A 115,343-nucleotide genomic window follows, 5' to 3' on the forward strand; every position below is an offset into this window, starting at 1 on the left:
AGGAGTAGCCGAGGTTGACGTTCCACAGCCCACCGACGGCATCAAGAACTTCGTGCCCGTCGACGTCGGTGATGAAAACGTCGCGGCCACCTGTCAGGATCGTCGGCAGATTGGTCTGGCTGTCGGCCGGATGAGCCATCGGATGCCAGACATGGCGGGCGTTGTTTTCCTTCAGGAAGTTGGAATCCTTCATGTCATGTCTCCTTGGAGTAAACTTGGCAGGCCGAGCAACGAAAGTGCCTGGTCATAGGAAGATCGGGGGGAAAGAACGTCGAAGTGAACCGTCTGCAGGCCGGCCGTCTTAGCGCCGCGAATGTTGCGCAGCTGATCGTCGACAAAGACGCAGGCGGATGCGGGCAGGCCGAGTTCGTCCAGGCACAGCTGATATGCACGCGGATCCGGCTTCAGGATCCCGGTGTAGGTGGCATCGACGATGACGTCGAAATCATCCAGAAAAGCGAGCTTTTTCCTGAAGTCCGCACCGTAGAAAAGGTCCAGTTCATTGGACAGGACCGCAAGCTTGCAGCCTGCCTGCCGGGCAATGTCGATTGCGGCCAGGGCTTCCGGGCGCATGACGGCATCGGGATCAGCGCCGCGCGCAGCCTTCACGAACTGGGCCATTTCCGACCAGTCGTTGCCGGTCAATTCGGCAATTTCCTGCGTGCGCCGGTGCCAGTAGTCGCGTTCGGAAATCTCGTCCCGCTGCATTGCCTGCCAAAGACTGTCGGTTGCCGGATCAAACGGGCCACGCCAGGTCAGGGTGCCGGGGGCGAGCCCGAGAGCCTGTTCGGTCAGGTCGTGGGTCTCGAACATCGTGCGAGTGACGACCCCGCCGAAATCGAGCACCAGAGCCTTCGTGTCATGCGGCATCGCGCCAGATCCTTCTCAAATCGACCGGGACAACGCCGCCGAGTTTTTCAGTGACTTCCGTCGCCGCGATCGGCAGGGAAATTCGGATTTTTGCTTTCAACTCCTCGGTCATGCGAACGGTGGGGGCGGCAACGGCTATGGTGCCGACGGCCTCTGGCAAGTCGCCGAAGATCGGCGAGGCAAAGGAAGAGACGTGCTCTTCAAAACCCTGGTCGATAAAGGCAATGCCGTCGTTTCGAACCTGTTCGACTGTCTTTTTCAAAAGCTCGGTATCGGTGATCGTGTAGCCGGTGGAGGGTTTGAGCTTCGTCTTCAGAAGCTTTGGCAGCAGATCAATCGGGCCAAAAGCCAGCATGGCGAGACCGGAGGCGGTTGCGTGCAGCGGCAGCAGTTCAGCTTCGTCGAAATAGACCCGCGTTCCGTGAACGAGTGCGTCATGATGATAGAGCGGTGACAGGTGATTGCCTTCCCGCAAGGAGACATGAACCAGTTCCCCGAGTTCTCCAGCCAACTGTTCCACCAGTGGAGCGACAAGCCTTCTTGCCGGGAACAGGCGTTCGCGGACTGCCGCAAGGCGCAGGATGGCGGGGCCCAGGCGATAGCCTTTGGTGCCCGGGTTCTGCTCCAGAAAACCGTTGGCTGTCAGTTCGGTCAGATGCCGGTGAACCGTTGCCTTGTCCTGGCCCGATAGGTTGCGGAACTCGGTCAGGCCGATTTCCGAACGGCTCGCGGAAAAGTGGTTCAGCAGGCTCAGCGCTTTTGTGATCGTGCCCATGCTTCAGCAGTTCCTTTCCCGCAGGTGCCGGATTGAAGCTCCGGCATTCGACGGGACGATGTTGACATGTAGTTTCATTTGAAACAATATATTTTTAAACCGATGGTTTGTTATTTGAACCGTTTTGCGAGGTAAACAAAAGCGTCAGCGCTCCGATTGAAGGTTGACATCTGATTATTTAAGATCACAATAATTAACAAAGCAAATAAAAAATGACCAAGACCGGCGCAAAGTCCGGCTGTCACCTGACCAGAAAAGGGACTGTTGAAATGAAGAAGCAAGTGATCGCCCTGACGGCCGCGACATTGATGTCGGCAACCGCCGCTCTGGCTGAATATCCGGAAAAGCCTGTATCGTTCATCGTTCCCTGGCCTCCGGGGGACCTGGAAGACGTGCTGACCCGGCTGATCGCGGACAAGTTCCAGGAAATGTACGGCGTGCCGGCAGCGGTCGTGAACAAGCCGGGTGGCGGCGGTGGTCCGTTCCCTGGTGCAGTGGAAGTCGCAACGGCGCCTGCCGACGGTTATACGGTCGGCTCTTTCGTGACCGACGTGCCGATTGGTGGTCCGCAGATCGGAATTCCCGAACTTTCGCCGAACCCGTTCGAGCCGATCGGCATTTTCATGACCTATCCGTTCGTGATTGCCGCAGGCGCAGACGCGCCCTATGCCACGTGGGCGGAACTGGCTGAATACGCCAAGGAAAACGAGATCGCGCTCGGCCATTTCGGCTCGTTCCTGCCGCCCACCCAGATCACCTTCGCTGCCGCCAAGACTTCCGGCTTCGACTTTGCCAGCGAAGCGGCTTTTGACGAGTTGAACTGCAACACGCTGGCCTCCGGCGATGTCGACGTGATCAACACGACACTGCAGCAGATCCAGCCGTGCCTCGGCGAGGTCAAGATCCTGGCCAGCATCGGCAAGGAACGGACGTCCCTGACGCCGAACGTGCAGACCATGCAGGAAATCAACCCGGATCTGTCGGTTGCGCTGTGGAACGGGCTGTTCGTTCACAAGGACGTTCCCGAAGATGCACGGATCAAGATTTCCGAAGCTGCGCAAGCTGCGCTCAAGTCGCCGCAGGCGCTCGAGCTGATCGGCCAGACCGGCGTCCTGATCTACTGGCAGGACCCGGTTCAGTCCGAACAGCAGATCGAGGCTGATGCGGCGGCGCTTCAGAAAATCTCCGAGCTGATCGAACAATAAGGCGACTGTTTCGGCCGGCGCATTTCGCGCCGGCCGGTTGCTTTCGGGTTCCAAGGAGGGTTCGGCTTGGCGCGCATCAAGACGCTGCAGGAACTGTTCAAACGCTATCGCCGGCCCGGCGACATCGTGTTTGCAATCCTGTTCCTGGCATTTTCCCTATTTCTTCTGTCGCAGATCCCGGGTGAGACGGTCTGGGCCAAGCGGACCAAGTGGTTCGCACAGCCAAGGTTCTGGCCCACAGTCGCTATCGGCGGCATGGTGCTGTTCGCCAGCCTGCATTTCATAGGCTCGCTTTGTTCCAAGCGCATTCCGGGCCGCTGGCGCGAGGTCGGCTTCTGGCTGAAGTCGTTCGAGTTCGTGGCCTATTTCCTGATCTACGTGCTCCTGGTGCCGCAAATCGGCTACCTGCCGGCGACACTCGCCTTCACCTTGTTTCTGTGTGTCCGGATTGGCGAGGCAACGCCTCTCAACCTGGGTGCGGCGGTTGCCTTCAGCATTTCGGTGGTGGTGATCTTCCGCGCGTTTTTGCAGGTCAAGGTTCCTGCCGGCCACATTTACGAGGCGCTGCCTGACGGCATCCGCGCCTTTGCCCTGACCTATCTGTGAGGCGAGAATGGAACTGATCCTCTCCAGCCTGTCCATGCTTGCCCAATGGGACGTTCTTGCGGCCCTGGTGATCGGCTCCATCGGTGGTGTCATCATCGGCGCAATTCCTGGTGTCGGAGCTGCCGTCGCCATCGCAATTCTGCTGCCGGCAACCTTTTCCTTCGAGCCTATCGTCGGCTTGACCCTGCTGCTCGGCGTCTATGGCTCATCCATGTATGGCGGTGCCATTCCGGCGGTGCTGATCAACACACCGGGTACGGCGGTCAATGCGCTGACCACCTATGACGGCTACCCCATGACCAAGAAGGGGCAGGGGCATCGGGCGCTGTCGCTCGCCTATTCGGCTTCTTTCTTCGGCGGCATGTTCTCGATCCTGTGCCTGATCGTCCTCTCGCCGGTTCTGGCGATGATCGCACCGCATTTCGGCAGCCGCGAGATCTTCCTGGCGGCCCTGATGGGCATCATCCTGGTCGTGGTTGCGCACCGCGGGCAGGTTTTTGCCGCCGGCATGCTGGCCTGTTTCGGCATCTTCCTGAGCACCATCGGCCTGGAGCCTGCCAAATACACCAAGCGCTTCACCTTCGACCAGAGCTGGCTCACCTCCGGTGTCGATCTCATCGTGGTGGTGCTCGGTCTCTTTGCGATCTCGCAAGCGTTGCTGCTGCTGGTCGACAAGGAACATCACCCCGGATCGGCCAAGGTCGAGGGCAACCTCTTTGCCGGGCTCAAGGAGCTGTTCGCGTTCAAACGGATCGCGACCGTTTCTTCCGGCTTCGGTGTTCTCATGGGCATGATCCCCGGCGTGGGCGAATTCACTGCCCAGTTCCTGTCCTACACCTATGCGCAGAAATCCTCGAAGGACCCGGACCTTTTCGGCAAGGGATCACCGGAAGGGCTGATCGCTTCGGAAGCTGCCAACAATGCGGTTCCCGGTGCGGCGATGATCCCTTTGCTTGCTCTCGGCATTCCGGGAGAAGCACTGACGGCAATGATGCTGTCGGTGTTCTATGTTCATAACGTCATCCCGGGGCCTCAGCTGTTCCAGGGGCAACTCGACTTCGTGGTCGCGCTCTATCTGGCACTGATCCTCTTGAATATCATCGTCCTGATCTTCCTCCTGTCCTCCACGGGACTGCTGCTCAAGATCATTCAGATCCCGACGCGTTTCCTGGGCGTGATGATCATGACGCTGTCCTTTGTCGGCGTGTTCTCGCTGCGCAACTCGGTGACCGACTGCGCGATTGCCGCCGGCTTCGGCGTCTTCGGCCTGGTGCTGAAGCGTCTCAACCTGCCCATTGTGCCGATCATCCTCGGCATGGTGCTTGGCGGGATCATGGAGGTGAAGCTTCGCAGCGCCATGGCGCGGGTGAATTCCCCGTTCGATTTCATCGACCGACCGATCGCCGCAATTCTCTTTACAGCGATCATTCTCATTCTCGTCCTGCACGTGCGTGCGGTCATTCGCGAGCAAAAGGCGCGGCGCGATCGGGAAGAGGACGGTTCCGAAACTTCAACCCAGCAAGGGTAACAACCAAGATGCTTGACCAGGCCGCAATCGACGTTTTGCGCAACCAGCCCGTTGCCGAGCAGGGGCATTTTTTGAACGGGGCCTTTGCCGCGTCACGGGAGGGGGCGACGCTGGAGGTGCTTTCCCCCATCGACGGAAAACCGCTGACAAGGATCGCAAGCGGAACGGCCGCCGATGTGAGACTTGCAGTTGAGGGCGCGCGCACGGCGTTCGAGGATGGCCGCTGGTCGAAGGCTGCCCCGGCCCACCGCAAGAAGGTATTGTTGAAGCTGGCGGACCTGATCGAGGCGAAAGCGCTTGAGCTTGCGGTTCTCGGTGTGCGCGATAATGGCACCGAGATCAACATGGCCTTCAAGGCCGAGGCATTGTCTGCGGCCGGGACCTTCCGGTACTACGCCGAAGCACTCGACAAGATCTATGGCGAGATCGCGCCGACGGCAGACAATGTGTTGGGGCTTGTCCACCGGGCACCGGTCGGTGTCGTGGGGGCCATCGTTCCCTGGAACTTCCCGCTGATGATCGGCGCCTGGAAGATTGCTCCCGCACTCGCCATGGGGAACTCCATCGTGCTGAAACCGGCGGAATCAGCCTCGCTCAGCCTTCTCAGGATTGCCGAACTGGCGTCCGAGGCAGGAGTTCCGGACGGTGTCTTCAACGTCGTGACCGGCCCCGGCGCCGTGGTCGGCGAAGCCCTGGCCCTCTCCATGGACGTCGACATCCTGGTCTTCACCGGTTCCGGTGCGACAGGGCGGCGGCTTCTTGAATATTCCGCCAGATCCAACCTGAAGCGCTGCTATCTGGAGCTGGGCGGCAAGTCCCCCAACATCGTCTTCAACGATGCGGCTGATCTGGCGAAAGCTGCCAAGGTGTCGGCGGCGGGGATCTTCCGCAATTCCGGCCAGGTCTGTGTCGCCGGTTCGCGCCTCCTGGTGCAGGAGGACATTCACGACGATTTCGTTGCCGCGATCTGCCGGGAAGCGGAAGCTTTCAAGGTGGGCGATCCGCTGGATCTTTCCAGCCAGATCGGCGCGGTGCATTCGATGGCCCAGCTGGAAGCCGACCTGAATTTCGTGAAGACCGCGGAAACCGAAGGTGCCGAGCGCCGCACCGGCGGTGAGCGGATCCTGACCGAGACCGGCGGCTACTACATGGCTCCTACCGTCTTGAGCGGGGTCAAGCCGGGCGACACGATTGCCCGGAAGGAAGTGTTCGGGCCCGTACTGGCCGTAACCGCCTTCAAGGACGAGGAAGAGGCCATCCGGATCGCCAACGGCACCGAATATGGTCTCGCCGCCGGTATCTGGACGTCTGATCTCGGCCGGGCGCACCGGATGATTTCCGGCGTCCGCTCCGGTGTCATCCATGTGAACACCTACGGCGGCTCGGACATGACCGTCCCGCTCGGGGGGATGAAGCAGTCCGGCAACGGCCACGACAAGTCGCTGCACGCGCTCGACAAGTATGTCGACCTGAAGACAGCCTGGATCCAGCTCTGAGGATATCCATGACCAAGACAATCCTGTCCATCGGGACCTACGACACCAAGAATGCCGAACTGGAATTCATAGAGCAGACCATACGCGCCCAGGGCGGCGAGGTGCTGACGATGGATGTCAGCGTGCTGGGCGATCCGGCCAGGCCGACCGGCATTTCCAAGCATGAGGTCGCCAGGGCGGGCGGCATGTCCATTGAGGACGTGATCGCGCAAGGCGACGAGAACAAGGCTTTTCAGGTGATGGCGCAGGGTGCGGCAAAGCTTGTCGCCGACCTTTTTGCGCAAGGCCGTATCGACGGCATGATCGCGCTTGGCGGAACCATGGGGACGGACCTGGCACTCGATTGTGCCCAGGCGCTGCCGATGGGCGTACCGAAATTCATCGTGTCCACGGTCAGCTTCTCGTCTCTGATCCCGCCGGAACGGCTGGCGCCCGATATCCAGATGATCCTGTGGGCCGGTGGCCTTTATGGCCTCAACGAAATCTGCAAGTCGTCGCTGGCGCAGGCCGCGGGCGCCGTGCTGGGTGCCGCCAGGGCCGCGCAGATGCCGGATCGCTCAAAGCCGCTGGTCGGCATGACATCGCTTGGCTCCAGTTGCCTGTCCTATATGAAGCTTCTGAAACCGGCACTCGAAGACCGGGGGTACGAAGTCGCTGTCTTCCATTCCACCGGCATGGGCGGCATGGCTTTTGAAAGCCTGGCGCGGGAGGGAGCCTTCTGCTGCGTCATGGATTTCTGCCTGCAGGAATTCGGCAATCTCCTGGCAGGTTCGCTGGTCAGCAGCGGGCCGGACCGGCTGCAGAATGCAGGCAGGCTGGGCACGCCGCAGATCGTGGCGCCGGGCGCGCTTGATCTGGTGGATTTTGCCGGCTGGCAGGAAATCCCGGCGCAATATGCCGACAGGCCGTTTCACGAGCACAATCGTCTGATCAAGAGCTCCGTCTTCAACCCGCAGGAGCGCCGTCAGTGGGCGAATGCACTCGCCGACCGGCTGGAGGCGGCCAAGGGGCCGACCCATTTCCTGTTGCCGCTTGGCGGTATCGAGGCCTGGGACAAGGAGGGCGAGGAAGCCCACGATCCGGAGGGGCTGGCGGCCTTCATCGACGAAGTCAGGACAGTCTTCCCGGGCCGCATCGAGACGACCGAGGTTTCGGCGCATATCAACGACAAGGCGTTTGCGGATGCTGCGCTTGTCGTTTTCGACAGATGGGTCGACGAAGGGATTGTCACGCGGGGCGGCTAAGGCCGCCGCGCGTGCCACGAAAGGAAAAAGCGCCGGCGAGCGGCGCTTTTTGGGGTCGTGAGATGGGGCTTTAGCTTGTTCTTGTGATCTGAAGTCAGCCCGTGGCACGTCGTTGCCTGTCACGGGCCTTGGTCATCAGGACCGAGGTTTCTGGTTTTCCGGATCGTAGAGCGGCTGATAGCCGACACCGGCGACCTCGACCGGGTAGGTTTCCGAGAAATACTCGACATTCAGCTTGCGGCCGACCTGGCAGTACTCCTGCGGCAGGTAGGCAAGAGCGATGTTCTTGCCGATGGTCGGGCCATAGGCAACCGAGGTCGTGTAGGAAATACGGCCCAGGCTGTCGACCAGCGTCTTGCCCGTGTCCGGATCCTGCACCGGCATCGCGCCGACCGGGTAACGTTTGACACCGCTTGCATCTGTGTTTTCAAGCATCACCAGCGTGCACAGCATGGCCGGCTGCTTTTCGCGCTCCCGGTACTCGACATGCTTTGCCTTGCCGCGGAAATCCGCTTCCTTGACCTTCGGACGGGCCAGATCAGCCTCCAGGAGGTTGTACTGGGTCAGAAGATCGGCGTTCTGAAGGCGCAGAGATTTTTCCATGCGACGCGAGTTGGCGTAGGTTTCGACGCCGACCGCGATGACACCCGTGGACCGCAGAGCGTCCCAGACCGCCAGGCCGTCTTCGTACTTCATGTGCAGTTCCCAGCCCTGTTCACCGACATAGGACAGGCGCAGGGCCATGACGGACTTGCCGGCGATCTCGATCTGGCGGATGCCCGCGAAGGGGAAGTTTTCCGGATCGAGTGCTGCCGGATCGGCAACCACTTTCTTCAGGTTCTCGCGGGCGTTGGGGCCCCAGATGCCGATGGTGGTGTACTGCTCGCTGACGTCGGTCACCGTGACGTTGAAGCCTTTGTCCTCGGCGATGCGCTTCACATAGTGATAGTCGCGCGGACCGGCGTCTGCACCGTCGACGATGCGGCAGCGGTCTGCCATGCGGAAGACCGTGAGGTCGGCACGCACGTTGCCTTCGTCATCTAGGAAGTGGGTGTAGATACCCTTGCCGATGTTGGCATCACCACCGATCTTCGCGGCACACAGCCACTCCAGCAGTTCCACGTGGTCCGGGCCTTCGACGTCGAACATGTAGAAGTGCGACAGGTTGATGATGCCGCAGTTCTCGCTGAGTTCGAGCTGCTCGGCGTTGGAGACGCGCCAGAAATGGCGGTTGTCCCATTCGTTTTCACGAACCGGAACCCGGTCGCCGTATTTTTCCAGCAGATGCTCGTTGGCGGCATACCCATGCGCGCGTTCCCAGCCGCCCAGTTCCATGAAGTGGCCGCCGAGTTCAACCTCACGGTCGTAGAACGGGGATCGCTTGACGCTGCGGCTCGTCAGGTAAGGCTCACGCGGGTGGATCGCCGGGAAATAGATCTTCTGCGCAGCTTCGTAGCAGCGGTCCTCGATGTATTTCTCGGACAGCTGGTGGGAATAGAAGCGCGAATAGTCGATGGACGCATGGTCGATTTCGGTCCGGCCATCGGTGATCCAGTCAGCCAGCAGCTTGCCGTAGCCAGGTCCGTCCTTGACCCAGATGGCAACGCAGTACCACAGGCCGCGGACCTTCTGGCTTTCGCCGCAGGACGGGCCGCCGGCTGCGGAAACCTGCAGGAGGCCGTTGAAGGAATGGCCTTCGTTGTAGCCGATCTCACCCAGGATCGGGGTCAGCTCCATGGCGCGCTCGAGCGGCTCCATGACCTGTTCCATTTCCAGATCGCGCTGGGAGGGGGACAGGCGTGCCTGATCCTTCTCCAGGAGATCGCGCGGGTGGCACATGCGCGGATGGGTCGGTTCGTAGTACCCCCACTCGATCTGGCCGCCTTCGGCCGTCTTGGGATCGCCCGTGTCGCGCATGTAGGCGGAGTTGCCCTGGTCGCGCAGCAGCGGATAGCCGATGTCCTTGCCGGTGCCTTCGAATTCGTTGTACGGGCCGAAGAAAGTCAGCGGATGGTCGACCGGCATTACCGGCAGGTCTTCGCCAACCATCTCGGCAATCAGGCGGCCCCACAGACCGGCGCAAACGATGACATGGTCAGCCATGATCGTGCCGCGGTGGGTCTTGACGCCCTTGATGTGGCCGTCCTCGACGATAAGGGACTGGGCCGGGGTATTGGCAAAGGCTTTCAGCTTGCCGGTCTTCTCGCCTTCATCAACAAGCTTGCCTGCAACCGTCTGCGAGCGCGGGATGACGAGACCTGCATCCGGGTCCCACATGCCGCCCTGAACCATGTCCTCTTCGATCAGCGGAAACTTTTCCTTGATCTCGGCCGGGGTCACGAGGCGCACATTGGTGCCGAAGGCCTTGCCCGAGGTCACCTTGCGCTTGATTTCCTCCATCCAGGTGTCGTCGCCGGTGCGCGCGACTTCCAGACCGCCGACGCGGGCGTAGTGACCCATCTTGTCGAAGAAGTCGATGGAGTACTGGGTGGTCCAGACGGACAGGTAGTCGTGGCTGGTGGTGTAGCAGAAGTCGGACGCATGGGCCGTCGAACCGATGTCGGTCGGAATGCCGGACTTGTCGATGCCGACAATGTCGGTCCAGCCGCGTTCGATGAGGTGATGTGCGATCGACGCGCCGACGATACCGCCGAGACCGACGATGACGATCTGTGCCTTGTCAGGAAATGCTGACATGTCTCATTCCTTTTTCATCGACCGGAGCGCAGTCCGCCTGCGTCCGGTCCGTGCGACTGCACCGGATTTCCGTTTCGTGGCGGCAGTATCGCGACTGATCGACAGGCAAAATAGCGTAATTGCGTCATGGCGGCATAAGCGCCACGACACGGTGGTTCAAATCGTCAGGAAATGCTGGCTTGTGATTGCGACAGGCTGGTCGTGTTTCGATAACGCGGCACAGCACGAAAACTGTCGCGAAATATCAGGGAAAAATCAGGGTTTCGGGCGCGTGGGGAAGTATCCGGCAAGCGCGCCACGCCGGAAGGGCGTGGCGGCAAATGATAGGCGTTCGCCGCGTTGCGCTCCGGCCATCATATACGTCAGGTGAGGATGGTTGCCCCGGGAAACGCAAGTCGGAAAGCTGCGGCCCGGGGCAACGCGTCAGGTCCAATCAGCGAATGCTGCAGTTGCCTGAAGTCGATGTGCTGTTTAGCGTGTAACGCCACTTGGTGTTGACGCCGTAGTAGCCCAGGCAGGGGCCGTCACAATAGCCGCGCTTTGCGTTCGAGAACTCCGAGAAACTGATGAAGCGGCAGCTGTTGCCGTCATAGGCGAATTTGTAGGTTCGCTTTGTGGTGCGGTCCTCGGCGGGGTCCTTTTCCTCTTCGGAAATCTCGACGATGCCGTTGCTGTAGGTGTAGCGCGAACAGATATTCCGCTTGTAGCCTTCCTCGATTTCCAGCTTGACGCAGTTGGTCCTGCCCTTGCCGGAGATGCTGCCGGAGGTCTTGACGCTTTTGCCGTTCACAAACACGGTTCCCGCCTGGTTGTCCGGATCGGCGACCAGCAGATTGTCGCCGTTCTGGCGGATCAAAACGGCCATAGCACCTGTACGGTTGTTGGTTTCGGTGAACGAGCCCTTGTTGGTGTTGGAATAATAGTCCTTCTGCTCGACCTTGACATTCGAGCTCAGGAAAATCTTCTTGCTGCCGAGATCGAAGGTCGCGGGAACTGATTTGGAGCTCTGGGCCGGGGAGGCGCCTTCCGGCGCAGTCGACTGGCAACCGGCCATGCCCAGCATTGAGGTCGTCAATGCCAGGAACAAAATCTTCTTCACAATAAGTCTCCTTCCGGGAAAATGCCCTCCATCTGGAGGATCTTGAAATTCGATGTTGATGGATTTGTTTCGAGCTGTGGTTGCGGATTTGCCGGTGCGCTGTCCATGCCGTCACTTTCCATAGACATCGGTTTGCGGACCGTCCTGAACCTTGCAAATCAGCGAGGTCGGCTTTCCATAGGCGTACTTGAGCTGGGTGTTGGAGAAGTGCTCCTGCCTGAACTCCAGGATCCGGCACTCCTTGCCGTTCATTTCCAGCGTGAATGCGTTTTTCCGGATGTATCCGTCTTCAACCATTTCCATGGTGTGGATGGCATGAAGACGGTTTGCCGAGAGCCGCTCAACTTCCACGAAATGGACGATCGGGTCGCCGGAATTGGTTTTGTCGACTCTCTCACCTGATCCCGTTCCGGTTGGAATCCGGACGCCCTCCGTTTCGAAGTTCGAGTGAAACGAAAAGGAATAGAACAGGTCGTCGTTCCCGGCGAAGAAGATGGCGGCGAGATAGAACCACGCGCTGTGTTCCCAGACGCAGGACTGTGTGCCGTCGGCAAAACCGCAGATCGGCATGGTGATGTCGATCGTTATCGTCTTGCCGGACATGTCGTCCGCGCCTGCGTTTCCTGCAAAGCCGGCTGCAAGAAGCAGGCTGGCTGCCAGAGTTTTTATCGACCCCATCTTGCCCCGATCAGCTGAAACTCGAACGCGCGTGCCGCATTGCCTGGTCAGTCACAATATTGCTGGCCGTTGAACGTGAAGCAGTTGCCTCCGGATGAGGAGGACTGGGGACTGGGTTTTGACTTCGTGTAACACTGCCCTGCTGAAGAGAGCAGTTGTCCGGCCGGGCAGGTTTTGAGGACACACTCGTTGTTCTTCAATACGTAGCGTGCGGAACAGGTCAGCGGACATATCCTGCCGTCGAGCTGCCGGAGTTTCTTCAGGACAGCCGCGTTGGGAGACAAGGACGCAAGCTGAAGCTTGGCTTCGTTCCTCAACGTGTCGAGCGCGCGGCCACTCTTCGGGCCCCAGACACCGTCTGGCGAACCTGCGTCGCAGCCAAGCCTGTTGAGTTCCACCTGGACGGCCCTGGTCAGTTCCTTCGGATCGGACGGGACCGGAGCTTCGTTTACCGGTTGCTCGGCTTCGCTCGGTGCGAGACTTGCCTGGACCTGCGGCTTGTCTTCGAGGTCTTTCAGACGGTTGGCGGCTACACCTGCGAAAAGGCCGTTTGGAAACTGGGCGAGATAGGCGCGCAGTTCCGACACGGAAGGATTGTCGCGAATGGCGGTCCAGTAGGCGACGTCGAGGCTACCCTGGCTGCCGGCTTCTCCGGCGGTATCGTCTGGCAGCGGACCGTCTTCATAAAAATAGAAATCACCGGTGATCGAGCTGACTTCCCAAGGCACCTGCCGGTCGGCGGTTTCGGCCAGAACATCGCGCCGGGCCTGCTTGAAGACGGATTCAATCGGCTCGCCGGGGCTAGTCTCGATGGCGCGGCTGAGGGCGGCCGTGTAGGGAGAATTTCCAGCGGAACCGTCCATCGCGACCTGCCCGGGCGACGTCGCATAGGCGATCAGGGTGCCCATTGGTGCATCGATGGGGGCGAGGCCACGGGTGGCCGAGCGGAAAGAGCCTTTGAAGGGATTGTTGCGACAGGCATCCAGTACGACGATGTTCACCGGACTGCTGGACGAGTTCATCACCTTGAGGAAGTCGTTGACGTTGATGCCCTCAAGATCGACCTCGTCCTCGTCCGCCAGAAGGGCGTTCACCGGGATAAGATAATTCTCCCCGCGTACCTGCACACCGTGCCCGGCGTAGTAGATCAGGCCTGCTTCGATCGACGAATCCCGCAAGGTGCGACCAAACTCGAGAAGTTCCCGCTTCATATCCCTGTAGTTGCCGTCGATGAGCTGCCTCACTTCAAAACCGGCATCGCCCAAGGTTTTTGCCATGAGAAGGGCGTCGTTTTCAGGGTTTTTCAGCGACTGGATATGCTCGTAATTCGAATTGCCGATGATGAGCGCGACACGCTTACCCGCAAAGGCGGATCCTGTACTTAAAATTATTTGAAGAAATACGATGGCCGTTAAAATGACGCCTAAACGAATAATATGTGCTGGCAGCAAATAGTTCACTTGTAGCCCCCGCTAAGTGAATGAAATAAAGGAGTTCTTGCTGATTACTCTCCTTTATATAGCTGCAGCACCGGTTTCCTGTCCACAGCGTCAATGGAGGAAGACCATTGCCAAAGTGACGGGTTCGTCCTGTCTTCCGGTTTTGGTCTTGTATTTGTAGCGGGGGAAGGTGCTGGGCGTGCAGAACGGGGGCACGCCCGCAGACTTCAGCTCCAGACCGTTTCCTGTCCGTTTTCAAGCACATGAACCACGCCCTGCGGTTCCTTGAGACTGAGGATCCCGGTGTCATCGAGGCCGAGAACAATGCCCCGAATAACCTTGCCGATCTGGCCATGGGCCACTGCGATTGTCGGTCCCGTCAGGCCTGCAAGCCAGGCTCCGGCGCGCTCACGCATCTGCTGCAGTGTCTCGCCACCCGGCGCGCCAAAATACCAGGTGTTGCCGGGCTTGCCGTTCATGTGTTCGGGATACTTCTCGAACATCTCGGGCCTTGTCAGGCCGCTCAGACCGCCGACATCGATTTCAACGAGCAGGTCGGTTTCAACCGGTGAAAAGTCGAAGTTTTGCTGCAGGTACTGCGAAGTTTCCAGGGTTCGGCCCAAGGGGCTGACCATCTGGTCGTAACCTTCGGCTGATACCAGTTCGCGGGCGAGGATCTTTCCCAAGAGAGTCGCCTGCTCGCGTCCCTTTGCAGTCAGGGGAGAATCCAGCCGTCCTTGCGCACGGCCGATCAGGTTCCATTCTGTTTCGCCATGGCGCATGAAGATGATTTTCGGATGGGTCATCGGATTGTCTTTTTAAGTGTCATGTTGGCGGTTCGTTCGGGCCGAACCGGTTTTACGGGGGTGAAACTGGGCGGGCGGCAGTCGGTTCTCCCGCCCGGCAGGCGTTTGATCTCAGGCGGCCGCCACTTCGTTGAGGAATGTCGTCACGGTGGTCCGAATGCGTGCTGTCTGCTGGTTCAGGTCATCGGAGGCATTCAGGACGTCGCTTGCGGATTTCCGGGTGTCCCCGATCGCGTCCGAAACGCTGGACATGTCTTCGACGACCGCCATGGTTCGATTGGAGGCGAGGGCGGCATTCCGAGCGATTTCGTTGGTTGCGTAGCCCTGCTGCTCAACGGGAGCGGCAATCGCGCTGGTGCACTCCGAGACGTCCTGCATGATCGCGACGATCTCGCCGATGGCCGTAACCGTTTCCGATGCGGACGCCTGCATGGCCGCAATCTGCGAGGCGATTTCGTTTGTCGCTCTTGCGGTCTGTGTTGCCAGTGACTTGACCTCTGCCGCCACAACGGCAAAGCCCTTGCCGGCTTCCCCGGCACGAGCCGCCTCGATGGTGGCGTTGAGCGCCAGCAGGTTGGTTTGTTCGGCGATCTCGGAGATCAGGGAAACAACACCTTCGATGCTTTGTGCGGTTTCTGCAAGGCCGGTGATCTTGCTGCTGGTCCGGTTGGCGTTGTCCGCGGCGTTGCTGACGATCTGGCTCGACGTTTCCACCTGCCGGGCGATCTCGGCAATCGAGGCAGCCATCTCGTCGGTGGCAGCCGCGACGGCCTGAACGTTGCCGGAGGCTTCGTTCGAGGAACCGGTGGCGTTGCCGGTGAGGGAAGACGCGGTTTCGGCAATTACCGTCATGGACTGGGCCGTGTCCTGCATCTGCCCGGCATTTTCGGACAGGCTCTTCAGGACGTCCTGAATGTCATTTCGGAACCCGGCCACCAGCCCGTCTATATGCTGTTGGCGCTCCTCACTGGCCAACTGGCTTTGCATCCGTTCTTCGCCGAGGCGGCGGTTTTCCAGCAGGCTGTCGCGGAAAATCAGGAGCGCCTGACGGAGCTGACCAACCTCGTCGCGCGTGACCGCACCGTCGATCGTGACATCGACTTCGCCGTCAGCCAGACGACGGGTCGCAGCTGTCAGAACGGACACGGGGCGGGCAACGGTGCACCAGAGTGCAACTGCCGCCGCAATGCCGAAGACCAGTCCGACCGCGGACACTGCCAACAGGATGAGCGTTGACCTTGCTTCCGTACTGGCGGCGCTGGTTTCCAGCCTTGCGTTGAGCGCGGCAATGCCTTCGGCAAACTCTGTCTCGGCAGTGTCGGCAGCAGCAAGCGCAACCCGGAAATCAGCCATGGCCGAAGACAGTTTCGCAAAGGCGCTGCCCAGGGTTTCGATTGCGGTGCGCGCTGCGACCGCATCGGCTCCCGTCAGCATGCTGGACAAAACCTCTTCCTGTTGCATCTGCAGGGCCGCGATACTGTCGAGCACCGCCTTGCGGGTAAGATCCGACCGGTTGACCTGGAACTGCCAGAACGCATCTGACAACACCCGGGCTTCGGCAGCAAAGTCGTTGCCGGCCTTGGCCTCGGCAACGGCGGAGCGGGCAAGTCCCTCGATCGCCAGCATGTCGCCGTGGGCCGTCTTGAAGGCGCGGCCAAGGTCATTGCGCACGGCATCGGTCAGTCCGGCAAGGCTGTCAAAGCCCTTGGTCAGGGCGTCTCTCCTGGACAGCGCCTGGGACGGATCCTTCTGGACGGCGGAGAGCAGGGTGCGCATGGCGTTGGCGCCTTCGGCAAGGTCACGCGCGGGCTGCAGGTTTTCCGACACGGTTGCGGAGGACGTCAGCTTGCGGATCAGGAGATAGTACTTGCCGAAGGACTTGCTGACGGCCTTCATGTGAGCCGCGTCCGGATGTCGAAACAGGGTCTCCAGATCCAGCTTGAGTTGCATGGAGTGGGCGCTGGCAAGTGTTGCTGCCTGCGCGAGTTCACTGGCTGCTTCCCCGCTTGTTCTCAAGGATTGCAGCTCGTCGACCAGTTTCTGTTCGCGTTTCGCTGCCGCCTGGGCAACGCTGTGGCCGATCGCCATCAGGTTTTCCAGGGACGTCGTCATCTGCAGGCGTTTGCGTTCGATTTCTTCCTCGGAGGCAACCAGGGTGTCGAAAGCAGTCGAGAATGCCGCAATGTTGCCGGTCGCCGAGGCAACGTCTTCTCCGCCGGCTTGCAGAACGGAAAGCGTCGCGGAGATGTCGGTCATGCTGTCCTTCACAACGGAGACGTCATCCGGATCGCCGGATTCGACGTAACGCGCTTTCAGGCGGTTCAGCCGGGCCATGGACATCAGGGCAGAGCCCGTTGTCTGGGAGGTTTGAATTGCCCCGCCCATCTGGCGGGTCGCGACATAGCCGACGACCGCAACGGACATTGTAAGCAGAACGGAAACAGCCATGCAGATGGCGAGTTTCATCGATATCGGAAGATTGCCGGCGGCTCTCATGTTTCCCCCATGAATCGAGTTTCAGTGGTTCACTGAACTCCATGCCGCCACAGGAGTAATCCGGGAAAGCTAGGTGGTAGTTGTTACCAAACTATTTATGACCAGGTCAGTTTTATCGGTGAGGCAAGTGCCTAGCCAAAGTTGACTAATATCACCGTGCATCGGAGCTTGCCTTGATCTGCTGAATTGCTTGAAAGGCGTTCCGATTTTCTTCGCGGTGCGGGATCTGTATCGCGACTTCGATGTCAAAAACTTGACCTTGCGTCATTTCGGCAAGTGTTTCTGCGAAAGATGGCCCGTGAACTGACGCTCACGGGCCCCGACGCCCGAACCTTGGGCTTTCAGCTCCTCCCAGCCGGCAGTGGCGGCCGCCAGCAGGGAGAAGGGTGAGAGGAGGTTGGACCGGGCACCGGATTTGAATGGCGTGAAGACACCTGCACCGGGCAGGAGGCCGGCACGATCCCGTGCAGGCCTGTTGCCGAAAAACGTCAGAGCAACACGGCGTTCCGGGTGTTGACGCTCATCTTCACTTCCATGCCGGGTTCGTACCAGTCGACACCGCCCACATGCTTCTGATCGATGATCAGCTCACTGCCTGCCGCTTCCACCAGGTAACGCGTCTGGCTGCCGAGAAATTCCCGGTGCTTGACCTTGCCCGTGATCAGGTCCGGGTGGTTCTGGTCGGTGACGATTTCGATATTCTGCGGCCGCAGCACGAGCGAAGAACCGTCGGGGCTGCCTGCACCGAGATGAAGCACTTCGCCGGAGGCAACCTTGAAGGTATTTCCGCCGTCGCCACGCTGAAGTGTGCCGTCGATGATGTTTGCGGTTCCCAGGAATTTTGCCACGAACAGATTTGCCGGCGTGTCGTAGAGTTCCTGCGGCGTGCCCATCTGCTGGATGACACCGCCGTCGAGCACGGCCATCCGGTCGGCGGTGGTGTTGGCCTCTTCCTGGTCGTGGGTAACGAAGATGGTCGTCAGGCCCAGCTTCCTCTGAAGGGATAAAAGTTCCCGGCGCATCTGGATGCGCAGACTGGCGTCAAGGTTCGATAGCGGCTCGTCGAGCAACAGGACATCCGGCTCGACGACGACGGTGCGGGCAAGAGCCACGCGCTGCTGCTGGCCGCCGGATAGCTGGGAAGGCATGCGGTCGGCGAGATGCAGGAGGCCGACAAGTTCCAGTGCCGATTCCACACGGGTATCGATGTCCTTGCGTGCGACTTTCCGCTCCTCAAGGCCGAAGGCGACGTTGGCACGAACCGACATGTGAGGCCAAAGGGCATAGGACTGGAACACCATGCCGACATTGCGTTTCCAGGGTGGAAGCTTGGCAATGTCGCGGCCACAGATGAGAATGCGTCCTCTGGGTGTCGGGCCGAAGCCTGCAATGGCACGCAGGAGGGTGGACTTGCCGGAGCCCGACGGGCCAAGGAAGGCGTAGAATTCACCCGGTTCGATGGTCATGTTGACGCCGCGCAGGACTTCGGTGGTGCCGAAGGAGAGATGCAGGTCCTCGATCCGTATTTCGACTGCTTTTCTGGTCATTGGAAGTGTTTCCTCGAAATTGAACGCTCAGTGGGATGCGCGGACTTCGGCCTTGCGGGCCCGGTCCTTCTCGATGATGCGGTTCGACAGGTACGTTCCCAGGCCGACGATCACGACGGCGAGGATGCCGAGTGCCGCGCCGGCACCCCGGCCGGACGGACTTTGCATGTAGAGGTAGATCCCGTAGGAGAGCGGAGCGTCGTCGCTGGTGGAAACCAGCATGATGGTTGCCGACAGTTCGACTGCGGCAGTGGCAAAGCTGGTGACGAAACCGGCGAGGATCCCCCCGGCCATCAGCGGAACGACGATCCTGCGGATGGAGCGGCCCTTGGAAGCGCCGAGGTTTTCCGCTGCTTCCTCAAGCGACAGGCTGACCTGCTGAAGCGCGGCCATGCAGGCCCTGAGCGCATACGGCAGGCGGCGCACGGTCAGGGCGATCACGATGATGACCCACCAGGACGCCAGCGGCTTGCCGATGACCGGCACCTCGAAGCTGTGGAACAGGCGCAGGTAGCCGATGCCGAGCACGACGCCGGGTACGGCAAGCGCGGCGGTCGCCATGTAGTCGAGCATCTTGCGGCCCTTGATGCCGGTTCGCAGCACGATGTAGGCGATTGCCGTTCCCAGGATGATGTCGAAGCCGGCGGCAAGGCCTGCGTAGATCAGAGTGTTGACCACATATTGCAGGGACTGTTCGAACACGGTGGCGAAGTTGGCCAGCGTGTAGCCGTCCGGCAGCGGGCTGAACGACCAGATCGTGCCGAACGCAAGCAGCGTCAGACCGAAATGCGGCGACAAGACCAGAAGCAGGATGAAGACGACGACGCCATAGGCAACGATCTTCTCGCCGCGCGACAGGTCGCGCCGCGCAAGGCCGCCACCGCCCTTTTGAACCGTTGCGTAATCCTTGCCCCGCATGAACAGGAAGGACGCCCACAGCGAAAAGACCGAGAAGGCCACCAGGATGAAGGAAATGACGTAGCCCATCGGATCGCTGATGCCGACGGAGGAAATGCGCAGATAGGCCTGGGGGGCCAGCATGTTGTTGACGTTGAGCAGCAACGGGGTGCCGAGATCGTCAAAGACCTTGATGAACACCAGCGCGGCGCCGGCAATGTAACCGGGCATGGCGAGCGGAAACACGATCCGGCGGAACAGGCGAAGGCCCGTGCAGCCGAGGTTCTGCGCCGATTCTTCCATTGCCTTGTCGATGTTGCGGAGCGACGCCGACAGGTTGATCAGGATGAACGGGAAATAGTGCAGGGACTGGACGAAGATGACGCCGTTCAGACCTTCCATGAACGGGATCTTGAAGCCAAGGTATTGCGACAGCAGAAGGTTGACCGTGCCGTTGCGGCCGAACAGGAGCTGCATCGCGATGGCGCCGACGAAGGGCGGCATGATCAGCGGGATGACGCCGATGCTCTGGATCAGCGCGCTTCCACCGAAGTTGAAACGGGTGGTGATATAGGCCAGCGGCAGGGCGATAACCGTTGCCACGACCACGGACATCGCCGAGACGTAGAAGGAGTTCACGAAGGAACTGCGGAACAGCGACGAGCGGAAGAAATCGCCGAAATTCTGGAGCGTCAAGGCTCCTGTGTGGGGATCCTGGAAGGCGACATAGGTCACCTTCAAGACGGGAAGGATGAGAAACGCCAGCAGGAAGATGGCGATCGCGACGCCCGCAATTGCGGTGCCGGACAGCTCGGGAAATATGCGCCACTGCCTTGCAGGCGCAGTCGCTGCATTGCTCGTAGTCATCGGCTATGGACTCCGGGGAAGAGGCCGCACCTTCCCTGTTCCGGGCGGTGCGGCAAGTTCGACGTGATGTTGTTTTTGGTTTTCCGTCAGAGGCTGGCGGCTTTTTCCGCCAGAGCCTTGGCCTTTGCGTAGTTCTCGACCACGAAGGCATCCCACTGCTGCTCGACTTCCGCCTGGCGGCCCTCGATGACGTCGCTTTCCTTCTTGCGTTTCTGCTGGAAGACGGCGGCGAAGGAGGGGTCGAGACTTTCTTCCTCGGTGATGGGGGTAGCGTCGATGAGTGCGCGTGCTTCGGCGATCAGTGCCTTGGCTTCCGCATTGTCCTTGTCGGCAAGCGCAATCTCGGCAAGCTGCACGGCCCTGACGGCTTCACGCAGCTCGGTCAGACGATAGGTGACCATGACGTCGAACAGGGAATTGACGACGTTGTAGCGCTTTTCCGAGCGGTCGGCGTCGAAGTTGACCGATGCCTTCACATCGTCGCCTTCGAACGGGTTCGGAATGCCGTCGGGTGCGGTCGCGTAAGCAGCCGGGTTGACCGGCAGACGCATGATGGCCGGATCGAACAGGACCTGCTGGCCTTCCGGCGACAACACAAACTCGATGAACGCCTTTGCACCTTCCGGATTCGGAGCGTTTTTCAAGACACCGATGTTGGCAGGCACAACGGCAGTGACCGACGGATAGGCGAAGTCGACCGGGAAGCCGGACGCGCGGGACGAGAAGCCGAAGAAGTCGATAACGACGCCGAGGCCGAAGTTGCCCGAGTTGACGCCATCCGGCACGCCGAAGCTGCGCTCGGTGACCGTGTTCATGTTACCGGAAATCCACTTCCAGTCGGCCCAGCCCTTTTCCCAGCCGGCGCCCTGCAGAAGCGTTTCGACCGTCAGGTGCGTGGTGCCGGAGCGGGACGGTGCGGACATGCCGACATGACCGAAATATTCCGGCTTGGCCAGGTCTTCCCATTCCTTTGCCGGTGCCAACTCGTTGGCCTGCAGGTAGCGGGTGTTCCACATGATGCCGTAACCGGATGCGGCAAAGCCGTAGTAGAAGCCGTCGGGATCATTGATCGGGTACGTGCCGATCTTTTCGGGAATGCCTTCTGCGTTGATTTCGACCTTGGCAAGCAGGTCGTTGCCCTTGAGCACTTCGAACGCATCCGGGGCAGATGCCCACATCAGGTCGGACGTGTTGTTTCCGGCGGTTTCCTGAATGTATTTGACGGCTGCGGACGTTCCCTTGCTCAGGATCTCCAGCTCGTAGTCCAGGTTGGATGCAGCAAAGGCGGCTTCGAATGCATCGGTCAGTTCCTTCGGAAAGGATGTCACGACGACCACCTTGTCGGCAGCATTCGCCACGCCGGCAGACACCAGCAGTCCCAGTGCCGTCAGGCCCAGTAATTTCCTCATTGGATTATGTCTCCTCCATTCTGACGCAAGGGGTTGATCCGGCCCCTTGTTCGTTCAGCGAGGAAACGCTATCACTGGCGAAATTTTCGAGTCAAATTATTGAATTTATTGATATTTTTGTGTCAAAACTGACACGTTCAACGTGTCGATCATGACCCGTCTTCCTCCGCAAGGCCGCAGCTCTTCAGGCGCAGGTAAAGTCTCTTGCGCGGGATGCCGAGCAGTTCGGCGGCTTCTGCCTTTCGGCCACCGGTCTGAAGCAGAGCGTTCTGCAAGAGCTCGGTTTCGAAGGCGGTCATGGCTGCCTCATAGCCTGTGGAGACCTCAATGGGCTGGCCGCTGCCTATCTGCAGGTCAGCCTCCAGGCCGATGACGAGCCGTGCAGCGATGTTGCGAATTTCGCGAACATTGCCGGGCCAGTCATAGGTGAGGAACTGCTTTTTCTGGCGTTGCGACAGTTTCGGAAGCGGCAGGCCGTGGTTTTCCGAGGCCTGATCCAGAAGGTGTTCCATCAGTTCGATAACATCCTCGCCGCGTTCACGCACCGGCGGAAGGGACAGGGTCGCCACATTCATCCGGTGATAGAGATCGCCCCGCAGGCGACCATCGTGAACGAGGGCGGCAGGGTTGGTCTTCACGCCGGCGATGACGCGGATGTCCACCGGGACGGCATCGCTGCCGCCCAGCCTGGTGATCTTGCGCTCTTCCAGTACACGCAGAAACCGCGTCTGCAGCGCATTGGGCATGGAATCAAGTTCATCCAGATAGAGTGTTCCGCCCTGCGCCCGTTCGATCCGCCCCGGGAAGGAGCCGTTTTCGGTTTCGAAGCCGAACAGTTCGCGGTCGATGTCCATCTCCGTGACGGCACCGCAGTTGATCGTCACAAGCGGTCCCGGCGCGCGCGGGGACAGTTGGTGCAGACAGCGTGCGGTCAGGTCCTTGCCGGTGCCGGTTTCGCCGTGCAGAAGCACATCGACATTCAACGGGCCAATGCGCGAAATCGTCGACCGCAGGTCAGTCATGACCTGCGAACTGCCGATAAGCTCACCCTGAGGATCGCGGATGCGCTGAACCTTGCGCCGCAGCGCCAGGTTTTCGAGTTGCAGCCTGCGCTTTTCAAGCGCCCGGCGGGCCGTGTCGATCAGGTGTTGCGGTTCGGTGGATTTCTCGATGAAGTCATAGGCGTTGTGCTTCATCGCCTGGATCGCGGTCTTCACGTCGCCGTGTGCCGTAATGACGATGAAGGGGACCTGGGGGGCATTTTCCTGAATCAGGCGCAGAAACTCCATGCCGGTTCTGCCAGGCATGCGAATATCGCTGATGACGATGCCGTTCCAGTTGGGCTGTATCTGCTCGGCAATCACATTGGCGTTGGCGTAGCAACGTACGCTGAACCCGGCGAGCTCGAGCGTTTCCTGCATTGCTTCCAGCAGATCCGCATCATCATCGACCAGAACGATTTCGCCCGTTTCAAACCGAGTGCTCAAGCTGCCCCACCTTGTTCTGTGCCGCGCATGGCAGCCTCAGCTGAACGGTTACGCCACCCTGGTCGTTTTCCGCAAGTTCCAGATGCCCGTCCATGTCCTGCATGATGTTGAAGGAGATGGTCAATCCAAGACCGAGACCCTTGCCGACTTCCTTGGTGGTCACGAACGGGTCGGTCAGCTGCGTTGCCGATTGTCCCTGAAGGCCGATGCCGTTGTCGGCGATCAGGATGGTCGCGTCACCGGCGGTTTGCTCTGCCTCGACGCGGATTTCACCGCCGCCTGCCGCTTTCATGTCGATGGCGTCGACCGAGTTGCCGATGACGTTGATCAGGACCTGTTCCAGCAACACGGGATCCGCGCGGACGGTTAGCTTGCCGGCAGCGTCGGAGACATTGAGCGCGACGCTGCTTTCCTCCAGGCGCCGCTCGAACAGCGAAACGACAGGTTCGAGGGCCTGATCCAGTGTCAGGTCCTTGACCGCGTAGTCCGAACGGCGGGCAATGCCGTTCAGGTGCTTGATGACGCGCGACATCCGCTCTGCGAGATTTTCAACGACGTCGACCTTGGCTTCGACGGCTTCGCTCTTGCCCTTGGCAAGCAGCAGTCGAAGGTTGTGCAGGTGATGTTTCATGGCCGCGAGCGGCTGGTTCAGTTCGTGACTGATGCCCGCAGACATCTGGCCGAGAGCCGCCAGCTTGCCGGCCTGAACAAGTTCGCGCTGGGTCTGCTTCAACTGGTCGAAGGCGCGTTTGCGCTCGACGATTTCCTTTTGCAGGTTTTCGTGGGTTCTGTTCAGTTCGACCACGGAGGATCTGAAGATTTCCGTCGCTGCCCCCATGCGGGCGATCTCGTCGTTGCCGCGGGTGGGGATCGGCGTGGAGAGATTGCCCTGAGCGATCTCGATCAGGGCTTCTGCCAGCCGGTGCAGTCGGGCAACAATCTGGTTGCGGACATAAAACAGCAGAATGCCGGCGCAGATGACACCGCAGATGACAGTTGCGACGGCCAGCAGCAGAGAGGCAATGCGCAGCCGTTCGGCCGCCTGATTGGTGAAGGTGAGGGCGGCAAGACGGCGTTCCCTGCCCAGCTCGACCAGGGCGGCCTGAAGATCTGCGACGGCGGCCTGTGCAGTGCTGAGGTCGCCAAGTGCCTGTTGCTGCAGCTCGATCCGGTCGCGCGATCCTGCAAAGACCCCCGTTTCGTCATAGGCGAAGGCCTGCAGCCGTTCCAGCGACGACACCAGCGTTTCGGTATCGGCCTTTTGCGGGACCTCCGCCAGCATGCCCTGGAGGTTTTCAAGCGCGTCGAAATTCAGATCTTCAAGCTGCGCGAGTTTTTCCGCCGTGTCGACATAAAGCGCCTGCAGCAGGAAGGTAATCGCCGTCGCCGTGCTTGACCGGATTGTCTGCATCTGTTCGCGAAGCAGGGTTTCCTGCCGGATGATCGCGGCAGCCGCGACCCGGTCGGTGCGCGACTGCGAGCGGACCATTTCGGACGACAGGCTGTCGATGTTGAAGGACAGGTCCTGAATGCGGGCAGCGACTTCGGTCTGGATATCGATCTGCAGCCAGCGCAGTTCCACCTGGTAGTGTTCCAGCGACCTGTTGATCGCCTGCAGATCCCGGGAGACCTGAAGGAAGGACCCGAGCTTGTCGCTCAAGGTTTCCTTCGCCTCGATTATCTTCGCGGTGTTTTTCGTGTCGCTCAGGATGTTTGTTTCCAGAAGGCCCGAAATGCCCTGGCTTGCGGCTTCCACATCCTCGCGCATGGCTTCCGGTTCGCGTTCCCGGGTCTGCGCGGCAATCTCGGTCGCGATGACGGCGAGGCGCGTCGCATATTCGGAAAGCTCGGAGGCCAGGGCGATTTCCGGAATGCTCTTTTCGGTGATCTCGCCAAAATCGCTGCGTGCCTGAGTGAAGAAGACCACGCCGATGGCCAGGATGATCCAGGTGATCGCGGCAATCGTGAGGATGGACAGCAGCAAACGAAACCATATCGTGCCGCGCCCGCGGTTTGCCGTCTCAGTCATTGACAGCCAGACCATTCCGGATGCTTGTCTCGAGCCCGGTCAGCATGGCGTCGACTGCCGCCAGTTGCTCCCTGGCGGCAATGCGCCAGGTGGCAAGGCTCCATTCCTCGCCGGTTCCGGCAAGCGAATTGGCGCCTTCCTCCTGTGCGTCCCGGTAGCGTTCCGAGCGCACGGCATCGATCTCGGACACGGGAAGCTGGTTGAGCTTCTTCTTTATCTTGATCAGCGAAGGAACGAGTTCGGGAGGCGCCTGCCGGCTCAGTGTTTCCAGGCGCCGCAACAGGTTTCTGCGCTGAACCAGATTTCTGGTGATGAAGATGTCGAACAGGTCGTTGACGGCCTGATACCGTGTTTCGGCAAGATTGGGGTCATAAGTGGACCAGCTGAATTTCAGCGCAGCCTGCACTTCCCTGGGGAACTGGTTCAAGGATTGTTCGCGAACAGAGGTGTCCACCGGGATCCTGCGGATGTCGGGCTGTGTCAGCAGTTCCTGCGCCGGTTTGCTCAACATGAAATCGATGAACAGACCCGCCTCCTCAGGGGCGGAGCCGTGGTTGAGAATGGAGATCCGGGCAGGGGCCATCATGACCGGTTGGCCATATTGAAAGCGGACGCCGTCGTCGGCTTCCGTCAGCGCCAGAAAATCGATCGACAGACCAACATCGAAGCGGCCGCGCTTGAGCCCCTCTATGACACTGAAACTGCGGGCGGTGATGGTCTTGAGGTTCTGGGACAGGCCGAAGATATACTGCCAGCCCCGATCCCAGCCGCGATCCTGAAGGATAACTTCCAGCAGCATGTGTGTGGACCCTGACCGGGCAGGGTGGGACATGGCCAGCCTGTCCTGAAAGCGTGCGTCCAGCAGATCGTTCCAGCTTGTGGGCGGCCTGCCTTCAAAGTCTTCCATCCAGCACCAGCCGACACCGGAATAGGCGAAATCGACAAAGGTCTGGCTACTGTCCTGTGAGCGTTCCCGCAGGCGGCCGAATTTATCGAGAAGGGAAAAGGCCTCCGGTGACGACGACCAGAACAGATCGAAGCCACGCGGGTTGTCCAGCAGGATTTCCTCGACCGAGGCGACCGTGTTCTTGTTCAGGACAGTAACGTTGATCGCCGGATACTTCTTCGAAAACGCATCGACGAAGGGCTTCGTGAAATAGTCCGGAAAGGACGTCAGGACACGAAGATCCCGCGCGTTAGCGGCAGTCAACAGCAGGAGTGTCGCCAGGCAGGACATCGCAATAACGGCCAGCATGACGGATATTTTCTGAAAACTGATTGCGCCTGACATCCCGGATTGCCTCATTTGGAGGCACCTTATATCAGAATTCCGAACGTCGACGGAAATATGCACGGCGATGTTGCCAGACCCTTCGGGCTCCGCCGTGTTTACGACAGCCTGATCGAGACAAACCGGGCTAGCTGTCCATCTTGCAGGTGGCGCTGAAGGAATATCCGACGCCATAGACAGACTTGATGGGTGATTCCACCCCGGTCTGATCCTGGATCTTGCGCCTGAGGCGGCTGACGACGGCATCCAGATGCCGATTGTCGAACTGAGTCTGGCGATTGGAGAGAAGACGGGAAAGATCGTCCCGGGCACAAGGGGCTCCGGAATTGGAGACCAGGGCTTCCAGAAAGATCCTTTCGGTTGCGGTCAACTTTATGGCGTCGCCGTCCGGTGGCAGAAGCTTCCAGGAGACATTGTCCAACACCCATTCTGCCGCGTTGTTACCTTCTGATGAAGCGCCGGACAGTCTGCGTATGAGGCTCTGGACCGCAGCCAGTATTTCCCTGAGGCTGGTATGCTTGACGAGGTAGATGTCCGCGCCGCTGTCGAACCCGCGGACCCGGCTTTCGCTGTCGCCGTGTGCGGTCAGCATGATGATGCCGCAATTGATTTTCGCCCTCAGGTCGCCTGCAAGGTCGAAGCCGTTTCCGTCCGGCAGCGAGACATCCAGGATCACGACATCCGGTCGTTCGGCGTCATCCAGCGCGGTCCACATTTCGGCCGCGCCGCCCGCGCCGCTGACCTGAAAGCCGTTGAGACGCATATAATCCAACAGGTCGGCGCGAAGGGCACTTTCGTCCTCCACGATCAAAATCCTGTTCATGCCGGTTCCTCCTCCTGCATGGTCTCAGAGTCCGCTCGCGCAAATCCGGGAAGCGGCAGGAAAACCCTGGCAAGCGTGCCGCCGCCTTGTCTTGCACTCAAATCCAGATGTCCCTGGTGATAGCCGACAAGCTGCCGGCAGGAATGCAGGCCGAGCCCGCTGCCTCCGGTTCCGCCTGTATTCGAGGCCCTGTAGAAGCGGTTGCCGATCTGCGCCAGGTCACGATCCGGAATGCCGATCCCGCGGTCCTTCACTTCCAGAACGATATCACCGTTCTGGGCCGCTATCGTGATCTCGACCTCGGCGTCCTTTGGTGAGTATTTGAGCGCGTTGTCGACCAGATTGACGACCACCGTGCGGAGCATCTCGGTATCTCCCCGGTATGCCGGCATCGGCGCAACGGGATGAAGTGTGAGGCGTTCGCCGAGGCCGGCATGGTCGAAGTGCCGCTGAACGTCCTCATAAAGGGCCGAGAAATCCACCTGCTCGATCTTCAGCACACCTTCATCCTGCCGCTCGCTTGCAAGAAAACGATCGATCAGCATCGTCATGCGGGAAACGGCCTCGTCGATGCTTTTCAGACGTTGGGCGACAGCCTGCTGCGGTCGTTCCAGCATCAGGGTGAGCATGTCGCTTGCGTAGCGGATTGCGGCCAGGGGGGTGCGAAACTCATGGCTGACCATGCGCATCAACTGGCGCTGGTCCTGGCGTGCGGCCTTTTCCCCTTCCAGACTGGCGGACAGTTCTCCCTCCAGGCGCCGTCTCAATGTTACTTCGCGCGCTAGCGCAGCGTTTCGGTCGCGCAAATCCATGGACAGGCGCATGCCCACCATGAAGATCAGACAGAAGAAAAAGCCGACAATGAAGATGTGTCCCTGGAAGAAGTACCAGGTATTGATGTTGGTCATCACCGGATTGGCAACCGTCGATGGCTGAATATAGACGAGTGCGCTCTGCAGCAGACTTGCGGCGGAATATTCCCCAAGCAGGAAGATCATGATCCAGCGAAGGAAAGGGGGTTGGGAGCGGTCGCGGTAAAGCGTCCGGATCATCAATGCCATCATCACCACCGTGAATGCAGTGGAGGCATGAATGCGCAGGCCGAGGTCTGTCGGGTCATAGACAACGGCGAAGATCCAGAACAGGAGCTGTGCCGCGAGACAGAACGCGCTGATACCGACAAAACGGGGCTGCCCCAGGAAGCGCGCCAGGCCGTCGGCCCACAGGACCAGGCCAAACTTGATCACCATGTTGTCCGTCACGACGCGAATGAGCGATGGGTCCGGACCGCGCTGCAAATAGAGAAACAATCCAATCGCGATGGCGAAGAAGCCGGCCGCGATGACCTTCAGTTCATAGATCTGGCGCCAGACGAACCAGACGAGTAGCCAGGCAACGGACATGAAAGCGGTTGTCGCGAATTCCAGCAGCAACATGGTCTTGAGATCGAGCATGCGCTTGTGATGACGGAAGCGGCCTGCCTGTTCAAGTAACAGTTTCGAGGCCTTGATTGCGGCAGCTTCGATTTCAGGCAGGTGTCACCCAAAGGAAGCAAGTCTCGTCAGAATCTGTCAGAATTGATTAGTATTGGTAGGTGGAATTCGATCTCTCGCCATCTGTATTTACACCAATGTTGACCGTCGTGGGCACAAGACGACGCAACAGCGGGAGTATTGATACAAATGGCGTCCAGGACCCGAAGCACCGGCGTTTCAAGCGCACCGGTTGAGCCTGCCATTCCATCCGGCTCAAACCGGACAGCCTCCCTTGCCGCATTTCTGCTGCTGACGACAGCTCTTGTCCCCACCGCAGCCTTTTCAGGCGATGCCCTGCCGCAAGGGGGCAGTTTCACGCATGGCAACGGAACCATTACGCAAGGTGGTTCACGGGTTGATGTGAAGCAATCAAGCGATGCCGGTATCGTGAACTGGGGCAGCTTTTCCATCGGCTCCGGCAATCAGGTTCATTTCGACAACGGCGCCGGTGCCACGCTCAATCGGGTCACGGGCAATGTGCCGAGCCGTATCGATGGCAGCCTCAGCGCGACGGGCAGCGTGTTTCTCGTCAATCCTGCCGGAGTTGCCGTTGGCAGCGGCGGGCTTGTGTCGACGGGTGGTTCGTTTGTCGCTTCGACGCAGGACGTTACCGACAGCGATTTTCTGAATGGCGGCGGCCTGACCTTTTCCGGCACGAGCGGTGCCGAAGTCGTAAATGCGGGCACTATCCGGTCAGCGCAGGGTGACATTGCACTGATTGCGCGCCGCGTTGAAAACAGTGGCACGCTTGAAGCGCCCAACGGCACTGCAGCCCTTGCCGCTGGCTACGAAGTCCTGATGAAAGACGTCGCCGATGCAGACGGCCTGTTGTCGGTCAAGCTTGGCGGAGCCGATACCGAAGCGCTCAATTCCGGAACCATCGCGGCGGCCAATGCGGAAATCCGCGCGAATGGCGGCAATGTCTTTGCGCTGGCTGGAAACACGGATGGTGTCGTCAAGGCAACCGGTGTCAGCACTTCCGGTGGCCGGATATTCCTGACGGCGGGCAATACGGGCAAGGTCCAGGTCAGTGGCAAGCTCAAGTCGCGCAAACTGGCGGAGAACGTTCCGGTGCCGGGTGCAAAGCCGGCGACCGAGGGTGGCGCCATCACGGTGACGGGCGGAGAAATCACGATCACCGGTACGCTCGACGCTTCGGCGGAAGAAAGCGGCGTCAAGGGTGGTGAAATCGTGGTGTTTTCCGAGGACACGGCAAGTGTTTCCGGAACGTTGAGCGCCAGGGGTGGCGTGGGCGGTGAAGGCGGCTTTGTCGAAACGTCTGCCCGAAACACCATCGATTTTGCCGGCATCACGGTCGATACCTCGTCTGAAGGCGGTCAGACCGGTCTCTGGCTGATCGACCCGGTTGACCTGACAGTCGATGCGGCGGCGGCTGCAACGATCTCTTCCAACCTCGCCAGCAACAACGTGAGCCTGCAGACCACCAACTCGTCTGCAAGTGGTCCGGGCAACCAGAGTGCGGGCGACGGCAACATCACCATCAATTCGGGCATCACCTGGACGAGCACAAACACACTCACGCTCAACGCCTATAACGACATCGCGATCAATGCGGCCATCGACGGCCAGAGCGGTGGGCTGACCCTGCTGGCTTACGGCAACAGCGGCACGGCTGCTGTCGGCACGATCTCGACGGGAGCAGCCGGCGCGGTCGATGTCGACAATTTCGCTCTCACCAGGGGTGTCTGGGATCAGGTCGGCGCGGGCCTGCCAGACTTTGCCACGAACGCACTGAGTGTTGGCTTCGGGACTTTCATCCGGGCGCAGGGTGGCGATGGCACTTTTTCCAACCCTTATGCGCTATTTGACGTTTATGGCCTGCAAGGGATCACGACCAGTGACAGGCGTGGTGGCGGGTCCGGCGATATCAGCCTTTACTATGAGCTTGCGAACGATATCGACGCGTCGATGACATCATCGTGGAATAACGGTGCTGGCTTTGACCCTGTTTCCTTTTCCGGAAGCCTGGATGGCAAGGGACATACGATAGACGGCCTCTATATCAACCGGCCTTCCGAAGGTAATGTCGCACTTATAAGTTATTGGCAAGACAACTATTTCACTTCCGGACGTGACCTGGAGATAAAGGACCTCACACTCACGAACGCGTCTGTTACCGGCGACAACCAGACGGCAATTCTGGTCGGCGACACAGGCGGTGGGAACTATCACGGTCACAACATGTCGAATGTGACTGTCAGTGGAACCGTTCAGGCGAATTCCTGGGGCGCAGGCGTCGTGGCCAGGTATTTCGGCAACATCGACCAGTCGACCATGACCAATGTTCATGCCGATGTTTCCGTCACGACGACGGATGGGGGCAGTGCTACCGGCGGCCTCGTCGCGATTATGGGTGAAGGGCTGATAATCTCGAATTCCAGCTCGACAGGATCGATAACCGGAGGGCAGGTCGGTGGTCTTGTCGGCACCACAGACGACAACGACAACAGGATCGAAAATTCCTATTCGACGGCGACAGTCACCTCGTCAGGGAGCTTTCGGGAGGCTGGTGGACTGGTTGGGTACGCGGAAGATCTTACGATCTCGAATTCGTATTTTGCCGGTCAGGTGCTCGGTACAAACGGCGCCGCGGCTGGAGGGCTCATCGGTACGGCCGACAGGAACACGGTCATTGAAAACTCCTTTGTTACGGGTCTTGTAGAGGCTGAAGGATATGCAGCCGCATTGGTCGCTGAGGTCTCCGACTCAAGCGTTTCAATAACCGACACAGCCTGGGATACTGAAACCACCGGACAAACCGAGGTGATCGGTTACACGAATTCCTATACCCCCACCGTGACCAACACGAGCGGTCTGACCACTTCCCAGATGCAGGGATCGCTGACCCTGGGTGGCTTTACCCTGGACAGCAGCATCTGGGGCACTGGCAGCGGACTTTTCCCTTATTTCAAGTGGGAGTATGCCGCCACACCCGAGGCGGTCTCAGGTATCGTCTACAGTGATGCGGGCACGACGGCCCAAACCGGAGCAAATGTCAGCGCACTTTCCGGCGGCAATCTTGTCGGCAGCGCTGTGAGCGGGGCAAACGGGTACTATTACATCCTGACTACGGCCGGATCGCTCAATTCCGCAGGGGTCCTGTCTTATCTGGACGGTGAAAGCACCAAAGCGGCGACTTTCGCCGACACAGTTACGTCGACCGGCGTCTCCGGAGCCGATATCTGGGGCAATGCCTTCAACGTCAATACCGGTGCAGCGGCCACGACGGACGTGGTCACCGCTCTGGACACGACCATCGGCGCGTTCAGCGACACCGATCTCGACTTCCTGTTCAACACGTCGGCGGTTGTGCGAACCGACCAGAATGGCAACAGTCTCGACTTCAATTTGAATGCGACGTCCAACTTCAATCTCGACAACAATCTTTACGCTGGTGGCAACCTGACTGTTGCAACGAATGGCACATTTTCGGTCGGCGACAGCAACGCCATCCTGTGGGCCCATGACGGTGACCTGACAGTGAACGGCGATGTCGCGTGGTCTAACAGCAACCAGCTTTCTCTCTACGCCGACGCCAGCAACGCCTCCATCAAGATCAACGGCTCCGTCACCGCGGCGAACGGCAAGCTGCGTGTGGACCAGACGAGCAGCGCAACGAATGTCACTTCAACGGCGACGGGTGATATCCATGTCGACGATTTCCAGTCCGATACCGCCTGGCTGCAGGTCGGCAGCAGTTTGCCGGATTTTTATGCCCGGGATTTCGATATTCAGGGCGGTCATTTTGTACGTGCGCTTGGTGGTGATGGATCGCAAGCCAACCCGTACCAGATCTTCGATGTCTACAGTCTTCAGGGCATACAGTCAGGTTCCGGCACCACGCCGGTAAACTATGTGTTGACCCGGAATATCGACGCTTCGGGAACAGCAGCCTGGAACGGTGGTTCCGGCTTTGCGTCGACAAGCCTTCGCGGCAATTTCGACGGTGGCGGCTATACGATCGACGGCCTGGCCTCGACAGGTAACTTCAGTTCGATCGGGTTGTTTGGCGTCGTTAGAGCCGATGGTCAGGATGTCTCCATTCGTGATCTCAAGCTGACGAACGTCAACATCGCGGGAGGGGTCGGTGTTGGCGGGCTGATCGGCGCTGCCGTTGGTGGCAAGGTCTCGGTATCGGATGTTTCGGTCGGCGGCACGGTGACAGGCGCAGGTAATGTCGGCGGCGTCGCCGGAATTATGGCGTCGGAGTATTCCGTTACCGACGCACATTCTTCGGCTGATGTCACCACCACGGCCTATGCTGCAGGTGGCCTTATCGGCAACAGTCAGACTTCTGATGCATCGCAGGTTACCCGTTCGTCCGCTTCCGGCAACGTCAGTGGCCGTTATGACATCGGTGGACTGATGGGCCGGGTATCAAATGTCGACGTTTCCAGATCTCATGCCAGCGGAACCGTCACGCTCCTTGCCGATAACACGGGTGGTACCACCACACCATATGGCGCAGGCGGTCTCATCGGCTCCATTGATTCGGGCTCGGTCGATCTCTCTTATGCGACCGGGACTGTGCAAAGTTCCGACAACGTCGCGACGCGTCTCGGTGGGCTGGTTGCCTACTCCGTCGGAGCGCCAATCACACGGTCCTTTGCGACTGGCGACGTGATCCACACCGGCCGCATGGCCGGCGGGCTCGTCGGCGTAACGGCCAGCAGCATTTCCGACAGCTACGCCACCGGGGACGTCTCTGGCAGCAACGAGATCGGCGGCCTTGTCGGGCGGATGCTTGACGGGTCGTCCGTGACCCGCTCGTATGCAACCGGTGCCGTCTCCGCGAGTGTGAACGGTGGCGGCCTGGTCGGCACTATGGACGCTGGTACGATCACGCTCACCAACAGCGTCTGGGACACACAGACTACCGGGCTGAACAATGCAGTCGGCAATCAGCTCGGCGGTTCGGTGACCAATGTCACCGGTGTGACCAGCAGTGCCATGCAGCAGCTCGACACGTTTGTAGCGGCAGGTTTTGGAATTGACGACCAGGGCGGCACGGCGAACACCTGGCGCATCTACGAGGGGCAGACGACCCCACTCCTGCGAGGGTTCCTGACTGCGATCACGGTAACGGGTGACGACAAGTCGAAAATATATGACGGAACGGTCTATTCCGGCGGGTTCACCTATGCCTTGTCGTCTGCCGGAGCGAGTCTCCTGGGAAGTTTCGATGGCGGTGCCGCCGTCACGGCAACCGCGGCCGGAAGTTATGTCATAGGCAACAGTTTCTATTCGCATCAGTTCGGCTACGACATTTTGAGCGTCGATGGCACGTTGACGATCATTAGCCCCTCCGAAACGTCCGGTTCTTCCGGCAATGGACAGTCTTCCACCGATCCCCGCCAGCGGGTGCTGGAGCGCAACCGGCTGCAGACCCCGGATACCGACGAGGCACTTGAAGACAACCCCTCTGCCTGCGAGCCGGGAGTGGTCGGCGGCGAAGGTGCCGTTCACCCCTGCAACCGCTCGTTCGGACGCTGGCTCAGTGCGGCGGCAGAGTAGTCCGGCATGACAAGACATACGATAACTGCAGCCCTGGTGGCCGGTGTTGCGCTCGTTTCCGAAGGTTCGTTCGCCCAGCAGGCTCTTGAAAGAAACCTTCCGGCTGCCGAACCCGGAGAGCCGGTCTCGCTGGACGTCGCCCCCCAGGACTTCGGCGCCACCGACAGGTCACCGCTCGGGGTTGACCTGGCCGGCGTTTATCTGATCGGCCAGTCCGACGATGTGGCAGGCCGAGCTCCGAAAGGTATCGGCGGTCCGGCGGCTGCTTTCGATCAGGCCGCACTGGATGCCGTGCTGTCGGAGTATCTCGGCAAACCGCTTTCCCTCGCCCTTGCGGGGGAGATTCAAGCTGCCGTAGCCCGCGTTTACAAGGAAGCGGGCTATCCGTTCGTATCCGTGACCCTGCCACCGCAGGAAATAACCGGCGGGGTGCTGCAGGTCAGGGTGATCGAGTTCAAGTCGGGCAACGTGACGGTGCAGGGGCTCGATGAGCGCGACGCCGAAGAGATCCGCGCAAGGCTGCGGATCAACCCCGGTGGGCGCATAGATGCGCGCGCGCTGGAAGAAGATCTCGGCTGGTTGAACCGCTCCCCCTACAGGCGGGCAGGTGGGGTTTTTCGCCCGGGCGAGGATGCCGCGCTCAGCGATCTCGAAGTCACGATCGATGAAGGCAGGCCCTGGCAGGTGTTTGCGGGATGGTCCAATTCCGGATCGCAGGATACCGGACGCGACAGGTATTTTCTGGGTGGCAATGCGCGTCTTCCCTTTCCGGGCGGCCCCTGGCTTTCCTACCAGATGACGGCCAGCGACGACATCTGGAGCGATCCGGGAATTGTCTTTCCGCGTGAAGGCGACTACCCCTCCTATGTGTCCCACGCAGGCAGGCTCACCATTCCGACGTGGGCCCGGCAAAGTCTTGAAATCGCCCCGGCAATGGTTGCGTCACGCGAGACGCCGAATCGCTTTTTCGACTTTGAAAACACCACCTATGAATTGCCGATCATCTACAGGTCTGCCGTCTCTAATCTCCTGCCGGGGCGCTATTGGGGAGACACCTACACGGGCGTTGAGCTGAAACGCCTGGAACGGACAACCTTCTTCAATGGTGTCGCGGTTGCCGACGGTGCCGCGGATCTGTTCCAGATGGTGCTTGGCTGGAGCAATTCGTTCGATGACCGGTTTGGCCGCACGGCGCTGGATGTCAGGGTGAAAGCCAATCCGGGAGGTGTTCTCCAGGGAAATGCGGCAACCACCTGGCAGACCTTTACCAATGGGCGTGTCCAGTCGGTCGACTATGCGTATCTTGCGGCAGACATCAGCCGGACAATATCTCTTCCGAACAGGTTCTTCTGGGTAAGCGCCCTCTCGGGTACGCTCGCGGGGCAGGTGCTGCCGGATACGGAGCGGATCTCGCTTGGTGGGCGATATGCGGTGCGCGGGTATAACTACGATGATGCCAGCGTCGACAGCGGTGTCATCTGGCGGAACGAATTGCGTCTGCCGTCCTTCTCGCCGCTTGCCGGCAATCTGCCTGAAAGCTGGCCGCAATCACTGACAAACGACAGTCTGTCGGCCTATCTGTTTGCCGATATCGGGTTCGGGATCGATCACGCCACAGACGACGATGCGACGCTGTCCGGTGTTGGCGCCGGCTTCGACTATGCTCTTGGAGACAATCTGACGGCTAACCTGATCGCGGGCGTTGCCCTGCAGGACGCAGGAGAAACGGAAGCCGGGGATCTCAATCTGCAGGCCTCGATCACGGCGCGATTCTGACGCTTCTCACGAGGCCAGGGCGCTTGCCGGTTCAAATTGCGCTTTTGCCGCTTCCCTGGCGATCCAGTTCAGGTAACGGCCGTAGGTCGTGCCTGAAATCTCGCTCGCCAGCGCTTCGAGATCACCTCTCGAGATCCAGCCCTGGTAGAATGCGACCTCTTCAGGACAGGCAATCTTCAGGCGTTGGCGGGATTCCAGCGTCTGGATGAAGCAGGCTGCTTCCAGGAGCGATTCCGGCGTTCCCGCATCCAGCCAGGCATAGCCCCGGCCCAGCATCTGGACGCTGAGGTCACCGCTTTCCAGATAGGCCCTGTTGATGTCGGTGATCTCAAGTTCGCCGCGTGCGGATGGGGTGAGGGTACGGGCGATGTCGACAACCCTGGCATCGTAGAAATAGAGGCCGGTCACCGCCCAGTCCGATTGCGGGGCAACCGGTTTTTCAACGATTGAGGAAGCCTTGCCTGCGCTGTCGAAGCCGACAACGCCGTATCGTTCGGGATCATGAACCTGATAGGCGAATATGGTTGCGCCGGTCTCGTTTCGCCGGGCCGCCAGCATTTTTTCCGACAGGCCGGTGCCATGAAAGATGTTGTCGCCCAGGATGAGGGCCGACGGTTCCCCACCCAGAAAGTCTTCCGCGATCAGGAATGCCTGGGCAATGCCTGCAGGGTGTTTCTGGACAGCGTAGGACAGGTTCAGGCCCCAGCGGTTTCCCTTGCCGAGGACGCGCTGGAACGCGCTCAGGTCCCGCGGTGTGCAGATGATCAGAATGTCTCGAATGCCGGCGAGCATCAGCGTGGTCAGCGGGTAGTAGATCATTGGTTTGTCGTAGACGGGCAAAAGCTGCTTCGAGCTTGCGAGCGTCATGGGAAACAGGCGAGACCCGGCGCCGCCGGCAAGAACAATTCCCTTCATACCCGGTTCCACTCCGTCGCCACGTTGCGCCTTCCTGCGACGGGTCCAAAGCCGGCCTGCCGTTGCGCCGAACGGTTCGACAACTTGTTCAAGAGCGCCTGCAGGCGCAGAACGCAGGTTGACAACTCGTATCTGGCTACAACGGTCCGGCGTGCCGCCCGGCGCATGGCCTGCCGGTCTGCCGGAGACGTCAACGCCGAACAAACTTCGGCAGCAATTGCCTTTGTGTCCCAGAAATCAACGAGCCTGCCGTTGACCCCGTCTCGAACAACTTCCTGAACCGGAGCGGTTTTGGACGCGATGACAGGTGCCTCGCAGGCCATGGCTTCGAGAAACGACCAGGACAGGACGAACGGGTAGGTCAGATAGACATGGGCTGCAGAGACCTGAAACAGGCTCAGGAGATCCTTGTGCGGGATCTGGCCCAGAAAGTGGATCCGATCAGGTGGAAGGCCGGTTTCCTGAAGAAGCCGGTTGCGCCATGTGTCGCCGCGAGATGGTGCGCGTCCGTAGCTGACGCCGTCGCCACCGGCAACAACGAACCTGGCTTCCTGATTTTCGCGGGCGACCAGTGCTGCCGCCTGCATGAATTGGGGAAACCCGCGGTAGGGTTCCAGGTCACGTGCCGCGAAGGTGACCACCGGATCGCCCGCGGTCAGGTGTCTGCCGTCCGGCAGGCGAAATCCGGCCATCGCGTCGGGGCGAGCCCGGGTCGTGTCGATGCCTTCATGCTGCACGAGGATCTTTGACCGGTATTCTGCGGGATAGCGGCTCTTCTGCCAGGCCGTCGGGCTGATGCCGGCATCGAGCTGATCCAGAGTGGACAGCTGGATGGCGTTGCGGAGCCTCATGGTCTGGCGCTGCTGCAGCGACATCTCGTCGGAAGGTGCAAACCCGACGTCTCCGCCCTGCGGCTGGAAGTAATATTCGCAGAAACCGATGGCAGGTACATCCGGCAGGGCATCCTTGACGAACATCATGCCGCCCCAACCGATATGTCCCATAACAATGTCGGGCTTGTGGCCGTTCAGGTCCAGCTTGTGCAGGATATCGGCAACCTTGCGTCCCGCCTCGATGTAGGGCACGGAAGGCCGTCCACCCGCGCTGCCCGCCTGCCGGGTGTCACCGGCATAGCGCAGCACACGCAGGCCCGGCACCGGCCGGTCCAGGGATTCGCATATGAGCGTGGCAGTCCAGCCATCGGCGATCAGACGCCGGGCAAGATGAACGAACTGCCCGGGCCCATGCCGGTGCACGAACACGATATGCATGTGCCAAACCTTCGATCAGAAACGGGTGCCGTCCAGACGCAAGGGGGATTGTTGAAGGTCCGTCGCCCAAAGGACCTCAAGCTTGCGCAGCAGTGCGAATGTTTCCTCAAGGGCCTTCAGGTCCTGTTCGGATCGCACGATCTGGTCCTGATTGACCTCGTCGGCTGCCTTCACGGCTCTGCAAAGCATCTTTCCCTTGTCGGTCAGACGGATACGGGCTGAGCGTCGGTCCCGTGCCGAAGCCGTTCGGTCGACGTAGCCGGACTGGACGAGTTGCTTGAGGCTGTAGGACGCATTCGATCCGAGATAATGACCGCGGTCCATCAGATCCCGCACGGACAGGTCGTCGTCACCGATGGTGAAAAGCAACATGGCATGGGCGGGAGAGATGTCGTCCGCGCCTATTCGGATCAGATCGACGCGGAGGCGGTCAAGGTAGCGCCGATACATTCGTTCGATGACTCTTACGAGTTCGAAATGGTTCGCTTGCGACGCCGGAGCCGCGATCCTTTCTCTTTCCCCGTATGCTGAATGATTGATGGATTCTTCAACCATAGGTTCAGTCCGCGAAACGTGCCCATTCATGTCCCTTGTTGCGTCTTCTAAGACTTTGTGCATTTGCCCCAAACTCCCACCTACATTCGAACTAAATTCGAAATAATTTCATCGCTATTCTGCTCCCTGTCTATGCACATTGATGCATTTATTAGTTTTGTTTTTGCATTTCTTCTCTTTGCCAATCGATTGCCATAATTAAAGGCACTAGATACCCCAAGTTAGTCTATATGCTTTCGTCATTCCTATGGAAAAGATGTGTCGTTTTCTGGGCAATCGCTCTTTTTTTCGCACGTGCGAACACACCTATCGGTTGAGGCTTCGGAGAATCTTGAATGGTTGAAAAGACAACACCGGACGCAATCGATCCGTTCCGTCTCATAAGAGAGGCTCGTGTCACCTTTGCAACCGGTCTCGCCGCAGCGGCGCTTCTGAGCGGGTTCATCACACTGCTGCAGATGATCGTTCCGCTGTTCATGCTGCAGGTTCACGACCGGGTTCTGAACAGTCAGAGCCTCGATACCCTGACAATGTTGCTGATCATCGCCTGTGGCGGGCTGATGCTTTTTGCGATTCTCGAATTTATCCGCAGCCAGATTTTCCAGGTGATGGGGAGCGAACTGGTTCGGCGTCTCAACCTGACGGCAATCGAGGCGGGGGTGAAATCCTCGCTGGAGAAGGGGGGCGGTATGGCCTCCGAAGTGCTGCGGGACCTGAACGATCTTCGCACCTTCATAACCAGCAACGCCATCAGCGCACCGCTGGAAGCCATGTGGGTGCCGCTGTTCCTGATTGTGCTGTTTGCCCTGCATCCGCTTTACGGGCTGCTGGCTGTTGTTTCAGCGATTACGCTGATCGGGCTCAACCTGCTGTCCGACATGACGACACGCTCGCTGTTGAAGGAAGCGAACACCGCCAACTTGCAGAATGTCGCGACGATCGCCTCCACGCTTCGCCACGCGGAGACGATCGAGGCAATGGGGTTGATGCCTGCCCTGACGCGCCGTTGGCGCAAGGGGCAGCTCCATGCCACGGAACTGATGGCAATGGGAAGCCGGCGTGGCAAGGCAATCCACGCGCTGACGCGAAGCCTCCGGTTTGGCATGCAGATCGCGGTTCTGGCGCTTGGCGCGGATCTTGTCATCAAGGGAGAGGTGACTGCCGGCACGATGATCGCCGCAAGCATCCTGATGGGGCGCCTGCTGACGCCTTTAGACAATCTCACGGAAAACTGGCGCCAGTGGGTGTTCGCATCAACCGCCTGGGGCCGGGTGCGCGAGGTTCTGGAGAACCACTCCTCGCTTCGCCAGACCGTGCCGACCCCGCCCAGCCAGGGATCGCTCAAGATCGACAAGCTGGTCTATGCGCCGCCCAACGCACCGGTGCCTGTTATCAAGGGCATTTCGTTCACGCTCGAACCCGGTGACGTTCTTGGCATTGTCGGCCCGTCGGCAGCCGGAAAGTCGACCCTGGCCCGTCTGCTTGTAGGTGTTCTTCAGCCCACGACGGGCGGTGTCTTTCTTGATGGGCACAACGCCTATCTCTGGGAGCGGGCGTCCTTTGGCGCGATGGTCGGGTATCTGCCGCAGTCGGTGTCTCTTCTGGATGGAACGGTTCGGGACAACATCTCGCGCATGTATGATGCCGACCCTCAGATGGTGATCGATGCGGCACGTGCCGCCGGCGTTCACGAGATGATCGGCCGGATGCCACTCGGCTATGACACGCCCGTGGGTGACAACCGTTACACCTTGTCAGGCGGACAAAAGCAGCGTGTCGCCCTTGCGCGTGCGCTGTTCGGACGGCCGCGCCTGCTCGTGCTCGACGAACCCAATGCCAACCTGGATACGGAAGGGGAGGTTGCCCTGTTGCGTGCTATTTCGCAGGCAAAGGAAGACAACGCCATCGTCATCGTCATCGCACACAGACCGGCAATCATGGAAGCGGCCGACAAGATCCTGGTGCTGGAAGATGGCCGGATCGGCCAGTTCGGTGACCGAACTGATGTCGTCAGCAGTATTTCAAGGCGCCTGCCGGCACCTGCCGCGCACCGCGCCCTGCCGACGAGTGGAGAAGTGGCATGAGCGATCGTTCCGAGCAGACAAAGCCACCCGTTGCCACACCTTCGTCCGAGGCCGCGACCGAAACAGGCCAGGCCTATTGGATGGCCGCCCTCAAGGCGGACGATGCGCGCCCGCCAAGCTTGCGCAAACCGCTTCTGGCGGCAGCTCTGGCCGTTTCGATCGGCTTTGGCGGATTTCTGCTTTGGGGATTTACCGCCGATCTCGATAGTGCGGCGGTTGCCACCGGCAAGGTGATTGTCGACAGCAAGCGCAAGACCATCAGTCATCTGGAAGGCGGGATCCTGCGCCGGTTGCTCGTGCAGGAAGGGGATTTCGTGGATGCCGGCCAGCCGTTAGTGGAGCTGGACGACACACGCGCACGTGCCGAGCTGGCGCAGCTCCATGGCAAACGGACCAGTCTGCTGGCAAGGCTGGCCCGGCTCAGGGCCGAGCGAGATCTGTCGGATGAAATCGTATTTCCGGAAGAGCTCAAGAATAGCAGCGAACCCCTGATCGCCGAAGTGGTGGCGGCAGAAGAGGGGGTGTTCGAAAAACGCCGCCAGGTCTACGAGGGCAAGATCGCCTTTCAGCAGAAGGAGATGGAGCAGTATGTGGCGCAGATCGAGGCCAATCAGGCCCAGATCGAAGCCACCGGGCACCGGCGAAAGTTGCTTGAGGAGCGTGTCGACGCCCTCAGCGGCCTGGAGAAGAAAGGGTTCACGTCAAAAGCCATGCTTAGCGAAGTTCAGCTGGAACTGAGCGAGATGATTGGTGACGGCGGTGAGCTGGAGGCCCAGAAGGCGCGTGCGGAAAAGGCGCGCCAGGGTGCGGAAGTTGCCCTGTTGCAGGCCGAACAGGAATGGCAAAGCGACATTGCCGGAAAGATCCTCGAGGCTCAACTTGAACTGAACCTCACCAACGAGCAGATCATTTCGTCGCAGGATGTCCTCGACCGGCTGGTGGTCCATTCCCCTCAGTCCGGTATTGTCTCCAGCATCGAGATGCGGACGCCCGGCGGGGTGGTCGAGCCTGGCAAGGCGATCATGGATATCGTGCCGCGAGACGAGAAGATGCTTGTCGAGGTTCGGATGAACCTGAACGACATCGATACCGTTCGTGTCGGCTCGGAGGCACGCATCCGGCTGACTGCCTATGACCGTCAGAACACCAGCCCGCTGGGAGGGGAGGTGACCTATGTCGCTGCCGACCAGACCGTCGATCCCCAGACGCAGGCGGCCTTCTATATCGTGCGCGCACAGGTTCTATCCGAAGAGCTGGACGGCAAGCCTGCCTTGACGCTTTACCCGGGAATGCCGGCGGAAGTCCTGATTATCCGGCGTGCTCGCAAGGCAATGGACTATCTGCTCGAGCCGATCACGCAAAGCCTTGATCGAGCTTTCCGGGAAGACTGAGGCGCATTTTTTTGTGCTCCAACAAATTTTTTTAACGACGGGCGGCATTGGCCGCCCGTTGCTTTTTCGAAGCCCCGGTCCATTCCGAGCGTCGGGGCATTTTCCTGGTGCGGTGCGAAAATTACACCTTTAACGCGATTAGTGCGTTGCAAAACTACCATGTCGTTCATTTTCACGGCGAGGCGGTTGAGTGCTGTTTCGGCATGAAGTGCGGGCGGTTTCAAGCATCTGAAAAATCGCAGAAATTGGATTTCAATCTATGGGGGATCATGTGGTTTCAATGATTTTGTTTTGAATTTCGAAATAAAATAAACGTAAAGGAATTGTATTTTCGAACTACTATTAAATGAAAAGTAGAATTAGTTTATCTCCTTCAAAATATTGCCTTATTTTTTTCACTATTCGTCCCTTTGAAGAGATTAGTAATTGTGTATTGTACTTCTCGCGCTGCGAAAATACGGGGTTTGTGCAGTGCGGTGTGCCGCGGTTCGCGGGGCGTCAAATGTAACGAGGCGAACTTCAGGAGTTAGCTACATGGCCACGATTGAAGGCAGTGCTTTTCAGGATTTCCTGCAAGGTACAAATGCTCAGGATTTCATATTCGGATTGGGCTCATCGGATGTTCTGCTCGGCAATGAAGGGGACGACTTCCTCTTCGGCGGCCAAGGTGGAGATCTGATCGTCGGCGGAGAGGGTGCCGACAAAATTTTCGGGCAAGGTGGCGAAGACGTCATTCTTGGTGGTGAAGGCAGCGATACCATCTTCGGCGGAGCGGGCTCCGACTACATCGAAGGCGGTGCCGGCGGCGACATCATTTTCGGTGGCGAAGGAACCGACATCATTGACGGCGGTGCCGGCAACGATCTGATGTTCGGTGGCGGCGACCACGATGTCTTCGTGTTCTCCGGCGGTGGCGGCAACGACATCGTCATGGATTTCCAGGTCGGCGATCTGGTGCAGATCTCGAGCAACATCAACGATACCGGTGTTTCCTCTGCTGCCGATGTCGCCGCACGGGCGACCCAGGTCGGCAACAACACGGTCATCGATCTCGGCAACGGCGATACCGTCACGCTCAACAACGTCGATGCCGACGATCTTCAGGACAATCCTGACGGCTACATCGTCGTTTCCTGATGATCCCGCACCCGGGCACGCGGTCGTCCCGTGTGCCCGGGTACCGGCCTTTGGCCTGTGGCCGTCCGCAACTCAGGTCTTAAAACAGTGATGGACAAAGATGCTCGAGACCCTGGGCAAATACGCCGAGGCGGACTTTGAGTCCCCGCATTACTTCCAACTTACGCCGGAGGTTCTTCTTCTTGTCTGGGATCCGGCGCATCAGGTAAATGCTGCGCCCCGGCTTGTGGAGCAGGGCGGTCAGTCCTTCGGCTCCATTGCGAGTGTCCGGCTGAACCGGCTTGATGGCCGGTCGCGTGTCGTATGGGCTGTTTCGCTGAAGGAAAAAACCAGGCTTAGTCTGAAGTTGAGCGCCGGCGCGGTCGGGTCCGAGGCGACGCTTTCTGTCGACGCCGCAAAGCCTGGTCCTGCCGCCGATGCCTTTGCCATTACCAACGGGCTCAGTCAGGCCGCCTGCGCCGTTTTCGTCACGACTTTCCTGAGCGCCTGGTCCGGCATGTTCCGGCTGGGGCGTTCCCGCAGTTTCGTCAATTTTGCAAGAGAGCTGCTGCGCTCCGTCAATGATGCGCCACCGGTTGTGGATGCCGTCGCGAGCATCGGTTCCGTCCGGTTGCTGGAAACCCTCATCAACAGCGACAGCACCGACATCAAAACGGCGGTCGTGATCGGTGATACGGGTGTTCTGCGGCTGGACAGCGGAACGTGCAACACGCCCTACAACGGCGGCAAGAGCAGATTGTTCATCGGTGCGGTCGACATGCCGCAGCCGCCTGCCAACGGTTTTCTGGTGCTGTCCGGAAGCTGGGGTCTGGCGATCCGGAAACTGGCGACGGACAACGTGAAGCGCACCGTCGGTGCATGGTGGGCTACCAATTCGCGCAAGCTGCCGGAAGTGCGGGACTACCTGGTGTCGGACGTCGGCGCCAAATCCGATGAGGCGCGTGCAGCCATAAGGGACCTGCAGGTGAGCGATCCCTTGCCGGCGCGCCGTCATGGTTTGCTGTCAGAGACGGGCTCCTTCTGTGCGGTGGAAACAGCTGTCGCCTGCGAAGCCGGTGTCCTGGTCGGTGGCTGGCTGCGCGATCCTGCCCGTGTCTATCAGGGGCTCGATATTCTTGCCGGTGACGCCGGTCCGGTTGCGCTTGAGCTACACACGTTCGATGGCGTTCTGCCGGAAACCCAGGGCGGTTACGCGATAAAGCGTTTTGTCGCGTTTGCACCGGTCGGCAGGGCGCTTCAACACAATCTGCAGCCCCGGTTCGAAGTCCGTTTGGCATCGGGTGAGCGGGAACTGCTGGTGCCGCCACCGCAGCCGGGTGACATCCCCGACACGAGGGCGAAGGCGCTTTCCGTCGTGACACCGCGCCATGCGAGCGACGAGGTTCTGGCGACCTGTCTGTCGAATGTCTTGTCCGATATCCAGTCGCGTTTCCGGCAATCCGTCGGTGAACCGTCCGAAGTTCTGTTCGGCAAACCGCTTGCCGATCCGACCGTGTCGATCGTGATCCCGCTTTACAAGGTGTTCGAGTTCATCAAGGCGCAGCTTGCGGCGTTTTCCGCCGACAGCTGGCTGGCGGAGAACGCCGAGGTGATTTTCGTGCTCGACTCTCCCGAGCAGGTAACCCATGTGGAGGACCTGCTCGCCGGGTTCCATCTTCTTTATGGCCTTCCCGTTCGACTCGTCGTGATGGAACGTAACGGCGGCTATGCGCTTGCCTGCAATGCAGGTGCGGAAGCGGCGCGCGGGCGCTATCTGGCGATGATCAATTCCGATGTCGTGCCGGTCGAGGCCGGCTGGCTCGAACAGCTGTGTGCCAGCCTGATGATGGACGAGCGGGTCGCGGCTGTAGGTGGCAAGCTGCTCTATGCAGACAACGCCATTCAGCATGCCGGATTGAAGTTTATCCAGGACGACAAGGGCCGCTGGTTCAACCATCACTACTACAAGGGCTTCCCGCGTCAGTTTCCGGAAGCCAGCACCTCCCGCGAGGTGCCGGGGGTAACCGGTGCTTGCCTCGTTCTGTCGAAAGCCGATTTCGAGACGGTGGGAGGGTTCACGACGGACTTCATCGTCGGTGACTACGAAGACAGCGACCTGTGCCTGAAACTCCGCAAGTTGAATCGCAAGATCTACTATCTGGGCGACGTCGAACTCTACCACTTCGAGCGTGTTTCCATTCGCAAGAACGAAGACTACACGCGCGGTGTCGCCTCTCAATACAATCGCTGGCTCCACCAGTCCCGCTGGCAGGACGACATCGTTGCCCTGATGGAAGCTGCGGAGCGGCGTGAAAAAGGGCTGAGTGCATGAATTCGCCGGTTCTCATCAAGGATGCCACCAGTCTGGTCACATCCCCACTCGGCAGTGAGCGGATTGCAGACCTGCAAGGTTACATCGGCCGTAACAGGTTCCTGCCGGTTCCCCCGAGCGAGGACAACTTCGTCGGAGATGGTGACTATCTTGCCATCGGCACGGAGTTTCTGGGCCACTTTATCGACCTTGGGGGCTTGCGCGCGCATGAGCGGGTGCTTGATGTCGGTTGCGGCATTGGCCGGATGGCAGTGCCCCTGACCCAGTATCTGGATCCGGACACCGCCCGGTATGTGGGTATCGATCCGGCATCGGCGGGCATTCAATGGTGCACGCGCAACATCGGGTCGGTCTATCCCAATTTCCGGTTCATGCATCTCGATATCGCCAACGCTCTCTACAATCCCGACGGCTATATCCGCGGCACGGAGATCGCCCTGCCGTTCGCCAACGGCTCGTTCGATTTCGCCATCATGACCTCGGTGGTCACACATCTGCCATCGGAAGAGATCCTGCCCTATTTCCGCGAAATCTCGCGCCTCATGGAGCTGGGAGGCAGGCTGTTTCTGTCGGCTTTCGTGATTGCGCCGGACCGCGGGGAAGGCTTGATCCCGCGTGTCGCGTTCCGACGCGACGGCGAAGGGCCTGCCTGGTACGGCAACCCGCAAGCGCCGCTCGCAGCGGTCGCCTTCGATGATGGTTTCCTCGACAGGGCGTTGGAGACAGCCGGATACGAAATCGCCCTGAAGCGGTTCGGGCACTGGCGTGGCGGCAACGGGGCTCCGCATTACCAGGACTTTTTCGTTGCCGTGAAAACGTCGCGGGGGGTGTCCTGATGCGGATCCTTGTCTTTGCACATAATCATCCGGACCTTCACCCCGGTGGAACGGAGACCGTCGCGCTTGACCTGGCCAGGGCCTATCGCAAGGCCGGGCACCAGTCGCTGTTTGTCGGTGCGACCAACCACCTGCACCGCGAGCCGCATCCGGGTACCAGCTTTCAGGCGATCAGCGACAGCGGTGACGAGTTGCTGATGTGGGCCGGTCATTTCGACCGGTTCAACATGAGCCAGATCGATCTGCAAGCCTTTGTGCCGGACATGCGGACACTGCTGGAAAGCTTCCGGCCGGATGTGGTCCATATCCACCATCTGCTGCTGTTCGGTGTCGAACTGCCGGTTCTAATCCGCCGGGTGCTGCCCGACGTGCGCATCGTTATGACGCTGCACGACTATTACGCGATCTGCGCCAACGACGGCGTTCTGATGAAAAGCCCGGACGAAGCCTGTGCTGCGCTTGGGGCGGGAGGACTGTGCAAATGCCTGCCCGAAGCAAAGCCGAACGACATGCGTCTGCGCGAGCGGTTCATCAAGACGCATCTGGAAGCCGTCGACGAGTTCGTATCTCCAAGCGCGTTTCTGCGTGACGTCTATGTGCGCTGGGGCCTGCCCTCGGAGAAAATCAGGATCATTCGAAATGGCAGGCCGGACGCAGCGCTGGCCAAGAGCCGGTCGGCTGACGACACGCCCAAAACCGTGTTCGGCTATTTCGGAAACCTGACCCCCTGGAAGGGCGTCGAGGTTCTGCTGCAGGCGGCAAAGCTGTTGGTGGAAAAGGACATGGAATTCGAGCTGCGGGTTCATGGCGGTGCTCCCTTCCAGAACCAGGAATTCGTCAAACGCATCGAAAAGCTGTTCGAGGAAACCGCACCCAGAGTGCAGCGCCTGGGGGCTTACAAACCTGATGATGTCGCCGGTCTCATGGCGCCCGTGGACTGGGTCGTCGTGCCTTCTCTGTGGTGGGAAAACGCACCACTGGTCATTTCCGAGGCACAGCAGCACGGACGGCCGGTAATCACCAGCGGTGTCGGCGGCATGGCCGAGGCTGTCAGGGACGGCGTCGATGGCCTGCATGTGCGCAAGAACGATCCGGTCGGCCTGGCAATCGCGATGGCGACAGCTGCCGGAGATGCCGCGCAGTACCGGAAACTTGCAGCCAACATCCGCAAGCCGCCGTCCGTCAGCGCTGTTGCCGAACAATATCTGCGCCTGTTTGCCGACCGGCAAACCGCGGCGCGTGAACCTGCTGCCTGAGGAAAACGGAATGAGTGTAACCCCTCTTGAACAGGTAAAGCCCGGATCGGACGCCAAGCCGCCGCAAGCTGTTGCGGAGGCCAGGGAACAAGCCGTTTCCGCGCGGCTTCAGGGGCGTGTCGATGCATTTGAAAACGGCCGGCTGCTCGGCTGGGCCTGGGATGCGTCGAGCCCGAGCGACCGCATGACCATCCACGTCTTCCACGACGGTGAGCGAGTTCTCAGCAAGGTTGCCGAAACCCAGCGCATCGACTTGAAGCGCAACGGCATCGGTGACGGTCATTATGCGTTCGACATCGAGTTGCCCCAGGCCGTTGCCGCAGCACCTGGCGGTCTGACTGTTGTGGCGGAAACCCCCAAGGGGGAAGCGCAACTGAAGCTGCCGCGCCCGAGCGCAGAAGAACGCGCTGCGGAAGCTGCCGTCGCCATGCCTCTGGCTGTGGTGATGGAGAAAGTCGACCGGCTGATCGTGGCGCAGCGCCAAAGCGCTGTTGGCCAGCGTGATGCAACGGCGGTCTTGCGCGAGACGGTAAAGCGGATCGATGCGCTGGCATCGAACGAAGGCGAACTTGGCGAGGCCATGTCCCTTCTGAAAAACGGCCAGGGCGACCTCTCCCAGAAGGTCAAGGAACTGGAAGTCTTTCTGCTGCGTTTCGATACGACGCTGAAGGGTTTCGATGACCGGTTGAAGGTCCTTGGAGAAAAGAGCCGCAACAACCTCAAGGTTCATATCCTGCTGCTGGCGATCCTTCTCGGGTTTGTCGGGGGCATGCTGTTTGCCGCCGCGGGCGGTCTCTGGAGGTAAGGAACGATGGAGCCTGTCGTCACCCTGGAAGGCGTGAAGAAGCTGCCCGCGAGAGCAGAGCGGCAGGCACCTGCGCTGAAGGCGCAGGGGAGCGCAGGGGCGCAGGTTCCGCTCGACGGTCATTCGGTTCTTTACGTCAACCTCGACCGCGAAACGCTGTTGATCGCCGGGGTGGGGGAAGCCTTTGCCGGCGGAGTGCCGGCTATCCTCAACGAAGACCCGAAGATGGTCGTGCCCTGCTCGGTGACGGTGCTGCCAGCCGGAAACGGCCTTTCGGGAAAAAAGCGTCCGTTCATCGCAATCCTGTCTCCGGTGCCAGGTTCTGCCTCCCGGCCTGACCGGGTGACGATCCGCAGCCAGGGGCATGCCTACCCCTATGGCCTCAGGCATCAGGCAGAAGATCTCAAGAGCTTCCTCAACAGTGTCGGTGAGCTATCACCTCAATCGGTGCCCGATATCGTTGACGGCCTGGTCCAGGCATTGCTTGGCGCGGGAACCACACCTCAGACAATGCAGACAGCCGCCAGACTTGTCGATGCTGTCGCGGGACGCGACGGTTTCATCGAGGTTCTGGGTGTCTTCGACGCCGGAGATATCTACCTCCAGGGGTGGGCCAAGGGCATGCCGGTGGGTACCAGCCGGGTGTTTGTTTTCGACGGCGCATTGAAACTCGGTCAGCTGGCCGGAAGTCTTTTCGAGCGCAAGGACACCGGTGGCAAGGCGCATGGTTTTGCCGGTTTGCTCGAGGTTGAGGGCGGTCTTGATACCGCGCAACTTCGCAAGGTTTTCTTCCGTGGCCGCGCCGGATGGAGCGTGGTCGAAGTTCATGAACACAGGACGATGCCGCCGGCCCGGGCTCTTCCCTCCCACATACGGGCCCTTCTGCCGAAGCTCTCCCCCGCGGGTGACGGCAGGGCCCGGCTGGAGCTGGCGGGCCGGCGGTTCGATGGCCGGGAAACGGTTAGCGAGCTCGACGTCCCGGTTCGTGTCGGTATCGATTTCAGCGCTTCACTGGATCGGGCCGGCGTCCTGTTGTCGGGCTGGCTGCTTAATCCGGAAGACCGTGTCGAGTCGGTCTTCCTGCGTTCGGGTTGCATGAGTTGTCGCCTCGACACGCGCTGGACGACGCAGCTGCGGCCCGACGTGACAAGCGCTTTCGAAACATTGTCACCCTTTCTGAACGGGCCGGATGCACTGCAACGGCACGGGTTCCTTGTTCATGTACCTGCCGAGGAAATGTCCGGCACCGAGGGTACGTATCTGGAGATCGTGCTGAAAGATGGCAGGTCCGCCTTTGCTCCGCTGGCCCTTGGCAGGGCTTCGCCGCGTTCCGCGCTAAGGCGACTTCTTTCCGGGCTGGATCCGGCAACGGCATTCCGTCCTGACTTTCTGGAGCGCCATCTTCTGCCGGTGTTGCAGGCCAATGATGCGCCCGAACCAGTCATCGTCGAGACGATCGACTTCGGGGCCGTGGATGAAAACGCCGCTTTCGCCCTTGTGATCGGTCTCGACGGAAATTTCGAGAAGTCACGTGTCCTGCTGTCGCTGTGTGCGCTTGATCCGCTGCTGCGGAGCGCGCCGGTGGTCCTGGTTGCCTCGCAGGATGATGCGCTGGAGCAGGTTGAAGACTTCAGGCAACTTGCCGGTTTCTACGGTCTCGCCGTCCGCCTGGTGCTGGCGGACCACGTCGAGGACGCGCTCGATGCGCTTCAGGCGGGCGTCGAGGCCTCACCGGCGGAGACGGTTGTTTGCCTGTCTTCGGGTGTGTTGCCGCGCGGTCCGGGCTGGCTGGAGCCGCTGCTTGCGGCGTTTCAGGCACAGGATGCTACCTGTATTGCAGCCCCCACGCTGCTCTATGAAGACGAAACCATCAGATGGGGCGGCGCCTGGATCGAGCCGGAAGACGGCCGCTTTCTGTTGAAGCAACATTATCTCGGTTACCCGCGCCGGACACTTCATGGCGCGGATGTCAGCCCTGTTGCCGCGGCACCGTTTGATTGCTGTGTGCTGCCGAGGTCGGCCCTTGCGGAAGCGGGGGGCTTTTCAAGGAAGTATCTTGGCACGGACGAGAAAGGGCTCGATGCCGCCCTGCGGCTGAAACTGTCGGGCATCGGTTCGCTCTGGGTGCCTCAGGTGGAGATGATCCACGCCGAGGACGGTCGCCCGGGAGAGCGATCCTGGAAAAAACTGGTTTCCGAACTCGATCGCCGCAGTTTCGAGCGAACCTGGTCTCCATTTCTTGCTGACCTGGCAGAGGATATCCGATGACGGCTGTTCACGAGGAAAGAACACCTTCCAAGGCCGCGGCGCTGCGCGTGCTCGTCATTTCTCACGGCCATCCGACACTGTCACTCGGCGGCGCGGAAGTGGCTTCCTACAATCTGCACCAGGGTCTGAAGGCCCTGCCGGGAACACAATCGTTCTTCCTGGCGCGGGTTGGTGACGGCTATCCGCGGCACGGCCAGTCCGCGTTGATGGGGGTCGATGACGCCGATGACGAGCTGCTTTTTCACGCCGACGACTACGATCCGTTCCTGGTATCCAACCGCAACACCGGAGACCTGCACAGGGACCTGCGGCGGTTTGTGCGCACCCTGCGTCCGGACGTGGTGCATTTCCATCATTTCATCGGCTTCGGGCTAGAGACACTCTACACGGTGCGCGACGCCTTGCCGGACGCCACCATTCTGGTGACTTTCCACGAGTTCCTGTCCATCTGCCATCATCATGGGCAAATGGTCAAAGCAGGTGGCCACAAACTCTGCGAGGCGGCCACGCCGATTGCCTGCAACGGCTGCTTTCCGGAGATTTCGCCGGCCAGTTTCCTGCGCCGGCGGCAGTTCATCAAGTCCATGCTCGGGCTTGCCGATGGCTATATCTCGCCCAGCCGTTTCCTGGCGGACCGCTATGTCGCCTGGGGGCTGCCGGCGGACAAGATGACCGTAATCGAAAACGGCCTGAACGTGAGCGAGCAGGCGGCGCAGCGCTCCGTGGCAGCCGGTGGCCGGCGGAACCGTTTTGCGTTCTTCGGCCAGATGACGCCCTACAAGGGGGTGGATGTACTTCTGGATGCAGTCCAGCGAGTTCCCGAAAGCATCTGGGGGGAAGATGCCACGCTGACCATTCATGGCGGCAATCTTGAACGTCAGCCCGAAGCGTTTCGCAGTCGAATTTCAGAGCTTCTGGAAGCGGCCGGATCGCGCGTGCGTTTCGCCGGCAGCTACCAGAACAAGGATATGCCGTCGCTGATCCGGCAAACGGACTGGGTGATGATGCCGTCCGTCTGGTGGGAGAACTCACCTGTGATCATTCAGGAAGCGTTCTTCCATGGGCGACCGGTTATCTGCAGCGGCATCGGTGGCATGGCCGAAAAGGTTCGCGACAAGGTCGATGGACTGCATGCCCGGCCGGCAAGCCCGGAAGACCTGGCGGACCGCATGGCCGAGGCCTTGCGCGATCCGGGTCTGTGGCAGCGTCTGCGGACGGGCATCAGACCACCCAAAACGCATCTCGAAAGTGCCGGCGAGCACGTGACCCTTTATCGCGAGGTTCTAGATGGCGGCCTCGCGTCTCGTCCCGGTGCCCTCAAGCAAAGCGCCTGAGAAGACAAAGGAATATGGAATGACACGCGTTCTGGTGATGATACCGTCCGGCGAAGTCTACGATCACAACAATGTCCGCTGGTACAGCCATCAGGACATTCAGCGCAACCTGAACCACTATCACAATATCGGCGATGCCTTCGTTTTCGATTCCTCGCTGAAACTGCTGAAGTACGACAGGCTCGAAACCCTGACGATCCGCGAATTCAACCCGGCGGAAGTCGACCGGTTGCGGGACGAATTCGACTATGTCGTGTTGCGCGGGTCGAACTACATTCACGGCGAGATGGATTGGGAAATGGCGGAGCAGGTGCTGCGCCGGCTCGGGCTTCCGGTTCTGGCTTTCGGGATTGGTGCCCAGGCGCCGGTCGACGGCAAGCTTGTGCTGTCGGATGCCACGAAGAATGTCCTGCGCCTGATTGCAGGTTCGACGACATCTGTCGGCGTTCGCGGTGCCTACACCGCCGAGGTGCTGGAAGACATCGGAATTTCCAACACGCGAATCATCGGTTGCCCGACGGCATTTCGTCACAACGACCCCGGTCTGAGGATCACGCTGCCCGAGATCGACCGCATCCGGAAAGTCGGCCTGACCGTGCGGCGCGAAGTGTCGCCGGCATACGCCAGGGATATCCGGCAGTATCTCTCGTTCCATCGCGACCTGATCAAGTCGGTTGCGGCCCGCTTCGATACCGTTCTGATGGCGCAGGGCGAGCTGGAGGAAAAGAAGCTGGTACTTGGAACGCCTGCGCAAAAGGACCAGGCGATTTCCTCGCTTCGGGAGAATGCCTGGGTTGGCGAGTGGTATCTGGACGACGACATCGAGTGCCTCTACCGCAACTCCATGTTCTATTCCGACGTTGTTGCGGACTATGATGCCTGCGTCAAAGCCTGCGACCTGGTGCTCGGCTATCGCCTCCATGGCAACCTGATGGCTTTGGCCAATGGCGTCCCGGCGCTTTATTTCACCTACGACAGCCGCACGCGCGAATTTGCGGAGACGTTCCGAATCCCGAGCTTCGACGTCTTCAGCGAGAAGGTGTTCCGCCTGAGCGACTATTGGGATCAGGGCCTCTTTGACCGGTTCAACCGGGCCTATGAGGCCACCTATTACGCCATGGGTGACTTCCTGAGCGAAAACAATGTGCCGCATGTCATGCGGGAGCGTGCGCCGGTGCGGCAGCGGAAGGTGGTGGCTCTCATGTGATTTGATAAGAATATCATTTCGAATTTTGAAGTATTTTATTCGTATTATTTGAGTAATATTGCGATAGAAATTCATCTATATTTTGTGAAAAGCAATAAGTAGATAAATATATTTACATAATTCTATGTTGCGCCGCATTATTGTCACAAACAAACATAAATCTTGTGCATGTATATTAGTTGAGCAAGCGGATCTCCGGCAGGGGGACGCTTCACAGTTCAGATGGGGGCTTGCATGACAGTCGTGGCTACACAAGACACGTTTCCCGTTCACAACGCTACGCGTGAGATGCTGCTGCTGAAGGAGCTGACCTTGATCGTCGTGGGCGTATCAAGGCAGGACATTCCCGGGCCGTTGCTCGAGGCGGTCAAGACGGTCTGGTTCGAGGGTGTCGAGGACGACTACGCCCTGTTTTCCGACGAGAGCGCCGGCCGTTACCAGGTGTCGGAAGCGCCGCTTCTGCCACTGGCCGTGATCGTGGATCCGGCTGCAATGGATGCAAAGGACGAACTGCACAAATGGATGCAGCAACGCGGTGTGGTTCAGTTGCCACCGGTTATCGGTTGGGGTCGTGGCGGTGAAGTGGAGGCTGTTTCCTCGATGGTCGGGCTGGTTGCCGATCATGTGAAGTCGGGTGCGCGGCGCCTGGTTCTGTCCAGCAAGGAACTGAAGACACTTCGCAGCCTGAACGACGACCTGCAGAACCGGTTTGCCGCACTTGAAGCGTTCCTCAACCGGCATGGTCTGCAGCCGCTGGATCTCCTGTTCAGCAACGAACCGGCCGAAAATCCGCTCAATCCGAATGTGCTGGCAAGTGCGTCTGTCGATGGTGTCAGTCAGATCCTGCCGGTGCCGAGTTCGGGTGTCAGCGGAGTGGCGGTGCATGTCGAACAAACCGGCAGCCGTCCCGACATCAAGCTGCGTGCCCAGTTGATGACGCTGGAGGACCAGAGGATCGTCGATACCTGGCATTTCTCCAGTGGCGATCTGTCCACGGGTTGGAACATCTTCGGCCTGTCGCGCTCGACTGCGGGCCTGCGCAGAACGCTGGAATTCCGCATGCAGGTTGAAGAGACCGAGGACGAGGTACCGCTTCTGTCCGTCGGTGGTCTGCAGCCGGTCGAAATGTTCCATGTGCGCGATGCCGCCAACGGCTTGTCGGTCCTCAAGAACAGCCTCGCCCTTCAGGTGTGGGGTGGCATTCCGGGTGTTTCCATGCCGCCGCATGCCAACTACATTCCGGCTCAGTCGCAACAGGTGAACCTGGACGAAGGCTTCCGCGACATGCCGATCGCCCCGGGCATCCTGGAGCACGCAAGCCTTGCCAATTCCGATGAGGTGTCCTTCGATTTCGAAGCGATCATGCCGTTGCCGACGGAACGGGCCATCGGCTGTCACCCGCCTGCGGAAGGCATGACCATCGGGCAACTTCCGGCAGCTTGTCCGCCGCAGGTGATCCGCATGTCCGCCAAGGCGTTCATCGACAACAGCCGCGCCGCCGATATCGATTTCGCCATTGTGGTTGCCAAGGACCTTGGCGCGGCCAAGGCGCTCTTCAAGGAAGAACGTGAACAGTCGGTCGGCGAGGCGTTTTCCGGCTGGAAAACCGTTAGCTACGGCGAGACGGCACATCTGAGCGCCTTTGCAGGTGAACGGATCGGGGTCTGGCAGAATGTCTATTTTGCCACAAGGATGAACGAAGCGACCGGTAACGATTTTGCCTGGGCGAAATTCGCCAACTTCCGCGCTGTCGTGAGCGGGTAGGCCGGCATGCTCCAGCACACTGGTTCAAGACCGGGCTTGCCGAATGTGCGTTACGCACAGTTCGGCGGTTCCGGCACGGCCTCGGCCACGGTCGCCATTGTCATTCCGGTCTACAAGCACTCGGTCCTTCTGACCGAGGCCATCGACGCGGCATTGGCCCAGCAGGCGCCGTTCAACATCGCGGTCGTGATCGTTGACGATGGTTGTCCCTTTCCCGAAACGGGGCAAACGGGCCGGGCCTATGCGCTCGCCTACGACAATGTCTATTACCTGCGGAAGGCCAACGGCGGTCTGAGTTCTGCGCGCAACTACGGCATCGACTTTGCCCTGCGCAGCTTCTCCGATCTGGAAGCTGTCTATTTCCTGGATGCCGACAACCGGATCACCCCTTCGGCGATCCGCGTTCTTCTCGACTTCATGAAATCCAGTGACGGTGTGGATTGGGTCTATCCCAATATCGACAAGTTCGGGATCGAGTGGAACGGCAACTATACGGCGGAATATTCGCGCCTTCTGCACGTTACCTTCGACAATATCTGCGAGGCCGGCAGCCTGGTCTCCAGATCCCTCCTCGACGCCGGGGTTCGTTTCGACGAAAGCATGAAGTCCGGCTTCGAGGATTGGGATTTCTGGCTGCAGGCGATTTCTCACGGCTTCAAGGGAGCGAACTATCCCTTCTTCGGCTTCGAGTACCGCCAGCGCGCCGAAAGCATGTTGCGCGATTCCAACCGAACCCGTGACAGCATCCTTGGATACATCAAGGACAAGCACAAGAAGCTGTTCTCCACCGAGACGCTGCTTGGCTGGGAGCACGAGGAAGCGCCGCGGTTCGTTGCATTCGGAGCAGATACCTACCTGGTCGATCTCTTCACCGATCCTGTCGTTGCGCACAAGAAGCGCAGCATCGAGGAATTCGTGAAGACCTTCTGGGCAGCGCAGGCCGAACCGGAAACCTACGGTGTGCCTCCGTTCTGGCTGTGGATGTCGCCGGCACACAGGGAAGCGCTGAAAAGCTGCGGTCTGCTGCACAACGTCTTGTGGCTGACCGAGCGCCTGTCGGCGTCCCATCATTTTGTCGCGCTTCGGTTCGAAAGCGACAAGGACCGACTGGCGATCGAGGTGAACGAGCTGGGCGAAGGCAAGGAGCTTGCCAAGAAGCCGCTTGGCTGGATGTGTTCGCTCGACATCATGAAGCAATGTGTCGAGGACAAGTCCGACGACTGGATCCGGACATTGAGAGGTGCCAATCCGGCACCGAAGATAGCCGAAGTCGTCGTGCGTGGGCCGTTCTCGGCGGAAGACATTCAGGGCACCGCCCTGTCTGCCACCAACAGCCTTCTGGCTACGCTGGGGGCCTTGCGCGAGTCCGGCTATCGCCACGGGCCCGACGAACGCTGGATCTGGCGTTCTGCCTATTTCCCGAACCGCAGCAAGTATTTCGAGCTGCTGCGGCACAGTGCGGGGGCAGCCCCGATCATGCCGCGTCTTGGCCGTGAGGGCGCGCCCCTCAGGGTCGGTCTGTTGTTGCCGATCGCCACGTTCGGCGGTGTCGAGAAAGTTGCCTACGCGGCTGCCCGGGTTCTGAAAAAAGCCGGGTGCGAAGTCCACCTCTATGTGTTCGGAAAGCCGGTCTACAACCACATTTCCGACAACGACGGGGTGTTCGACACCATCAACTTTCTGGCCGACGACTATCCTCTGTGGGGTGGTCCCAACATGTTCTCCGGCCACGAGTTACTGATGGGGCATGACGAAAACGCGCGGGCCGAACAGGTTCTCGGGTTCCTGTCCGGCCTTGATGTGGTGATCAACAACCAGCTTGCCCCGGCCAATGCCATTTTCGGCGAACTTCGCCGGCGCGGGGTCAAGGTCGTCAACTACGTGCATGTGCTGGACAGTTCCGAACTCGGCCGTCCGGCTGGCCATCCCTACCTGACGCTTGCCTATGAGCACATCTACGACAGTGTGCTGACCTGTTCGCGGGACATGGCCGAGTGGCTGCACGGCATGGGCGTGCCTGTTGCCAAGCTGCTTCATATTCCGAATGCCGCCGGTTACCCGATGGCACCGGAAGAGGCCAAACGGCTGTCGGACAACCGTCAGCAAGACCGCGATGGTCGCCTGCGGGCCGTGTTCCTGGGCAGGCTGGACAGGCAGAAAGGCATCGAGCGGATCTTTGCTGCGGCTCGTGCCCTGAAGCGCAAGGGTGTCGACATCGACTGGCGCATCGTCGGTTCCGACGTCATGGACGCCGGGGCGGGCGGTTCCTGGAAGGAGCGGTTTGCCGAACTTGGTATCCGCGTCGATCCGCCGATCTATGACAGTCGCAGGCTCAGCCGTTTGCTGGCCTGGGCCGATGCCTTCGTGTTGCCGTCCAGATGGGAAGGTGCGCCGCTCACGATCATCGAGGCACAACGTCTTGGCTGTGTGCCTGTTGCCACCGATGTGGGGGCCGTAAGCGAGCTGATCGAGAACAAGGTTGACGGCCTGTTGCTGCGCTCTTCCGACGATGGCGTGGTGACCCATGATCTGATCACCGCGCTCGAAACATTGGCAAAGTCGGAAAGGCTGCTTCGAACCCTTTCGGCCAACGCGTCGCAGCGCAGTGCAGAGCGCAGTTGGGAAAAGAGCCTGCAGCCGTTCTTGCGGCAATTGCACAACTGGTTCCCGGATCGCCTGCAAAGCATCCGCCGAACCAAGGCGCCGGTGGCGCAGATTTCCAGTTCATCCGAAACGACCGTCCGAGGGAGTGCCGCTGACGGAGCAACGCTCTGGCAGCAACGCGGACGTCAGACGTCCGTCCGGTAATCGAAGGGCCCGAGCCCACATTTTTGAAAGGTGCAGTTCACATGAAGAAGCTCTTCGTTCTCAACGGCGGCGCTGCCGTCAAGCCGGGCAACAAGTCGGCATTCCTGAAAATCGATGATCCCCTGTCGACCTTTGCACGCGGCGGGATCAACACAGGCGACGTTCTCGTCTATGACGCGATGTTGAAGGCACTTGCCTACGACCAGATCACCAACGTGCAGTTCGCCCATGCGGCCGACGAAAAACTCTGGCCGACCGACGATTATGACGCCACCGTCATTCGCGGATCCAACTACCTCACAGAGACGGTCGATATCGGCAATGTCATTCCGCTCCTGAAGAAGCTCAAGGGACCGATCGTCCCGGTGGGTGTCGGCGCCCAGGCGGCGAAATACAAGAAGCTGGAAATGCCGAAAGGCAGCATCGAGGCCTGGAAGATCATCGCCGACAAATGCGAAACGATCGGCGTACGCGGTGTCTACAGCGCCGAGGTCTTCAACGACATCGGCATCAAGAACATCCGGATCATCGGCTGCCCGAGCTTCTACCGCAATCTGAGGCCATCCATCGAGATCAAGCCACTGGATCCGGCCAACGCTCGTGTCGGCCTGACGCTGAACAAGTATCTTTCCGCCGACTATGCGTCCAACGCCACCAAGACCAACCGCATGCAACGGGCGCTCATCGAGGCTGTGGCCAAGCGGCCGGCCAATCGTCTCTATTCCCAGGGCGAGCGCGAGGAAACGCTGGCAATCTTCGAGACCGGCGAAGCCAAGCAGAAGCACATCCGTTCGATCCTCGGAAAGTACAATCTGGAGGGCGACAAGGATGTCGAGGCGCTGATGAGCGAGCGGATGCAGGCATTCTTCGACGTTGATGAATGGGCGGCAGATGCGCGGGACAATGTCGATGTTCTGGTCGGCTTCCGCCTCCACGGCAACGTCATCGGCCTGCACCAGGGCATTCCCGCCGTGTTCTTCACCTACGATTCCCGCATTCGCGAATTGTCGACGCTGTTCGCGATCCCTTCCGTCGAGATCGAAGACTACATGCCGATCAACCTGGAAAAGATCTTCGAGAGCGCCGACTTCTCCAAGGTTCAGCATGTCTACCGGCTGAATTATGCCGAGTACCATCGCTTCCTCACCGAGAACGGCCTCAACCATGTGCTCGCAAAACCGGTGGCCTCGCCGCCTGAGCAGCCTCTGGTCAAGCCGAACCTTGTGAAGATCGACCAGACGACCGAGGAAGTAACCGACTGGTTCCGGGGCGAGGTCGATTTCATGACCGGTGAGATCGAGACCTTGCGCAGCCGTGCGTGGAACCTGGAGTTGAAGCTTCGCGAGAAGACATCGCCGGACGCCGGCGCGAAACTGGCGAGCTGACCGGTTCGCGGGATCATGACACGACCCGGACCTGTGTTGAGCCGTCGCCGGTTTCTGACCGGCGTGGCAGCCGGTGGCATGGCGGGTGCGGCGCTTCTTGCGTCGCCCCGCAGCTTGCTGGCTCTGACCTCGAACGACCTGCCTGCCCCTCTGCAGCGGATGGACGGCGACTGGCAGTTGACCTTCCAGGATGATTTCGACGATCTCCACCGGTTTCAGCAAACCTGGGACCTCATGCGGATCGGAGGGGACGGTCATCCGACCATGCGCTACCCGAGAAACGTGGTGATGCGGGAAGGCGAACTCGACCTCAAGCTCGGCCATCAGGCCGATCCGAAACGGCCTTTCACGGGAGGCTACGTTCGGACCCGGACCTTCCGCCAGACCTACGGCTATTTCGAGTGCGAGATGCGCATCGCGCGCGAGGCCGGTGTCAACAATGCCTTCTGGCTGATATCCGACCGCGAGACGGAGGGCGACACACATTTCGAGCTGGATGTGGCCGAAGTCAAATATCCGAACATCGTTCAGGTTTCAGCCCGCCGGTGGCGCCCGGAAAAGAAGGTGCTTGCCGCAAGTTACCGGGCGCATATTCGGCTGGACGACACCTTTCACCGCTATGGGATGCTCTGGACCCGGCAGGGATTTCGATTCTACGTCGACGACATGGAGGTCTTTGACGCACCCAACGATTTCGCTCACACGCCAGCGCTGTTACTTCTCAGCAATGCGGTCGCGCCCTTTGCCGGCAAGAACGATGGTGACGTTGCCGGAGCTGCAACCAGCATCCGCACCGTGAGAGTGTTTCAGAACACTACAGCCTAGAAACGAGTGGCATCTGCCAATGAATTGAGCCGGCAAGACCGCTTGCCGGCTCAAACATGTCAGGCGTCAGAGTTGATCAGGCGACGGTTTCGTAGCCGCGCGGGTTCTTGCAGACCCAGTTCCAGGTGTCGCGGCACATGTCCTCAAGGCCGCGCTCGGCCTTCCAGTTGAGCAGTTTTTCCGCAAATTCCGTGTTCGCGAAACACTGCGCCACATCGCCTTCCCGGCGGGGAGCGATGGAGTAGCGGATCTGTCTGTTGGAGGCTCGCTCGAATGCCTTGACCATCTCCAGCACGCTGTAGCCGTTGCCGGTGCCAAGGTTGACCGCAAAACAATTCGACGGGGCGGAGCCTGATCCGAGCACTTCATGTGCCCTAAGATGACCTTCGACCAGATCGATGACATGGATGTAGTCGCGGATGCCGGTACCGTCCGGCGTGTCATAGTCGTTGCCGAAGACCGAAAGCTCCTCCCGGCGACCGTCCGCGACCTGAGTGATGAACGGCATGAGATTGTTCGGGATGCCTTGCGGATCTTCGCCCACCAGCCCGCTTTCATGCGCGCCGACCGGGTTGAAATAGCGCAGGATGCCGAAGCGCCAGGAGGGGTCGCTCGCAGCGACATCGCGCAGCATTTCCTCTATCATCAGCTTGGTGCGGCCGTAGGGATTGACCGCGCTCGTCGGGTGATCTTCGGTCAGGGGCAGGAATTGCGGGTCGCCATAAACGGTCGCCGAGGACGAGAAGATCATTTGCTTCACGCCGCAATTGGCCATCGCCGACAGCAGGCGATGAGTTCCCACGACGTTGTTGTCGTAATAGGCGAGGGGGATCCTGGTGGATTCACCAACCGCTTTCAGGCCGGCAAAATGCACCACTGCCGTACAGCGGTACTGCTTGAGGATTTCCTCCATCCGCGACTGATCCCGGATATCGGCTGTTTCCAGAGATACCTTCGCGCCGGTGATGGCCGCTACCCGCTCGAGACTGACCTGGCTCGCGTTGGACATGTTGTCCACCACAACGATGTCGTGCCCGGCCTGAAGAAAAGCCACGCAGCAATGCGAGCCGATATAACCGGCACCGCCGGTAATGAGTACAGTCATCCAAACCTCTTTTGGCTTCGACGGAGAAAACGGAAAGGAAATTCAGCCCAGAATATCAAACGATTATTGTTGTTCGATGTCATGCATTCATCAGTATTTGTTGGGCTGAAATAAGGCCTCAAGATCGAGGCAAAATGAACATATTTTCGTGGCGTTTTGAAGTGTTACCTGGCGGTTTTGTCGTCAATGCAAGTGGTTCTGGAAATTACAACTTAAGATTTAGCTTCTATAAGCCGGACGGCCGTCGCCGGAATTCTCCACTATGGAATGCCGGGGCGGGACCGCATGGGGCATGCTTTGCCTGTCCCGGTGCTATCAAAAAAGTGTTTTCAAGTTCTGGGGGCTATTGTGCAGAAAAGTGTTGGATTGGTAAGATTTGCGTTGGTGTTCACAGGGCTGTTGATCGCCCTGGCTATCTTCAGTGTCATTCTGGAAACTCTAACAGGCTTCAGCGTGAGCGGTTCGGTGAACCAGATTGGTGCCGTATTGGGCGCTTCAAGCGACGCAGGGCGACACTTTTACAAAAAGTACGAAATCATCCCCGACAGCGGTTTCGCCTGGCGGGCCGCTTTTCAGATGACGCTTGTTGAACTGGCCATTTCGGTAGCTATTGCCGGGGTGTTCGTATGGTTTCTTCTTTCGCAAGGCGAACTTGCGCACGGGCTCGGCTCCCTGATGGTCATTGTGGTGCCGCTGTTGATCTTTGTGTTCGCGATTTCCCTGGTTGCGAAACGGTACATGTTTACGAGCGGTGCTCGACATGCAGAGAAAGCCCACCTGAGAAAGCAGGAACAGAGCAGTACTGTTTTCGAGTGAGGTGGAAACCTGTCTGGAGACTTCGCAGGGCGCCGCCGCCTTCAGGTGAAAACCAAGGCGGCGGCGGCTCCAGTGGAGATTACCCGGTCGGACGTCCGGAGCATCGATACAGGGTTCAGTGAGGCAGGCAGCCCAATGGCAGCTTCGTGTCAGGCAGCCGCGAAGGTGACCTTCACGCCGCGCTGGCGAAAGTAGGCTTGCATGAGCTTGCGTCCGGAGCGGTTGTTCTGGACGAGCTTTGCCGGATCAAAAACGGCTTCCTTCTGGCCCTCGCGTTTCAACGCTTCCTTGAGAGCAGCGATATGCAGGTCGATATCTTCGTTGTCAGCCTGCAGGGATTCATAAACGCGGTTCGTTGCTTCCGCTACGGTCAGTTCGCTCAATGGTGCATTCCCGATATTGTTTGGCTGGCGATTACCATACTTTTCGACCTGATCCAAAGGGAGTTGATCCTTCCCAACCTGCACGGCTTCGGATGGTTGCTGGCAAGGCGGCGCAGGCACCACATTGCCAGGCTGGTAAATCTCAGCGCGCTACACCCACTGCGAAAGGGCGGCGCGAACATGGGGATCTCCATCGTCGCGGACCAGGCCGACATCCTCGGCGAGATGCTTGCTGTTGGGCAACAGGGATTGCCAGGCCAGTGCCCGCACCTGCGGCGTGTCATGATGTCTTGCAATGTCGCGCAAGGCCTCATGAAGATCGGTATCCCCCATTGCCGCTGCTGTTTCGAACAAGGCGCGCTCCTGCGCCTGTCGATCGACATTCCCGGCAATGAGTTTGCCGAAGACACCTTCCGGCGTTTCTTCCAGGGTCATCTCGTATTGCCGGCGGTGTGCCGGATAGGTCTTGGGCAGGAGCAGGTTGATCGACGCGGAGATCGAGGGCGCCGGGAGCTGCGTGTGAATATCGCGGCTGCCGTAATAGTACATCACCTTGCCTGGCGGCAGCCCGGTTTCCTCCTGAAACCTTAAGGGAACAAGTTCTCCCGGGACGCCGCGCACGCTCTCGTATTCGTAGTCATACAACTGGGTGCGGTACCCGGGACCGAAAGCGCCGACCGTGAAGAAATCGAAGCTGTGATCATGGGTTTCGTAATAGGAAAAGATTTCGGGGGGATGTTGAGGGCTTGGCGGCATCCACAGGACGGCACGCAGGGAATACCCGTCGCCCTTGTGCAGCATCAAGGTTGACGGTTTGAAATCGTTGTCGACCTGGTAGTTCAGAAAATCCGCCAGACCATCGACAAGCAGACCGCGCAGCACATCGGGATCGCGTGCCAATGCAGCCATCCATTCGGCAACGCGCGACATTGCTTCCGGAGTGTAGCGGGAGGCGCGAAGATCCGGAACAATGCCCGATGCCTCCAGCCTTTCAACGAACTGATCAAGTGTCAGGATTTCTTTCCCTTCGGGAAAATATGTCTCGGTCATGCCGCATCCCCGTCCATCGTTCTTGCAAGGGTTGCTCGCGCCGCTTCGCGAAGCGACGCATCGCGGTCGCTGTGCGCCATTTGGTGCAAGGCGGTGAGGGCCTGCTGTGGCGCACAGCGATGAAGCAGCTTCAAGGCATCCCAGCGTGCAAATCCCGCCATGTTCGAATGCACCATTTTGGCCAGTGGTTCTTCAAGTCCGTCGATCTGTTGCATGGCCTGAAGCAGTTGGAGAACCATCTGCATGCGTGAGGCATGCAGATCGGTACTGACCTGCTGCAGTGGCTCCAGTGTCTCGCGGTCGAAGGTCCAGGTGCTGTGGGCCCGGGGTGGGGAATGCACGATCAACAACGGCGCAATCGGCGTGGCGGCTGCAATGTCGATGATGTCGCCGAACGCCGGGGCGTCATAGACGTCATGTGCCTTCAGCACGAGGTCGCTTTCCCGGCGCTTGAGGCTGGGCGGGCGTTGATGAAGGTTGTTGCGATCCAGCCCGCACTCCAGCCGCGGTATGTGCACGTCATTTGGTGACAGGTTCAACACGAAGGCATCAAACTCGTTGGCGGTGTAGACCGGTTGCCGGCCACCTTGTCCACTGAAGCGCAGCATCAGGCTGAACTGATCGGTCCGGCACAGGTAGACGTTGCCTTCCCGCTGTGCCGGCAAGCTGCCGCGTTCGCGCACAACGTGCAGCAGATCCAGCAACAGGCCGTTTATGCGTTGCGGATCGAGTGACCGCAGAATGCTGCCCAATTCGATGAATGAATCTATTTCGCCAGAAGGTGGGGTAAGGGCCTCGATCAAGTGTTGATATGGATTGTCTGTCTTCATCATCACACCTCCGCGTTGTTTCAAATGACGCTCAGGGGACGGATCTCCGGAAGCCGCCTTCGAGCAAAAGCATAGGATATCAAACCCTTGCCCGCCAAGACCAAACCGGTCACGGCGGCCATGCCGTTGTATGAAAAGAGGTAAGTGGCGATGAACCCGCCCCCGAGCACGATAACGAGACTGACCGTCGAGATGCGGGTCGCGACCTGTTCGTGCCCCATGGTCTGCAGCATCACGACGGACTGCCGCGTCAAGGCTTCAATGAAGGCTCCGGCAGCAACCATCGCGAGTGCGGTCGTTGCTTCGGAGAACCCCGGGCCAAATGCATTCAGAATGAAATGTCCACCGATAAGCATTCCGGCCAGGAGCAGCGAGCAGGCCCCCAGGACGACGGCATTCGACTCGTTGATTGCCTTTTGCAATTTGGGACATTGCGACCGGTCATCGGCGGCAGCACCGCACAAGGGGCGGATCATGAAGGATATGGTGGTCGGGACAAGCTGCATGATACGCACCACCAGCAGGACTGCCGCATACAAACTTGTGGCGGCTTCGTTCGGCGAGGCGATTTCGACGATGAAGAGGTCGAGGTGCCACAACATCAGTGAATTGACCCGCATGATCAGCATTCGATTGCTGGTCCGTGACCAGGCCCTGTGGTGTTCGGGGGATGCGCCCCGCGCCGGTGTCCACCATGCACCGTATATCTCGGGCTCAACGGTCCGAAAGATGACGGCATGCAGGAGCCCCAGGAACACAAACGATACCACGAGGATGCCGATCATGACGCTGCTGCTCGAGACCGACAGCCGCAGCCCGTACACTGCCGCGGCGACACAGAAAAGCAGCACAAGATGAAGGACCAGCGAGCCCAGGATGCTCCCGGTTCGCGGGTACCCGCTGGCAACGAGATATCGGTCGGTCAGAAGCGACAGTGCGGCAATCGGGGCAATCCAGATACTGTGAAAAGCCAGATGGTACTCTTCGAAGCGCTTGTAATCGGCCAGGTGTGTTGCAAGTGCGATTGCCAGAAACACTGCATAGAATGACAGGATGATTGAAAAGCCGAAGCGTATCCGGCTGCGGTTCCAGGCACAGTAAGCCCGAATACCCTCGAGATTCACCGCCCGGCGCATGGTGGGAAGGTAGCGCGAAGCCACCATATCCGTTCCGGACAGTGACAGGGAGGCCAGCAGGGACAAGAGGGCGAATGCAACCTGATAGTCTCCGAAGAGCTCTGTCCCGAGTATGTTGGACAGAAGCAGGTTCGTCAGGAGAGCCAACCCGTAGCCGGCTATGCTGATGACGGCCAATTGCACCGGTCTCGATGTCATGCAGAGACCCGCCATCTCGGCATCCACGCCAAAACGTGCCGCTTTCGTTGAAATTCGAGCCCGTCAGTTGCCTTCGACACGCAGTCTTCCTGTTGATCGTTTCCGGTTGCAGATTATCAGTCTATCGCCGCCTGACAGCTGAAGTCGCTTTCAGAAAATTCACCACATCGCGAGATCGCTCTGGACAATCTAGTAGGTATGAGTGCAGGATTGAAACTGCAAATTGCAAACAAGGAGCACTAGATATGTCTGAAGCGAAAGCAAATATCGAGCGCAATACCGAAGTTGAAGCCGACATCGAGTTTGTCGATCCGTCGGAAACCGTTGCACTTGCCGGCTCCACGCCGCGCCAGTTGACGGGGCAAGAAGCAGGTCGTGTGGTCGGATTTGGCTGCGACGAGGATAAAACCACAGGTCGCTGATACCGGGCCCGCCGTTTTGGCTTCCCGGTTGAATCAGTACCAATAAACGCATGTCACGAATTTTGCTGACAGGCGCAAGTGGTCGGGTTGGGCGAGCGTTGATCGAACGCCTTGCCAGCCCGGAATTCGAGTTTGCCCTGGTTGGGCGCAGTGCGGAGTCTCTTCGGCAATTGTCGGATGAGATACACGCCAGGGGCGGAACCGCCCATATCATTGAAGCAAATCTCTCTTCAAAAACCACACCCGAAACTGTTGTCCAGCAGGCGGCAACTGCAATGGGCGGGCTCGACGTCCTGATCCATGGTGCGGCTACATATGGGTTCCAGCCCTTCACTCCGTCTTCACCGGAGCTGCTGCTGCGCGTGCTGGAAACCAGTCTTCAGTCCGCTATCCTTCTGACCCACGCCGCCATTCCGGCGTTGAAGCTTTCAGACAACGCCGTCGTCGTGCAGATCGCCTCTACCGCCGGTGTTCAGCCCGTTACTGAAGCCGTTGTCTACAGCGCAGCCAAGGCGGGAATGATCGCGTTCGGCCAGGCCCTGCGGCCAGAGGTGGAGGGACTGGGTATTGCCCTGCACACCGTCATACCGGGCCAGTTGCAGCTTCAGCCCGGTGGCGCCGGGCTTCCGCCCGCACATGTTGCCCAATGCATTCATGAGCTGATCCTGCAGCGGGCAGCCGGTTGCGCCGGATCCGATGTCATTCTGGACGAGACGCCTTCCGAATAATCCTATGGATCGTCGCAACCGTTGTATTTGCCACCTTTTCTGGCCTCGACGAATGTCTTCCAGTCGCGCCAGCCCTGGGTACAATGAAAGCCCCATTCCCTGACGCGGGGCCCGGTGATGAAGAGGGTCCAGGCCGGTTCGGTGAGGACAGGAGACAGACGGTGCGCGAAGCGGGATTTACGGAGTACGACATCTCCGGCACGCAGTTTGCGCACCTTCTCGCCTTTACGGGCAGCGAAAGTCTCGTCGATGGTGCCGGCCAGCATGATCGACACGCTCGGCCAGGGGTGGTCGTGCAGGGCTGCCTCGTCGTCAGCCCGTACGACATTGTGTAAATACGCGTTGATGAGCGGGTTCTTCGGCCACAAGCGCCAGCGGAAAATATACGGGGCGTCCGGATCACCCACTAACTGATCAGGCGGCCTGTCGACAGGCAGGAGCCGCCTTTTTAGCCGGGAGGCTAAAGCAGACATTCGGATCATCTGAAAATCCTCGCCGACCTGACCGTCGGTGTCAATCCAGATCCCTTCCCGGGTGTAATGGTCTGCGTTTCTTTTTCCGGTTTGTGGCCCGGCATCATCAGCCGCCAACAGCGACACGCCGAATGATGCCGGGCAGGACTTACAGGCTGGTTTCGCCGTTGATCAGATTGCTTCGTTTACGGGGAAAATACCTGCCCCGGCCCTTGCCAAGAACGGGCACACCTTTTTCCATCACCAAATCGCCGCGCAGAAGAACCTTCACGGGCCATCCGGTCACCTCCATGCCTTCGTAAGGCGTGTAGTCGGCGCCATGGCCGAGGTCATCGTTGGTGATGGTTTTCCTGAGTTCCGGATCCCACAGGGTCAGATCGGCATCCGAACCGATCGCGATGGTGCCTTTCTGCGGATAGAGACCATACAGCTTGGCATGGTTGGTGGACGTCAGCGCAACGAAGCGGTTGAGGTCGATACGGCCGGTCTTGACGCCTTCGGAGAACAATATCGGCAGTCTGGTCGCAACACCCGGAATGCCGTTCGGGATCCAACTGAAGGATTGCATTCCCTTCTCGGTCTTCTTGCCGCTGGGGTCGTCAAACCGGAACGGGCAGTGGTCGGAAGAATAAAGATCGAACACGCCGTTTTCCAGACCGGACCAGCAGGCGTCCTGGCTTTCCTTGTCTCTGGGAGGAGGCGAGCAGACGAACTTCGCACCTTCGAAATCCTCAAGATCCAGATCGTCTGCCGTCAGAACGAGATATTGCGGGCAGGTTTCACCGGCGATCTTCTGGCCTCTCAGCCGTGCGTGCGATATTTCCTCCATCGCTTCGCGGTTCGAAACATGGACGATGACGATCGGGGTATCGACGATTTCGGCCAGAGACAGGGCCCGGTGTGTTGCCTCTCGCTCTGCCGCGATCGGGCGAGACGTGGCGTGGTGGTACGGGGCGGTGTCGCCATCTGCTTCACGCCGTCCGATGAGATAGCGGATGGCATCTTCGTTTTCGCAATGAACCAGCACGACCTGTCTGGAGCGTTTGGCCGCGTCCAGCGTGGCCAGGATCTCGTCATCGCGAAGGCGCAGGCCTTCGTAGGTCATGAACACCTTGATCGACGTATAGCCTTCTTCCGCAAGCGCCGGCATTTCCTGGCCAAGCACATGGGGCGTCGGGTCGGAGACGATCATGTGAAAACTGATGTCGGTGAAACAGTTGCCCTCTGCGAGGGCATGATATCCCTTCAACGCCTCGCGCAGGGTGTCGCCTTTCTGCTGAAGGCAGAAAGGCATTACCGTCGTGTTCCCGCCAAGAAGCGCCGACCTTGTTCCGCTTTCAAAGTCGTCCGCCATGACAATGCCTTCGCCTGACGGCTGCGCGATATGGACGTGACTGTCGATGCCGCCCGGCATCACGAGCAAGCCGGTCGCATCGATGGTCGTGGCTGCTTCCCGCAGATCACGTCCGATCGCCACGATCTTGCCATCCGTAATGCCGATGTCTGCCTGATAGACATCGGCTGCGGTGACGATGGTGCCACCGCGCACCACTGTGTCGAAGGAGGGTGCCGTCATGCCGATGCTTTCACAGGTGCTGTTCCGGACGCTTTTTGACCGAGGGTTTCATCCAGGGCGTTGGTCAGGCGATCGACTTCTTCAAGCGTGTTGTAATGGACCATGGACAGGCGCACGACGCCTCCGGCTTTGGCCAGCCCGAGGTCTTCGACCAGGCGCCGGGAATGGAAGTCACCATGGCGGATCGCAACATGATATTCGTCGATCTTTCGGCACAGTGCCTCCGGCGCCCAGCCTTTTGCCGTGAAGCTGATGGTTGCGATCCTGTTGCCGTTTCCAACCGTGTCACGCCCCACGATCGTGATGTCCGGGTGTTGCTTCGCCCAGTCGAGAAAGCGCTTGGTCAAGGCAATCTCTTGCGCCGCGATGGCAGAAAAGGCGGTCTCGATCAGGGCGCGCGGCTCGGACGAGGCAGGAGCTCCGCATCGTTTCCCGAGTTCCTGCAGATAGGCTGTGATGGCTGTCAGCGAATAGGCAAGTTCATAATTCGGATTGCCTGCTTCCAGCTTTCCCGGGACTTTGTCCTTGCCATAAAAATAGTGGTAGAGCGTGTCCAGCTCCAGAAGGTGATCATATTTGCCGTACATCATCGCGATGTGCGGGCCGAAGGTCTTGTACAGGCTGAAGATGTAGTAATCGACGTTCAGTTCCTGCACGTCGATCGCCCGGTGCGGCGCATAGGCGACCGCGTCGACGCACAGTCTGGCACCTCGCTGGTGAACGTAATCGGCGATTTCGCGGACGGGATTAACTTCACCCAGGATGTTGGAGACGTGGTGGACCGCAACGAGCCTGGTGCGTTCGTTCATCAGTTTGCCGAGATCATCCAGGTGCAGGGTGAGGCTGTCCTTGTCGAGCTGCCAGAAGATCACCTTGATGCCGAATTCCTCTAGCCGCAGCCAGGGGCCGATATTGGATTCATGGTCCGCGTTGCTCACGATCACCTCGTCCCCCGGCGCCAACTGGCGGCGCATGGATTCGACGAGGTTCTGCATCAGCACGGTGGTGGAATGGCCGAAGACGATCTCTTCGGGACGGGAGGCGTTGACCAGAAGCTGACCGGCCTTGCGCGCTTCCAGGAGAGCTGCCGCCGCGGCCTTCGAAACTTCGTAGCTACCGCCGATCTGAACGTTTTTTTCGAGCAGGAACTGTTTGATCCGCTCGACTGCCTGGTTGAGGATCTGCGATCCGCCGGCATTGTCGAAAAAGACCCAGTCCGATTTCAGTCCCGGAAATTGATCCCGGACCCAGGCGATGTCCAGTTGTGCATTGTTTGGCATGGTTGGCTCCAGCAAAGGCAGTAAATTTCAGTGGTTGAGGACCGCGCTTAGAAAATTGCGGGTTCTTTGTTCTTTCGGGGTGTCGAAAATCTGCGCCGGCGTTCCGGTTTCCACGATCCGGCCGCCATCCATGAAGATCACCCTGTCGGCCACCTGGCGGGCAAAGCCCATTTCATGGGTGACCACGACCATGGTCACGCCGGTTCCGGCAAGCTGGCGCATGACGTCAAGAACTTCGCCCACCATTTCCGGATCGAGCGCCGAGGTCGGTTCATCGAACAGGAGCACCTTGGGTTCCATTGCCAGTGCGCGGGCAATGGCAACACGTTGCTGCTGACCGCCGGACAGTTGGCCGGGAAACTTGTCTGCCTGTTCGGCAATGCCGACGCGGGCCAGGAGTTCGCGAGCCTTCGCGGCAGCCTCCCCAGCCGGCGTCCTGCGCACGCGCATGGGGGCCAGCATCACATTCTTCAGGACGCTCATGTGCGGGAAAAGATTGAACGACTGGAACACCATGCCGACTTCGGCGCGGACCTGGCCCAGTGTCGGTCCGGGCTGCACCGGAATGCCGTCGACCCGAATGCTGCCCTTGTCGGAATAGCTCTCCAGAAGGTTGATGCACCGGATCAGCGTGGATTTGCCGGACCCGGACGGGCCGATGACACAGACGACCTCACCTTCGCCGATCGCCAGGTCTATATCGCTGAGCGCGGCAAAGGCGCCGTAGTGCTTGGTAACGTTTTCGATTTCGATGATGTTTCGCATCACGCACTCCTCCGCCCGAGACGGTTTTCATAGCGCGAGACCAGGGCAACCAGGGGCCACAGGAACGCGAGATAGATGATGGCAGCGCCGATCAGGGGCGTGGGGTTGGCGGCAAGGGCCTGGGCTTGCGTTGCCTGCTTGAGAAGGTCCGGCATGGCAACGACGGAGGCCAATGCGGTGTCCTTCATCACGTTGATGCAGTTGTTCGTCAGTGGCGGGATAACGATCTTGATGGCCTGCGGCAGCACGACGTCGACCATCATGTCCTTGTAGGACAGGCCCAGTGCGCGCGAGGCTTCAAACTGTCCGACGGGGATCGCCTGAATGCCGGCACGAAAGATTTCAGCGGTATAGGCACCGGACACGAGCGTCAGCGCGAGTGTGGCGGACAGGAATGGCGACAGTCTGATGCCGACGAATGGAAGGGCGTAGTAGACGACGATCAGGAGTACGAGCAGCGGGATCGACCGGAAGATGTCGATATAGATGGCGGCCGGTACACGCATCCAGGGTGATCCGTACATGCGCACAAGGGAAAGGCAAAGCCCGAGAACGAGGCCGGCAACGATACTGGTTGCCCCGATTTGCAAGGTTACGACAAGGCCGCTCATGAGGAGCGGAAACGTTCGGATGAAGACCGGAACGTTGAAGAACGTTTCGAAGAGGTCCATGAAAAGTCCGGAAGAATGGCTGGAATCAGGGAAGGCGCGGGCCCTCCCGAAGGCGGCCCGCGCGTGCTTTGCTTACAGCTTGGGCATGTCGAGGATGGTAACCGTCGAGGTGGTTTCTTCGGCGCGAGAGCCGAACCATTTCTCGTGCAGGTCAGCCACGACGCCTTCCTTCTTCAGTTCGGACAGGACGTCGTTCACCTGGCTTGCCAGTTCCGCGTCCTTGGCAAACATCATGGAGTACTGTTCGCCGGTGGTGATGCGTTCGACGACCGCAAGGTTCGGCTTGTCCTTGGTGTAATAAAGCAGCGCCGGGATGTCGCTAATGTAGCCGTTGATACGGCCGGCCGTCAGGTCGAGCATGGCCGGGGCCAGGCCTTCGTAGCGGCGGATTTCACCGAAGCCGTATTTCTCCTGATTTTCGGTGGCCCAGATGTCGCCGGTAGAGCCCGTGTCGACGCCGATGACCTTGCCTTTCATGTCGGCAACCGATTTCAGGCCACTGTCGGCGGCAACGGTGAGGGACTGGTCGCTGTCATAGTAGGGCTGGGCGAAAGTGACCGATTCCAGACGCTTCTTGGTGATGGTGATCGAGGAAACCGCCATGTCGATCCGGCCCGACTGGACCGCGGAAAAGAGCCCGTTGAACGGGATGTTTTCAAACTCGATCGATTTGCCGAGCCTGTTTGCGACCTCGGTTGCAAGATCGATTTCAAAACCGACGGTCTTGCCCGACTCATCCTGGAATTCCCACGGAACGTTGCCGATGTTGGCGCCGACTGTCAGGTCTGCGGCCATGGCGGTGGTCATGGAGGAAAACGTGAGCAAGCCTACGGTTGCAGCCGTTTTGATGAAGGAGTGAAGAGACATTTTATTCCCCTGGTGATTATTCTTGGTCTAACTGGTATGACTGGTCTGACCAGTTAGACCAGTAAACAGATCGATCAAACGGGATGCAAGCGTTAAAATGATGCTGATCGCGTTTCGGCGGGCTAAAAGAAGGCAGAACGGCACACGCGCCGTACGAACCATGAAAGACACAATGATTACACGTACGCCGGTTCCGCAGAGCATCGCCCGCAAGCTTCAGGAGATGATCCTCAGCGGAGCGCTCAAGAGCGGGGAGAAAATCCCTTCGCAGCGGGAAATGTCGGAAGAGTTCGGTGTCAGCAGGGCCTCATTGCGCGAAGCCCTGCTGACCCTTGAAACCATCGGCCTGATCAAGACCGAAGCGGGCAGGGGGACGTTTGTCGTCGGCACCGGTTCGGGCAAGACCATGTCGGACTGGAAGTTCGCCGAGGAACGTTCCCTTCTGGAAGTGTTCGAGACCCGGCTTGTCCTTGAAGGCGAGATTGCGGCTCATGCAGCGGGGCGACTGTCGGAGGAAGATCTCGACCGGCTCTCGCAACTGACCGACCTGATGGAACAGGCCTGGTCCAATCGCGACTTTCTCAGCAACGTGGATGCCGATCTGGAGTTTCACGACCTGATTGCCCGGCGGTGCAGGAACCGCATGATCGCGGGCCTTTACGATCAGGTCCGGAAACTTCTGACGGAGACCCAGCGCCAGCCGATCCCGATCACGGATCCGCTGCGCATGCGGGCCTCGCTGGCTGAGCACCGGGTCATCGTTGCCGAACTGCGCAAGGGCGACGCGGAAGCCGCCCGAACCGCAATGCGCAGCCATGTCGCCAACACCGCGCTGTGTGCCGGGTTCGAGATCGCTTGAAGTGCCAAACGCCTGTGCCGTTTCCGTCTTGTATCGGAGCGGCAGGGCGCGAGGCGGTTGGCGGAGTGGAGCCTGTTACCGCTTTCCACCCACCTACAACTGACCTTCGACGGGAAGCGTTGCGATGATGCCGGAAGTGAAGCGCTGGCCCCGTGTCGATCCCGGGTCCGAGGTGAAGGTGACGATCTCGCCATTTTCTTCGCTCTTCCAGAGGATCCTGCCGTCGTCGTCCAGTTCGAGCCGGTAGCTGTTTTTCAGTGAAACGCCTTCATTCAGGAACGCTGTCAGCCGGTGGGCCAGTTCCGGGCTTTCCACGTAGAGGCCGATCTCCGTATTGAGGTTGGCTGAACGTGGGTCGAGATTGAAACTGCCGACGAAAATCGAGGCTCCGTCGAAGACCGCCGCCTTGGTGTGCAGCCCGGCCTTGGATTCAGTTGAAAAGAGCGTTTGCTGGACCCTGGCGGAATCGGCCCTGACTTCATGCAGCTCTATGCCGGCTTCCAGAAGTTCCGCACGGTATTTCGAATAGCCGGCGTGAACCGCAACCACATCATTTGAACTGAGCGAGTTGGTGAGAACGCGGACCTTCAGGCCGCGCGCCGTGAGTTGCTTCAGCTTGTCCGCGCCTGCCTGTGTGGGAACGAAATAGGCGTTTTCCATCAGGAGTTCGCGTTTCAGTCCGTCCACCTTGCCGGCAAGTGCCTTGAGGATCTTGCCGCCGCTTTTTCCCGCGATGAAATCGGCCGGATCGTCCCATACGACAAAGGCCGGTGCCCAGACCAGTTGCCTTGTAAGCTCCGACATCGACTGGCGGACGGCAGTAACCCTCTGGCGGAAAGGATAGGGATATCCTTCGGTGTCGATGGTCTCTTCCAGTTTCACCCGGGCCACTTCCAGGTCGGTTTCGCCAAAGGTCCGGTTGACGCTGGCCGCGACAGGCACCGACCAGTTCCTGTTCCAGAAATAATCGAAGACGCTCGAGGCATCCCGCACCACCGGGCCAACCGCGGCGATGTCCAGGTCGCGATAGTTGGATTCCTCGGAGACGTCGAAATAGTGGTCGCCGATATTGCGCCCGCCGAGAAGCGCAACCGCGTTGTCGGCGATCATCAGCTTGTTGTGCATGCGGTGGTTCAGGCGGTCGAAGTCACCGATCAGGTTGAAGACCCGCGAGGACCGGCTCACGAAGGGGTTGAACAACCGGATCTCGATATTCGGATGGGCGTCCAGACTGGCGAGGATTTCATCGCGTCCGTTGACGTTGATATCGTCGATGAGAAGGCGGACGCGCACGCCGCGATCCGCACTGCGCAAAAGGGCCTGCTCGAGGATGCGCCCACTCTGGTCCGCATCCCAGATGTAGTATTGCAGATCAAGGCTGTGCTCGGCGAGCTCCGTCATGGCCACCCGGATGGCAAAGGCGTTGCGCCCCGTCGTCACGAGCGAGACACCGGATTTGCCCGGGTGGCTTTTTTCCGCGGCCCGGAACAGGCGGCCCAGAGAGGTGCTGCGATAGGCCGTAAAGGCACTCGTCTCGACGCGCGGGTAGTCCGTGTTCAGCGTCGAACAGCCTGCCAGAAGCAGCGTTGCAAGACAGAGAAGGCAGGCCCAGCTTCGCATCGTTCACCGCATGACAGACACAGGTTGCCAAGGGCCCCGCGTTCCCGCCCGGCGTCAAGGGTCGACGTTGGTGACTGAGGCAGGGACCGGGGGTATCGGCAACTACCCTGAATTGTTACTTCATGCCTGAACGCCGGTCCATTGTGCAGATTGACAGGCGCGCTCCGGCGCCTGTCGTGCGGTGCTTCTTTTTCATGAGCGCTTCAGGACATGACCTGCAAAGACGCACGGTTCGAATTGATGCTTCCGCGCAGGAGGTTTCCCTCACCGAGGCGGCAGAAACCTGTCCTGTGCAATTGGGGCGAAGATCGAGGGAGCCGCGCACACCAGACGTAGGGGAGACCTTTAAGGAGCAGGCAGCGCTTCAGGCATCCAGTGCGTGGAGTTGCGGCTGGCCTTGAAGAAACACTGTCCGTATTTCTCGAGGGTTTCCTGATTGATCTCGAAGCCGAGGCCAGGTGTCTGCGGCATGGCAAACCAGCCGTTTTCGTGCAGGAACGGCTGCGAGAAGATCTGGTCGCGGCCTTCCGGTGTCCAGCCCGGTGGTGAGAGCGGATATTCAAACAACTCCTCACCGGCAAAGCCGCTGGCGGCAAAGACATGCGCATTTGCAATGAAACCGAAGCCGTTCGACCAGCAATGCGGCGTGAACCTGATACCTTCTTGCCTGCAGAGCGCGGCAACCTTGAGGCACTGGGTAATCCCGCCGGCCCACATGGCATCGGGCTGGAAGATATTGTAGCAGCCCATCTTCATCATCCGGGCGAGTTCCCTGTAGCCCATGACATGAAGTTCGCCACCGGCGACAGGAACGCGCGAATAGGTGGTCAGTCTGGCGATTTCCTCGTGCCATTCGCCAAACAGCGGTTCTTCCACCCAGGCAAGGCCGACATCCGCAGCGGCATCGACAAAGCGCTTGGCCCTGTCCAGCGACCAGAGCGGCGCATCGCCGTTCTGCGTCAGGCGGAAGGCCTGATTGCAGTCGACCGAGATCCTCATCCGTCCCTGCATGTGGCGGGCGATATCGGAAATATGGTCGATATCAACGGCCTCATCGAAGTCATGGACACGGATTTTCATCGTGTCGAACCCTTCGGCAAGCCGGGCTTCGGCTTCCTCGCGCCGTGCGCCCGGGTCCCGAAGTTCGCCGGAGGAAGCATAAAGCCTGATGCGGTCATCCGTTCCGCCAAGCAGCTTGTAGAGCGGCAGTCCCGCGCTCCTGGCCTTGATGTCCCAGAAGGCAGGCTCAAGCCACCAGTTGAAATTGCCGCCCGCCGCCATGATCTGGATGCGCTCGGAAAGCTTATCAATGTCGCCTGCATCCTGGCCGAGAAAGAGACCGGCCAAGAGGTCGCCCAGTCCGGCGCGCTCGCGTCCCGCAGCCGGAAACCCGCTCCATCCTTCAACACCGTCATCGGTGATGAACCGGACGATGCACATGGAGACATGGGTCCGGATCGTTCCAGGGATCCACGAGGGCGCATGTGGCGCGGGCAGGGGTGTTTTCACAAGGTAGAGTTCAACGCGGTCAAGCACTTGCATGTTCGGTCCATTAAAAAGGGCGCGCTGCTGAAGGATCCAGGAGCATCAGGAGAACAGTCGGCCGTTGCGTGAACGCTAGAAAGGAATTGGTCTGGCCAACATATCCAATTTGACAATTTTCAGAGTCCAATTGGATGAGGGGGCGGTCTCTATAGAGGCAGTGTTTCGGCCTGAATTGCTAAGCTGCCGTTTGTTAACGACGAGTGTGGGTCTATTGAGGGCGGGGAGCTGGTGTTCGCGGCGCGATGAACAAATGGTAGCATCGGTGATGAAGCGGTCGTGCACTGCAAAAAAGATGATCTAGATCTAGGCTTTCATTAAGTGGTCCATGAGGAGCAGAGCGAGAAGCCTGGAGTTACCAAACACTTCAAATCAACAACTCCTTCTGCCTCATTCGGAGGGTCGAACTGCATGAGCCTCAAAATAGTAACCGCCGAGATCATCGACACGAACCTGAGTGGAGACATTCTGACTATCAAAAACACCGGCGAGGGAAGTTCTGTTCGATGTTGAATAATATCGTTTTAGATCGTTTGACATTCCTAATTCATTCGGAAAGTCGATAACGCCCCCAACTTGCTGAACATCAGGAAGAGTTGAAAGATGTCTGGAGATCGTTTCCGCTAACCCCGGCCTTTCTGAAACTACCGAGAGTGAGCAGTGCAGAAAATCATTCTCTACGCCTGCATGCCTTATCGCTGTAAATTGCATTTTCTCTCCGGGAGGAACTGAGAAATACTCAAAGAAACCGGTGTTTGGTTCCTCGCGGATAATCCATTTCCAATTTGGAATATTTCTGTCCGACCGATCTAAAAACTCACTGGGATTATCGAGAAACTGCTGACATTTTTGAGTGAACACTTCCCATGCGGATTCAACTTGCTCGGCTTGGGCGCTGCTGACGGGAACAGACGCTACATACATCAGAGAGAGGGCGTACAAGGTTTTCATCACATTCAAATCCCCCCCAAATATCTTGCAATCAAAATACGAGTTGTTTCCGGCGGGACAAAAAGAACCCGTGGCCGTCAGCATTGGTACATGTGAACCCGGTTTTTTCCGAACGGCAGTTCACACTTCCGAATTCTCCTGACACTCCGTAGTGAGCGATGTCTGTGTAGTCCACGGTTTCAGGTCGTTGGCTACAAAGCATTTTCACTCGGCCGAATGCCTCTATGTAGAACTCGTGTCCCCAGTATCCATTGCATGAAGCGGGCTTCGGAAGAGGTGTGGGGCCGCTGCGATTGATAATCGTGCAGTACAAATGACCGCCGCCAGTTACTCCTCCGTTACAGTAAATATTTTTCGAGGGTGTCATGAAGCCCAACCCGTCGGCCTGGACGGATGCTGGAAGAACCAGAAAAAAAATAAACAGAAATATTCGCATTAAACTTCTCCTGTGAAATCACTCAAAAGACATGCAGCTGATAATGTAAGCGGTCGACCGGTAGCTATGAGTTCTTCCACTGGCATCCAGAAGCTCACCTCGTACGATGCCGTGCCCAAGAAGTTGCTCACCGCCGGATCCCAGAACATGTCCGCGAAAATGAACAATATCGCCGTAGATCTGGATCATTTCGTTGGCTTCATGGCCCTTAAGTCGCTGGTTCTTGGCAGTGAAGGAACCGCTAATCGTGAACTCACCATTACCTGAAAACTTAACAGCTAGTCCGCCCTGAGCTTCTCCGTAGTTGTATCCAGCGCCTTCGATTAGGGAAACTGAGCCATCGGCGCCGGTGAAAGATCCGTCACCGTAAATGTCTCCAAAACCGTTTGTGATGAGCCCATTGGGGAATGTGTTCGAACCGGTATCTGCTTGAGTTATGTTCCGAATTCCAAGCAAGAGTTTGGCTGTCGGCTTCATCGGGGCCGGACTTGTCACTGGAATGGTGTACCCATTAATCCAGGCAGTTCGTTGGCCCGGCACCAGTTTCACCGAAGAATCGTTTGCCCAGAACTGGAAACTTTCAACGTTGTCTTGAGTGCAATTCGGCGCATTTTGATCTCCAGTGATCTCAATACGATCCCTTTGATACTCATTTGCACCAGAGGCAAGGTCTTCAAACTTACGGCCGTTTCTGCTCTTTGCCGTCAACTCGAGGTCATACAAGGTCTCGGCAGCAACGGCTGTTCCGGTTTCTTCATTCAAACAGAGATCGCTAAGGCGCAGCAATCCGGCGGGCTCATATTTGAGCCAGCCAAAGCCTCTTGTGCCTTCACAGTTGTCTATCTGATAATCGATCAGCGGATCACCCGGAACGGGAGCAATGGGACTTACCGTCTGCGAAACGGCCGGAAACTGAAAACCAACAAAAAACAATAAAAGTGAGATCAGAGTTTTGGAAATTTTCATGTCTTCTCCAAGAAAGTCATTTTCTGAAAACTAAAGTCGATGTTGCTGAATGTTCCGGCAGCGGAAGCAAGAATATCTGTTCCTCTTAAGGCTTGCATCAGCACTTTAAAAAATCTTAGCTTGCGGAAGAGCTTACTTTATGTAGCCTGCATCACATGATTGGCTTTAATGTCACCGTTGTTGAACACAGATGGTCAAGATATCTATGGGTGTTCGAGATTATTCATTTGGAAACTTGATATGCGAAAAATCATTTTGTTGGCAGCTCTTGTCGTCGCAACCTCGGCACAAGCCGAGGAAATCGTTAAATGCAATGAGCACGGAGCATCGGTTACGCTTACGGACGGCACCGTTCTGTATCTGGGAAAACAATGCGATGCCGCCAGAGAAGGTGGTGGTGCCGGTTATTGGTGGAATGCAGCATCTTTCCTTGGGGTGGAAATCGACGGAAAAGCGTACATGGTTGCTGAGGGTAGAGGTATAGATTGCCTGCCATTTTGCAGTCTTCCAGATTGACGATGAAGCAGCCTTACGGCGTCAAAATCATCTTCCTGATAATTGCATATGTTTCATTCTTCGTCGTCGGGCTTTAACCAAGCGCGAATTTCACTTGGCAAGTTCGAAAGACAATAAACCGACGATTGTCGATGAGCGTGGCAATGACCTTTTAGGGCCGAAATCGCCAACGTGGCCGGTACTGGCGAATAACTGCTTCGCTCGGATCAACCGTCACAAACAAACCGTCTCCAGTCGGTCTCACATAGGACGTTTGTAGTTCCTGATGAAAAAATGGGTTGTGATCAATTCGGCGGGTTTAGAAACTAAGCCATTGGCTGCGATGAGTGGACACAAATAGCTGAGAAATTGCTTTCGCGCTCTCGCTGGCCGCGAGCAGAGTTCGCCTGTGATCATGTTGCGAACACGATGCGGGGATTACATAGCGGTCCAACCCATGACAGAGAGAACAGATCATTCCGGACTAATGGGTGGCACGTTCCGTACTTCACGAGGTGTTAGTGCCGAGGCAATGGTTCGATCAACTAGCCGACTCGAGATGTTGTTTGTTTCAATTCCAACTGTAGAAATAGAGGTTTAGGGAATTTAACCTATGGCGAGCTTTTTGGGAGGCGTTAAAGCATTTCTTGTTCTTGGAATACTGCTCGGTTTCACATCATCAGGGATTGGGGCGGAAAAGAAGAGCGGTTCAATCAGACCAATAAGCGCATCGGGTCATATTGAGGATGAACACGTTCAAAGCTTTATGAAGTCTGTAATACAAGTATATTTGCTCTACGGAGATTACTCGACTGAACTCGATGGGGCTCCCAATTTTCTTTTTCTCTCGGGTCCGGATTTTTTGATAGACGGAGCTATTAATCTTGAAAAGGCTCAAGATTTTTTGCCTGGAATGACGCGGGAGGAGGCGGACTATTTTAGGGGTGGGTCTGACAGCTGTTTGGTAATAATGCTTCCTCTGAAGGAATTTGATGTTGTTTTGGGTGTGAACGACACTGCAAAATCTTCTGAAGACATGAATTTTCGTTGCGTATTGGACGCTGTATCCTTCTTTCTGGATGTAGACAGCCATAAAGCCATCGACGGTGACAGCGTTCGAGAATATTTTCGAAATCTGATCAACGCATTGAACGCGCGTTACTCAGAAAAGACGCTGTGACCACAGTCCACATAAAATTTGGAAGAGGCTTTGAGAAAATTTGGTAGCGGAGGAGGGACTCGAACCCCCGACACGCGGATTATGATTCCGCTGCTCTAACCGGCTGAGCTACTCCGCCATCCCGTGCGATCCGGGCCTGGGCGGCCCGCGCGACGTGGGGTGCTTATAGTGAGGCGGCGGGCGGGCGTCAAGCGTTGAATTGGCGTCCGGCCGCAAAGTTTTTTGTCTGGCCTCAGGCCGCGGAAACCGGGGCTTTGACCTGTGGAAAATCGATCGCCCAGTCGCCCGTGCGTTCGGTCTTGTGGATCCAGCCGCCGCCCAGAACGCGGGCTGTTTCGTCATCCGTATCAAAGAAGACGCAGGCCTGGCCCGGGGCGACGCCGGTTTCGCCGTTGGCAAGATCCACGAACGCCTTGCCGTTCAGGATGCGCAAGGTGGCCGGTGCCGGCGGCCGGGTGGAGCGGACCTTGGCGAAGAGCTCGATCTCGTCGCCTTCGTCCAGCGGCTGATCGCCGATCCAGTTCATTTCGCGCAGCAGGATGGTGCGGGTCGCCAGCGCCTCGCGCGGGCCGACGACGACACGGCGCTCGTCCGGGTCGAGCCGCACCACATAGAGCGGATCGCCCGTGGCAACGCCAAGGCCGCGGCGCTGGCCGATGGTGTAGTGGATGATGCCGTCATGCTCACCCAGCACGCGGCCGTCCATATGGACGATCTGGCCCGGTTCGGCCGCATTGGGGCGCAGCTTGCGGATGACCTCGGCATAATCGCCGTTGGGCACGAAGCAGATGTCCTGGCTGTCCGGCTTGTTGGCGACGGTCAGGCCGAATTCGGCTGCAAGCTCACGCACCTTCGACTTGGGCATGCCGCCAAGCGGAAAGCGGATGAAATCGAGCTGGTCCTGCGTGGTGGCGAACAGGAAATAGCTCTGGTCACGGTCAAGATCGGCCGGGCGGAAAAGCGCGCGCTTGTTGCCCTGCTGGGCGGAGCGGACATAGTGGCCGGTTGCCAATGCATCGGCGCCAAGATCCTTCGCGGTCTTCAGGAGATCGGTGAACTTGACCGTCTGGTTGCAGGAGACGCAGGGGATCGGGGTTTCGCCGGCGATGTAGCTGTCGGCGAAACGGTCCATGACCTGTTCCTTGAACCGGCTTTCATAATCCAGCACGTAGTGGGGAATGCCGATGGTTTCGGCCGCGCGGCGGGCATCATGAATGTCGACGCCCGCGCAACAGGACTTTGCCTTGCTGACTGCGGCGCCGTGATCATAAAGCTGCAGGGTGACGCCGATGACGTCGTAGCCTTCGGCCTTCATGAGGGCGGCCACGACCGAGCTGTCGACCCCGCCGGACATGGCGACGACAACGCGAGTGTCTTCCGGGCGGCCGGGCAGATCCAGACTGTTTCGCATCCAGTGTACTTCCAGAAGTTTTTGGCCGATCGCGCAGGCGGGGCGGTTGTCCGTCCCGAGCCTTCCACGCCCTGCCGGGCGGGCAGCGATCAAGGGCCCTATTCAAAGTTGGCGGCACTATACAGATAAGGAGAGCGGCTGCCAATTGCTTCCCCCGCATGGCAGGCACGCTTTGCCGGACCGGCAAAGCTTGCCGCCCGAAACCCGAGGTGGTTTCGCTCCACCTTTGAAAAAGATGAGCAAAATCAAAGGATCTGGCAGAGTTTAACGTTTGGCCCGATGTTTGCTTTCTATTCCGGTGACGAAATATGCCCGCCGGTGCGGGCCGGGATCTGGGGGCAAATGTGCTGCCATTTGGACTGACAACGGATGTTTCTGCCGGGGCGCTGGCAGCGGGTGCGGGCAGCGCACTTGCTGGCGGGCAGGCTTCTGCAGGTGCGGCTGCTTCCTCTGTTGGGGGCAAGGCAAACGGATTTGCCGACGAGCTGAGCTCGATCTCGGGGCAGGGCGCCGCGAAGGGCGCAGGGCAAGACAAGGGTCAGGTCAGTGCCGTGGTTTCCGCCAAGGCCGGCCGCGCGGCCGATCCGGTGAAGCCGGGGGTGGTTGCCGCGCAGATCCAGACCTCTGTGGTGACAGGCGAACTTGCATCCGCCATTGCGGTGGATCCGACGGTCCCGGTTGCCGATCCTCTTCTATCCGGCGATATCGTGGCCGGCACTCCGCCACTCGATGCGGGGCAACCCGGTGATACGGATCAGGGTCTGCTTCCCTCTGAAGGAGATGAAGCGGCGCAAACCGCCGACGTTGCCCTGGCTGCGGAACTTGCGCCGGTTGCACCTGTTGTTCCGGCTCCTGCTGGCGAAGGTGCGGCTACCACGCCAGCCTCCGCCGATGCCGGCGTGCCCGGTGCCGCGTTTTCGGGAAGCGCAGGTCTTGCAGGCAGCGCTCCAGCGGTGCCTTCAGCTGGTGCCCAAAACGGGGCTGCACCTGCTCCTGTGGCAGATGCCGGAGCCGGTACCGGTTCCGGAGGTTCTGCACCGGCTACAGCACCGAGTTTTGCCGGCGCTTTGAACGGTGTTGAGGCAGGTGCCGCGCAGCCTGAAAGAGCCGGGCTGACAACGCCGGCTACAGCGGCGGAGGCGCAGGCGGCAGTTGCCCGGCCAGCGCCTGTCACGACAGAGCGCCGCTGGCAGAGCGAACTGCCGAAAGAATTCCGGGCGTCGGTAACGCCCGCTGCCCAGCCAGTCGGCCAGCAGCCGGCCGTGACGTTGCCTGTCCAGGCAAGTGTGCAGGCCGGCGCGGTGGTTGGCGGTCAGGCGCCGGGGCAGGGGCCTGGTGAAGCACCTGGTCTCCAGGTTGCCGCGGCAACGCCTGCCGGAACTGTTGCTGCGTCTGTCTCGGCCGTCGCCAAGGCCGCTGCGGCATCTGAAGGCACACAGGTTCCTGCAGTGCCTGCCGCACCCGTGGTGGATGGCGAGACGTCAGCCCAGCCGGTAACGACGAACACGCAAACGGGTGAGGCGAGCGCACAGGCCGGAACCGCGATGAGCGCAGCCACCACGCAGGTCGCGGCCGCCGTGAATGCGGGTGCCGTTCCTGTTCAACAGCCGGTTCAGGCAACGCCGCAGCCGGTGTCGTCCGAACAGTTGCTGGCTGGTGAGCCTGTTGCCGAGGAAGGTACGGGTCTCGTCAAGCCGGTCACGGGTGAGGCTTCCGGTCCGCAGGGGGCAGGCAATACGCAAGATGCTGCTGCCGGACCTGCTGCCAAGGGCGCGGAGCAAACGGGACCTGAGCCGCGCGGAGCGGCCCTGGCTGGTCCTGTCGCTGCTGCGGCGCTGTCGAATATTGCGGCTGACGAAGCGGATATGCCTGCTGAATTGCAGCACACCAGCATTTCCGGCGAGTTCGGTGCGGCAACGGTACGCGGCGGCGATCTGGCAGGGGCAATGCGGACAGAGAGCCTGCAGATGCCGAGCCAGAGCCAGTCCGGCCAGGTGGCTACCCAGGTGGCCGCAGAGATTGCGCGCAATCTGAAGGATGGTCAGACCCGTTTCCAGATGCGTTTCGACCCGCCGGAGCTCGGCCGGGTCGAGGTTGAGATGAAGGTTTCTCACGATGGCAAGGTCCAGGCCCATCTGCGTGTCGACCGGCCGGAGACGCTGGACATGTTCCTGCGTGATCAGCGCGGCCTGGAGCGCGCGCTGGAAGCGGCAGGGCTCAACCCGGATTCAGACAACCTGCAATTCTCCCTGAGACAGGACGGCGGCCAGCAGTTCGGCTCCGAACAGGGAGGGGGTGGACATCAGCCGGCCTCGAATGGTGGCGGAGGCACGGTTTCCGCGGAAGCCGATCCGATGCTTGAAGACATTGTCAGAATGACCATCGCGGAACAGCGCGGCGGCCTGGACTTGAAAGTGTAACGGGGCGAGTTGCTGCCTCAGGAGTGAAAAAATGACAACCGTTTCTCCAACTTCCTCTGCATCGTCGCAGACCGGCTCGGCAACCAGCCAGGCCGGCCTCATCGCCGATTACGAACTGTTCCTGAGCATCCTGACGACGCAGATCCAGAACCAGGATCCGCTGGATCCGCTGGACTCGGCCGAATACACCAATCAGCTGGTTCAGTATTCGAGCGTCGAGCAGGCCATCAAGCAGAACCAGAACCTTGAAGAAATCATTGCCTCGCTGACGAGCAACCAGAGCATGAGTTATGTCAGCTATATCGGCAATGAAGTGACTGCTGATGCTTCCACGACAACCCTGTCGGGCAGCCAGGCCAGCTGGAGCTATAATGTGGCGGAAGATGCGACTGGCACCTTCGAGATCCGCAACACCAGCGGGTCCATCGTCTATAGCGGCGACATCGAGCTGGCAGCCGGCGACGGCACCTTCTACTGGAACGGGCAGACTGATTCCGGCCAGCAGGCCGTGAACGGGCTCTACACCATCTCCTTCGATGTGAAGGACGCCTCCAGCCGGCCGGAAACCGTCAAGACGACCGTATCGGGCATTGTCGACAGCGTGGACTGGTCGAGCGGGGAGGCGGTGCTGAAGGTTGGCAGCCAGGAGTTTCCGGTCAGTTCCGTGGTGTCGGTCGCCCGTCCGTCCTGATCAGTCCTGCAAACACATTTTTGAAAACCGCTCCGGAGGACACCGGGGCGGTTTTTTCGTGTTTTCTCGATGTTTCAAGGGGCTGAGGGTAATCCGCGGGACATTTGCCGGCACAAAAAACAAGAATGAAGTGTGGCCGGAGGAGGGATGCAATTTTCAGGTTAATCGAATTGCCTTGCAAATTGCACGGTCAGGTAAATATGGTTAACGAATTCATATAATACTATTTAGAATTGGACCCTTTATCTTTGTGAAATCCTAAATATCATTCACTAAATTTAGATTTTATAGTTAATAAAAACACAATTTTGCTTTAGGCGTTTGTTAAGCGTCATCTTGTAGTCTCAAATCAGCCTTGGTCATGGTTAGTGTGAGAGTACAATGACCGAACACATTCGTTCGCGTGTAAAATATGTCATCGGACCGGACGGGAGCCCGCTTACCATTGCGGACCTGCCTCCGACTTCGACAAAGCGGTGGGTCATCCGCCGCAAGGCAGAGGTGGTTGCCGCAGTTCGCGGTGGCTTGTTGTCCCTTGAAGAAGCGTGCCAGAGATACACTCTGACAGTTGAGGAGTTCCTCTCCTGGCAAAGCTCGATTGAAAAGCACGGTCTTGCCGGGCTTCGAGCGACCCGGGTCCAGCAATATCGAAATTGATCCGGAATACGGTTTCTGCAATGCGCTGTTGGGGCGCAATCAAAAGGTCGGCTCTGCCGGCCTTTTTATTTGTCTTGCTGTCCGTACGGAACTTATCCAAAAATTAATGAGGTAGGCAGTTTTTCCCCACCTCAGTTGCAGTTTGCATTAATTGAAATGGCGGAAACCCGCCGATCCGCCCCTATTGGAAAGGTTTTGTTAACCACTTGTTAACCACCTGGGCGGCAAATTTTGCCCATCGAAGGTGTGGCGTGCCCAGCCGACTCCAATAATAACGGCAGGGGCATGTTTCAAATGCGGGCGGGCATTCGTGAACGGACTTGTAGAATTCATCAGAACCTTGGGGGCGGCACGCATTGCTGCAATGGGGGCAGTTGCCGCCATCCTCGTCGGCGTCTTCGCCTTCATCATCTTCCGGGTGACGGCGCCCCAGATGACGACGCTCTACAATGAGTTGACCCTTGAGGATTCCGCATCGATCGTTTCCCAGCTGGAAAGCCAGGGCGTGCAATTCGAGATCGCCCGTCAGGGTGCCTCCATTCTCGTTCCGAACGAGCAGGTCGCCCGCCTGCGCATGCAGCTTGCCGCTGAAGGCCTGCCGACCGGCGGCTCTATCGGCTACGAGATCTTCGACCGTTCAGACACTCTCGGCGCCACCAGTTTCGTTCAGAACATCAATCACCTGCGCGCCATGGAAGGCGAGCTGTCGCGCACGATCGGCTCCCTCGACCGCATCCGCGCTGCCCGCGTTCACCTGGTTATCCCGGAGCGCCAGCTGTTCCAAAAAGACCGTCGCCCGCCGTCCGCGTCCATCGTGCTGAACGTTCGTGGTGCCCTCGGCCCGGGCGAAATCCGTGCGGTCCAGCATCTGGTTGCCACAGCGGTTGACGGGCTTGAGCCCGACCGCGTCTCGATCGTCGACGAAAGCGGCCGTCTGCTGGCTTCCGGTGCGGGCAACGACGAAGACGGCCTGATGACGAATTCGCTGCAGGAGCGGACTGTCGAGGTCGAAGGCCGGCTGCGCAACCAGATCGAGGAAATTCTGAACTCCGTCGTCGGCCCTGGACGGGCACGGGTTCGCGTCAACGCGGAAGTCGACTATAATCGCCTGACGGAAACCACCGAGACTTTCGATCCGGACGGACAGGTGGTGCGTTCGACCCAGTCCAAGGAAGAAGCTTCTTCCGCTGTGTCCCGGAACGGGCAGGTTACTGTTGCCAACCAGCTTCCGAATGCCGATGCTGGTCAGGGGCAGGCAGAGCGCGACACGTCGTCCATTACCGAGGAAATCGTCAACTACGAGATTTCCCACTCGACCCGGACCGAAGTTGTCGAAGCTGGCAAGATCAAGCGTCTGTCCGTTGCGGTGCTGGTTGACGGCACCTACCAGCCGGACGGCAATGGCGGCAGCACCTATACACCGCGCGCCCAGGAAACCCTGGACCGGATCGCTGTTCTGGTGCGCTCCGCAGTCGGTTTCGATGCCGAGCGGGGCGACGTTGTGGAAGTCGTGAACCTGCAGTTCGCCCTGCCGCCGCAGGATGACCTGCTGGCTGAAAGTGACAGCCTGTTCGATTTCACCCGCAACGACATCATTCGTTTTGCCGAGCTGGGTGTGCTGTTCCTGATTGCCGTGATGCTGCTGCTCTTCGTGGTTCGCCCGCTGCTGCGCCGCATCGTGACACCGGAAGAAAAGCAACCGCAGGAGCTGATGATCGGTCCGGATGGGACGCTGGTAGTGGAGACGGAAGTGCCACAGGAAGAATCGGCTGAAGACGAATTCGTGATCGAATGGCTGGAACAGGCCAAGCAGGAAGGGGCCATGCAGGCAAGCTCGATTGCCAAGGTGGGCGACATGATCAAGGACCATCCGACCGAAGCGGTGACCATCGTTCGCGGTTGGCTGGATGAACAGGCGGCCTGACAGTGAGCGATCAACTCCAGAAACAGCTGCAGGTCAGCGCGGACGAAGAAGAGCGCGAGCTGAAGGGAGCGGAACGGGCAGCCGTTCTGCTTCTCGCGCTTGGCGAGTCCCATGGCGCGCCGATCTGGGCAAAGCTTGACGAGATCGAAGTGCGCCAGGTTTCGGCTGCGATGGCCAACCTCGGTCCGGTCACGCCGAACATGCTGGAGAACCTGTTCAAGGATTTCGTGCGCCGCGTCAGTTCCAAGGGATCACTGACAGGGAACGTCGATGCGACCGAGCGGCTGCTGGCCAGCTTCCTGCCGGGCGAGAAGGTCTCCATCATCATGGAGGAAATCCGCGGTCCCGCCGGGCGTAACATGTGGGAGAAGCTCTCCAACGTGCAGGAGAACGTTCTCGCCAACTATCTGAAGAACGAATATCCGCAGACGGTCGCGGTGGTGCTGTCGAAGGTCAATTCCGACCACGCGGCACGGGTGCTGGGCATTCTGCCGGAGGAGCTGGCGCTGGAAGTCGTCAGCCGCATGTTGCGCATGGATGCCGTCCAGAAGGAAGTTCTGGAGAAGGTGGAGCAGACGCTGCGCGTGGAATTCATGTCGAACCTCACCAACACCTCGAGGCGCGACAGCCACGAGATGATGGCGGAGATCTTCAACAATTTCGATCGGCAGACCGAAGCCCGCTTCCTGGCGGCCCTGGAAGAAGACAACCGGGAAGCTGCCGACCGCATCAAGACCCTGATGTTCACCTTCGACGATCTGTTGAAGCTGGACGCAGCCAGTGCACAGACACTGCTCAGGCACGTCGAAAAGGACGCCCTGGCCATTGCGCTCAAGGGCTCCACGGATACGGCAAGGGAATTCTTCTTCGGCAACATGTCGTCGCGCGCCGCAAAGCTTCTGCAGGACGATATGGATGCACTCGGACCCGTGCGGTTGCGTGATGTGGACGAAGCGCAGACCGGCATGGTGAACAAGGCCAAGGACCTGGCAGCCAAGGGCGAGATCATGATCTCCAAGTCCAAGGGCGAGGATGAAATTATCTACTGATGCGGCAAACAGCAGGCACTTACAGCAGAATGGGACGCATGACCAACCCATCGAAATTTCTGTTCAACGTCGACTTTTCCGAGCCTGAAGAGCCGGAAGAGGTCGCTCCCGTCGAGCCGGAGATACCGATGATTCCGGTCGCCCAGCATGAGGAATTGCTCAAGAAGGCAAGGGCCCAGGCCTTCGAGGAAGGCCGGGTGAAGGCGCTTCAGGACCTGCAGACCAAGCAGGAGACCTTGCTGACGGCGGAAGTCAATCATCTGGCCGGGGCGGTTTCGCGGGTGCTGGAGACCCTGGACGGGCAGGTGGCGGAACGTGAGAAAGATGCCATCAGTCTCGCTTTTCTTGTGGCCAGGCGTCTGTGTGCCCATCTGATCGCACGCCAGCCGCTGGCCGAGACGGTGGCTTTGGTGTCAGAATGCCTGGGACCGCTGCGCAAGGCGCCGCATCTCGTCATCCGCATCGCCGAGAAGGATGTCGAGGCGCTGAAGGCCCAGGTGGATCCGATCATTCACGAAAAGGGCTTCGAGGGGCGGCTGGTCATCCTCGGCGAGCCGGAAATCGGCCGCGGCGATTGCCATATCGAGTGGGCCGACGGCGGTATCAGACGCGACCGCAAGGCGATCGAGGCCGAAATCGATGCCAGCATTCGTTCCTACCTGCGAGGGCGCAGCGCGGAAAGACGCGGCAAAACCTCCGACACGTCGGCGGAAAAGGAAACTGACGCATGAGCGACGAGCAAGATCACAATATCCCGCTCGACGAGCTCGAGGCGCCGCAGCGCCGGCTCGACGATGGCGAAATGCATGTACCGCAATCCGCGGCTGACCTTGAGGCCGTGTTCGATGTTCCTGTGCGCATTTCCGCCGTTTTGGGGCACTCCAGAATGCATGTCTCGGACCTGTTGAAACTGGCATCCGGAACGGTTCTGGAACTCGACAGGAAGGTGGGGGAAGCCATCGATATCTACGTGAACGACCGGCTGGTCGCCCGAGGTGAAGTCGTCCTGGTGGAAGACAAGCTCGGCGTGACCATGACTGAAATCATCAAGACGGATCGATAGGGAAAGTAACGGATGCGGCTGTTAATTGTCGGAACGCTCGGCGGTCAGCTGACGACGGCTTCCAAGATCGCGATGCAGGGCGGGGCCCAGGTCACCCATGCGGACGATATCGAAGGTGCCCTTAGGGTGCTTCGGTCCGGTCGCGGAGCGGACCTCCTGATGGTCGAGGTTCATCTCGACATTGCCGGGCTGATCCAGAAACTCCAGAACGAACGCGTGCATGTGCCGGTGGTGGCCTGCGGCGTGGAAACGGATGCACAGGCCGCGGTGTCTGCCATTCGGGCGGGCGCGAAGGAATATATCCCGCTGCCGCCCGATCCGGAGCTGATCGCAGCCGTTCTGGCGGCTGTTGCCCAGGAACGCGGCGACCTGATCTACCGGGACGATGCCATGGCATCGGTGGTCAAGCTTGCCGAACAGGTCGCGCCATCTGATGCCTCGGTGCTGATCACCGGTGAATCCGGCACGGGTAAGGAAGTCATTGCCCGCCATGTGCACAAATGCTCGAACCGGGCTTCGAAGCCGTTTATCTCGATCAACTGCGCGGCCATTCCCGAACATCTTCTGGAATCCGAACTCTTCGGCCACGAGAAGGGCGCCTTCACCGGCGCGGTCGCCCGTCGGATCGGCAAGTTCGAGGAAGCCGATGGCGGCACGTTGCTGCTTGATGAAATTTCGGAAATGGACGTTCGCCTGCAGGCCAAGCTCCTGCGCGCCATCCAGGAGCGTGTGATCGACCGCGTCGGCGGCACGCGCCCGGTTCCGGTCAATATCCGCATTCTGGCAACGTCCAACCGGGATCTTGCCGAAAGCGTCCGTCAGGGCCATTTCCGCGAAGATCTTCTGTTCCGCCTCAATGTGGTGAACCTGAAGCTGCCGGCTCTTCGAGAGCGGCCGGCGGACATCATGGAACTCGCCCTGTTCTTCATCAAGCACTACTCGGAAGCCAACGGTGTGCCGGTTCGGCCACTGTCCGTCGAAGCTCGTCAGGCGCTGATGTCCAATCCGTGGCCGGGTAACGTGCGCGAACTGGAAAACACCATGCACCGCGCGGTGCTGCTGGCTTCGGGTGGTGAAATCGGCGTCGAGGCGATCCGCATGCCGGACGGCACGCCGCTGAGCGTCGCCAAGGGCGCTGCGGAGCGTGCGGCGCAGACGGCGGAAGCCGTGACGCGATCCTTCGTTGGACGCACGGTTGCCGATGTCGAGCGTGATCTCATTCTCGATACGCTGGATCATTGCCTGGGCAACCGGACACATGCTGCAAAAATTCTGGGTATTTCAATCCGGACGCTGCGCAACAAGCTGAATCAATATACCGATGAAGGAATAAGCGTTCCGGGACCGGGCGAAGCCCGGGCCTGATCGCACCGGCAGGAACCATAACGAAGGCCACGCCCGTTGATTGACCCGGGCGGCGGTTACAGGAAACCAGACCACAAATGTCGGACACGGCAGCAGGCGAACAACGCAGACCGGAAGGCCCCGCAGCGGAGCAGCAGACGGCTGCGCCCGCCGCAGCCACCGGTCTTGCAGGTTTTCCCGTCCTTCAGGAGATTGTAGATACCCTTCGCCGGGGTGACGTTGGTCTTGCGACCGGCATTCTCGTCATCCTGACGCTCCTGATCCTGCCGATGCCGCCGATGATGCTGGACACGTTCCTGGCGGTCTCCATCATCTTTTCCGTCATGATCCTCATGACGGGCCTGTTCATCCAGCGGCCGCTGGAATTCTCGTCTTTCCCGACGGTTCTGCTGATTGCGACCATGCTGCGGCTGGGTCTCAATATCTCCTCCACCCGGCTTATCCTGGCAAACGGGCATGAAGGCACTGCGGCGGCGGGCAACGTCATCCAGTCCTTCGGCAATCTCGTCATGGGCGGGAACTTCGTCATCGGGATCATCGTCTTCGCAATCCTGGTGATCGTGAACTTCGTCGTCATCACCAAGGGTTCCGGCCGTATCGCGGAAGTCGCGGCACGCTTTACCCTGGACGCCATGCCGGGCAAGCAGATGGCGATCGATGCGGATCTGTCCGCAGGCCTCATCGACGAAGCCGAAGCCAAGTCTCGCCGCAAGGCGCTCGAAGACGAAAGTGCCTTCTTCGGGGCCATGGACGGTGCGTCCAAATTCGTGCGCGGCGACGCCATTGCCGGCCTTTTGATCACCTTCATCAACATTCTCGGCGGCATCTTCATCGGTGTTGCACAGATGGAGCTGACCTTTACCGAGGCCGCCAACAACTACACGCTGCTGACCATCGGCGATGGTCTCGTCTCCCAGATTCCGGCACTGATCGTTTCCACGGCAGCCGGCCTCCTTGTTTCCAAGGCAGGTGTGCATGGCGCCGCCGACAAGGCGCTGACCAGCCAGTTCACCGGCTATCCGAAGGCGCTCGGCATGTCGGCGGCGGTTATGGTGATCCTGGCGCTGCTTCCGGGCATGCCCATGGTCCCGTTCTTCGGTCTTGCAGGTCTTGCCGGTTATCTGGCCTTTTCCGTCGGGTCGAAGAAGAAGAAGGCCGCGGCAAAGGCCGAGATGGTCAAGGCCGTGGAAGACGCGCCGAAGCCGCCGCCAGAGCCGCCGATTACCGACGCCCTGAAGATGGACGAACTGCGCATCGAGCTCGGCTATGCCCTGTTGCCGCTGATCAACGGCAAGGCAACGGGAGACAACGATGTTCTGACCGAGCAGATCAAGGCATTGCGCCGCCAGATCGCGGGCGACATGGGCGTGATCATGCCGCCGGTGCGCATCCTCGACAACATTCAGCTTGGCGCGAACGATTACGTCATCAAGGTGAAGGAGGTCGAAGCCGGCCGCGGCGTGCTTTACCCGAACCACTTCATGGTCATGGATCCGGCCGGTGGGCAGGTCAAGCTGCCGGGCACGCACACCACGGAACCGACGTTCGGCTTGCCGGCGACCTGGGTGGAGGCCCAGTACCGCGAGGATGCTTCCTTGCGTGGCTACACCGTGGTGGATCCGGCAACCGTTCTGTCCACGCATCTGACCGAGACGATCAAGGCCAATATCAGCGAACTCCTGACCTATGGCGACGTGCAGAAGCTGCTCAAGGAGCTGAAGGGCGAGCAGGCCAAGCTGGTCGAGGACCTGATCCCGTCTCAGATCACCGTGTCCGGTGTCCAGCGCGTGCTGCAAACCCTCCTGGGCGAGCGGATTTCGGTTCGCGATCTCGGAACCATTCTGGAAGGCGTGTCCGAAGCAACCGGCATGACCCGCAATACGGACACCATTGCCGAGCACGTGCGCACCCGTCTTGGCAGGCAGATCTGCGCCGCCAATCTGGCGCCCGGTGGCTATCTGCCGCTGATCGCGCTGTCGCCGCAATGGGAGCAGGCTTTCCTGGAATCCATCATCGGCGAGGGTGACGACCGCCAGCTGGCAATGCAACCAAGCAAGCTGCAGGAATTCGTCGGCAGGGTCCGTGATGCGTTTGAGCAGGCTGCGCAGCAGGGCGAAGTTCCCGTGTTGCTGACATCGCCGCAGACCAGGCCGTTCGTTCGCTCCATCGTCGAGCGTTTCCGCGCCCACACGACGATCATGAGCCAGGCGGAAGTTCACCCGCGGATCAAGCTCAAGACAATCGGTTCGATCTGAGATAGGGCAATCATCAGTGCGTTCAACAAGCCTCTGTTGAACACCCGCTGATGTCATGCCCGGTGTGCTACACGACCACGTTAATCCTGGCCATGGCGGCGGTCTGACTGGCGTATGTGCCCAGCCGGCCCTGGTTCTGCAGGACAAACAGCGAATTGGCCTGAGAGGCCTGCGTGTTGATCGATTGCATCACGTAAGCGAGGTTGTTCAGCTGGTCGATACGCTTTGCGGCTGTCTGACGCCGCTTTGTCCAGGCCTTGTTGTAGTCGGCCAGGGACACCTTGCGACTGGAGCTGAAACGTTTGGAATAATCTCGTTGGAAGTAGTTGCTGACCTTGGCCATGCGTTTGCCTTTTCAAAAGACTGAAACAGCATAGCTCCCGAAGGAATGAACAAGCTCTTAACGCGCGTTTCTCCGGAAAACGCTACGTAACTTTTTTCGAGAAAATATCATCTTCCCGGGCCTTTGCCCGGCGGTTCACCCGGGAAAATCTAGACAAGCACGTTGATGCGGGCCATCGCGGCGGTCTGGTTCGCATAACCACCCAGCCTGCCTTGGTTCTGCATGACAAACAGCGTGTTCGTCTGAGCCGCTTGTGTATTGATGGTCGCGAAGGTGGATGCCAGGTTCCGAAGCTGCTGCATTTTCTGCGCCGACGCCTGACGGCGCCCGTTCCAGGCCTTGTTGTAGTCAGACCAAGTCGACTGCCGCTTCGTGCTGAAAGTTTTGTGGTAGTCCCGCTGGACGTAGTTTCCGACCTTTGCCATGGCAGCTCCTTCCTGGAGATCTGAACAGACTGTGTGCGAAGATGGTTAACAAGCCCTTAAATCAGCGCGATGTGCACACGGCGGCTTGGCGACAAACGTTCCAGCTGTTAAGCCCGGAAAAACACGCGAGATTCTGGAGGTTTTATGTCGACGCAAGCGCTTAACCTCGATGGCTACACGGATATTCCGGAGGGCAAGGTTGCCTTCGTGGTCACGTTCCTGGAAATGCTTCAGGCGCCTGAGAAGCCTCTTGCGCCGTCACGTGGCGACGTGACTTTGCAGCGGTGGCAGACGCCGGATCTCGACAGCTATCGCAAGCTTTTCCGGGAGGTCGGTGAAGACTGGATCTGGTTCGGCCGGCTGGTTCATGACGACAAGACGCTGGAGCAGTTGCTCGCCGAGCCTGCCCGCGAGAACTACCTGCCGATCATCGATGGCAAGCCGGTCGGTACGCTGGAGCTGGATTTTGCAAACCCGGAAGAGCCCGAACTTTCCTATTTCGGCCTGGTCCCCGGCGCGATCGGTGGCGGGCTTGGCCGCTGGCTGATGGCCCAGGCGCTGGACATCGTCTGGTCACGCCCGGAAACGAAACGGCTCTGGGTACACACCTGCACCGGCGACAGCCCGCAAGCGCTGATCTTTTACCAGGCCTGCGGTTTCAAGCCCTACAAGCGCGCCATTGAAGTTGCCGAAGACCCGCGTCTGCAGGGGCTACTCGGCCGCAAGCGCGCGCCGCATGTGCCTGTGATCGAGTGAGGACGCGGTTAAGCGCGATCTCGAAGGAATGGGGCTGCCTGCTCGCAAGCACACCCGTCTAGGCAGTTGCCCGAACCCGCTCCGGAAAGGCATCTGCGATGGCCTTGCGGTTTGCTTCAAGCACGCCGCGCTCGGTGATGAGGCCGGTTACGAGACGGGCAGGGGTGACGTCAAAGGCGGGATTCCCGACAGGAGATCCGTCTGCCACGATGTCCACCGTTTCGATCTCGCCGGCGCTGGTGCGGCCGGTGATGCGGCTGACCTCTTCGCCGCCGCGTTCCTCGATCGGGATCTGCCGGATACCGTCCGACAGGGAAAAGTCGATGGTCGGTGACGGCAGCGCGACGTAGAAGGGCACACTGTTGTCCTTTGCCGCCAATGCCTTCAGATAGGTGCCGATCTTGTTGCAGACATCACCGGTGGCCGTGGTGCGGTCCGTTCCTGTGATGACGATATCAACTTCGCCATGCTGCATCAGGTGTCCGCCGGCATTGTCGACAATAACCGTGTGTGGCACACCATGCTGACCGAGCTCCCAGGCGGTCAGGAAAGCCCCCTGATTGCGCGGTCGGGTTTCATCGACCCAGACATGAACGGGAATGCCGCCGTCATGGGACATGTAGATCGGCGCCGTCGCAGTGCCCCAGTCGACGGTGGCCAGCCAGCCGGCATTGCAATGAGTGAGGATGTTGACCGGCTCACCGGCGCGTTTCAGCCGCGAGATCGCGGCAATCAGCTCCATCCCGTGCATGCCGATGGCCATGTTGATGGCGATGTCCTCGTCGCAGATGTCATTGGCCAGCTTGAAGGCGGCTTCCTCGCGGATTTCAGGTGCCAGCCGGACCAGTGTCCGACGCGCCTTGTCGAGGGCCCATTGCAGGTTGACCGCTGTCGGCCGGGTTTCCAGCAGGGACGAGCAGGCGGCATGGAGATTGTCGTCTGAAGCGTCAGTCCGCATGGCAAGCGCGACGCCGTAGGCGGCTGTTGCACCAATCAGAGGTGCGCCGCGCACCTGCATGAACCGGATCGCATGGGCGGCGTCTTCCATTGTATGCAGTCGGATGGTCTCGAACGTGTGCGGAAATCTTGTCTGATCGATGATCTCGACCGAGCCGCCATCTTCCGCCAGCCAGATCGTGCGATATTTCTTGCCGTCCACGTTCATGAGCGAAACTCCGCAATCGCAATATGTTTTTTGCATAACCCATGAACAGGCTTCAGACCAGTCGCGCGTTACTGGCGCGACTGTCAAAAATACCTTAATCTCCGTTAACCATGTTTGGATCATTGCCAGTGGATAGCTCGCAGGTGGAGGCCATGCGGCTGTTTCACTCGGGATAGAGTCAGTTAAGACTTGATTCACCAACGGCAGTACAACGGAGTCACGTGTACCCCATGTCTGAAATGCAGGATAACGTTGTCCCACATACGCGCATGCGGTCCTTGCGCGATGCGATCCGGAAGGTTCAGCTTGGCGAAGTCGAACGTTCGGACGTGGTTGTTGAGCTCCAGGAAACCGAGCGTGCCCGGCTGGACATGCTTGCAGACGAACTCAAGGACGTTTTCAGGGAAATCCCGGAAGACGACGACCAGTTTTCCCTTCAGATCATCTCCGGTTCCACGCCTCGGCTCTGGATCGATGCGACCAGTCACGTGGCCGTTGGCGGTGACAGGCGCACCTATCGGTTCCTGAAGGACACGCGCCTCGGCCGGGTGGTCATTCTGGAAACGGCCAACATCGATGACATGGCAGACTGCCTGACCGAATATATAGCCGAACGCGTGCTGGAGCGGGAGAAGGCGCTGGAAGGCGACTGGCTCAACAACCGGCTGCGGCAGGTCGCGCTCGACAGCAAGGTCGTGCGTGTCAAGGAAAGCCGTACACCCTGGATGGCCGTCGCCGGTGCCTTCGGGATCGGTCTTGCGGCGGGCGTCATCGGCCTCATCGTCTTCGCCTGGTTCGCCAATCCGCTCTAAGGCGGCTTTTGTGAACGACGTCCAACACTCTCCAGTATCGGTCCTGGTTGCCGCAAGCCTGTGAGTGCCTTTCTGGGCAACTCGTCAGGCCTGCAGGAAGGGCCTCAGGGCTTGCTGCCCGGAATGGCGACTTCTCGTTCCGCGAGCAGTTTCACCGGCTCGTCTGGCGCGGCAAAGCCGTGCTCTTCCATCTGGCAGGACCAGCCCTCGTTTGTCTTTTCGATCCGGAACAGGTTGTAGCGCGCCGCCGGTTTCTTGCCGCCAGGCGCGCTTGTGGCAGATGGCACACCAACCACCGGGACGAGCCCGTCCGGTCCCTCGATATGCTCGAAACTGTCGACATGGGTGTGGCCGTGCAGGATCAGCTCGGCACCGGCTCTCTTGACGACGGCGCGCACCCTGGAGGCGTCCGACAGGCGCTTGTGCCAACGGGTGGCATGAGGGAACGGCGGGTGATGCAGCATCACCACGCGGAAGAAACCATCCTGGCCAAGGTCGTCCAGAATTGCCCGCAGACGCTTGCTCTGCTTGCTGCCGACACGGCCCGTAGCGAACCAGGGGCCGCTGGCGCGACCGGTCGTCACGCCGACAAGGGCGATGCCGTCCCGCTTGCGCACATAGGGAAAGGTTGCTTCCGAGTTGGTGCCGTTTGACGGCACATTGCCTGCGCCATCGCCGCGCATGTACGGCCACCATGCCGCGCGGGCCCTGCGCACGGCTCCAGGCACATAGGCGTCGTGGTTGCCCGGAACGACGGAGACATCCTCCGGCGGGCCGATTTCTTCAAGCCAGGTCCGCGCACCGGAAATTTCCAGGGGCAGGGCGATGTTCACCAGGTCGCCGGTGACGGCAATATGGTCGGGAGCCTGCGCCTGCATGTCATCGACGAGTTGTTCGAGATAACTGCCGCCCATGATCCTCGACCGGTTGCGGCGCCAGTTGAGGTAACCAAGGATCCGCTTGGAAAAAAGCTGCAGCAGCTTGGGGTCCGGAAGCGGGCCGAGATGGGGGTCGGAAAGATGGGCGAGCGTGAATGTGGACATGGTCGCGCATCTTCAAAACCAAAAGCGCCGCGTCAAGGGGAAATGACGCGGCGCTTTCAAGTGAGTTCAGGAACTGCCGGGAAACCGGTTACTTGACCGGTTTGACTGCCTTTGCGGCTTTCGGCGCTTTCTCGGTGTTATTGTCTGCGGAGCGCGTGGTTTCGCGCAGCGTCGCGCCAACAACATTCACGAATCCGAACATGGGTCTTCTCCGTACAGGTTCCTTCGACCGACCTTAGTTGGTCGGGAAAGTGGTTAGGGTTGCGACGATGCGCGGGTTGGTCAGGTCGATAGCCGGCTTCCACTGGTAATTGTTGCGGTTGCGGCGGCGTTTTCCAAACAGAGCGTTCAACATTTTATTTTCCTTCAGGTTAGGGCGGTCAGAAGGGCTGCCCTCGAATTCATCAACTTGCCCGATATATATGCATGCTGTGCACAAAGGAGGAGCGTTATTCTCACGGGTCAGCCCTGCGGGGATTGCATGGGTTAAAAAAGTTTTATTTCCCCTCTGGATCCGGTAACGTCCTGAAAATGTTGAAGATATTATCAGTCTTGCCGACGTCGGTGACCACACGCCTGATCCAGGGAATTGGACTTGTCCGAAACCCGTTCACGCTTGGGGTGCGCGTGATCGTTGAAGACCGCAACAGCCGGGTCCTTCTGGTGCGGCACAGTTATGTCACGGGCTGGTACCTGCCGGGTGGGGGCGTGGACAAGGGCGAGACGATGGAAGAGGCTGCCTGCCGGGAGGTTCTGGAAGAAGCAGGTGTCGTCTCGGTCAGCCGTCCGCAGCTTCTCAATATCTTCCTGAACCAAGAAGCGACAGGCCGGGATCATGTCGGGCTTTATCACATGCCCGAGTGGAGACAGGCGGACACCTTCCTTCAGCCCAATGCGGAAATCGAGGAGGCGGCATTCTTTGAGCTGGAAGCTCTGCCGGAGGGGCTTACGCGGTCCACAGCCAGGCGGCTCGACGAGTTTCGCTCCGGCCGCGAACCGGAAAGCGGCAAGTGGTGAGGCCTGCCACCCCCAGGTCGGTCATGTCGTCTTCCGGGTAAGCCGGAGCCGGCTCACCTGGAAGTTTCGTATCTGATCAGGCAGCTGCCTTGAAACGCTCGCGGTCGTGAGGGTGGGTGAAATCCAGGGCAGGCCCGACAGGGACGATCCTGGTCGGATTCACACTCTCATGCGAGCCGTAGTAGTGCTGCTTGATCGTTGTCATGTCGACCGTGTCTGCAACACCCGGGACCTGATAAAGCTCCCGCAGGTAGTTCGACAGGTTCGGATAGTCGTCGATCCTGCGGATATTGCATTTGAAATGCCCGACATAAACCGCGTCGAAGCGCACCAGCGTCGTGAACAGTCGCCAGTCGGCTTCCGTCAGCTGGTCTCCGACCAGATAGCGCTGACGGGACAGGCGATCTTCCAGCTCGTCCAGTGCCTTGAACAGTTCCGTGACTGCTTCTTCGTAGGCTTCCTGTGTGGTCGCGAAACCGGACTTGTAAACACCGTTGTTGACGGCGTGATAGACGCGCTCGTTGATACTGTCGATTTCGGTGCGCAAGGCAGTCGGATAGAAATCAAGGTGTGAGCCGGTCAGGTCGTTGAACGCCGAGTTGAACATCCGGATGATCTCGGAAGACTCGTTGCTCACGATCGTGTTCTGGTGCTTGTCCCAAAGGATCGGCACGGTCGCACGGCCGCTGTAGTGCGGGTCGGCCTTGGTGTAGACGTGCCAGGCGTATTTCGCACCGGTCAGCGGATCGATCTCCGGAAACTCCCAGCCGTTCTCCAGCATGAGCGGCTGTACGGCGGAGACGGAAATCAGGTCTTCCAGTTTCTTGAGCTTTCGGAATACCAGAGTGCGGTGCGCCCAGGGGCAGGCAAAGGAAACGAACAGATGATAGCGATCCGCTTCAGCCTTGAAGCCGCCGTTGCCCGTGGGGCCGGCAGTCCCGTCCGCGGTGATCCAGTTCCGAAACGCCGCGTCCTTGCGGACGAAGCGTCCACCGGTGGATTTCGTGTCGTACCATTTGTCTTTCCAGACGCCGTCGACCAGCAGTCCCATGATGCGCTCCCTTGTTGTGCTTCGTCTGGTTAGGTTGTGCACACGGGCGGAAAATCAATCAATTGAATGCTCTGTTCCGGCTCGGTGAACAATCAGCGGACTGGTGAGAACGGACAAAAAAGGCTGGACCGAAGCAGCCATTGCGTGGTAACCGCTTCTCCTCTTTCTGGAAATATCGGCTTTCGAACACGCTGATATCGCAACGAGACTGGGATAGATGACCGCAGGTCTTACGCTTCGACGACGAACCAGCCGACGAGATAACTCTCGTCCGCACCGTCGCGGCTGACCTGATCCTGGATCTTCCTTACGTTTTATCCAGGCACTGGCAGGCGCGCATTTCTCCAAAGACTGCATGCTTGCTGGAACCAGCCAAATGAAACAGACCACATGGGTCATCCGGCCCGAAGACGCGACCGACACCTCCGCAATTGACGATCTGCAGGCCGAAGCTTTCGGCCCCGGCCGGTTCGCGCGAACCGCTTTCCGGATCCGCGAAGGCGTCCCGCATCGTCCGGATGTCTCTTTCGTCGGCCTTGCGGGTGAGCAGGTGGCGGGGTCAATCAGACTGACACCGATCAGGATTGGCGACACCGACGCCCTGTTGCTCGGTCCGTTGACCGTATCTCCCGACTTCAAGAACCGGGGTCTCGGCAAAGCGCTTATGCGCACGGCAATGGAAGCGGCGGCGGCTGCCGGAGACAAGGTCGTGCTGCTGGTCGGCGATGCACCTTACTACAGCCCCTTCGGCTTTCAGCAGGTCCCGTTCGGACGCATTACGCTGCCCGGGCCCGTCGACCCGGCGCGGCTCCTCGTCGCGCTGTTGAATGACGGCGACATTCCGAGCGGAATGGTGCACGGCGGGATATCTGCTGCGGTCGCTTCCTGAGGTTGTTTCTGCGTGACGCGGGGCGGGTTGACGGTGGGTGTGGCCCATCCTTCGAGACGGCCTGGAGGCCTCCTCAGGATGAGGAAGAGAATATTGATAGGCCGGTAGCTTCCCTTCGACCTCATCCTGAGGAAGGCCGAAGGCCTGTCTCGAAGGATGGGCCCCAAACACAACAGATCGGTTCGTACTTAGCTCAAGCGGATTGCCGACCGCCGCGAGGGCGGTCGGCACAAAAGCTACCGTCCTTCGCGATACCAGGTCAGGGACAGGGCACCCAGCAGGAGCGCAAGACCAAGCAGTCCGATCATCAGCGGATAGCGGTCGATGCCGTTGAGGACGCTCGCCTCAGTGGCCTTCAGCCCCAGCCAGCCATTGCCGGCGTAGCTCGCTGACGGACGCATCGAAACAATGCGTGGGACGGTCAGGTCTCCGCCCACATCCCGCAAGCGCTCAGAGGCACCGCCCGTCGCTTCGCTGAGCGGTGCCAATGGCTCGGTCGTGGACAGAACGTCGGTGTATTCGCGCGGGTTCTGGGGCCCAACGTGGATCAGCGCGCTCATGTCGCCTTCGGTGACCGAGAACAACCCGGTTTCGCCGGCAGGCATGCCGGCACGCCACAGGCCTGGTTCCTGTTCGGTCAGAACGATCTGCGACCGGTCGCCTGTCGGCGAGACAACCGTGACTTCCCCGACGGTCTCGCCCAGGGTCTGGCGTTCGATGACCAGTTCCGGTCCGCGCATGGAGACATTCAGCGCTTCTTCTTCCAGATCCGGTTCCTTCATCAGCCAGTGGGCCAGACGGCGCAGCAGCGGAACATGCGGACCACCGCCTTCATAACCACGTGCCCAGAGCCAGACGTGATCGGACAGCAGCATGGCCACTCGGCCTTCGCCTTCGCGGTTGAGAACCAGCAGCGGCGTGTCGCTCGGGCCGGACATCAGCGTCTGGCCGGCGTCGAGCTCGGTGTCGACCACGCGGAACCAGCGGCTCCATGCGGGCGGGTCCTGTTCGGATCCGGGAAGCCCACGGGTGACCGGGTGGCGCTTGCCGAGGTCGGCGAGGGACGCGTGGTAGGGTTGTTCGAGAATGGTGCCGGTCGGACGAGCCGGAAGGATCGGCGCCAGTGGTGTACGGTAAAGGCTGCCACCTTCGGCGTAATCGGGACCGCCGGCCAGCAGCATCGCACCGCCATCGCGCACATAGCGGGCGATATTGTCGAAATACAGCATCGGTAGAACGCCGCGGCGCACGTAGCGGTCGAAGATGATCAGGTCGAATTCGTCAATCTTCACCGAGAAGAGTTCCCGGGTCGGAAAGGCGATCAGCGACAGCTGGTTGATCGGCGTTCCGTCCTGTTTTTCCGGCGGGCGCAAGATGGTGAAGTGAACCAGATCCACCGAGGCATCGGACTTCAGAAGGTTGCGCCAGGTGCGTTCACCGGCATGAGGCGACCCGGAAACAAGCAACACCCGCAGATTCTCTCGGATGCCGTCGATGGTCACAACGGCCCGGTTGTTGAGTGTCGTGAGTTCGTCGGTCAGCGGCTCGGCGTCGAATTCGAAGATATTGTTGCCGCCATGGGCGATTTCAACCGGAATGTCGATCTTCTCGCCTGTCCGGGCCGTGCGTTCGGTGACGACATCGCCATCGCGTTTGACGGTCAGGCGCACCTGGTCGCCAGGTCCCGTGCCACGGCCCTGGTCGACGACGGTCAGGCTGACGATCTGCTCGGAATCGACCAGGCCGAACCGTGGGGCCTTGTCGAGTACGATGCGCCGGTCCCGTTCATCAACCGTACCGGTGATAAGGCCATGAACCGGGGCGTCGAACCCCAGGGCGCCTGCGTTGCCGGGGATGTCGTGGATCTGCCCGTCGGTCACGATGATCGCACCACCAACCCGATCCGGCGGAACGTCAGCAAGGCCGTTTGCCAGGGTCTGGAACGCCTCGGTGCCATCACCCGAACCGGAGTTTCGCGCTTCCAGAACGCGCAGGTCAAAGCCATCAAGGGTACCGATGCGGCGGGTCAGTTCTTCCACGGCCTCATCGGTTGTCGACTGGCGATCGGAAAGGCGTTGGCTCTGGCTCTTGTCGACGACAAGAGCAACGACGCTTGACAGCGGTTCCCTGTCTTCCCGCTCAACAGCGGGGTTGGCCAGCGCCAGCAACAGCAAGGCCATCGTCAGGGTGCGCAGCAACCAGCCACGCAAATTCAGAAAGCCGGAAAAGGCGGTGAGAAGAACAGCGATAACGCCGCCTGCCACAAGGGCCCAGAGCGGAACGAGGGGATCGAAGGCGAGTGACCAGACCATCTAGTCTCCTATTGTCCCAAACGCTCAAGCAGAGCGGGAATGTGCACCTGATCGGCCTTGTAGTTGCCGGTCAGGCTGTACATGACGATGTTGACCCCGGAACGGAAGGCGTAGTCCCGCTGCATGGGATTGTTGGGCACCGTCGGATACATGAACTCACCTGCCTCGGTGATTGCCCAGGCAGCGGCAAAATCGTTGCCGGTAATGAGGATCGGTGACACGCCGTCACCCGCCCGCACTGGCCGGTCGCCCCGGGCGGCAACTTCTTCCAGGCTCTCCACCCAGAGCGGGCTGGTCGCATACCGTCCCGGGAACGAATCCAGCAGGTAGAAAGCCTTCGTCAAAACGTGATCGGGCGGCACCGGCTCAAGCGGGGGAACATCCAGGTCTTCCAGGATTTCACGCAGCTTCAGCGTTGCCGGTGTCGAGGCGAAGCCATTGGCCGAGGCATTGATGTGATCGCGCGTGTCGAACAGGATTGTTCCGCCGTTGCGCATGAAAGTGTCTATGCGGGCAATTGTCTGATCGTTCGGTTTGTCGGCAGCCGCATCGATCGGCCAGTAGAGCAGGGAATAGAACGCAAGTTCGTCGCGCTCGATGTCGATGGCAATCGGTGCTCCAGGTTCAAGCGCGGTGCGTTCCGACAGGAACTGGGTAAGTCCCGAAAGGCCCGCAGAGCTGGCATCGTCGATCTCCGGATTACCCGTCAGCACATAGGCAAGGCGGGTTTCCAGGGTCGATTCCAAGGCCAGAAGATCTTCCGAGCTCGATTGCGCCCTGGCTTGATCAATGCCGGCAGGGGCGAGGAGGCCTGCACCGAAAGCCAGAACAAGAGCCGTGGCGGCGGTGCGGCTGCGCAAGCCGAGACGGCTCAGGCCACCGGCCAGCAGGAAGACGGCAATCGTATCGAGGATCATCAGCAGGAAGGCCAGCGTGAAGAACAGGGCTCTCAGATCAAAGGGATCGGAGGTCGGGTAGGCAGTTTGCACGGTTCGGTCGCCCAGCGCCGAGAGGTCGAGCGGCAGGAGCTCGTCGTCCCGCTGCATCAGATTGAGCGCTCGGAAGCCGTCTTCCGTGCCGTAAAGACCGGGAGGTGTTCTGCGGCTTGCTTCCGCATCTCGGAAAACGGACGCGTTCACGGGCGTGACTTCTACCGGCGGCGGGCCGAAACGGCCATAACCGTCCAGCAGGCGCAAGGGCGGCAACACGCTCGTTGCCGGCGTGCCATCTTCGGCGGTTTCAGAGGCGGAAGCCACGTTCGAGACCGACAGGATCCGCCGCAGCATGTTCAGGAAGTCGCCAGACAGCGGCAGGTTCGACCAGGAGGAATCCGCTGTGACGTGGAACAGCACCATCGACCCCGCGCCGATGGGAGCCGCCGTCACGAGAGGAGTGCCGTCTTCGAGCATGGCCCAGGTGCGTTCAGGCAGATCCGATGTCGGCTCGGCCAGTACCTGCCGGGTCACAGTAACTTCCTGCGGAACCCGCAAGCCAGCGAAGGGCGATCCTTCCGGAAAGTCTGCCAGGTGTTGTGGCTGTTTCCAGCTGAGTGAACCACCAAGGGACCGGTCGCCTGCGCGCAAACGCACGGGGATGAGATCGTCACTGCCACCCGCAGTCCGCGGGCCAGCGAAGCGGACAAGCGTGCCGCCGTTTTCAATCCAGTCGCGAAGCGTCTCGGTCGTCGTTTCAGGCAACCGGCCAACGTCGGCCAGAACCAGCAAGGAAATGCCCTGTTCGATCAGCGAAGGTACAGCGTCGGCAATATCCGCATCACGCGGGCGGCGTATGTCCGAGAAGGGCGCAAGGGCGCGCTCCAGATAATAAAGCGGTGACAGCAGCGGCTGATCCAGATCGCCCGACTGGCCTGAAATCAGTCCGACCGTGCGCCGGCGCCAGCTGTCATCCACCAGTTGGACGGCGCCTGCGGCGGCCTCACCGGTGACTTCGACCCGGGCAATATCGTTGCGCAATTCACTTGGCAGTTCGAAGCGCGCCTGTGTTTCGGTCGCACCAGCGTCAAAATTCGCTTGCACTTCGCCAAGGACAAGTCCCTTCAGATCGAGAGCCTGAAGTGTTGCGGAGCTCAGTCTCTGGTCCGGGTGGCGCACAACGGTCAACGACAGGGCGTCGGCGTCGTTATTGAGGTCCTTCAATCCCATGGGCGTGTCCAGACCTGTCAGGACCGTTATCGGAGCCGTGCCGGAAATCTGTGCGAGATCGGTTAGAAACGAACCTTTGGTGCTGGTGTTGTCCGACAGCCAGATCACGGCACCAGGCGGTGTCTCCTGGGCTGCCTTGCGCAGGCCTATGCTGAGCTCGGCGCGCTGCGGCGGATAGGGACGCGGTTCAAGTGCACGCAGTTTTTCCAGAGCGGTTGTTGCTGCCTCCGGTGTGAAACTCTGGCCCGGGCCTTCGGCGGAGGCTGCAAACAGGATTGGCTGACCGCTCTGTTCTGCTTCGCTCAGGATCTGCTCGGCGGTATTGACCTGCGCGGTCCATCCCTTTGCGGATGTCCAGCCGTTGTCAACCAGAACCCATAGGACACCCTCGCCGGTTTCAAGCGGTTCGCTGGAGCGCCAGATCGGTCCGGCCAGGGCAATGATGAGGATGGCTGCCATCAGCAGTCGCAGCAGTGTCAGCCACCAGGGGCTGCGCTGCGGTGTTTCCTCATGCTGATCGATGCCGATCAGCAGCCGGGTCGGCGGAAACCGGATTTCGCGTGGGCGCGGCGGTGTCAGGCGCAACAGCCACCAGATAACCGGAAGCAATGCCAGCGCGGTCAGGATCCAGGGGACGGTGAATGTCAGAGGCAATCCTGCGAACACGGGTCAGATGCCTCCTTTTGGCAGTACGTCCAGCGCACCGGACAGGGCACTGTGAAGCACGAGCAAAGGTTCGGACGCCGGACGGTCGGTGTGGTGCAGGACATATGTCCAGCCGGCACGCCTTGCGATGTCACGAATTTCCGCGCGGTGGGCTTCCAGCCGGTTGCGGTAATCCTCGCGCCACTTTTCCGCGCGTCCGGCGGTCAGCCGAAACCCCTTTTCCGGATCGGTGAATTCGACCCTTCCATCAAACGGGAAGGTTTCCTCGATCGGATCGAGGACCTGAACCAGGTGGCCACGCGCACCCGTGCTGGCAACGCGGGCAACCCATGCCGCGACTTCCTCGATCGGGTCCAGGAAATCGGACACAAGAACCACATCGGCAAACCTTTGCACGGCCGTGGTGTCCGGATAGGCGATCGGTTTGGAAAGATGGGTGAGTGCATCGGCGAGACGTTCAGCGGCACGCCGGTCGGAAAAGGCTCTTGTCAGGCCTGGCAGTCCGATCCGTTCGCCTGTTTCAGCCAGCATGTCGGCAAGTGCAAGCATCAGCACAATGGCGCGGTCGCGCTTGGCGACACCTGCAAGGCGGGAGCGGAAAACCATGGAGGGCGAAAGATCTGCCCAGAGCCACACCGTGTGCGCGGCCTCCCATTCGCGTTCGCGAACATAAAGATGATCATCGCGTGCGGAACGGCGCCAGTCGATGCGCTTTGCCGGTTCGCCCATGTTGAACGGGCGGAACTGCCAGAAGCTTTCCCCCGGGCCCGCACGCCGACGGCCATGCCAGCCGGCGATGATGGAACTGGCAACATGGCTTGCCTCGACCAGCAGATCCGGCAGGGCATCCGCGACCGACCGGGCCTCGCCGATGACGTTCGGCCAGGTATCGGCATCAATGCCTGTCTGGTTGCTGCCCTGAGTACTGCTCGAATCCATGCGGTCGGCTTCCTGGCTGGTTAAGGGGAGGGGATCAGGCGATCAGTTCCTTGACCCGTCGAATGACGTCGCGAACGGTGTGACCGTCGGCTCTGGCTGCGAACGTCAGCGCCATGCGGTGCTGAAGGACCGGTTCGGCAAGAGCCAAGACGTCATCGACGGAAGGTGCGAGACGTCCGTCGACCAGCGCGCGGGCCCTGACGGTCAGCATCAGTGCCTGGCTGGCACGCGGTCCCGGGCCCCAGGCGATCAGGTTGGTGAGATCGGAAGGTGCGGAGCTGTTGTCCGGGCGTGCGGAGCGCACAAGCTTCAGGATTGCTTCCACCACGGATTCGCCTACCGGCATGCGCCGAACGAGCTGCTGGTACTCCATCAGTTCTTCCGCTCGCATGGCTACCTGGGCCTTGGCCTGATCGGCACCGGTGGTTTCCAGCAAGATCCGGCGTTCGGCCTCAAGATCCGGGTAATGCACGTCGATCTGCATCAGGAACCGGTCGAGCTGGGCTTCAGGCAGCGGATAGGTACCTTCCTGTTCGAGCGGGTTCTGCGTGGCAAGCACGTGGAAGGGGCGCGGAAGGTCATGCGGGTGCCCGGCGACGGTTACATGATACTCCTGCATGGCCTGCAGAAGCGCCGACTGGGTGCGGGGACTGGCACGGTTGATTTCGTCAGCCATCAGCAACTGAGAGAAAACCGGACCGGGAATAAAGCGGAACGAGCGGCTGCCGTCGGCACCTTGTTCCATCACTTCGGCACCGAGAATGTCGGACGGCATCAGATCTGGCGTGAACTGGATGCGTCGGGCGTCGAGGCCCAGAACGGTGCCGAGCGTTTCCACCAGCTTGGTCTTGGCAAGGCCGGGCACACCGACAAGAAGGCCGTGGCCGCCAGCCAATATGGTGACGAGCGACTGCTCCACCACATTTTCCTGACCGAAGATGATCCGGGCGATATCGACCTTGGCATCGCTGATCCGGTTGACGGCGCGTTCGGCTTGTTCGGCGACGGCGGCGAGATCTTCTTCGCTTGGGCTGGAGGGAGAAATAACGCTCATGGATCACCTTTCCCGCAATCTACGTTTCGACTGCCTGTCCGGCCCTGGGGCTAACAATACCCCTGACCTTTGTTGCTGCGACTCAAGCAGTCTGACACCATATAAATCAGTAGATAAGGCGCAATTGTGCGCCATACAGTGGAAAGGTCCAAGAATCTTTCCACGCTTTGGGGAAAAGGTCGGGCCTGCGGGAAGCTGGGAGCAGGCGAAGACGATCCGGGCGGTAGCGGAATTGTCAAAAATTCCGGTACCTTGATGACGACGACAAGGGCGAAACATCCATGGCGGAGGCAACCGCAAAAACGGACGGGGCACTACCCGAAGGTTTAAAGGCACTGATGAGCCGGGCGGACACTGGCGGCAAGGGACCACCCCCGGTCGAGAAGTGGAATCCGCCGTTTTGCGGGGATCTGGACATCCGCATTGCCCGTGATGGCACGTGGTATTATCTCGGGTCGCCGATTGGCCGCATGCCTCTGGTGAAGCTGTTTGCCTCTGTGCTGCGCAAGGACGAGGACGGCCGGCATTATCTGGTCACGCCAGTCGAGAAGATCGGGATCACCGTGGAGGATGCCCCGCTTCTGGCCGTCGAGATGGCGGTGGAAGGCGAGGCGCAAGGGCAGCAGCTCACGCTGCGGACAAATCTCGGTGATCTCGTTGCCGTCGGTGCCGACCATCCTCTTCGATTTGAAAAAGAACCGGACAGCGACGGTTTGAAACCCTATGTTCACGTCAGAGGGCGCCTGGAGGCCTTGTTCACCAGAGCGCTGATGTATCAACTGGCGGATCTTATGGAAGAGCAGGAAACAGATGACGGCACCCGGATGGGGGTCTGGAGCGGTGGCCGGTTCTTTACGGTAGATCCCGCCTTCCTGAGCGTTCAGGACTGACCGAATGAACTGTTTCGTACGACCGGAAACCCCGATTGCATGACTGCATTCCTGACCAAACCACCTGCGGATTCCGGGCACTGGACTTCCCTGTTCAGGACGCGGCTGGATGATGCGGCGCTTCGCGACATCGAACGCGAGACCGGTGACCACATTCTCAATCCCGACCTTGGACCCTATGCAAAGTGGGACGGTCCACCGCGCGATGCGGCCGTTCTCATCGGTATCGTCGAACGCAGCGACGGGCCTAATGTGGTGTTGACGCAGCGAACCGGTCACCTGAAATCTCATGCCGGACAGGTTGCCCTTCCCGGAGGCAAGATCGATCCGACCGACAATGGACCTGTTGAAGCGGCGCTTCGGGAGGCGGACGAGGAAATCGGCCTTGCTCCGGAGCGCGTCGAGTTGATCGGCAATCTTGCGCCCTATCTCACCGGTTCGGGATACCGGGTTATTCCGGTGGTTGGCACCATTCAAGACGGTGCAGCCTTCCGGCCAAATCCCGGTGAGGTCGAGAGCGTCTTCGAAGTGCCATTGGGCTTTTTGATGGATCCCGCGAACCATCAGAAACTCAGCCGCGAGTGGCAGGGAAAACGCCGCTACTTCTACGCAATGCCCTTCGGAGAACGTTATATCTGGGGCGTCACCGCGGGCATTATCCGCTCCTTGTACGAAACGGTCTACCGCTGATGGTTCGTGTGTTCATACTGCATCTGTTACTTTTCCTTCTACCTTTCATCACCTACGGACTCTGGCTGTGGCTGAGCAAGCGCAACACCGAGCCTGGCCGCTGGTCTGCCAAGCCGATGGCGTGGCTCACGCTGGTGGGCCTCGTTCTGGTCATTACCGGTCTGGTCGGCATGGCATCCTTCGATCACGCACCGGATGGGGCCAATTGGCGGCCGTCGGAAATGCGCGATGGGGTGTTTGTTCCGGGCCGGTACGAATAACGCGATGACAACGACTGCCGATCAGATCCTGCAACAGGCGGACTGGCTGAAAACACCGGGTATTCAGGCGGTGTTTGCGGCGATCGAGCAGGACGGCGACGAAGCCCGCGTTGTCGGTGGAGCCGTGCGCAACACCTTGCTCGGTCACCCTGTTCCCGACGTCGATATCGCAACGACTGCCTCGCCCCAAACGGTGATGGAACGCACGCTGGCCGCGGGCTTGAAGCCGGTTGGAACGGGCATTGACCACGGTACGGTGACGGTGGTCAGCAACGGCTATCCCTACGAGGTCACGACGCTGCGGGAGGACATGGAAACCTTCGGCCGTCAGGCCCGTGTCGTTTTCGGCAGGAACTGGACGCGCGACGCCGAACGTCGCGACTTCACTCTCAACGCGCTCTATGTCGACTGCAATGGCCGATTGCACGATCCGCTTGGTGGACTGGACGATTGTCTGAACCGGCGTGTGCGTTTCATTGGTGAGCCGGACAAGCGCATACAGGAAGACTATCTGCGCATCCTCCGTTTCTTCCGGATCTACGCGGCCTATGGTGCCGGAGAGATGGATGCGGACGGGCTCGGGGCGTGCCTGCGCCAGCGGGACGGCTTGCGGCATCTGTCCGCCGAACGTATCGGACACGAGATGAGGCGGCTGCTGCGTGCGCCGCTGGCCGGATCCGCACTGAAAATGATGAACGATTGCGGCCTTTGGGAAATCGCTACGGGCGGCCTTGCCCGCATCGACGATTACCTGGCTCTGCGCAGCCTGGAAGCCACCGCCAGTGATGTGACCGATCCGGAGCTCGGGCTGGTGGTGCTTGCCGGTTTCGTGCGCGAGGATGTGGAGCGCGTTAGCGACCGGCTTCGGCTGTCGAATGCCGAAAGGGACCGGATGCGGACCGCCTGGGCGGCGATGAAATGTCTTCGCCAGGCCGATGGTCTGCCCGAAGCCGAGCACTTGGTGTATCAGTTCGGCCGCCAGGGCGCGGTTGACGGCCTTTTGGGGCGCTGGGCCGGCTTGCGTGCGCAAGGATCAGATCCAACGGAAAGTTTTGGCGGGCTGCTGGAGCGGTTGCGGGAAGTTGCCGTACCTGAATTCCCGGTCAAAGGCGCAGATCTGATTGCAGCCGGGCACTCACCCGGGCGCGCGTTGGGTGACAGTCTCAAGGCTCTGGAGGCCGATTGGCGCGACAGCGGTTTCTCGCTCTCCAAACAGGATTTGCTGACGCGGGCAGGCGCTGCGACTTAATGAAATCTTATTGACATTGCGTCACATCGTGATGGTGATTTCCTGTTGGTCGGGTTTTCCGGTTAACTTGTCGTGAGAAGGCGTGTGCGGAATACAATGAGGCGATGAATGGAAATTGTCCTGATCTCAGACGGCCCGCTTCCACTCGATTCTCCGGTCAGAAAACTCCCGTTCTTCTTTCCCGCGCGCCTGATCGACATGTCCAAGGTGTCTGCGAAGACGGTCGGCGATGGCCGTGTCGCTGTTGTGGAGTTGCTGGACGCGACTGATGCGGGGCTGACCGCGCTGAAGAAATCCTGGGCCAGCATTGCGGAAATCCCGGTGATCTGCCTGGTGTCCAAGAAGAACCGGCGTGAGGTGATCCAGGCGGCAGCACTCGGCAAGACCGACATCATGGAGCGTGACACGCCACTGGCAATTCTGGTGCGCAAACTCAAGGCAATCATTCCCGACGACCCGCTTGCCAACGTTCCAAAGGGACTTCCGGCGAAGACACTTGAGGCCTACAGGAAAGGCAACTCCTTCCTGGAAAGCATCGCGCTGTCTGCAACGGAAGGGTCCAACATCCAGATCAGCCTGATGAACGAGGGGGCGGCGGAGATCCTGTCGTCGCTGTCACTCGACGGGCTTTCACCCTGGCTGGAAGCCGTGCAATCTCACCACAGCGGAACCTATTGTCATTCCCTGATGGTGGCCGGGCTCGCCGGGGCTTTTGCGAGGCATCTCGGCTGGAGCAAGGCGGATTGCCAGGAAGTGATTGCCGGCGGTCTGCTGCATGACATCGGCAAGATGCGCATCCCGCTGACCATCCTGGACAAGGCCAACAAGCTGACGGACGCCGAGCGCGCCATTATCGACAAACATCCCATGTTCGGTCGCGAGATTCTGAAACCGCGGCTCGAAGTGTCGGTCGACATCAAGAAGATGGCCATCCAGCATCACGAATTTCTGGATGGATCAGGTTATCCCGATGGGCTGAAGGGAGACAGGATCTCGCCAAAAGTCCGCCTGATGACCATTTGCGACATATTCACCGCGCTTACCGAGACGCGGTCCTACAAGGATGGCATGCCGGTTCGCGCCGCCATTGGCGTCATGCTGGAGATGGGCAAGAAACTCGATCAGGTCATGCTGAAGCAATTCGCCCAGATGGTCCTCGATCGGGATTTCGGTGAAGTCAGCCGGCAGCCTCAGAAGGTGAAGGGCACTTCGGCCTTCTGAGCTAGGGCCATTTTACAACGGGGGGCATGGACGAGAGGATCGAGGCAACGTTGCCGCCGGTCTTCAGTCCGAAAATCGTCCCGCGGTCGTAAAGCAGATTGTACTCCACGTAGCGGCCCCTGCGGACCAGCTGTTCCTCACGCTCCGTGTCGCTCCACGGCTTCTGGAAATTGCGGCGGACGAGTTCCGGATAGATGTTCAAGAAGGCCAGGCCGACATCCTTGGTGAAGGCAAAATCGTCTTCCCAGGTTCCGCTGTTGAGATAATCGTAGAAGATGCCGCCGATCCCGCGCGCTTCGTTGCGATGTTTCAGGAAGAAATAGTCGTCACACCAGGCCTTGTAGGCGTCATAGTCGGCAACATCATGTGCGTTGCAGGCAGCGCGCATGGCTTCGTGAAAGGCAACGGTATCGGGGTCGTCCTGCGTTCGCCGTGCGTCCAGCACCGGCGTCAGATCTGCGCCGCCACCGAACCACTGACGGGTGGTGACCACCATGCGGGTGTTCATGTGAACGGCGGGGACATGCGGGTTCTGCGGGTGAGCGATCAGGCTGATGCCGGAGGCCCAGAAGCGCGGATCCTCGTTGGCGCCGGGGATCTGACCGCGAAACTCGGGCGAGAATTCACCGTGTACGGTGGAAATATGGACGCCGACCTTCTCGAAAACGCGGCCATGCATCATGGACATGACACCGCCGCCGCCCTTTGCCCCGGTGCTGTCGGTGCGCTCCCAGGGCGTGCGTTCGAAGCGCCCGGCCGGCTGGTCGGCCAGCGGACCGGCGAGATCGCTGATCTCGTCCTCCAGGTCTTCAAAACCCTTGCAGATACGGTCTCGCAACTCCTTGAACCAGGCCGGTGCGGTTGCCTTCTTGTCCTCGATGCCGTCCGGGATGGGACCGCCGCGGTTTTCAGGTGTGGGTGCGTTCATGTGACTGCCTGGACTGGTTGAGGCCTGCCGGGCCGGCGGGCATGCAAGTGATTGCTATTTTTGAGTGTACCCTGGGCTTTTAGGAAATGTGCCTGATTGCCGCAAGGCTTCACCCAGCACCATGCCTGTTGAGACGGCGACGTTGAGCGAGCGCATGCCGTCGGCCATGGGGATCGTCAGCCGGGCATCGGCAAGCGTGTGCACGTCCTCCGGTACGCCCGAACTTTCCCGGCCCATCATCAATATGTCGTCTGGCTGAAACGCGAAATCCGCGTATGGCACTTCCGATTTTGTCGTCAGCAGGATCAGCCTGCGCTTGTTCGAACGTCGCCAGTCATCGAATGCGGCAAACGAGATGTGGCGAACCATCGCGGCCCTTTCCAGGTAATCCATGCCGGCCCGCTTGAGCGCGCTGTCGGAGATCGGAAATCCTGCAGGTTCGATCAAGTGCACAGTTACGCCCATGCAGGCAGCAAGACGCAGGATCGTGCCGGTATTTTGCGGGATGTCCGGTTGGTAAAGGGCAATGTCTGGCATGGGTATCCGCACTGGTTTCGGGAGACCGGCTCAATAGCAGCAGGCATAACATTTGTCACAGGAAGACCAGTTTCTATGCCCGGCAAAAGGCCGGGAGCTGCGGGTTTGGGGCAAATCGTTACATATTTTCATTGGGCCAATTTCGCGTCCGGCGCGTAGGATGACATGAAGAATCGCTCCAGCCTCCATGGAGACGCCACGTGTCCCCGCTCTTTCGCGCTTTTGAATCCTGGATAGATCCTTTCCGGGAGCCGTCCAAATCCGACATGCCCCATGACGGGTTTGCCTTCCTGATGTATTTCGTCACGCAGGTGCGCTGGCCGTTCATCGCCATGCTCGCCATCGGCGGGGCGACCGCCTTTGTTGAAGTGGCGATCTTCAATTTTCTTGGCCGCATCGTGGATCTTCTGGAAGAAGGCAATCGCGCGACATTCTTCTCCGATCATTTCTGGACACTCATGACCATGGCGTTCGTGGTGCTGGTCGTACGCACGCTCACCAATTCGCTGATGGCGCTGGTGGAAGAGCAGGCGATCGTGCCCGGGTTCTTCAATCTGGTGCGCTGGCAGTGCCATCAGCGGGTGATGAAGCAGAGCCTTTCCTATTTCCAGGACGATCTCGCCGGGCGCCTGTCGCAGAAGGTGATGCAGTCGGGCATGTCGGCTGGCGATTTCATGACCAACCTTTTGCAGGTGGTCTGGTTCATTGTCGTTTATGCCATCACGACGCTTGTGCTGGTCGCGGACCTGAACCTGTGGCTGGGCGCACTCGTGGCCATCTGGCTGCTTTGTTTCACCGCAACCGCCATCATTTTCGTGCCACGGGTTCGCGCAGCGGCAAAGGATTCGGCAAATGCCTACTCGGGCGTGACCGGACGTCTGGTGGATACCTACACCAATATCCAGTCGGTCAAGCTTTTCGGATCATCGGAAGAAGAAAGCCGGGGAGCGCGGGCCTCGGTTGAGACGATGATTGCCAAGATACGCGTCTTCACCAGGCTTTTGACCACAATTCGCATGATCATGACGCTGGTCAACGGAGTGATGATCGTTTCGATTGCGGGCCTGGCGCTGTCCATCTGGCAGGATGGCGGCATCAGCGCCGGTCATGTGGCCTTCACGCTCAGTCTGATCCTGCGACTGAACATCCTTTTGAACCGGCTGTTCAACCAGCTCAACGGCCTGTTCCGCCACTTCGGATCGCTGCAGGACAGCATGGAGACCATCGTCAAGCCAGTGACCCTGACAGACAAACCGGCGGCGCCGGAGCTGGAAGTGACTGAGGGGGGAGTGCGGTTCGATAAAATCCGGTTCCACTACGGCAAGGCGGGCGGTGTGATCGATCATCTCGACCTGACGATCCAGCCGGGTGAGCGCGTCGGTATCGTCGGCCCGTCGGGGGCGGGCAAAACCACGCTGACAAGCCTGCTGCTTCGGTTCTTCGACGTGGAGGCGGGGCGTGTT

General features: G+C 59.6%; 94 protein-coding genes and 1 tRNA gene (2 of these 95 cut by a window edge). 46 read left to right on the forward strand and 49 right to left on the reverse strand.

Annotated elements, in window-relative coordinates:
- The 3 genes in view from FIV03_RS12685 to FIV03_RS12695 are tightly spaced (each overlapping or abutting the next) and all read right to left on the reverse strand, a layout consistent with a single transcriptional unit that may run on beyond the window.
- A protein-coding gene (locus tag FIV03_RS12685) for an aminotransferase class III-fold pyridoxal phosphate-dependent enzyme (protein ID WP_152509787.1) crosses the window boundary here: on the reverse strand, positions 1–193 show its start. It extends 1,163 nt beyond the left edge of the window; only the first 193 of its 1,356 coding nucleotides appear in the window; the start codon lies at positions 191–193; its stop codon lies beyond the left edge, outside the window.
- Positions 190–870, reverse strand: a complete 681-nt coding sequence (locus tag FIV03_RS12690; protein WP_152509788.1) for an HAD-IA family hydrolase — start codon at positions 868–870, stop codon at positions 190–192. The genes FIV03_RS12685 and FIV03_RS12690 overlap by 4 nt, the downstream gene beginning before the upstream one ends.
- On the reverse strand, positions 860–1,645 hold the full coding sequence (locus FIV03_RS12695; protein WP_152509789.1) for an IclR family transcriptional regulator: 786 nt from the start codon (positions 1,643–1,645) through the stop codon (positions 860–862). Before FIV03_RS12695 ends, FIV03_RS12690 begins: the two co-directional genes overlap by 11 nt.
- 269 nt (positions 1,646–1,914) lie before the next feature.
- On the opposite strand from FIV03_RS12695, the gene FIV03_RS12700 reads away from it, so the two are divergent.
- The 5 genes from FIV03_RS12700 (at position 1,915) to FIV03_RS12720 (ending at position 7,724) form a co-directional block, all read left to right on the forward strand.
- On the forward strand, positions 1,915–2,850 hold the full coding sequence (locus FIV03_RS12700) for a tripartite tricarboxylate transporter substrate binding protein (RefSeq protein WP_152509790.1): 936 nt from the start codon (positions 1,915–1,917) through the stop codon (positions 2,848–2,850).
- 66 nt (positions 2,851–2,916) lie between these two features.
- Positions 2,917–3,456: a tripartite tricarboxylate transporter TctB family protein gene (locus FIV03_RS12705; protein ID WP_055656045.1), complete on the forward strand. Its 540-nt coding sequence runs from the start codon at positions 2,917–2,919 to the stop codon at positions 3,454–3,456.
- Positions 3,457–3,463: 7 nt separating this feature from the next.
- The gene (locus FIV03_RS12710; protein ID WP_152509791.1) at positions 3,464–4,984 is read left to right on the forward strand and encodes a tripartite tricarboxylate transporter permease; all 1,521 of its coding nucleotides are present in this window, start codon (positions 3,464–3,466) and stop codon (positions 4,982–4,984) included.
- 8 nt (positions 4,985–4,992) lie between these two features.
- On the forward strand, positions 4,993–6,480 hold the full coding sequence (locus tag FIV03_RS12715; protein ID WP_152509792.1) for an aldehyde dehydrogenase: 1,488 nt from the start codon (positions 4,993–4,995) through the stop codon (positions 6,478–6,480).
- Positions 6,481–6,488: 8 nt separating this feature from the next.
- Complete coding sequence (locus tag FIV03_RS12720) at positions 6,489–7,724, forward strand: Tm-1-like ATP-binding domain-containing protein (protein ID WP_152509793.1); 1,236 nt, start codon at positions 6,489–6,491, stop codon at positions 7,722–7,724.
- 135 nt (positions 7,725–7,859) lie between these two features.
- On the opposite strand, the gene FIV03_RS12725 is transcribed toward FIV03_RS12720, so the two are convergent.
- The 14 genes from FIV03_RS12725 to FIV03_RS12790 form a co-directional block, all read right to left on the reverse strand.
- Entirely contained in the window at positions 7,860–10,421 is a 2,562-nt protein-coding gene (locus tag FIV03_RS12725; RefSeq protein ID WP_152509794.1) for an FAD-dependent oxidoreductase, read from the reverse strand.
- A gap of 433 nt (positions 10,422–10,854) precedes the next feature.
- The gene (locus FIV03_RS12730) at positions 10,855–11,520 is read right to left on the reverse strand and encodes a hypothetical protein (protein ID WP_152509795.1); all 666 of its coding nucleotides are present in this window, start codon (positions 11,518–11,520) and stop codon (positions 10,855–10,857) included.
- 111 nt (positions 11,521–11,631) lie between these two features.
- Positions 11,632–12,198: a hypothetical protein gene (locus FIV03_RS12735; protein ID WP_152509796.1), complete on the reverse strand. Its 567-nt coding sequence runs from the start codon at positions 12,196–12,198 to the stop codon at positions 11,632–11,634.
- A gap of 47 nt (positions 12,199–12,245) precedes the next feature.
- Positions 12,246–13,658, reverse strand: a complete 1,413-nt coding sequence (locus FIV03_RS12740) for a caspase domain-containing protein (protein ID WP_152509797.1) — start codon at positions 13,656–13,658, stop codon at positions 12,246–12,248.
- Between the two features lie 206 nt (positions 13,659–13,864).
- Positions 13,865–14,443, reverse strand: a complete 579-nt coding sequence (locus FIV03_RS12745; protein ID WP_023003301.1) for a histidine phosphatase family protein — start codon at positions 14,441–14,443, stop codon at positions 13,865–13,867.
- 111 nt (positions 14,444–14,554) lie between these two features.
- Positions 14,555–16,939 carry a methyl-accepting chemotaxis protein gene (locus tag FIV03_RS12750; protein ID WP_152509798.1) on the reverse strand — a complete coding sequence of 795 codons (2,385 nt, stop codon included), beginning with the start codon at positions 16,937–16,939 and terminating at the stop codon, positions 14,555–14,557.
- Between the two features lie 488 nt (positions 16,940–17,427).
- Positions 17,428–18,486: an ABC transporter ATP-binding protein gene (locus FIV03_RS12755; RefSeq protein ID WP_152509799.1), complete on the reverse strand. Its 1,059-nt coding sequence runs from the start codon at positions 18,484–18,486 to the stop codon at positions 17,428–17,430.
- Positions 18,487–18,513: 27 nt separating this feature from the next.
- Positions 18,514–20,250 (reverse strand): iron ABC transporter permease, encoded by a 1,737-nt coding sequence (locus FIV03_RS12760; RefSeq protein WP_055656025.1) that lies wholly within the window; start codon positions 20,248–20,250, stop codon positions 18,514–18,516.
- Positions 20,251–20,336: 86 nt separating this feature from the next.
- A complete protein-coding gene (locus FIV03_RS12765) occupies positions 20,337–21,659 on the reverse strand; it encodes an extracellular solute-binding protein (RefSeq protein WP_152509800.1) in 1,323 nt (440 codons plus the stop codon).
- A 149-nt stretch (positions 21,660–21,808) separates the two neighbouring features.
- Positions 21,809–23,146: a sigma-54 dependent transcriptional regulator gene (locus tag FIV03_RS12770; RefSeq protein WP_209009966.1), complete on the reverse strand. Its 1,338-nt coding sequence runs from the start codon at positions 23,144–23,146 to the stop codon at positions 21,809–21,811.
- Positions 23,130–25,175, reverse strand: coding sequence for an ATP-binding protein (locus FIV03_RS12775; protein ID WP_152509801.1), 2,046 nt, complete (start codon positions 25,173–25,175; stop codon positions 23,130–23,132). Before FIV03_RS12775 ends, FIV03_RS12770 begins: the two co-directional genes overlap by 17 nt.
- Complete coding sequence (locus FIV03_RS12780; protein WP_173013832.1) at positions 25,168–26,430, reverse strand: ABC transporter substrate-binding protein; 1,263 nt, start codon at positions 26,428–26,430, stop codon at positions 25,168–25,170. The genes FIV03_RS12775 and FIV03_RS12780 overlap by 8 nt, the downstream gene beginning before the upstream one ends.
- A 163-nt stretch (positions 26,431–26,593) precedes the next feature.
- Positions 26,594–27,289: a response regulator transcription factor gene (locus FIV03_RS12785; protein ID WP_152509803.1), complete on the reverse strand. Its 696-nt coding sequence runs from the start codon at positions 27,287–27,289 to the stop codon at positions 26,594–26,596.
- Positions 27,286–28,743, reverse strand: a complete 1,458-nt coding sequence (locus FIV03_RS12790) for a HAMP domain-containing sensor histidine kinase (RefSeq protein ID WP_152509804.1) — start codon at positions 28,741–28,743, stop codon at positions 27,286–27,288. The genes FIV03_RS12785 and FIV03_RS12790 overlap by 4 nt, the downstream gene beginning before the upstream one ends.
- Positions 28,744–28,971: 228 nt before the next feature.
- Between FIV03_RS12790 and FIV03_RS12795 the strand changes: the two genes are divergently transcribed.
- Both FIV03_RS12795 and FIV03_RS12800 read left to right on the forward strand, forming a co-directional pair.
- Complete coding sequence (locus FIV03_RS12795; protein ID WP_152509805.1) at positions 28,972–34,359, forward strand: filamentous hemagglutinin N-terminal domain-containing protein; 5,388 nt, start codon at positions 28,972–28,974, stop codon at positions 34,357–34,359.
- Positions 34,360–34,365: 6 nt separating this feature from the next.
- On the forward strand, positions 34,366–36,135 hold the full coding sequence (locus FIV03_RS12800) for a ShlB/FhaC/HecB family hemolysin secretion/activation protein (protein WP_152509806.1): 1,770 nt from the start codon (positions 34,366–34,368) through the stop codon (positions 36,133–36,135).
- 6 nt (positions 36,136–36,141) lie between these two features.
- Here the strand turns inward: FIV03_RS12800 and rfbA are convergent, their stop codons facing one another.
- Genes rfbA through FIV03_RS12815 form a run of 3 tightly spaced genes read right to left on the reverse strand, consistent with a single transcriptional unit; the run spans position 36,142 to position 38,771 of the window.
- A complete protein-coding gene (rfbA, locus tag FIV03_RS12805; RefSeq protein ID WP_152509807.1) occupies positions 36,142–37,050 on the reverse strand; it encodes a glucose-1-phosphate thymidylyltransferase RfbA in 909 nt (302 codons plus the stop codon).
- Positions 37,047–38,321, reverse strand: a complete 1,275-nt coding sequence (locus FIV03_RS12810; RefSeq protein ID WP_152509808.1) for a glycosyltransferase — start codon at positions 38,319–38,321, stop codon at positions 37,047–37,049. Before FIV03_RS12810 ends, rfbA begins: the two co-directional genes overlap by 4 nt.
- Positions 38,322–38,336: 15 nt before the next feature.
- On the reverse strand, positions 38,337–38,771 hold the full coding sequence (locus FIV03_RS12815) for a MarR family transcriptional regulator (RefSeq protein ID WP_228148025.1): 435 nt from the start codon (positions 38,769–38,771) through the stop codon (positions 38,337–38,339).
- 440 nt (positions 38,772–39,211) lie between these two features.
- Between FIV03_RS12815 and FIV03_RS12820 the strand changes: the two genes are divergently transcribed.
- The 14 genes from FIV03_RS12820 (at position 39,212) to FIV03_RS12885 (ending at position 60,287) form a co-directional block, all read left to right on the forward strand.
- The gene (locus FIV03_RS12820) at positions 39,212–40,960 is read left to right on the forward strand and encodes a type I secretion system permease/ATPase (RefSeq protein ID WP_152509809.1); all 1,749 of its coding nucleotides are present in this window, start codon (positions 39,212–39,214) and stop codon (positions 40,958–40,960) included.
- Positions 40,957–42,351 carry an HlyD family type I secretion periplasmic adaptor subunit gene (locus FIV03_RS12825; RefSeq protein ID WP_209009967.1) on the forward strand — a complete coding sequence of 465 codons (1,395 nt, stop codon included), beginning with the start codon at positions 40,957–40,959 and terminating at the stop codon, positions 42,349–42,351. Before FIV03_RS12820 ends, FIV03_RS12825 begins: the two co-directional genes overlap by 4 nt.
- 534 nt (positions 42,352–42,885) lie before the next feature.
- On the forward strand, positions 42,886–43,488 hold the full coding sequence (locus FIV03_RS12830; RefSeq protein WP_152509810.1) for a calcium-binding protein: 603 nt from the start codon (positions 42,886–42,888) through the stop codon (positions 43,486–43,488).
- 100 nt (positions 43,489–43,588) lie between these two features.
- Positions 43,589–45,799, forward strand: a complete 2,211-nt coding sequence (locus FIV03_RS12835; protein WP_152509811.1) for a glycosyltransferase family 2 protein — start codon at positions 43,589–43,591, stop codon at positions 45,797–45,799.
- Positions 45,796–46,635 (forward strand): class I SAM-dependent methyltransferase, encoded by an 840-nt coding sequence (locus FIV03_RS12840; RefSeq protein WP_152509812.1) that lies wholly within the window; start codon positions 45,796–45,798, stop codon positions 46,633–46,635. The genes FIV03_RS12835 and FIV03_RS12840 overlap by 4 nt, the downstream gene beginning before the upstream one ends.
- Positions 46,635–47,891 (forward strand): glycosyltransferase family 4 protein, encoded by a 1,257-nt coding sequence (locus FIV03_RS12845; protein ID WP_152509813.1) that lies wholly within the window; start codon positions 46,635–46,637, stop codon positions 47,889–47,891. The genes FIV03_RS12840 and FIV03_RS12845 overlap by 1 nt, the downstream gene beginning before the upstream one ends.
- A gap of 10 nt (positions 47,892–47,901) precedes the next feature.
- A complete protein-coding gene (locus FIV03_RS12850) occupies positions 47,902–48,696 on the forward strand; it encodes a hypothetical protein (protein WP_152509814.1) in 795 nt (264 codons plus the stop codon).
- Positions 48,697–48,702: 6 nt separating this feature from the next.
- A complete protein-coding gene (locus FIV03_RS12855; protein WP_152509815.1) occupies positions 48,703–50,964 on the forward strand; it encodes a hypothetical protein in 2,262 nt (753 codons plus the stop codon).
- A complete protein-coding gene (locus FIV03_RS12860; RefSeq protein ID WP_152509816.1) occupies positions 50,961–52,298 on the forward strand; it encodes a glycosyltransferase family 4 protein in 1,338 nt (445 codons plus the stop codon). Before FIV03_RS12855 ends, FIV03_RS12860 begins: the two co-directional genes overlap by 4 nt.
- Positions 52,299–52,317: 19 nt before the next feature.
- Complete coding sequence (locus FIV03_RS12865) at positions 52,318–53,505, forward strand: polysaccharide pyruvyl transferase family protein (RefSeq protein ID WP_173013833.1); 1,188 nt, start codon at positions 52,318–52,320, stop codon at positions 53,503–53,505.
- A 234-nt stretch (positions 53,506–53,739) separates the two neighbouring features.
- Positions 53,740–55,269, forward strand: coding sequence for a DUF6212 domain-containing protein (locus tag FIV03_RS12870; RefSeq protein ID WP_152509818.1), 1,530 nt, complete (start codon positions 53,740–53,742; stop codon positions 55,267–55,269).
- A gap of 6 nt (positions 55,270–55,275) precedes the next feature.
- On the forward strand, positions 55,276–58,077 hold the full coding sequence (locus FIV03_RS12875; protein ID WP_152509819.1) for a glycosyltransferase: 2,802 nt from the start codon (positions 55,276–55,278) through the stop codon (positions 58,075–58,077).
- A 41-nt stretch (positions 58,078–58,118) separates the two neighbouring features.
- Positions 58,119–59,462 carry a polysaccharide pyruvyl transferase family protein gene (locus tag FIV03_RS12880; RefSeq protein ID WP_062487535.1) on the forward strand — a complete coding sequence of 448 codons (1,344 nt, stop codon included), beginning with the start codon at positions 58,119–58,121 and terminating at the stop codon, positions 59,460–59,462.
- 15 nt (positions 59,463–59,477) lie between these two features.
- Positions 59,478–60,287 (forward strand): glycoside hydrolase family 16 protein, encoded by an 810-nt coding sequence (locus FIV03_RS12885; RefSeq protein WP_152509820.1) that lies wholly within the window; start codon positions 59,478–59,480, stop codon positions 60,285–60,287.
- A gap of 76 nt (positions 60,288–60,363) precedes the next feature.
- On the opposite strand, the gene galE is transcribed toward FIV03_RS12885, so the two are convergent.
- The gene (galE, locus tag FIV03_RS12890) at positions 60,364–61,392 is read right to left on the reverse strand and encodes a UDP-glucose 4-epimerase GalE (RefSeq protein WP_152509821.1); all 1,029 of its coding nucleotides are present in this window, start codon (positions 61,390–61,392) and stop codon (positions 60,364–60,366) included.
- A 285-nt stretch (positions 61,393–61,677) separates the two neighbouring features.
- Here galE and FIV03_RS12895 point away from each other — a divergent pair, with 285 nt between their 5' ends.
- Positions 61,678–62,208: an ABZJ_00895 family protein gene (locus tag FIV03_RS12895; protein WP_152509822.1), complete on the forward strand. Its 531-nt coding sequence runs from the start codon at positions 61,678–61,680 to the stop codon at positions 62,206–62,208.
- A 149-nt stretch (positions 62,209–62,357) separates the two neighbouring features.
- On the opposite strand, the gene FIV03_RS12900 is transcribed toward FIV03_RS12895, so the two are convergent.
- The 4 genes from FIV03_RS12900 to FIV03_RS12915 form a co-directional block, all read right to left on the reverse strand.
- Complete coding sequence (locus FIV03_RS12900; RefSeq protein ID WP_152509823.1) at positions 62,358–62,591, reverse strand: hypothetical protein; 234 nt, start codon at positions 62,589–62,591, stop codon at positions 62,358–62,360.
- A 150-nt stretch (positions 62,592–62,741) separates the two neighbouring features.
- Positions 62,742–63,641, reverse strand: a complete 900-nt coding sequence (locus FIV03_RS12905) for a hypothetical protein (RefSeq protein ID WP_152509824.1) — start codon at positions 63,639–63,641, stop codon at positions 62,742–62,744.
- Positions 63,638–64,474, reverse strand: coding sequence for a hypothetical protein (locus FIV03_RS12910; protein WP_152509825.1), 837 nt, complete (start codon positions 64,472–64,474; stop codon positions 63,638–63,640). Before FIV03_RS12910 ends, FIV03_RS12905 begins: the two co-directional genes overlap by 4 nt.
- 17 nt (positions 64,475–64,491) lie before the next feature.
- A complete protein-coding gene (locus tag FIV03_RS12915) occupies positions 64,492–65,805 on the reverse strand; it encodes an oligosaccharide flippase family protein (RefSeq protein WP_152509826.1) in 1,314 nt (437 codons plus the stop codon).
- Between the two features lie 245 nt (positions 65,806–66,050).
- Between FIV03_RS12915 and FIV03_RS31575 the strand changes: the two genes are divergently transcribed.
- A complete protein-coding gene (locus tag FIV03_RS31575; protein ID WP_023003345.1) occupies positions 66,051–66,227 on the forward strand; it encodes a hypothetical protein in 177 nt (58 codons plus the stop codon).
- 50 nt (positions 66,228–66,277) lie between these two features.
- The gene (locus FIV03_RS12920; RefSeq protein WP_152509827.1) at positions 66,278–66,955 is read left to right on the forward strand and encodes an SDR family oxidoreductase; all 678 of its coding nucleotides are present in this window, start codon (positions 66,278–66,280) and stop codon (positions 66,953–66,955) included.
- A gap of 2 nt (positions 66,956–66,957) precedes the next feature.
- Here FIV03_RS12920 and FIV03_RS12925 read toward each other — a convergent pair whose 3' ends face one another.
- From FIV03_RS12925 to FIV03_RS12950, 6 genes are all read right to left on the reverse strand, one after another.
- Positions 66,958–67,545 carry a hypothetical protein gene (locus tag FIV03_RS12925; RefSeq protein ID WP_152509828.1) on the reverse strand — a complete coding sequence of 196 codons (588 nt, stop codon included), beginning with the start codon at positions 67,543–67,545 and terminating at the stop codon, positions 66,958–66,960.
- 31 nt (positions 67,546–67,576) lie between these two features.
- Positions 67,577–69,004 carry a dihydropyrimidinase gene (hydA, locus tag FIV03_RS12930; RefSeq protein WP_152509829.1) on the reverse strand — a complete coding sequence of 476 codons (1,428 nt, stop codon included), beginning with the start codon at positions 69,002–69,004 and terminating at the stop codon, positions 67,577–67,579.
- On the reverse strand, positions 69,001–70,284 hold the full coding sequence (locus FIV03_RS12935) for a cysteine desulfurase-like protein (protein WP_152509830.1): 1,284 nt from the start codon (positions 70,282–70,284) through the stop codon (positions 69,001–69,003). Before FIV03_RS12935 ends, hydA begins: the two co-directional genes overlap by 4 nt.
- Before the next feature lie 27 nt (positions 70,285–70,311).
- The gene (locus FIV03_RS12940) at positions 70,312–71,049 is read right to left on the reverse strand and encodes an amino acid ABC transporter ATP-binding protein (RefSeq protein ID WP_152509831.1); all 738 of its coding nucleotides are present in this window, start codon (positions 71,047–71,049) and stop codon (positions 70,312–70,314) included.
- Complete coding sequence (locus tag FIV03_RS12945) at positions 71,049–71,720, reverse strand: amino acid ABC transporter permease (RefSeq protein WP_152509832.1); 672 nt, start codon at positions 71,718–71,720, stop codon at positions 71,049–71,051. Before FIV03_RS12945 ends, FIV03_RS12940 begins: the two co-directional genes overlap by 1 nt.
- A gap of 72 nt (positions 71,721–71,792) precedes the next feature.
- Positions 71,793–72,587, reverse strand: a complete 795-nt coding sequence (locus tag FIV03_RS12950; RefSeq protein ID WP_152509833.1) for an ABC transporter substrate-binding protein — start codon at positions 72,585–72,587, stop codon at positions 71,793–71,795.
- 172 nt (positions 72,588–72,759) lie between these two features.
- Here FIV03_RS12950 and FIV03_RS12955 point away from each other — a divergent pair, with 172 nt between their 5' ends.
- Positions 72,760–73,446 carry a FadR/GntR family transcriptional regulator gene (locus FIV03_RS12955; RefSeq protein WP_152509834.1) on the forward strand — a complete coding sequence of 229 codons (687 nt, stop codon included), beginning with the start codon at positions 72,760–72,762 and terminating at the stop codon, positions 73,444–73,446.
- A gap of 93 nt (positions 73,447–73,539) precedes the next feature.
- On the opposite strand, the gene FIV03_RS12960 is transcribed toward FIV03_RS12955, so the two are convergent.
- The 5 genes from FIV03_RS12960 to FIV03_RS12975 all read right to left on the reverse strand — a co-directional run bounded on the left by FIV03_RS12960 (position 73,540) and on the right by FIV03_RS12975 (position 78,961).
- Positions 73,540–75,066 carry a phospholipase D family protein gene (locus tag FIV03_RS12960; protein ID WP_152509835.1) on the reverse strand — a complete coding sequence of 509 codons (1,527 nt, stop codon included), beginning with the start codon at positions 75,064–75,066 and terminating at the stop codon, positions 73,540–73,542.
- A 345-nt stretch (positions 75,067–75,411) separates the two neighbouring features.
- Complete coding sequence (locus tag FIV03_RS12965) at positions 75,412–76,608, reverse strand: mandelate racemase/muconate lactonizing enzyme family protein (protein ID WP_152509836.1); 1,197 nt, start codon at positions 76,606–76,608, stop codon at positions 75,412–75,414.
- A 390-nt stretch (positions 76,609–76,998) separates the two neighbouring features.
- Complete coding sequence (locus FIV03_RS12970) at positions 76,999–77,559, reverse strand: hypothetical protein (protein WP_152509837.1); 561 nt, start codon at positions 77,557–77,559, stop codon at positions 76,999–77,001.
- A 31-nt stretch (positions 77,560–77,590) separates the two neighbouring features.
- Entirely contained in the window at positions 77,591–77,995 is a 405-nt protein-coding gene (locus tag FIV03_RS32045; protein ID WP_353622187.1) for a DUF6636 domain-containing protein, read from the reverse strand.
- 18 nt (positions 77,996–78,013) lie between these two features.
- Positions 78,014–78,961, reverse strand: coding sequence for a hypothetical protein (locus FIV03_RS12975; protein WP_152509838.1), 948 nt, complete (start codon positions 78,959–78,961; stop codon positions 78,014–78,016).
- Between the two features lie 240 nt (positions 78,962–79,201).
- Between FIV03_RS12975 and FIV03_RS12980 the strand changes: the two genes are divergently transcribed.
- Entirely contained in the window at positions 79,202–79,477 is a 276-nt protein-coding gene (locus FIV03_RS12980; protein WP_152509839.1) for a hypothetical protein, read from the forward strand.
- A 592-nt stretch (positions 79,478–80,069) separates the two neighbouring features.
- Entirely contained in the window at positions 80,070–80,636 is a 567-nt protein-coding gene (locus FIV03_RS12985; protein WP_152509840.1) for a hypothetical protein, read from the forward strand.
- A 41-nt stretch (positions 80,637–80,677) separates the two neighbouring features.
- Here the strand turns inward: FIV03_RS12985 and FIV03_RS12990 are convergent.
- Both FIV03_RS12990 and mnmA read right to left on the reverse strand, forming a co-directional pair.
- Positions 80,678–80,754: transfer RNA gene (locus FIV03_RS12990), tRNA-Met, on the reverse strand.
- Between the two features lie 114 nt (positions 80,755–80,868).
- The gene (gene mnmA / locus FIV03_RS12995) at positions 80,869–82,047 is read right to left on the reverse strand and encodes a tRNA 2-thiouridine(34) synthase MnmA (protein WP_035909942.1); all 1,179 of its coding nucleotides are present in this window, start codon (positions 82,045–82,047) and stop codon (positions 80,869–80,871) included.
- A gap of 308 nt (positions 82,048–82,355) precedes the next feature.
- Here mnmA and FIV03_RS13000 point away from each other — a divergent pair, with 308 nt between their 5' ends.
- The 9 genes from FIV03_RS13000 (at position 82,356) to flhA (ending at position 93,471) form a co-directional block, all read left to right on the forward strand.
- Complete coding sequence (locus FIV03_RS13000) at positions 82,356–84,467, forward strand: flagellar hook-length control protein FliK (protein WP_152509841.1); 2,112 nt, start codon at positions 82,356–82,358, stop codon at positions 84,465–84,467.
- A 31-nt stretch (positions 84,468–84,498) separates the two neighbouring features.
- Positions 84,499–85,158, forward strand: coding sequence for a flagellar hook capping FlgD N-terminal domain-containing protein (locus FIV03_RS13005; RefSeq protein ID WP_152505750.1), 660 nt, complete (start codon positions 84,499–84,501; stop codon positions 85,156–85,158).
- A gap of 381 nt (positions 85,159–85,539) precedes the next feature.
- Entirely contained in the window at positions 85,540–85,815 is a 276-nt protein-coding gene (locus FIV03_RS13010) for a DUF1153 domain-containing protein (RefSeq protein WP_022998157.1), read from the forward strand.
- 310 nt (positions 85,816–86,125) lie between these two features.
- Entirely contained in the window at positions 86,126–87,739 is a 1,614-nt protein-coding gene (gene fliF / locus FIV03_RS13015; protein WP_152509842.1) for a flagellar basal-body MS-ring/collar protein FliF, read from the forward strand.
- 2 nt (positions 87,740–87,741) lie between these two features.
- A complete protein-coding gene (gene fliG, locus FIV03_RS13020) occupies positions 87,742–88,788 on the forward strand; it encodes a flagellar motor switch protein FliG (protein ID WP_152509843.1) in 1,047 nt (348 codons plus the stop codon).
- Between the two features lie 38 nt (positions 88,789–88,826).
- On the forward strand, positions 88,827–89,519 hold the full coding sequence (locus FIV03_RS13025) for a FliH/SctL family protein (protein WP_208984228.1): 693 nt from the start codon (positions 88,827–88,829) through the stop codon (positions 89,517–89,519).
- Positions 89,516–89,851 carry a flagellar motor switch protein FliN gene (gene fliN, locus FIV03_RS13030; protein WP_022998153.1) on the forward strand — a complete coding sequence of 112 codons (336 nt, stop codon included), beginning with the start codon at positions 89,516–89,518 and terminating at the stop codon, positions 89,849–89,851. Before FIV03_RS13025 ends, fliN begins: the two co-directional genes overlap by 4 nt.
- A gap of 12 nt (positions 89,852–89,863) precedes the next feature.
- Complete coding sequence (locus tag FIV03_RS13035; RefSeq protein WP_152509844.1) at positions 89,864–91,216, forward strand: sigma-54 dependent transcriptional regulator; 1,353 nt, start codon at positions 89,864–89,866, stop codon at positions 91,214–91,216.
- Positions 91,217–91,293: 77 nt separating this feature from the next.
- A complete protein-coding gene (gene flhA, locus FIV03_RS13040) occupies positions 91,294–93,471 on the forward strand; it encodes a flagellar biosynthesis protein FlhA (protein WP_152509845.1) in 2,178 nt (725 codons plus the stop codon).
- A gap of 67 nt (positions 93,472–93,538) precedes the next feature.
- Here flhA and FIV03_RS13045 read toward each other — a convergent pair whose 3' ends face one another.
- Both FIV03_RS13045 and FIV03_RS13050 read right to left on the reverse strand, forming a co-directional pair.
- Entirely contained in the window at positions 93,539–93,814 is a 276-nt protein-coding gene (locus FIV03_RS13045; RefSeq protein WP_077292097.1) for a flagellar biosynthesis protein, read from the reverse strand.
- Positions 93,815–93,963: 149 nt separating this feature from the next.
- A complete protein-coding gene (locus FIV03_RS13050) occupies positions 93,964–94,239 on the reverse strand; it encodes a flagellar biosynthesis protein (RefSeq protein WP_152509846.1) in 276 nt (91 codons plus the stop codon).
- Between the two features lie 144 nt (positions 94,240–94,383).
- On the opposite strand from FIV03_RS13050, the gene FIV03_RS13055 reads away from it, so the two are divergent.
- The gene (locus FIV03_RS13055) at positions 94,384–94,995 is read left to right on the forward strand and encodes a GNAT family N-acetyltransferase (RefSeq protein WP_152509847.1); all 612 of its coding nucleotides are present in this window, start codon (positions 94,384–94,386) and stop codon (positions 94,993–94,995) included.
- A 58-nt stretch (positions 94,996–95,053) separates the two neighbouring features.
- Here FIV03_RS13055 and mtnA read toward each other — a convergent pair whose 3' ends face one another.
- Positions 95,054–96,160 (reverse strand): S-methyl-5-thioribose-1-phosphate isomerase, encoded by a 1,107-nt coding sequence (gene mtnA, locus FIV03_RS13060; protein ID WP_062487584.1) that lies wholly within the window; start codon positions 96,158–96,160, stop codon positions 95,054–95,056.
- Between the two features lie 230 nt (positions 96,161–96,390).
- On the opposite strand from mtnA, the gene FIV03_RS13065 reads away from it, so the two are divergent.
- Positions 96,391–96,972 (forward strand): hypothetical protein, encoded by a 582-nt coding sequence (locus FIV03_RS13065; protein ID WP_023014621.1) that lies wholly within the window; start codon positions 96,391–96,393, stop codon positions 96,970–96,972.
- A gap of 104 nt (positions 96,973–97,076) precedes the next feature.
- On the opposite strand, the gene FIV03_RS13070 is transcribed toward FIV03_RS13065, so the two are convergent.
- Positions 97,077–98,015, reverse strand: coding sequence for a metallophosphoesterase (locus FIV03_RS13070; protein WP_152509848.1), 939 nt, complete (start codon positions 98,013–98,015; stop codon positions 97,077–97,079).
- Between the two features lie 564 nt (positions 98,016–98,579).
- Here FIV03_RS13070 and FIV03_RS13075 point away from each other — a divergent pair.
- Positions 98,580–99,032, forward strand: a complete 453-nt coding sequence (locus FIV03_RS13075) for an NUDIX domain-containing protein (protein WP_286202290.1) — start codon at positions 98,580–98,582, stop codon at positions 99,030–99,032.
- A 76-nt stretch (positions 99,033–99,108) separates the two neighbouring features.
- Here the strand turns inward: FIV03_RS13075 and FIV03_RS13080 are convergent, their stop codons facing one another.
- Positions 99,109–100,083 carry a glutathione S-transferase family protein gene (locus tag FIV03_RS13080; RefSeq protein ID WP_152509850.1) on the reverse strand — a complete coding sequence of 325 codons (975 nt, stop codon included), beginning with the start codon at positions 100,081–100,083 and terminating at the stop codon, positions 99,109–99,111.
- Between the two features lie 376 nt (positions 100,084–100,459).
- On the opposite strand from FIV03_RS13080, the gene FIV03_RS13085 reads away from it, so the two are divergent.
- Positions 100,460–100,972 carry an N-acetyltransferase gene (locus FIV03_RS13085; RefSeq protein WP_152509851.1) on the forward strand — a complete coding sequence of 171 codons (513 nt, stop codon included), beginning with the start codon at positions 100,460–100,462 and terminating at the stop codon, positions 100,970–100,972.
- 236 nt (positions 100,973–101,208) lie between these two features.
- On the opposite strand, the gene FIV03_RS13090 is transcribed toward FIV03_RS13085, so the two are convergent.
- Genes FIV03_RS13090 through FIV03_RS13105 form a run of 4 tightly spaced genes read right to left on the reverse strand, consistent with a single transcriptional unit; the run spans position 101,209 to position 108,105 of the window.
- Complete coding sequence (locus tag FIV03_RS13090; protein ID WP_152509852.1) at positions 101,209–103,284, reverse strand: hypothetical protein; 2,076 nt, start codon at positions 103,282–103,284, stop codon at positions 101,209–101,211.
- A gap of 8 nt (positions 103,285–103,292) precedes the next feature.
- Positions 103,293–106,112 carry a DUF4159 domain-containing protein gene (locus FIV03_RS13095; protein WP_152509853.1) on the reverse strand — a complete coding sequence of 940 codons (2,820 nt, stop codon included), beginning with the start codon at positions 106,110–106,112 and terminating at the stop codon, positions 103,293–103,295.
- A gap of 3 nt (positions 106,113–106,115) precedes the next feature.
- Positions 106,116–107,051: a DUF58 domain-containing protein gene (locus tag FIV03_RS13100; RefSeq protein WP_022998137.1), complete on the reverse strand. Its 936-nt coding sequence runs from the start codon at positions 107,049–107,051 to the stop codon at positions 106,116–106,118.
- A gap of 34 nt (positions 107,052–107,085) precedes the next feature.
- Entirely contained in the window at positions 107,086–108,105 is a 1,020-nt protein-coding gene (locus FIV03_RS13105) for a MoxR family ATPase (protein WP_022998136.1), read from the reverse strand.
- Positions 108,106–108,443: 338 nt separating this feature from the next.
- On the opposite strand from FIV03_RS13105, the gene FIV03_RS13110 reads away from it, so the two are divergent.
- The 5 genes from FIV03_RS13110 (at position 108,444) to FIV03_RS13130 (ending at position 112,415) form a co-directional block, all read left to right on the forward strand.
- On the forward strand, positions 108,444–108,995 hold the full coding sequence (locus tag FIV03_RS13110) for a DUF1285 domain-containing protein (protein ID WP_286202307.1): 552 nt from the start codon (positions 108,444–108,446) through the stop codon (positions 108,993–108,995).
- Between the two features lie 39 nt (positions 108,996–109,034).
- The gene (locus tag FIV03_RS13115; RefSeq protein WP_152509855.1) at positions 109,035–109,685 is read left to right on the forward strand and encodes a CoA pyrophosphatase; all 651 of its coding nucleotides are present in this window, start codon (positions 109,035–109,037) and stop codon (positions 109,683–109,685) included.
- On the forward strand, positions 109,685–109,945 hold the full coding sequence (locus FIV03_RS13120; protein ID WP_055655939.1) for a DUF6111 family protein: 261 nt from the start codon (positions 109,685–109,687) through the stop codon (positions 109,943–109,945). The genes FIV03_RS13115 and FIV03_RS13120 overlap by 1 nt, the downstream gene beginning before the upstream one ends.
- A gap of 4 nt (positions 109,946–109,949) precedes the next feature.
- A complete protein-coding gene (locus tag FIV03_RS13125; RefSeq protein ID WP_152509856.1) occupies positions 109,950–111,194 on the forward strand; it encodes a CCA tRNA nucleotidyltransferase in 1,245 nt (414 codons plus the stop codon).
- A gap of 108 nt (positions 111,195–111,302) precedes the next feature.
- The gene (locus tag FIV03_RS13130) at positions 111,303–112,415 is read left to right on the forward strand and encodes an HD domain-containing phosphohydrolase (RefSeq protein WP_152509857.1); all 1,113 of its coding nucleotides are present in this window, start codon (positions 111,303–111,305) and stop codon (positions 112,413–112,415) included.
- A gap of 1 nt (position 112,416) precedes the next feature.
- On the opposite strand, the gene hemF is transcribed toward FIV03_RS13130, so the two are convergent.
- Positions 112,417–113,343: an oxygen-dependent coproporphyrinogen oxidase gene (gene hemF, locus FIV03_RS13135; protein ID WP_152509858.1), complete on the reverse strand. Its 927-nt coding sequence runs from the start codon at positions 113,341–113,343 to the stop codon at positions 112,417–112,419.
- 54 nt (positions 113,344–113,397) lie between these two features.
- Positions 113,398–113,880, reverse strand: a complete 483-nt coding sequence (locus FIV03_RS13140; protein WP_055655933.1) for a tRNA (cytidine(34)-2'-O)-methyltransferase — start codon at positions 113,878–113,880, stop codon at positions 113,398–113,400.
- Positions 113,881–114,146: 266 nt separating this feature from the next.
- On the opposite strand from FIV03_RS13140, the gene FIV03_RS13145 reads away from it, so the two are divergent.
- Positions 114,147–115,343, forward strand: partial view of an ABC transporter ATP-binding protein gene (locus FIV03_RS13145; protein ID WP_152511923.1) — the 5' portion only. The gene runs 591 nt beyond the window's last position; only the first 1,197 of its 1,788 coding nucleotides appear in the window; the start codon lies at positions 114,147–114,149; its stop codon lies beyond the right edge, outside the window.

Origin of the sequence: Labrenzia sp. THAF187b (genome assembly GCF_009363375.1) — a bacterium.
GTDB lineage: Bacteria > Pseudomonadota > Alphaproteobacteria > Rhizobiales > Stappiaceae > Roseibium > Roseibium algicola.

Bases quoted from the DNA above. Each gene is read 5' to 3' on its own strand.
- FIV03_RS12690 (WP_152509788.1), bottom strand. From the start codon at position 870: ATGCCGCATGACACGAAGGCTCTGGTGCTCGATTTCGGCGGGGTCGTC.
- FIV03_RS12695 (WP_152509789.1), bottom strand. From the start codon at position 1,645: ATGGGCACGATCACAAAAGCGCTGAGCCTGCTGAACCACTTTTCCGCG.
- FIV03_RS12700 (WP_152509790.1), top strand. From the start codon at position 1,915: ATGAAGAAGCAAGTGATCGCCCTGACGGCCGCGACATTGATGTCGGCA.
- FIV03_RS12710 (WP_152509791.1), top strand. From the start codon at position 3,464: ATGGAACTGATCCTCTCCAGCCTGTCCATGCTTGCCCAATGGGACGTT.
- FIV03_RS12715 (WP_152509792.1), top strand. From the start codon at position 4,993: ATGCTTGACCAGGCCGCAATCGACGTTTTGCGCAACCAGCCCGTTGCC.
- FIV03_RS12720 (WP_152509793.1), top strand. From the start codon at position 6,489: ATGACCAAGACAATCCTGTCCATCGGGACCTACGACACCAAGAATGCC.
- FIV03_RS12725 (WP_152509794.1), bottom strand. From the start codon at position 10,421: ATGTCAGCATTTCCTGACAAGGCACAGATCGTCATCGTCGGTCTCGGC.
- FIV03_RS12735 (WP_152509796.1), bottom strand. From the start codon at position 12,198: ATGGGGTCGATAAAAACTCTGGCAGCCAGCCTGCTTCTTGCAGCCGGC.
- FIV03_RS12745 (WP_023003301.1), bottom strand. From the start codon at position 14,443: ATGACCCATCCGAAAATCATCTTCATGCGCCATGGCGAAACAGAATGG.
- FIV03_RS12750 (WP_152509798.1), bottom strand. From the start codon at position 16,939: ATGAGAGCCGCCGGCAATCTTCCGATATCGATGAAACTCGCCATCTGC.
- FIV03_RS12755 (WP_152509799.1), bottom strand. From the start codon at position 18,486: ATGACCAGAAAAGCAGTCGAAATACGGATCGAGGACCTGCATCTCTCC.
- FIV03_RS12760 (WP_055656025.1), bottom strand. From the start codon at position 20,250: ATGACTACGAGCAATGCAGCGACTGCGCCTGCAAGGCAGTGGCGCATA.
- FIV03_RS12765 (WP_152509800.1), bottom strand. From the start codon at position 21,659: ATGAGGAAATTACTGGGCCTGACGGCACTGGGACTGCTGGTGTCTGCC.
- FIV03_RS12775 (WP_152509801.1), bottom strand. From the start codon at position 25,175: ATGACTGAGACGGCAAACCGCGGGCGCGGCACGATATGGTTTCGTTTG.
- FIV03_RS12780 (WP_173013832.1), bottom strand. From the start codon at position 26,430: ATGCTGGCCGTTATTGCGATGTCCTGCCTGGCGACACTCCTGCTGTTG.
- FIV03_RS12785 (WP_152509803.1), bottom strand. From the start codon at position 27,289: ATGAACAGGATTTTGATCGTGGAGGACGAAAGTGCCCTTCGCGCCGAC.
- FIV03_RS12790 (WP_152509804.1), bottom strand. From the start codon at position 28,743: ATGCTCGATCTCAAGACCATGTTGCTGCTGGAATTCGCGACAACCGCT.
- FIV03_RS12795 (WP_152509805.1), top strand. From the start codon at position 28,972: ATGGCGTCCAGGACCCGAAGCACCGGCGTTTCAAGCGCACCGGTTGAG.
- FIV03_RS12800 (WP_152509806.1), top strand. From the start codon at position 34,366: ATGACAAGACATACGATAACTGCAGCCCTGGTGGCCGGTGTTGCGCTC.
- rfbA (WP_152509807.1), bottom strand. From the start codon at position 37,050: ATGAAGGGAATTGTTCTTGCCGGCGGCGCCGGGTCTCGCCTGTTTCCC.
- FIV03_RS12810 (WP_152509808.1), bottom strand. From the start codon at position 38,321: ATGCATATCGTGTTCGTGCACCGGCATGGGCCCGGGCAGTTCGTTCAT.
- FIV03_RS12815 (WP_228148025.1), bottom strand. From the start codon at position 38,771: ATGTATCGGCGCTACCTTGACCGCCTCCGCGTCGATCTGATCCGAATA.
- FIV03_RS12820 (WP_152509809.1), top strand. From the start codon at position 39,212: ATGGTTGAAAAGACAACACCGGACGCAATCGATCCGTTCCGTCTCATA.
- FIV03_RS12825 (WP_209009967.1), top strand. From the start codon at position 40,957: ATGAGCGATCGTTCCGAGCAGACAAAGCCACCCGTTGCCACACCTTCG.
- FIV03_RS12830 (WP_152509810.1), top strand. From the start codon at position 42,886: ATGGCCACGATTGAAGGCAGTGCTTTTCAGGATTTCCTGCAAGGTACA.
- FIV03_RS12835 (WP_152509811.1), top strand. From the start codon at position 43,589: ATGCTCGAGACCCTGGGCAAATACGCCGAGGCGGACTTTGAGTCCCCG.
- FIV03_RS12840 (WP_152509812.1), top strand. From the start codon at position 45,796: ATGAATTCGCCGGTTCTCATCAAGGATGCCACCAGTCTGGTCACATCC.
- FIV03_RS12845 (WP_152509813.1), top strand. From the start codon at position 46,635: ATGCGGATCCTTGTCTTTGCACATAATCATCCGGACCTTCACCCCGGT.
- FIV03_RS12850 (WP_152509814.1), top strand. From the start codon at position 47,902: ATGAGTGTAACCCCTCTTGAACAGGTAAAGCCCGGATCGGACGCCAAG.
- FIV03_RS12855 (WP_152509815.1), top strand. From the start codon at position 48,703: ATGGAGCCTGTCGTCACCCTGGAAGGCGTGAAGAAGCTGCCCGCGAGA.
- FIV03_RS12860 (WP_152509816.1), top strand. From the start codon at position 50,961: ATGACGGCTGTTCACGAGGAAAGAACACCTTCCAAGGCCGCGGCGCTG.
- FIV03_RS12865 (WP_173013833.1), top strand. From the start codon at position 52,318: ATGACACGCGTTCTGGTGATGATACCGTCCGGCGAAGTCTACGATCAC.
- FIV03_RS12870 (WP_152509818.1), top strand. From the start codon at position 53,740: ATGACAGTCGTGGCTACACAAGACACGTTTCCCGTTCACAACGCTACG.
- FIV03_RS12875 (WP_152509819.1), top strand. From the start codon at position 55,276: ATGCTCCAGCACACTGGTTCAAGACCGGGCTTGCCGAATGTGCGTTAC.
- FIV03_RS12880 (WP_062487535.1), top strand. From the start codon at position 58,119: ATGAAGAAGCTCTTCGTTCTCAACGGCGGCGCTGCCGTCAAGCCGGGC.
- FIV03_RS12885 (WP_152509820.1), top strand. From the start codon at position 59,478: ATGACACGACCCGGACCTGTGTTGAGCCGTCGCCGGTTTCTGACCGGC.
- galE (WP_152509821.1), bottom strand. From the start codon at position 61,392: ATGACTGTACTCATTACCGGCGGTGCCGGTTATATCGGCTCGCATTGC.
- FIV03_RS12895 (WP_152509822.1), top strand. From the start codon at position 61,678: ATGGGGCATGCTTTGCCTGTCCCGGTGCTATCAAAAAAGTGTTTTCAA.
- FIV03_RS12905 (WP_152509824.1), bottom strand. From the start codon at position 63,641: ATGACCGAGACATATTTTCCCGAAGGGAAAGAAATCCTGACACTTGAT.
- FIV03_RS12910 (WP_152509825.1), bottom strand. From the start codon at position 64,474: ATGATGAAGACAGACAATCCATATCAACACTTGATCGAGGCCCTTACC.
- FIV03_RS12915 (WP_152509826.1), bottom strand. From the start codon at position 65,805: ATGACATCGAGACCGGTGCAATTGGCCGTCATCAGCATAGCCGGCTAC.
- FIV03_RS31575 (WP_023003345.1), top strand. From the start codon at position 66,051: ATGTCTGAAGCGAAAGCAAATATCGAGCGCAATACCGAAGTTGAAGCC.
- FIV03_RS12920 (WP_152509827.1), top strand. From the start codon at position 66,278: ATGTCACGAATTTTGCTGACAGGCGCAAGTGGTCGGGTTGGGCGAGCG.
- hydA (WP_152509829.1), bottom strand. From the start codon at position 69,004: ATGACGGCACCCTCCTTCGACACAGTGGTGCGCGGTGGCACCATCGTC.
- FIV03_RS12935 (WP_152509830.1), bottom strand. From the start codon at position 70,284: ATGCCAAACAATGCACAACTGGACATCGCCTGGGTCCGGGATCAATTT.
- FIV03_RS12940 (WP_152509831.1), bottom strand. From the start codon at position 71,049: ATGCGAAACATCATCGAAATCGAAAACGTTACCAAGCACTACGGCGCC.
- FIV03_RS12945 (WP_152509832.1), bottom strand. From the start codon at position 71,720: ATGGACCTCTTCGAAACGTTCTTCAACGTTCCGGTCTTCATCCGAACG.
- FIV03_RS12950 (WP_152509833.1), bottom strand. From the start codon at position 72,587: ATGTCTCTTCACTCCTTCATCAAAACGGCTGCAACCGTAGGCTTGCTC.
- FIV03_RS12955 (WP_152509834.1), top strand. From the start codon at position 72,760: ATGATTACACGTACGCCGGTTCCGCAGAGCATCGCCCGCAAGCTTCAG.
- FIV03_RS12960 (WP_152509835.1), bottom strand. From the start codon at position 75,066: ATGCGAAGCTGGGCCTGCCTTCTCTGTCTTGCAACGCTGCTTCTGGCA.
- FIV03_RS12965 (WP_152509836.1), bottom strand. From the start codon at position 76,608: ATGCAAGTGCTTGACCGCGTTGAACTCTACCTTGTGAAAACACCCCTG.
- FIV03_RS12970 (WP_152509837.1), bottom strand. From the start codon at position 77,559: ATGAAAACCTTGTACGCCCTCTCTCTGATGTATGTAGCGTCTGTTCCC.
- FIV03_RS32045 (WP_353622187.1), bottom strand. From the start codon at position 77,995: ATGCGAATATTTCTGTTTATTTTTTTTCTGGTTCTTCCAGCATCCGTC.
- FIV03_RS12975 (WP_152509838.1), bottom strand. From the start codon at position 78,961: ATGAAAATTTCCAAAACTCTGATCTCACTTTTATTGTTTTTTGTTGGT.
- FIV03_RS12980 (WP_152509839.1), top strand. From the start codon at position 79,202: ATGCGAAAAATCATTTTGTTGGCAGCTCTTGTCGTCGCAACCTCGGCA.
- FIV03_RS12985 (WP_152509840.1), top strand. From the start codon at position 80,070: ATGGCGAGCTTTTTGGGAGGCGTTAAAGCATTTCTTGTTCTTGGAATA.
- mnmA (WP_035909942.1), bottom strand. From the start codon at position 82,047: ATGCGAAACAGTCTGGATCTGCCCGGCCGCCCGGAAGACACTCGCGTT.
- FIV03_RS13000 (WP_152509841.1), top strand. From the start codon at position 82,356: ATGCCCGCCGGTGCGGGCCGGGATCTGGGGGCAAATGTGCTGCCATTT.
- FIV03_RS13005 (WP_152505750.1), top strand. From the start codon at position 84,499: ATGACAACCGTTTCTCCAACTTCCTCTGCATCGTCGCAGACCGGCTCG.
- FIV03_RS13010 (WP_022998157.1), top strand. From the start codon at position 85,540: ATGACCGAACACATTCGTTCGCGTGTAAAATATGTCATCGGACCGGAC.
- FIV03_RS13025 (WP_208984228.1), top strand. From the start codon at position 88,827: ATGACCAACCCATCGAAATTTCTGTTCAACGTCGACTTTTCCGAGCCT.
- fliN (WP_022998153.1), top strand. From the start codon at position 89,516: ATGAGCGACGAGCAAGATCACAATATCCCGCTCGACGAGCTCGAGGCG.
- FIV03_RS13035 (WP_152509844.1), top strand. From the start codon at position 89,864: ATGCGGCTGTTAATTGTCGGAACGCTCGGCGGTCAGCTGACGACGGCT.
- flhA (WP_152509845.1), top strand. From the start codon at position 91,294: ATGTCGGACACGGCAGCAGGCGAACAACGCAGACCGGAAGGCCCCGCA.
- FIV03_RS13045 (WP_077292097.1), bottom strand. From the start codon at position 93,814: ATGGCCAAGGTCAGCAACTACTTCCAACGAGATTATTCCAAACGTTTC.
- FIV03_RS13050 (WP_152509846.1), bottom strand. From the start codon at position 94,239: ATGGCAAAGGTCGGAAACTACGTCCAGCGGGACTACCACAAAACTTTC.
- FIV03_RS13055 (WP_152509847.1), top strand. From the start codon at position 94,384: ATGTCGACGCAAGCGCTTAACCTCGATGGCTACACGGATATTCCGGAG.
- mtnA (WP_062487584.1), bottom strand. From the start codon at position 96,160: ATGAACGTGGACGGCAAGAAATATCGCACGATCTGGCTGGCGGAAGAT.
- FIV03_RS13065 (WP_023014621.1), top strand. From the start codon at position 96,391: ATGTCTGAAATGCAGGATAACGTTGTCCCACATACGCGCATGCGGTCC.
- FIV03_RS13070 (WP_152509848.1), bottom strand. From the start codon at position 98,015: ATGTCCACATTCACGCTCGCCCATCTTTCCGACCCCCATCTCGGCCCG.
- FIV03_RS13080 (WP_152509850.1), bottom strand. From the start codon at position 100,083: ATGGGACTGCTGGTCGACGGCGTCTGGAAAGACAAATGGTACGACACG.
- FIV03_RS13085 (WP_152509851.1), top strand. From the start codon at position 100,460: ATGAAACAGACCACATGGGTCATCCGGCCCGAAGACGCGACCGACACC.
- FIV03_RS13090 (WP_152509852.1), bottom strand. From the start codon at position 103,284: ATGGTCTGGTCACTCGCCTTCGATCCCCTCGTTCCGCTCTGGGCCCTT.
- FIV03_RS13100 (WP_022998137.1), bottom strand. From the start codon at position 107,051: ATGGATTCGAGCAGTACTCAGGGCAGCAACCAGACAGGCATTGATGCC.
- FIV03_RS13105 (WP_022998136.1), bottom strand. From the start codon at position 108,105: ATGAGCGTTATTTCTCCCTCCAGCCCAAGCGAAGAAGATCTCGCCGCC.
- FIV03_RS13110 (WP_286202307.1), top strand. From the start codon at position 108,444: ATGAGCCGGGCGGACACTGGCGGCAAGGGACCACCCCCGGTCGAGAAG.
- FIV03_RS13115 (WP_152509855.1), top strand. From the start codon at position 109,035: ATGACTGCATTCCTGACCAAACCACCTGCGGATTCCGGGCACTGGACT.
- FIV03_RS13120 (WP_055655939.1), top strand. From the start codon at position 109,685: ATGGTTCGTGTGTTCATACTGCATCTGTTACTTTTCCTTCTACCTTTC.
- FIV03_RS13125 (WP_152509856.1), top strand. From the start codon at position 109,950: ATGACAACGACTGCCGATCAGATCCTGCAACAGGCGGACTGGCTGAAA.
- FIV03_RS13130 (WP_152509857.1), top strand. From the start codon at position 111,303: ATGGAAATTGTCCTGATCTCAGACGGCCCGCTTCCACTCGATTCTCCG.
- hemF (WP_152509858.1), bottom strand. From the start codon at position 113,343: ATGAACGCACCCACACCTGAAAACCGCGGCGGTCCCATCCCGGACGGC.
- FIV03_RS13140 (WP_055655933.1), bottom strand. From the start codon at position 113,880: ATGCCAGACATTGCCCTTTACCAACCGGACATCCCGCAAAATACCGGC.